At 63.1% G+C, this 112,652-nt stretch carries 113 protein-coding genes, 3 tRNA genes and 2 pseudogenes (2 of these 118 running past the window's edge); 65 read left to right on the top strand and 53 right to left on the bottom strand.

Annotation, left to right across the window (positions count from 1 at the left end):
* From E3T50_RS09250 to pknB, 5 genes are all read left to right on the top strand, one after another.
* On the top strand, window positions 1-641 hold the 3' portion of the coding sequence (locus E3T50_RS09250) for a PP2C family protein-serine/threonine phosphatase (RefSeq protein WP_134551571.1). Its footprint begins 589 nt before the window's first position; only the last 641 of its 1,230 coding nucleotides appear in the window; the start codon falls outside the window, past its left edge; it ends in the stop codon at window positions 639-641.
* Window positions 634-2,025, top strand: coding sequence for an FtsW/RodA/SpoVE family cell cycle protein (locus E3T50_RS09255; RefSeq protein ID WP_134551572.1), 1,392 nt, complete (start codon window positions 634-636; stop codon window positions 2,023-2,025). Before E3T50_RS09250 ends, E3T50_RS09255 begins: the two co-directional genes overlap by 8 nt.
* On the top strand, window positions 2,025-3,476 hold the full coding sequence (locus E3T50_RS09260; RefSeq protein ID WP_134551573.1) for a peptidoglycan D,D-transpeptidase FtsI family protein: 1,452 nt from the start codon (window positions 2,025-2,027) through the stop codon (window positions 3,474-3,476). The genes E3T50_RS09255 and E3T50_RS09260 overlap by 1 nt, the downstream gene beginning before the upstream one ends.
* Window positions 3,473-5,194 (top strand): serine/threonine-protein kinase, encoded by a 1,722-nt coding sequence (locus E3T50_RS09265; protein ID WP_134551574.1) that lies wholly within the window; start codon window positions 3,473-3,475, stop codon window positions 5,192-5,194. Before E3T50_RS09260 ends, E3T50_RS09265 begins: the two co-directional genes overlap by 4 nt.
* A 78-nt stretch (window positions 5,195-5,272) precedes the next feature.
* Window positions 5,273-6,967, top strand: coding sequence for a Stk1 family PASTA domain-containing Ser/Thr kinase (pknB, locus tag E3T50_RS09270; RefSeq protein WP_134551575.1), 1,695 nt, complete (start codon window positions 5,273-5,275; stop codon window positions 6,965-6,967).
* A 43-nt stretch (window positions 6,968-7,010) separates the two neighbouring features.
* Here pknB and E3T50_RS09275 read toward each other — a convergent pair whose 3' ends face one another.
* A complete protein-coding gene (locus E3T50_RS09275; protein ID WP_134458659.1) occupies window positions 7,011-7,649 on the bottom strand; it encodes an anthranilate synthase component II in 639 nt (212 codons plus the stop codon).
* Window positions 7,646-7,936, bottom strand: coding sequence for a hypothetical protein (locus E3T50_RS09280; protein WP_134551576.1), 291 nt, complete (start codon window positions 7,934-7,936; stop codon window positions 7,646-7,648). The genes E3T50_RS09275 and E3T50_RS09280 overlap by 4 nt, the downstream gene beginning before the upstream one ends.
* A 79-nt stretch (window positions 7,937-8,015) precedes the next feature.
* Here E3T50_RS09280 and E3T50_RS09285 point away from each other — a divergent pair, with 79 nt between their 5' ends.
* The gene (locus E3T50_RS09285; protein ID WP_134551577.1) at window positions 8,016-8,261 is read left to right on the top strand and encodes a cell division protein CrgA; all 246 of its coding nucleotides are present in this window, start codon (window positions 8,016-8,018) and stop codon (window positions 8,259-8,261) included.
* 159 nt (window positions 8,262-8,420) lie between these two features.
* Here the strand turns inward: E3T50_RS09285 and E3T50_RS09290 are convergent, their stop codons facing one another.
* Entirely contained in the window at window positions 8,421-9,257 is an 837-nt protein-coding gene (locus E3T50_RS09290; RefSeq protein WP_134551578.1) for a rhomboid family intramembrane serine protease, read from the bottom strand.
* Window positions 9,258-9,276: 19 nt separating this feature from the next.
* Entirely contained in the window at window positions 9,277-9,816 is a 540-nt protein-coding gene (locus tag E3T50_RS09295; RefSeq protein ID WP_134551579.1) for a peptidylprolyl isomerase, read from the bottom strand.
* 152 nt (window positions 9,817-9,968) lie between these two features.
* Here E3T50_RS09295 and E3T50_RS09300 point away from each other — a divergent pair, with 152 nt between their 5' ends.
* The gene (locus E3T50_RS09300; RefSeq protein ID WP_134551580.1) at window positions 9,969-10,496 is read left to right on the top strand and encodes a hypothetical protein; all 528 of its coding nucleotides are present in this window, start codon (window positions 9,969-9,971) and stop codon (window positions 10,494-10,496) included.
* A gap of 202 nt (window positions 10,497-10,698) precedes the next feature.
* Here E3T50_RS09300 and E3T50_RS09305 read toward each other — a convergent pair.
* The 9 genes from E3T50_RS09305 to dnaA all read right to left on the bottom strand — a co-directional run bounded on the left by E3T50_RS09305 (window position 10,699) and on the right by dnaA (window position 20,986).
* Window positions 10,699-10,771: transfer RNA gene (locus E3T50_RS09305), tRNA-Ala, on the bottom strand.
* A gap of 58 nt (window positions 10,772-10,829) precedes the next feature.
* Window positions 10,830-10,903, bottom strand: a tRNA-Ile gene (locus tag E3T50_RS09310).
* 148 nt (window positions 10,904-11,051) lie between these two features.
* Entirely contained in the window at window positions 11,052-11,456 is a 405-nt protein-coding gene (locus E3T50_RS09315; RefSeq protein ID WP_134458647.1) for a DUF3566 domain-containing protein, read from the bottom strand.
* Window positions 11,449-14,052 carry a DNA gyrase subunit A gene (gene gyrA / locus E3T50_RS09320; protein WP_241990860.1) on the bottom strand — a complete coding sequence of 868 codons (2,604 nt, stop codon included), beginning with the start codon at window positions 14,050-14,052 and terminating at the stop codon, window positions 11,449-11,451. Before gyrA ends, E3T50_RS09315 begins: the two co-directional genes overlap by 8 nt.
* 37 nt (window positions 14,053-14,089) lie before the next feature.
* A complete protein-coding gene (gene gyrB / locus E3T50_RS09325; RefSeq protein ID WP_134551582.1) occupies window positions 14,090-16,138 on the bottom strand; it encodes a DNA topoisomerase (ATP-hydrolyzing) subunit B in 2,049 nt (682 codons plus the stop codon).
* 121 nt (window positions 16,139-16,259) lie between these two features.
* On the bottom strand, window positions 16,260-16,799 hold the full coding sequence (locus E3T50_RS09330; protein WP_134551583.1) for a DciA family protein: 540 nt from the start codon (window positions 16,797-16,799) through the stop codon (window positions 16,260-16,262).
* Window positions 16,792-17,961 carry a DNA replication/repair protein RecF gene (gene recF, locus E3T50_RS09335; RefSeq protein WP_134551584.1) on the bottom strand — a complete coding sequence of 390 codons (1,170 nt, stop codon included), beginning with the start codon at window positions 17,959-17,961 and terminating at the stop codon, window positions 16,792-16,794. Before recF ends, E3T50_RS09330 begins: the two co-directional genes overlap by 8 nt.
* Before the next feature lie 5 nt (window positions 17,962-17,966).
* Window positions 17,967-19,115: a DNA polymerase III subunit beta gene (gene dnaN / locus E3T50_RS09340; RefSeq protein ID WP_134458637.1), complete on the bottom strand. Its 1,149-nt coding sequence runs from the start codon at window positions 19,113-19,115 to the stop codon at window positions 17,967-17,969.
* 449 nt (window positions 19,116-19,564) lie between these two features.
* Window positions 19,565-20,986, bottom strand: a complete 1,422-nt coding sequence (gene dnaA, locus E3T50_RS09345; RefSeq protein WP_134458634.1) for a chromosomal replication initiator protein DnaA — start codon at window positions 20,984-20,986, stop codon at window positions 19,565-19,567.
* A gap of 451 nt (window positions 20,987-21,437) precedes the next feature.
* Between dnaA and rpmH the strand changes: the two genes are divergently transcribed.
* The 8 genes from rpmH to E3T50_RS09385 all read left to right on the top strand — a co-directional run bounded on the left by rpmH (window position 21,438) and on the right by E3T50_RS09385 (window position 26,586).
* Complete coding sequence (gene rpmH, locus E3T50_RS09350) at window positions 21,438-21,575, top strand: 50S ribosomal protein L34 (protein ID WP_010204566.1); 138 nt, start codon at window positions 21,438-21,440, stop codon at window positions 21,573-21,575.
* 23 nt (window positions 21,576-21,598) lie between these two features.
* Entirely contained in the window at window positions 21,599-21,970 is a 372-nt protein-coding gene (gene rnpA, locus E3T50_RS09355; RefSeq protein ID WP_134551585.1) for a ribonuclease P protein component, read from the top strand.
* Window positions 21,967-22,278, top strand: coding sequence for a membrane protein insertion efficiency factor YidD (yidD, locus tag E3T50_RS09360; protein ID WP_134551586.1), 312 nt, complete (start codon window positions 21,967-21,969; stop codon window positions 22,276-22,278). Before rnpA ends, yidD begins: the two co-directional genes overlap by 4 nt.
* Before the next feature lie 8 nt (window positions 22,279-22,286).
* On the top strand, window positions 22,287-23,270 hold the full coding sequence (gene yidC, locus E3T50_RS09365; protein ID WP_134551587.1) for a membrane protein insertase YidC: 984 nt from the start codon (window positions 22,287-22,289) through the stop codon (window positions 23,268-23,270).
* 143 nt (window positions 23,271-23,413) lie between these two features.
* The gene (locus E3T50_RS09370) at window positions 23,414-23,881 is read left to right on the top strand and encodes a Jag family protein (protein WP_166783829.1); all 468 of its coding nucleotides are present in this window, start codon (window positions 23,414-23,416) and stop codon (window positions 23,879-23,881) included.
* Between the two features lie 11 nt (window positions 23,882-23,892).
* Entirely contained in the window at window positions 23,893-24,588 is a 696-nt protein-coding gene (rsmG, locus tag E3T50_RS09375; RefSeq protein ID WP_134551588.1) for a 16S rRNA (guanine(527)-N(7))-methyltransferase RsmG, read from the top strand.
* A gap of 76 nt (window positions 24,589-24,664) precedes the next feature.
* Window positions 24,665-25,636 (top strand): ParA family protein, encoded by a 972-nt coding sequence (locus E3T50_RS09380; protein ID WP_134458623.1) that lies wholly within the window; start codon window positions 24,665-24,667, stop codon window positions 25,634-25,636.
* Entirely contained in the window at window positions 25,636-26,586 is a 951-nt protein-coding gene (locus tag E3T50_RS09385) for a ParB/RepB/Spo0J family partition protein (RefSeq protein WP_134551589.1), read from the top strand. Before E3T50_RS09380 ends, E3T50_RS09385 begins: the two co-directional genes overlap by 1 nt.
* 472 nt (window positions 26,587-27,058) lie before the next feature.
* Here E3T50_RS09385 and E3T50_RS09390 read toward each other — a convergent pair whose 3' ends face one another.
* The 6 genes from E3T50_RS09390 to E3T50_RS09415 form a co-directional block, all read right to left on the bottom strand.
* Entirely contained in the window at window positions 27,059-28,015 is a 957-nt protein-coding gene (locus tag E3T50_RS09390) for a D-alanine--D-alanine ligase family protein (protein WP_134551590.1), read from the bottom strand.
* 43 nt (window positions 28,016-28,058) lie between these two features.
* Window positions 28,059-29,408 (bottom strand): aminotransferase-like domain-containing protein, encoded by a 1,350-nt coding sequence (locus E3T50_RS09395; protein ID WP_134551591.1) that lies wholly within the window; start codon window positions 29,406-29,408, stop codon window positions 28,059-28,061.
* Window positions 29,409-29,511: 103 nt separating this feature from the next.
* Complete coding sequence (gene trxA / locus E3T50_RS09400) at window positions 29,512-29,835, bottom strand: thioredoxin (protein WP_134458615.1); 324 nt, start codon at window positions 29,833-29,835, stop codon at window positions 29,512-29,514.
* A gap of 10 nt (window positions 29,836-29,845) precedes the next feature.
* Window positions 29,846-30,817 carry a thioredoxin-disulfide reductase gene (gene trxB / locus E3T50_RS09405; RefSeq protein WP_134551592.1) on the bottom strand — a complete coding sequence of 324 codons (972 nt, stop codon included), beginning with the start codon at window positions 30,815-30,817 and terminating at the stop codon, window positions 29,846-29,848.
* 180 nt (window positions 30,818-30,997) lie between these two features.
* Entirely contained in the window at window positions 30,998-32,623 is a 1,626-nt protein-coding gene (murJ, locus tag E3T50_RS09410) for a murein biosynthesis integral membrane protein MurJ (protein WP_134551593.1), read from the bottom strand.
* A complete protein-coding gene (locus tag E3T50_RS09415) occupies window positions 32,616-34,931 on the bottom strand; it encodes a DUF6049 family protein (RefSeq protein WP_134551594.1) in 2,316 nt (771 codons plus the stop codon). Before E3T50_RS09415 ends, murJ begins: the two co-directional genes overlap by 8 nt.
* A 79-nt stretch (window positions 34,932-35,010) precedes the next feature.
* Between E3T50_RS09415 and E3T50_RS09420 the strand changes: the two genes are divergently transcribed.
* The 11 genes and pseudogenes from E3T50_RS09420 to E3T50_RS09470 all read left to right on the top strand — a co-directional run bounded on the left by E3T50_RS09420 (window position 35,011) and on the right by E3T50_RS09470 (window position 44,624).
* Window positions 35,011-36,441 carry a CCA tRNA nucleotidyltransferase gene (locus tag E3T50_RS09420; RefSeq protein WP_134551595.1) on the top strand — a complete coding sequence of 477 codons (1,431 nt, stop codon included), beginning with the start codon at window positions 35,011-35,013 and terminating at the stop codon, window positions 36,439-36,441.
* Window positions 36,431-37,312: a carbohydrate ABC transporter permease gene (locus E3T50_RS09425; RefSeq protein WP_134551596.1), complete on the top strand. Its 882-nt coding sequence runs from the start codon at window positions 36,431-36,433 to the stop codon at window positions 37,310-37,312. The genes E3T50_RS09420 and E3T50_RS09425 overlap by 11 nt, the downstream gene beginning before the upstream one ends.
* Window positions 37,299-38,129: a carbohydrate ABC transporter permease gene (locus tag E3T50_RS09430; protein ID WP_134551597.1), complete on the top strand. Its 831-nt coding sequence runs from the start codon at window positions 37,299-37,301 to the stop codon at window positions 38,127-38,129. Before E3T50_RS09425 ends, E3T50_RS09430 begins: the two co-directional genes overlap by 14 nt.
* 43 nt (window positions 38,130-38,172) lie before the next feature.
* A complete protein-coding gene (locus E3T50_RS09435) occupies window positions 38,173-39,513 on the top strand; it encodes an ABC transporter substrate-binding protein (protein ID WP_134551598.1) in 1,341 nt (446 codons plus the stop codon).
* A 314-nt stretch (window positions 39,514-39,827) separates the two neighbouring features.
* Window positions 39,828-40,196, top strand: a pseudogene (gene rpsF / locus E3T50_RS16655) (30S ribosomal protein S6); the annotation flags it as partial.
* Window positions 40,197-40,457: 261 nt separating this feature from the next.
* Window positions 40,458-40,976 carry a single-stranded DNA-binding protein gene (locus E3T50_RS09445; protein WP_134551600.1) on the top strand — a complete coding sequence of 173 codons (519 nt, stop codon included), beginning with the start codon at window positions 40,458-40,460 and terminating at the stop codon, window positions 40,974-40,976.
* Between the two features lie 49 nt (window positions 40,977-41,025).
* Entirely contained in the window at window positions 41,026-41,289 is a 264-nt protein-coding gene (gene rpsR, locus E3T50_RS09450; protein WP_035835236.1) for a 30S ribosomal protein S18, read from the top strand.
* Window positions 41,290-41,298: 9 nt separating this feature from the next.
* Window positions 41,299-41,748: a 50S ribosomal protein L9 gene (gene rplI / locus E3T50_RS09455; protein WP_092110565.1), complete on the top strand. Its 450-nt coding sequence runs from the start codon at window positions 41,299-41,301 to the stop codon at window positions 41,746-41,748.
* A gap of 457 nt (window positions 41,749-42,205) precedes the next feature.
* A complete protein-coding gene (gene dnaB / locus E3T50_RS09460; protein ID WP_166784263.1) occupies window positions 42,206-43,642 on the top strand; it encodes a replicative DNA helicase in 1,437 nt (478 codons plus the stop codon).
* 95 nt (window positions 43,643-43,737) lie between these two features.
* Window positions 43,738-44,358 carry a hypothetical protein gene (locus E3T50_RS09465; RefSeq protein ID WP_134551601.1) on the top strand — a complete coding sequence of 207 codons (621 nt, stop codon included), beginning with the start codon at window positions 43,738-43,740 and terminating at the stop codon, window positions 44,356-44,358.
* Window positions 44,355-44,624, top strand: coding sequence for a hypothetical protein (locus tag E3T50_RS09470; protein ID WP_241990848.1), 270 nt, complete (start codon window positions 44,355-44,357; stop codon window positions 44,622-44,624). Before E3T50_RS09465 ends, E3T50_RS09470 begins: the two co-directional genes overlap by 4 nt.
* A 137-nt stretch (window positions 44,625-44,761) precedes the next feature.
* Here the strand turns inward: E3T50_RS09470 and purB are convergent, their stop codons facing one another.
* Both purB and E3T50_RS09480 read right to left on the bottom strand, forming a co-directional pair.
* Entirely contained in the window at window positions 44,762-46,144 is a 1,383-nt protein-coding gene (purB, locus tag E3T50_RS09475; RefSeq protein ID WP_134551602.1) for an adenylosuccinate lyase, read from the bottom strand.
* Entirely contained in the window at window positions 46,141-46,668 is a 528-nt protein-coding gene (locus tag E3T50_RS09480; protein ID WP_134551603.1) for a low molecular weight protein-tyrosine-phosphatase, read from the bottom strand. Before E3T50_RS09480 ends, purB begins: the two co-directional genes overlap by 4 nt.
* Window positions 46,669-46,795: 127 nt before the next feature.
* Between E3T50_RS09480 and E3T50_RS09485 the strand changes: the two genes are divergently transcribed.
* Together E3T50_RS09485 and E3T50_RS09490 are read left to right on the top strand one after the other, a co-directional pair.
* Window positions 46,796-47,086 (top strand): hypothetical protein, encoded by a 291-nt coding sequence (locus tag E3T50_RS09485; RefSeq protein ID WP_134551604.1) that lies wholly within the window; start codon window positions 46,796-46,798, stop codon window positions 47,084-47,086.
* Window positions 47,087-47,337: 251 nt separating this feature from the next.
* Window positions 47,338-48,513: a hypothetical protein gene (locus tag E3T50_RS09490; RefSeq protein WP_134551605.1), complete on the top strand. Its 1,176-nt coding sequence runs from the start codon at window positions 47,338-47,340 to the stop codon at window positions 48,511-48,513.
* A 25-nt stretch (window positions 48,514-48,538) separates the two neighbouring features.
* Here E3T50_RS09490 and E3T50_RS09495 read toward each other — a convergent pair whose 3' ends face one another.
* A complete protein-coding gene (locus tag E3T50_RS09495) occupies window positions 48,539-48,931 on the bottom strand; it encodes a phage holin family protein (RefSeq protein WP_134551606.1) in 393 nt (130 codons plus the stop codon).
* Between the two features lie 88 nt (window positions 48,932-49,019).
* Here E3T50_RS09495 and E3T50_RS09500 point away from each other — a divergent pair, with 88 nt between their 5' ends.
* From E3T50_RS09500 to E3T50_RS09570, 15 genes are all read left to right on the top strand, one after another.
* The gene (locus E3T50_RS09500; protein WP_134551607.1) at window positions 49,020-50,126 is read left to right on the top strand and encodes a histidinol-phosphate transaminase; all 1,107 of its coding nucleotides are present in this window, start codon (window positions 49,020-49,022) and stop codon (window positions 50,124-50,126) included.
* A gap of 106 nt (window positions 50,127-50,232) precedes the next feature.
* The gene (locus tag E3T50_RS09505; protein ID WP_134551742.1) at window positions 50,233-51,324 is read left to right on the top strand and encodes a thiamine pyrophosphate-dependent dehydrogenase E1 component subunit alpha; all 1,092 of its coding nucleotides are present in this window, start codon (window positions 50,233-50,235) and stop codon (window positions 51,322-51,324) included.
* Window positions 51,324-52,328: an alpha-ketoacid dehydrogenase subunit beta gene (locus E3T50_RS09510; RefSeq protein ID WP_134551608.1), complete on the top strand. Its 1,005-nt coding sequence runs from the start codon at window positions 51,324-51,326 to the stop codon at window positions 52,326-52,328. Before E3T50_RS09505 ends, E3T50_RS09510 begins: the two co-directional genes overlap by 1 nt.
* A 37-nt stretch (window positions 52,329-52,365) precedes the next feature.
* Window positions 52,366-53,733, top strand: a complete 1,368-nt coding sequence (locus tag E3T50_RS09515; RefSeq protein ID WP_134551609.1) for a dihydrolipoamide acetyltransferase family protein — start codon at window positions 52,366-52,368, stop codon at window positions 53,731-53,733.
* 62 nt (window positions 53,734-53,795) lie between these two features.
* A complete protein-coding gene (locus E3T50_RS16660) occupies window positions 53,796-54,809 on the top strand; it encodes a metal ABC transporter substrate-binding protein (protein ID WP_134551610.1) in 1,014 nt (337 codons plus the stop codon).
* Between the two features lie 7 nt (window positions 54,810-54,816).
* Window positions 54,817-55,614, top strand: coding sequence for a metal ABC transporter ATP-binding protein (locus tag E3T50_RS09525; protein ID WP_166784247.1), 798 nt, complete (start codon window positions 54,817-54,819; stop codon window positions 55,612-55,614).
* Window positions 55,615-56,520, top strand: coding sequence for a metal ABC transporter permease (locus E3T50_RS09530; protein WP_134551611.1), 906 nt, complete (start codon window positions 55,615-55,617; stop codon window positions 56,518-56,520).
* Window positions 56,520-57,371 (top strand): metal ABC transporter permease, encoded by an 852-nt coding sequence (locus tag E3T50_RS09535; RefSeq protein WP_134551612.1) that lies wholly within the window; start codon window positions 56,520-56,522, stop codon window positions 57,369-57,371. The genes E3T50_RS09530 and E3T50_RS09535 overlap by 1 nt, the downstream gene beginning before the upstream one ends.
* Window positions 57,368-57,778 carry a Fur family transcriptional regulator gene (locus tag E3T50_RS09540; RefSeq protein WP_134551613.1) on the top strand — a complete coding sequence of 137 codons (411 nt, stop codon included), beginning with the start codon at window positions 57,368-57,370 and terminating at the stop codon, window positions 57,776-57,778. The genes E3T50_RS09535 and E3T50_RS09540 overlap by 4 nt, the downstream gene beginning before the upstream one ends.
* Window positions 57,779-57,911: 133 nt before the next feature.
* On the top strand, window positions 57,912-60,812 hold the full coding sequence (locus E3T50_RS09545) for a putative bifunctional diguanylate cyclase/phosphodiesterase (protein WP_166784264.1): 2,901 nt from the start codon (window positions 57,912-57,914) through the stop codon (window positions 60,810-60,812).
* Between the two features lie 188 nt (window positions 60,813-61,000).
* On the top strand, window positions 61,001-61,237 hold the full coding sequence (rpmB, locus tag E3T50_RS09550; protein WP_035835252.1) for a 50S ribosomal protein L28: 237 nt from the start codon (window positions 61,001-61,003) through the stop codon (window positions 61,235-61,237).
* A complete protein-coding gene (gene rpmG, locus E3T50_RS09555) occupies window positions 61,237-61,404 on the top strand; it encodes a 50S ribosomal protein L33 (protein ID WP_035880539.1) in 168 nt (55 codons plus the stop codon). The genes rpmB and rpmG overlap by 1 nt, the downstream gene beginning before the upstream one ends.
* 2 nt (window positions 61,405-61,406) lie before the next feature.
* Window positions 61,407-61,712, top strand: coding sequence for a 30S ribosomal protein S14 (rpsN, locus tag E3T50_RS09560; RefSeq protein ID WP_092110538.1), 306 nt, complete (start codon window positions 61,407-61,409; stop codon window positions 61,710-61,712).
* 301 nt (window positions 61,713-62,013) lie between these two features.
* Window positions 62,014-62,301, top strand: coding sequence for an HU family DNA-binding protein (locus tag E3T50_RS09565; protein WP_066598601.1), 288 nt, complete (start codon window positions 62,014-62,016; stop codon window positions 62,299-62,301).
* Window positions 62,302-62,403: 102 nt separating this feature from the next.
* Complete coding sequence (locus E3T50_RS09570; RefSeq protein ID WP_134551614.1) at window positions 62,404-64,395, top strand: bifunctional copper resistance protein CopD/cytochrome c oxidase assembly protein; 1,992 nt, start codon at window positions 62,404-62,406, stop codon at window positions 64,393-64,395.
* A 64-nt stretch (window positions 64,396-64,459) separates the two neighbouring features.
* Here the strand turns inward: E3T50_RS09570 and E3T50_RS09575 are convergent, their stop codons facing one another.
* The gene (locus E3T50_RS09575) at window positions 64,460-65,545 is read right to left on the bottom strand and encodes a hypothetical protein (RefSeq protein ID WP_134551615.1); all 1,086 of its coding nucleotides are present in this window, start codon (window positions 65,543-65,545) and stop codon (window positions 64,460-64,462) included.
* A 125-nt stretch (window positions 65,546-65,670) separates the two neighbouring features.
* Between E3T50_RS09575 and E3T50_RS09580 the strand changes: the two genes are divergently transcribed.
* Window positions 65,671-67,026 carry an ATP-dependent DNA helicase gene (locus E3T50_RS09580; RefSeq protein ID WP_134551616.1) on the top strand — a complete coding sequence of 452 codons (1,356 nt, stop codon included), beginning with the start codon at window positions 65,671-65,673 and terminating at the stop codon, window positions 67,024-67,026.
* A gap of 38 nt (window positions 67,027-67,064) precedes the next feature.
* On the opposite strand, the gene E3T50_RS09585 is transcribed toward E3T50_RS09580, so the two are convergent.
* The 4 genes from E3T50_RS09585 to E3T50_RS09600 form a co-directional block, all read right to left on the bottom strand.
* Entirely contained in the window at window positions 67,065-67,622 is a 558-nt protein-coding gene (locus E3T50_RS09585) for a hypothetical protein (RefSeq protein WP_134551617.1), read from the bottom strand.
* 61 nt (window positions 67,623-67,683) lie between these two features.
* Window positions 67,684-68,094 (bottom strand): DUF4383 domain-containing protein, encoded by a 411-nt coding sequence (locus tag E3T50_RS09590; RefSeq protein ID WP_134551618.1) that lies wholly within the window; start codon window positions 68,092-68,094, stop codon window positions 67,684-67,686.
* Window positions 68,095-68,295: 201 nt separating this feature from the next.
* A complete protein-coding gene (locus E3T50_RS09595) occupies window positions 68,296-68,565 on the bottom strand; it encodes a GlsB/YeaQ/YmgE family stress response membrane protein (RefSeq protein ID WP_134551619.1) in 270 nt (89 codons plus the stop codon).
* Between the two features lie 166 nt (window positions 68,566-68,731).
* Entirely contained in the window at window positions 68,732-69,007 is a 276-nt protein-coding gene (locus tag E3T50_RS09600; protein WP_134551620.1) for a hypothetical protein, read from the bottom strand.
* A gap of 260 nt (window positions 69,008-69,267) precedes the next feature.
* Between E3T50_RS09600 and E3T50_RS09605 the strand changes: the two genes are divergently transcribed.
* The gene (locus E3T50_RS09605) at window positions 69,268-69,744 is read left to right on the top strand and encodes a MarR family winged helix-turn-helix transcriptional regulator (RefSeq protein ID WP_134551621.1); all 477 of its coding nucleotides are present in this window, start codon (window positions 69,268-69,270) and stop codon (window positions 69,742-69,744) included.
* Between the two features lie 20 nt (window positions 69,745-69,764).
* Here the strand turns inward: E3T50_RS09605 and E3T50_RS09610 are convergent, their stop codons facing one another.
* Window positions 69,765-70,631, bottom strand: a complete 867-nt coding sequence (locus E3T50_RS09610; RefSeq protein ID WP_134551622.1) for a Rossmann-fold NAD(P)-binding domain-containing protein — start codon at window positions 70,629-70,631, stop codon at window positions 69,765-69,767.
* 85 nt (window positions 70,632-70,716) lie between these two features.
* Between E3T50_RS09610 and E3T50_RS09615 the strand changes: the two genes are divergently transcribed.
* Entirely contained in the window at window positions 70,717-71,253 is a 537-nt protein-coding gene (locus E3T50_RS09615; RefSeq protein WP_134551623.1) for a DinB family protein, read from the top strand.
* Here the strand turns inward: E3T50_RS09615 and E3T50_RS17015 are convergent.
* Window positions 71,246-71,545, bottom strand: a complete 300-nt coding sequence (locus E3T50_RS17015; RefSeq protein ID WP_478213423.1) for an AAA family ATPase — start codon at window positions 71,543-71,545, stop codon at window positions 71,246-71,248. The genes E3T50_RS09615 and E3T50_RS17015 overlap by 8 nt on opposite strands.
* A gap of 192 nt (window positions 71,546-71,737) precedes the next feature.
* Between E3T50_RS17015 and E3T50_RS16965 the strand changes: the two genes are divergently transcribed.
* The 4 genes from E3T50_RS16965 to E3T50_RS09640 all read left to right on the top strand — a co-directional run bounded on the left by E3T50_RS16965 (window position 71,738) and on the right by E3T50_RS09640 (window position 73,906).
* Window positions 71,738-72,109, top strand: coding sequence for a PAS domain S-box protein (locus tag E3T50_RS16965; protein ID WP_198417973.1), 372 nt, complete (start codon window positions 71,738-71,740; stop codon window positions 72,107-72,109).
* Complete coding sequence (locus tag E3T50_RS09630) at window positions 72,063-72,674, top strand: helicase associated domain-containing protein (protein WP_134551625.1); 612 nt, start codon at window positions 72,063-72,065, stop codon at window positions 72,672-72,674. Before E3T50_RS16965 ends, E3T50_RS09630 begins: the two co-directional genes overlap by 47 nt.
* A 312-nt stretch (window positions 72,675-72,986) precedes the next feature.
* Window positions 72,987-73,253 carry a hypothetical protein gene (locus E3T50_RS09635; RefSeq protein WP_134551626.1) on the top strand — a complete coding sequence of 89 codons (267 nt, stop codon included), beginning with the start codon at window positions 72,987-72,989 and terminating at the stop codon, window positions 73,251-73,253.
* A gap of 281 nt (window positions 73,254-73,534) precedes the next feature.
* The gene (locus E3T50_RS09640) at window positions 73,535-73,906 is read left to right on the top strand and encodes a hypothetical protein (protein ID WP_134551627.1); all 372 of its coding nucleotides are present in this window, start codon (window positions 73,535-73,537) and stop codon (window positions 73,904-73,906) included.
* Between the two features lie 162 nt (window positions 73,907-74,068).
* Here E3T50_RS09640 and E3T50_RS09645 read toward each other — a convergent pair whose 3' ends face one another.
* The 4 genes and pseudogenes from E3T50_RS09645 to E3T50_RS09660 all read right to left on the bottom strand — a co-directional run bounded on the left by E3T50_RS09645 (window position 74,069) and on the right by E3T50_RS09660 (window position 78,206).
* Window positions 74,069-76,540: a putative bifunctional diguanylate cyclase/phosphodiesterase gene (locus tag E3T50_RS09645; protein WP_134551628.1), complete on the bottom strand. Its 2,472-nt coding sequence runs from the start codon at window positions 76,538-76,540 to the stop codon at window positions 74,069-74,071.
* A gap of 139 nt (window positions 76,541-76,679) precedes the next feature.
* A complete protein-coding gene (locus E3T50_RS16970) occupies window positions 76,680-76,964 on the bottom strand; it encodes a pentapeptide repeat-containing protein (RefSeq protein ID WP_134551629.1) in 285 nt (94 codons plus the stop codon).
* Between the two features lie 166 nt (window positions 76,965-77,130).
* Window positions 77,131-77,238, bottom strand: a pseudogene (locus tag E3T50_RS09655) (recombinase family protein); the annotation flags it as partial.
* An 894-nt stretch (window positions 77,239-78,132) separates the two neighbouring features.
* Window positions 78,133-78,206: transfer RNA gene (locus E3T50_RS09660), tRNA-Gly, on the bottom strand.
* 70 nt (window positions 78,207-78,276) lie between these two features.
* Here E3T50_RS09660 and dcd point away from each other — a divergent pair.
* Together dcd and E3T50_RS09670 are read left to right on the top strand one after the other, a co-directional pair.
* The gene (dcd, locus tag E3T50_RS09665) at window positions 78,277-78,858 is read left to right on the top strand and encodes a dCTP deaminase (RefSeq protein WP_134551630.1); all 582 of its coding nucleotides are present in this window, start codon (window positions 78,277-78,279) and stop codon (window positions 78,856-78,858) included.
* A 72-nt stretch (window positions 78,859-78,930) separates the two neighbouring features.
* Window positions 78,931-79,452, top strand: a complete 522-nt coding sequence (locus E3T50_RS09670) for a hypothetical protein (protein WP_134551631.1) — start codon at window positions 78,931-78,933, stop codon at window positions 79,450-79,452.
* Window positions 79,453-79,503: 51 nt separating this feature from the next.
* Here the strand turns inward: E3T50_RS09670 and E3T50_RS09675 are convergent, their stop codons facing one another.
* From E3T50_RS09675 to E3T50_RS09685, 3 genes are all read right to left on the bottom strand, one after another.
* The gene (locus E3T50_RS09675) at window positions 79,504-80,304 is read right to left on the bottom strand and encodes an isocitrate lyase/PEP mutase family protein (protein WP_134551632.1); all 801 of its coding nucleotides are present in this window, start codon (window positions 80,302-80,304) and stop codon (window positions 79,504-79,506) included.
* Window positions 80,305-80,440: 136 nt separating this feature from the next.
* Window positions 80,441-81,190: an SDR family NAD(P)-dependent oxidoreductase gene (locus tag E3T50_RS09680; protein ID WP_134551633.1), complete on the bottom strand. Its 750-nt coding sequence runs from the start codon at window positions 81,188-81,190 to the stop codon at window positions 80,441-80,443.
* Window positions 81,183-82,055 carry a fumarylacetoacetate hydrolase family protein gene (locus E3T50_RS09685; RefSeq protein ID WP_134551634.1) on the bottom strand — a complete coding sequence of 291 codons (873 nt, stop codon included), beginning with the start codon at window positions 82,053-82,055 and terminating at the stop codon, window positions 81,183-81,185. The genes E3T50_RS09680 and E3T50_RS09685 overlap by 8 nt, the downstream gene beginning before the upstream one ends.
* A gap of 108 nt (window positions 82,056-82,163) precedes the next feature.
* On the opposite strand from E3T50_RS09685, the gene E3T50_RS09690 reads away from it, so the two are divergent.
* From E3T50_RS09690 to E3T50_RS09705, 4 genes are read left to right on the top strand one after another with little or no spacing between them, the layout of a single operon-like run.
* On the top strand, window positions 82,164-83,450 hold the full coding sequence (locus E3T50_RS09690; protein ID WP_134551635.1) for an enolase C-terminal domain-like protein: 1,287 nt from the start codon (window positions 82,164-82,166) through the stop codon (window positions 83,448-83,450).
* A complete protein-coding gene (locus E3T50_RS09695; protein WP_134551636.1) occupies window positions 83,443-84,399 on the top strand; it encodes an aldo/keto reductase in 957 nt (318 codons plus the stop codon). The genes E3T50_RS09690 and E3T50_RS09695 overlap by 8 nt, the downstream gene beginning before the upstream one ends.
* Window positions 84,396-85,265: an amidohydrolase family protein gene (locus tag E3T50_RS09700; RefSeq protein ID WP_134551637.1), complete on the top strand. Its 870-nt coding sequence runs from the start codon at window positions 84,396-84,398 to the stop codon at window positions 85,263-85,265. The genes E3T50_RS09695 and E3T50_RS09700 overlap by 4 nt, the downstream gene beginning before the upstream one ends.
* Window positions 85,259-85,678, top strand: coding sequence for an RbsD/FucU family protein (locus E3T50_RS09705; protein ID WP_134551638.1), 420 nt, complete (start codon window positions 85,259-85,261; stop codon window positions 85,676-85,678). The genes E3T50_RS09700 and E3T50_RS09705 overlap by 7 nt, the downstream gene beginning before the upstream one ends.
* A gap of 47 nt (window positions 85,679-85,725) precedes the next feature.
* Here the strand turns inward: E3T50_RS09705 and E3T50_RS09710 are convergent, their stop codons facing one another.
* The gene (locus E3T50_RS09710) at window positions 85,726-86,595 is read right to left on the bottom strand and encodes a sugar phosphate isomerase/epimerase family protein (protein ID WP_134551639.1); all 870 of its coding nucleotides are present in this window, start codon (window positions 86,593-86,595) and stop codon (window positions 85,726-85,728) included.
* Between the two features lie 210 nt (window positions 86,596-86,805).
* Here E3T50_RS09710 and E3T50_RS09715 point away from each other — a divergent pair, with 210 nt between their 5' ends.
* The 3 genes from E3T50_RS09715 (at window position 86,806) to E3T50_RS09725 (ending at window position 90,492) form a co-directional block, all read left to right on the top strand.
* Window positions 86,806-88,317 (top strand): sugar ABC transporter ATP-binding protein, encoded by a 1,512-nt coding sequence (locus E3T50_RS09715; protein ID WP_134551640.1) that lies wholly within the window; start codon window positions 86,806-86,808, stop codon window positions 88,315-88,317.
* A 5-nt stretch (window positions 88,318-88,322) separates the two neighbouring features.
* Entirely contained in the window at window positions 88,323-89,342 is a 1,020-nt protein-coding gene (locus tag E3T50_RS09720; protein WP_174844747.1) for an ABC transporter permease, read from the top strand.
* A 169-nt stretch (window positions 89,343-89,511) separates the two neighbouring features.
* Window positions 89,512-90,492, top strand: a complete 981-nt coding sequence (locus E3T50_RS09725; RefSeq protein ID WP_134551642.1) for an ABC transporter substrate-binding protein — start codon at window positions 89,512-89,514, stop codon at window positions 90,490-90,492.
* A gap of 91 nt (window positions 90,493-90,583) precedes the next feature.
* On the opposite strand, the gene E3T50_RS09730 is transcribed toward E3T50_RS09725, so the two are convergent.
* From E3T50_RS09730 to E3T50_RS09780, 11 genes are all read right to left on the bottom strand, one after another.
* Window positions 90,584-92,221: a fucose isomerase gene (locus E3T50_RS09730; RefSeq protein ID WP_134551643.1), complete on the bottom strand. Its 1,638-nt coding sequence runs from the start codon at window positions 92,219-92,221 to the stop codon at window positions 90,584-90,586.
* Window positions 92,218-93,786, bottom strand: a complete 1,569-nt coding sequence (locus tag E3T50_RS09735; RefSeq protein ID WP_134551644.1) for an FGGY-family carbohydrate kinase — start codon at window positions 93,784-93,786, stop codon at window positions 92,218-92,220. The genes E3T50_RS09730 and E3T50_RS09735 overlap by 4 nt, the downstream gene beginning before the upstream one ends.
* Before the next feature lie 73 nt (window positions 93,787-93,859).
* Window positions 93,860-94,822: a LacI family DNA-binding transcriptional regulator gene (locus E3T50_RS09740; protein WP_134551645.1), complete on the bottom strand. Its 963-nt coding sequence runs from the start codon at window positions 94,820-94,822 to the stop codon at window positions 93,860-93,862.
* A gap of 29 nt (window positions 94,823-94,851) precedes the next feature.
* The gene (locus E3T50_RS09745) at window positions 94,852-95,862 is read right to left on the bottom strand and encodes a phosphotriesterase family protein (protein WP_134551646.1); all 1,011 of its coding nucleotides are present in this window, start codon (window positions 95,860-95,862) and stop codon (window positions 94,852-94,854) included.
* Window positions 95,859-96,773, bottom strand: coding sequence for a shikimate dehydrogenase (locus tag E3T50_RS09750; protein ID WP_134551647.1), 915 nt, complete (start codon window positions 96,771-96,773; stop codon window positions 95,859-95,861). The genes E3T50_RS09745 and E3T50_RS09750 overlap by 4 nt, the downstream gene beginning before the upstream one ends.
* Complete coding sequence (locus E3T50_RS09755) at window positions 96,770-97,426, bottom strand: bifunctional 4-hydroxy-2-oxoglutarate aldolase/2-dehydro-3-deoxy-phosphogluconate aldolase (RefSeq protein ID WP_241990849.1); 657 nt, start codon at window positions 97,424-97,426, stop codon at window positions 96,770-96,772. The genes E3T50_RS09750 and E3T50_RS09755 overlap by 4 nt, the downstream gene beginning before the upstream one ends.
* Window positions 97,426-98,382 (bottom strand): NAD(P)-dependent oxidoreductase, encoded by a 957-nt coding sequence (locus tag E3T50_RS09760; RefSeq protein WP_166784266.1) that lies wholly within the window; start codon window positions 98,380-98,382, stop codon window positions 97,426-97,428. Before E3T50_RS09760 ends, E3T50_RS09755 begins: the two co-directional genes overlap by 1 nt.
* The gene (xylB, locus tag E3T50_RS09765) at window positions 98,382-99,881 is read right to left on the bottom strand and encodes a xylulokinase (protein ID WP_134551649.1); all 1,500 of its coding nucleotides are present in this window, start codon (window positions 99,879-99,881) and stop codon (window positions 98,382-98,384) included. The genes E3T50_RS09760 and xylB overlap by 1 nt, the downstream gene beginning before the upstream one ends.
* Window positions 99,882-99,883: 2 nt before the next feature.
* Window positions 99,884-100,465 carry a glucose-6-phosphate isomerase family protein gene (locus E3T50_RS09770; protein WP_174844748.1) on the bottom strand — a complete coding sequence of 194 codons (582 nt, stop codon included), beginning with the start codon at window positions 100,463-100,465 and terminating at the stop codon, window positions 99,884-99,886.
* A 70-nt stretch (window positions 100,466-100,535) separates the two neighbouring features.
* The gene (locus tag E3T50_RS09775) at window positions 100,536-101,417 is read right to left on the bottom strand and encodes a GntR family transcriptional regulator (protein WP_134551650.1); all 882 of its coding nucleotides are present in this window, start codon (window positions 101,415-101,417) and stop codon (window positions 100,536-100,538) included.
* A 40-nt stretch (window positions 101,418-101,457) separates the two neighbouring features.
* Window positions 101,458-102,372, bottom strand: a complete 915-nt coding sequence (locus E3T50_RS09780; RefSeq protein ID WP_241990850.1) for a ribokinase — start codon at window positions 102,370-102,372, stop codon at window positions 101,458-101,460.
* Between the two features lie 180 nt (window positions 102,373-102,552).
* Between E3T50_RS09780 and E3T50_RS09785 the strand changes: the two genes are divergently transcribed.
* Window positions 102,553-103,230, top strand: a complete 678-nt coding sequence (locus E3T50_RS09785; RefSeq protein WP_134551652.1) for a transaldolase family protein — start codon at window positions 102,553-102,555, stop codon at window positions 103,228-103,230.
* On the opposite strand, the gene E3T50_RS09790 is transcribed toward E3T50_RS09785, so the two are convergent.
* The 3 genes from E3T50_RS09790 to E3T50_RS09800 all read right to left on the bottom strand — a co-directional run bounded on the left by E3T50_RS09790 (window position 103,227) and on the right by E3T50_RS09800 (window position 106,325).
* A complete protein-coding gene (locus E3T50_RS09790; protein ID WP_134551653.1) occupies window positions 103,227-103,907 on the bottom strand; it encodes a FadR/GntR family transcriptional regulator in 681 nt (226 codons plus the stop codon). The two genes, E3T50_RS09785 and E3T50_RS09790, sit on opposite strands and share 4 nt — an antisense overlap.
* A 67-nt stretch (window positions 103,908-103,974) precedes the next feature.
* On the bottom strand, window positions 103,975-104,955 hold the full coding sequence (locus tag E3T50_RS09795) for a Gfo/Idh/MocA family protein (protein ID WP_134551654.1): 981 nt from the start codon (window positions 104,953-104,955) through the stop codon (window positions 103,975-103,977).
* A 59-nt stretch (window positions 104,956-105,014) separates the two neighbouring features.
* Window positions 105,015-106,325, bottom strand: a complete 1,311-nt coding sequence (locus E3T50_RS09800; RefSeq protein ID WP_134551655.1) for an MFS transporter — start codon at window positions 106,323-106,325, stop codon at window positions 105,015-105,017.
* A gap of 206 nt (window positions 106,326-106,531) precedes the next feature.
* Between E3T50_RS09800 and dnaK the strand changes: the two genes are divergently transcribed.
* The 5 genes from dnaK to E3T50_RS09825 all read left to right on the top strand — a co-directional run bounded on the left by dnaK (window position 106,532) and on the right by E3T50_RS09825 (window position 111,728).
* Entirely contained in the window at window positions 106,532-108,409 is a 1,878-nt protein-coding gene (gene dnaK / locus E3T50_RS09805; RefSeq protein WP_134551656.1) for a molecular chaperone DnaK, read from the top strand.
* A gap of 9 nt (window positions 108,410-108,418) precedes the next feature.
* Complete coding sequence (locus E3T50_RS09810) at window positions 108,419-109,036, top strand: nucleotide exchange factor GrpE (RefSeq protein WP_134551657.1); 618 nt, start codon at window positions 108,419-108,421, stop codon at window positions 109,034-109,036.
* Window positions 109,029-110,030 (top strand): DnaJ C-terminal domain-containing protein, encoded by a 1,002-nt coding sequence (locus E3T50_RS09815; protein ID WP_134551658.1) that lies wholly within the window; start codon window positions 109,029-109,031, stop codon window positions 110,028-110,030. Before E3T50_RS09810 ends, E3T50_RS09815 begins: the two co-directional genes overlap by 8 nt.
* Window positions 110,031-110,032: 2 nt before the next feature.
* Window positions 110,033-110,446, top strand: coding sequence for a heat shock protein transcriptional repressor HspR (locus tag E3T50_RS09820; RefSeq protein WP_134551659.1), 414 nt, complete (start codon window positions 110,033-110,035; stop codon window positions 110,444-110,446).
* 139 nt (window positions 110,447-110,585) lie between these two features.
* On the top strand, window positions 110,586-111,728 hold the full coding sequence (locus E3T50_RS09825; RefSeq protein ID WP_134551746.1) for a class I SAM-dependent methyltransferase: 1,143 nt from the start codon (window positions 110,586-110,588) through the stop codon (window positions 111,726-111,728).
* 16 nt (window positions 111,729-111,744) lie between these two features.
* On the opposite strand, the gene E3T50_RS09830 is transcribed toward E3T50_RS09825, so the two are convergent.
* Together E3T50_RS09830 and E3T50_RS09835 are read right to left on the bottom strand one after the other, a co-directional pair.
* The gene (locus tag E3T50_RS09830) at window positions 111,745-112,338 is read right to left on the bottom strand and encodes a histidine phosphatase family protein (RefSeq protein WP_134551660.1); all 594 of its coding nucleotides are present in this window, start codon (window positions 112,336-112,338) and stop codon (window positions 111,745-111,747) included.
* Window positions 112,335-112,652, bottom strand: the end of a protein-coding gene (locus E3T50_RS09835) for a glycosyltransferase 87 family protein (protein WP_134551661.1). It continues 1,005 nt past the right edge of the window; only the last 318 of its 1,323 coding nucleotides appear in the window; its start codon lies beyond the right edge, outside the window; the stop codon is at window positions 112,335-112,337. Before E3T50_RS09835 ends, E3T50_RS09830 begins: the two co-directional genes overlap by 4 nt.

A 112,652-nucleotide genomic window follows, 5' to 3' on the forward strand; every position in this document is an offset into this window, starting at 1 on the left:
TCTCACACACCGCAATGGCCTCCGCCCTCGCGAGCGGTGCCAACGCCCAGGATGTCGCCGACCTGTTGGTCAAAGAGAGCCTCGACGGTGGCGCTCCCGACAATGTGACCGTGGTCATCGTCGACGTCGGCGACGATGTCGCCCGCACCGACAGCCCGGTCATCGTCGGCTCCGCCGCGAATCCGCTCGCGTTCGGTGAGGAACCCGGTCGCAACCGATCCTTGCGCATTCCGGCCCTGCGCCTGCACCCGGTGCGCGAAACCCACTTCGAGCCCGATTCGCAGGATTACCTCTCCGAACTCATCGAAGAGGATGCCCGCCGCGCCCGCCGCCGCAAGGCCACCTGGTTGATCGGTGTCATTCTGCTGGTGCTCAGCCTGGTCACGACCACGGTCCTCGGCTACCAGTGGACTCAGACCCGTTATTTCGTGGGCGTCGACGGTAACACCGTCGCGATCTACCAGGGTGTGCAGCAGGACATCGGGCCGATCAAACTCTCCAGCGTCTATGAAGATACCGGTCTCCTCCTCTCCGACCTGCGCGTCTACGACCGGCAGCAGGTGGAGCAGACCATCAGCGCTGGCTCCCTCACAGACGCCACGGCCATCGTCAAGCGACTGAAGGGTGTGATCATTGACTAGAGCATCCGCTCAGCAGGCAGGCCAGGCGCCGGCCAGTGAACCGGTGGGTCGCCTGCACCTTCCGCAGAAGCTGCGCAACCTCGAACTGTTCCTGCTGCTGATCGCCTGCTTCATCAACGCGAGCGCGGTCGTGCTCGTACAACTGGGCGCGCTCGGCAAACTCGACCCATCCCTCGTGCTGCTCGGCGCTGGCCTGTCGGTTCTGGTGATCAGTCTGCACGTCGTATTGCGGTTCGTCGCCCGCGACGCTGACCCGTTCATACTGCCGATCGCTACGGTGCTCAACGGCCTCGGTATCGCCATGATCTACCGCATCGACGTCGCCGACCAACAGAGCGGCTGGGACAGCGCCGCCGTGCGACAGACCGTGTGGAGTGCCCTGGCGATTTTCAGCGCCATCACCGTGTTGCTGGTCATCCGCAACCACCGCGTGCTGTTTCGATACACCTACATCGCCGGCCTCGTCGGTGTGATTCTGCTCTTTCTGCCGCTCGTTCCCGGCCTCGGCCAAGAGATCAGCGGGGCCCGGGTCTGGATCCGCGTTGGCAGCTTCGGTACCTTCCAGCCCGGTGAAATCGCCAAAATAGCCCTTGCCGTGTTCTTCGCCGGCTATCTCGTGCGCAACCGCGACAGTCTCTCGATGGTCGGCAAGAAGTTTCTCGGCGCACGCTTTCCCCGCTTTCGCGACCTCGGCCCGATCCTCTCGGTCTGGGCCATGTCGATGTCTGTCATCATCTTTCAGCGCGACCTCGGAACCGCCCTGCTCTACTTCGGCCTGTTCCTGGTCATGCTCTACCTCGCCACCGGCCGTCTCAGTTGGGTGATCATGGGCATGGGCCTGTTCCTCGGCGGCGCCCTGCTGGCGAGCCAGACCCTCGACTACGTCAACGGTCGTTTCAACAACTGGCTGGATGCGCTGAATCCGGATGTCTACGAAGCGCGCGGCGGTAGTTTCCAGCTCGTGCAGGGCCTGTTCGGACTGGCCAAGGGCGGTCTGCTCGGTACCGGCTGGGGCCAGGGACGCCCCGAACTCACTCCGGTCCCGCAGAGCGACTACATTATCGCGAGCCTTGGCGAGGAACTCGGGCTCGCTGGTGTCTTTGCCATCCTCGCCCTGTACCTGCTGTTCGTGGCGCGCGGCTTTCGCATCGGCTTCGCCGGTCAGGACGACTTCGGCAAGCTCCTCGCTGTCGGTCTCGCCTTCGTCGTGGCCCTGCAGTGCTTCATCGTCATCGGCGGTGTCACCCGGGTCATTCCCCTGACCGGCCTGACCACCCCATTTCTAGCCGCCGGCGGTTCCTCGCTCGTGGCCAACTGGATCATCGCGGCGCTATTGCTGCGGCTCTCCGACACCGTGCGCAATCAACCCAGGCTGGTGGTCTAGTGAACCGCGAACTCAAACGCGTCAGCATCGTCGTGATGCTGATGTTCGTCGCCCTGCTCAGCTCCACGTCGATCGTGCAGGCCTTTCAGGCCGACAATCTATCGGCCGACCCGCGCAACACCCGCACGCTGTTCGATAGCTACCAGATCGAGCGTGGCGCCATCCTCGTCGCGGGCGAACCGATCGCACAGTCCATGCCGGCCGACGATGATTTCAAGTTTCTGCGCACCTATACCAACCCCGAGCTCTACGCGCCGATCACCGGGTATATCCCGATCAACGGCGAACCGACCGGACTCGAATTCGCCCTCAATGCCGAACTCACGGGCAACTCCAACTCGCAGTTCTTCGACAAGATCGGCGCCCTGGTCACCGGCCAGGATCCCAAGGGTGCCGCCGTCGAGGTCACCATCGATCCCATAGCCCAGCAGGCCGCCTGGGATGCCCTCGGTGATTACACCGGTTCGGTGGTCGTCACCGAGCCGGCAACGGGCCGCATCCTGGCCATGGTCTCCAAACCGAGCTTCAACCCGAACCTGCTCACCGTGCACAACAACGCCGAGGTCACCTCGAGCTACGACGCCCTGCTGGCCAACGAGAAAGACCCGTTGATCAACCGTGCGATTAATTCGCTCAACCCTCCCGGCTCGGTATTCAAGCTCGTCGTCACCACGGCCGCGCTCGAATCGGGCAAGTACACCCCGGAGAGCACCTTCCCGAACCCTTCCGTCTTCACGGCGCCCGGCACGACGAGTGAGATCAAAAACTCCAGCGAAGGAACCTGTAGTGCCGGCGAGACGGTCACCCTCGCCACCGCTCTCCGACTCTCCTGCAACATTCCGTTCGCTGAACTCGGCCTCGAGCTTGGCGACACGGCCATTCGTGAGACGGCCGAGAAATTCGGTTTCAACAGCAACTACAGCATTCCGATGAAGGTCGCCGAGAGCACATACCCGCGCGGGCTCAACGATCCACAGGCGGCGCAGTCGGCGTTCGGCCAGTTCGACGTTCGGGCAACCCCGCTCCAGATGGCTATGGTCAGCGGTGCCATCGCCAACGGCGGTGTCGTGATGGCGCCCAACGTGGTGCAGAAGATTCTCGCGCCCAACCTCAGTGCCATCCAAACCTTTGAGCCGGTCGAACTTGACCGCGTGATGAGCAAAGAAACGGCCGCAACACTCACCGCGATGATGATCAACGGCGTTCAGGATGGCGCCGCAAGCAATGCAAGAATAGACGGGGTCGACGTGTCGGGAAAAACAGGCACAGCGCAGAACGGATCAACCGATCCATTCACATTGTGGTTCACCGGTTTCGCGCCGGCGAATGACCCTCAATTTGCCATTACCGTTCTTATTGAGGACGGCGGGGGAATGGGACAAACCGGGTTCGGCAACAAACTTGCCGCACCTGTCGCAAAAGAGGTACTAGAGGCGGTGCTTAACAAATGAGACCCACAGCAGGGCTCACCTTCGGGGGACGATACGAGCTGCAGTCGCGCATTGCGATTGGCGGTATGGGTGAGGTGTGGAAGTCCACCGACCTTGTCATTGGACGAAGCGTCGCGATCAAGATCTTGAAAGACGAGTACCTCGGCGACCCCGGTTTTCTGGAGCGTTTCCGCGCCGAGGCCCGCCACGCCGCGCTCGTCAACCACGAGGGCATTGCAAATGTCTTTGACTACGGCGAAGAAGACGGCAGTGCCTTCCTCGTCATGGAACTCGTTCCCGGCGAAGCCCTGTCCACCATTCTTGAACGCGAACACGTATTGCCGGCCGACAAGGTGCTCGACATCGTCGCGCAGACCTCGGCCGCGCTGCACGCCGCCCACGCCGCGGGTCTCGTGCATCGCGACATCAAGCCCGGCAACCTGCTCATCACGCCCGAGGGCCGGGTGAAGATCACCGACTTCGGCATCGCCCGCATCGCCGACCAGGTGCCGCTCACCGCGACCGGCCAGGTCATGGGTACCGTGCAGTACCTCTCGCCCGAGCAGGCCAGCGGACACCCAGCATCACCGACCACCGACATCTACTCCATCGGCATCGTCGCGTACGAGTCACTCGCCGGCCGACGTCCGTTCACGGGTGAGTCGCAGGTGGCCATCGCCATGGCGCAGATCAATGAGATCGCGCCCGATCTGCCGGTAACCGTGTCCGAACCGGTGCGCAACCTCGTCTTTGCCTGCCTCGCCAAGAACCCGGCCGACCGTCCGGCCTCGGCGGCTCACCTGGCGCGCGCGGCATCCGCTCTGCGTCGCGGTGACGTAGCCGCAGCGGCCGTGGCCGTACCGTCACTACTGGGTGGTCTCACGGCCACGAGCGCCACCATGCTCATGCCCGGCGCCGGCGCCGGCAACGACCAGGCCACGACCATCCTTCCGGCGACCGGTGTCCCCGTCACGCGGGCATCCACTGCCGCCGCCCAGGCGGAGAAGAAGAAGACCAGTAAGTGGACCTGGCCTCTCATCGCGCTCGTCGTGCTGCTCGTGATCGTGCTGGCCGGCACGCTCTTCGCCCTGGTCAGTCAGAACAACGACACTCCGTCGCCGGTGCAGACGTCGGCGACGCCCGCGGCCTCACCGACACCGTCGCGCACACCGTCGCCCACACCAACGCCCAGTCCGACGCCATCACCGACCCCCGCCAATACCTCGGTCGACCCGGCCGACTTCGTTGGCCTGCTCAGCTCGGATGCCGCCGCCAAGCTCGTCGAGATGGGATTTGTCTCCGACATTGTCACCGGTAATGCGGCCGCGACCAGTGTTGACGCCGACAAGGTCTACCGGGTCAACCCCACCGGACCGGTTCCGGCCGGCGCGACGGTGACACTCACGGTCTATGGGCCGGTTGCCACGCCGAGCGCGCCGACGTCGGCCCCAACCGCAGCGCCGTCACCAGCCGCCCCGGCCGGCACGGTCACGGTGAGCTGGAACGCACAGACGTGCCCGACCGGCCAGACCCTGGCCGGTTATGAGATCGCCACCGAGGGTGGAGCGGCCGTCATCACCTCGGCCAACCCGACCGACGCTAAAACGACAACGGCCACCATCACCGCCGGAACTGAAGAGTTCAGAGTCAAGTTTCGCTATTTCTGTGGTCAGGTCAGCTCGGAGTACTCTCCCACGGCAACCATTTTGGTAACTGGAGACCCCGGCGCTGGGGAGTAACTCCCCAGCGCCGTGAGGTAAAGTAGCGCTCACCGTGTCCAACCCGAACACCGTGTTTGATTATGGGGGAGTGCTGTCGTGCCTGAATCTGGCCGTTTGATCGCGGGCCGTTATCGCGTCGGCGCCCTGCTCGGCCGTGGCGGCATGTCCGACGTGCACATCGGCACCGATTCGCGGCTCGGCCGCACGGTAGCGATCAAGCTACTGAAATCGACCCTGGCCGCCGACCCGGCGTTTCGTACGCGCTTCCGCCAGGAGGCGCAGGCCGCCGCTCGCATGGCCCACCCGACGATCGTCCGGGTGTTCGATGCCGGCGAGGAGACCGTTCCCGACGCGGCCGGTCACGACTCCCAGATTCCGTTCATCATCATGGAGCACGTAGACGGTCGGCTGCTCAAAGACATTATTCAGGAAGGCCCGATCGAGGCCGCCGAGGCTGTGCGCATCATTGATGGAATTCTGACTGCGCTCGAGTATTCGCACCGGGCCGGCGTCGTGCACCGCGACATCAAGCCCGGCAACATCATGATCACCAAGGCCGGCCAGGTGAAGGTGATGGATTTCGGCATCGCGCGCGCCATCTCCGGCTCGGCCACGACCGTAGCCCAGACCACGGCGATTCTCGGCACCGCAGCCTATTTCTCCCCTGAGCAGGCCAAGGGCGAGTCCGTCGATGCGCGCACCGACCTGTATTCGGCCGGTGTCGTGCTGTTCGAGATGCTCACCGGGCGTCCACCGTTTCGTGGGGACACCCCCGTGGCCGTCGCCTACCAGCACGTCAGTGAGACGCCGGTCAAGCCGTCTACGGTCAACCCGAAGGTGTCGCCGGCCCTGGACTCGGTCGTGTTGCACGCCCTGGCCAAGGACCGATTTGCCCGGTACCAGAGCGCCGTCGAGTTTCGCAACGATGTCGAGACCGCCGGATCGGGTCAGATTCCCAACCACCGTGTCGGTGAAGAAGTCGGTGCCGGTCTGTTCGGAGCTGCGCCCACGGCCATCACCGGTTCAGCGCTCGCCCTCAAACAGCTCTCCGAGGATCAGACGATGGTGCGCACGCAGCGGCGTCCTCCGGTGATCTGGGTGTGGGCTGGCATCGTCTGCGTCGTGGTCATAGTCGTGGCGGTCATGATCTGGGTCGCGAACCTGCAACCCTCGATGGAACTGCCCGCCAGCTCCCGCCAGGTGCCCTCACTCACCGGCCAGACCTACGATGAGGCCCAGAACACACTCCTCGATCTGGATCTCGCGGCCACGCGTTCCGAAGAGTCGAGTACCACGGTGCCCGCCGATCAGATCATTCGAACCGACCCCCCGGCCGACACCATCGTCAATCCCTCGGACGTCATCAAGGTCTTCGTTTCGACCGGTCCGGTGACCGCGGTCGTTCCCGATGTCACCAATCAGGCAATAGCGGATGCGCAGGCCGCGATCGAAGCACTCGGTTTTGTTTCCGGGTCAGTCACGGCAGAGAACTCTGCGACCGTGGCCACCGACGTGGTCATGCGCACCGACCCGGCGGCATCAGCGGCCGAGGTCGCGGGTACCACCGTCAACTACACCGTGTCGAGCGGGGTCGTCACCCTCGCGGATCTGACCGGACAGTCCCTCGTCGCCGCGATCGACCTGGTCGGCAGCAACAGCCTTGTGCCCGTCTCCGAGGCAGACTATACCTGCGCCCAGGAGTCCGGTTCCCCAATCAAGGCGCAGTCACTCGCGCCCGGCGACGTTCCCCAGCGCTCCGAGATCACCCTCACCTACTGCGCGGGCTCGTAGCCCACGTGTTCATTCGCCCCCCACGTCGTGAGATCGGGTGTGGCTAGCTGAGGCGCAGAAGCGGGTGCAGGGTCTTCGCGGTCTCCTGCGCACCCTCAAGCCCGGTCAGGGTCAGCCAGTTGCCGAGCATGAGGTAACCGCCCTCGGTCAGTACTGACTCCGGGTGAAACTGCACCCCGAGAATGGGAGCTGAGGCATGTCGCAACCCCATGATGACGCCGCCCTGCGTGCGCGACGTCACGATGAGGTCACTCGGAACGGTCGACGCGACGACGGCAAGTGAGTGATACCGGGTCGCCGTGAATGGTTGCGGCACTCCGTCATAGAGGTCGCTGCCATCGTGGCTGATCAGTGATGTCTTGCCATGCATGAGTTCTTCAGCGTTGGTCACGGTAGCCCCGAAGGCCTCAGCGATGGCCTGGTGGCCGAGGCACACGCCGAACAAGGGCACGTCGGCGGCGAGTGCCGCCTCAACGACGGCAATGGAGACGCCGGCATCGGAGGGTTTGCCCGGACCCGGAGAGACCAGCACGCCGTCGTACTCGGCAAGGCGGGCGGGCGCATCCGCTTTCTCGAACGAGTCGTTGCGCACGACGTCGGTGTCAGCGCCCAGCTCCATCAGATACCCGTTGAGGGTGTACACAAAGCTGTCGTAGTTGTCGATAACGAGAATACGGGTCATGCGCCGCCGACCGTCGCTTCCTGGTTGTTGAGAATGCCGTCCATCCATGGGTACACCCAGGTGGCGAGAACGGCGAGAACGGCCGCCACGAGGATCAGGACAAGAATGATGCGCACCCCGATTTGTCCGGGAAGGATACGCCACAGTGCTGCGTACATGGAAGCCTCCGAGGCCTGGGCTGCGATGATGGGTGCCAGCTCGGCGGGAGCGCCGGTGAACTTGCCCGACTTCGCGCGGCGCGGGCGCTTGATGACGATCTCGGTGAGGTCATCTGCCGGTGGACACATAATCCAAGTGTACCGATATGACTGGCCTCAGCCTTCGCCTCAAATCCACTCAAACAGGCGAAGACGCTAGGATCACAGGATGGCACGTAAGAATCCCCGCACCCGGCCCGCCCGCACCGAAGTTGCCCGCTCGAACGAAGACACGCCTAATGCCGTCTGGTTCAAGCCGGTCATGTTCGGTTTCATGCTTCTGGGGCTGGCCTGGATCATCGTGTTCTACATCAGTGGCAGCCAGTTGCCTATCGCGGGTCTGGGAGCCATGAACATTCTGGTCGGCTTCGGGATTGCCTTCATCGGCTTTCTGATGACCACGCGCTGGCGCTGATCCAGCGGCCTCAAGCTGGCACCGGCTGACTGCCTGACACTCATCGATCCGTTGCCGTCCGGTTACCAGCGGGCATCAACACGGGTAATGACACCGGTGTAATTATCCCCATGTGGATAGCCCTGTGGATAACTTTCCACCCTCGGTGAGCCTCGCCCGCTAGCTGACGAAGAAACGCGCGAAGCTCAGAAGAACCAGCAGGGCTGCGAACGCGCCGATCAGACCGACTTGCACGGACTTCTGCCGGATGCGTCGCGTCTGCACGAAGATCAGACCGAGCACGGCGCCGCCGATGATTCCGCCGATGTGGGCCTGCCAGGCGATTTGCAGCCCGGGGATGAAGCCGATGACGAGGTTGATGCCGACCAGCACGAGAAGCTGTGTGGCATTACCGCCCAGCCGACGCTGAATCACCAGGAACGCGCCCATCAGACCGAAGATGGCACCGGATGCCCCCACGACGGGTGTGAAGGGATCCGCCAGAAACAGTACCCCCAGTGAACCGGCCAGTGCGCTCAGCAGGTAGAGCGCGAGATAGCGACCGCGACCGAGCAACTGTTCGAGAAGCTGGCCGAAGATCCACAGCGTGTACATATTCAGTAGGACGTGAAAGATGGAGCCGTGCGCGAGCGCGGTTGTCAGCATGCGCCAGGGCTGAAAGCTGTCCGGCTGCGAGAAGACTCCTGCGTACAACAGCAGGTTGGTGATTCGATCACCGAAAACGAATTGCAGCAGATATACGGCCAGGGTTATTCCAATAATGGAATATGTGACCGTGGGCTGTCCGCTGCCGGTCAACCGGGTGAGAATCGCCGGCTTCGTCCGGGGAGCGTTTTTGCGCTGCTCACGCAAGCACTCGGGGCAGATGACCCCGACGGCGGCCTGGGTCTGGCACTCGGCGCAGATGGTGCGTCCACAACGCTGACACAGAATGAAACTCTGCCGCCCCGGATGGCGGTAACAAAAATTCGCCGCCGAGGTCGGCAGATTACTCATTCTCTGTGGAGGGTGCTGGTTAGACGGACTCGACGGAAACGCTCAGGATGGAGACGTCTTCGAGGGGACGGTCGCGCCCGTCGGTAGCGACGGTAGCGAGCTTGGCGACGATCGCGCGGCTGTCCTCGTCTTCGACGGCACCGAAAATGGTGTGCTTGCCCTGCAGCCAGGTCGTCGGGACGACGGTGATGAAGAACTGCGAACCGTTCGTGCCGTGACCGCCCTGAATGCCCGCGTTCGCCATGGCGAGTACGTAGGGCTGCGTGAAGTCGAGGTCGGGGCTGATTTCGTCATCGAACTGGTAGCCGGGACCACCGGTTCCCTGGCCGAGCGGGTCGCCGGCCTGAATCATGAAGTCCTTGATGATGCGGTGGAAGATCGTGCCGTCGTAGAGCGGCGTGGTGGACGCGACTCCCGTGGCGGGGTGCTTCCACTCGAGCTCGCCGGTCGCGAGGCCGACGAAGTTCTTCACCGTTTTCGGAGCGTGATTGCCGAAGAGGTTGACCTTGATCGGTCCGAGGGTGGTGTTCAGGGTGGCGACAGCGGTGTGCTTAGACATACCCCGATTCTTGCACAGCAATCTCAAGCCACTCTGAATGCCGACCCTCGCTCGCAGTGCATTCGCTGGTAAGTCGCCGATTCAGTGGCAAGATAGGCACTCAGTGGCAAGATAGATAAACATTCGCCACACGACATCGATGGAGGGTCCAGATGAGCCTGTCACGCAAGCGCCGCAAGGAGCTCGCTCGGCTGCGCAAAAGCGCAGACGAATTATGGAGCCACCAACAAGAGGTTTTGGAGCGGGCGAACGTTCTCGCTCGTCAGGCTGGTCACCAGGCCGGCATCCTCGCCCGCGAAGAGGTCGCTCCACGTGTCCGCGAGGGTTATGACCATTACCTCCGCTCGAGCGTGAACGCCACGCAGGAAGCCGCCGACGGTGTTCGCCGCCGCGTCGTCCACGACGTTCTTCCCGGCATCGGCACCGCCATCGGCACGGTCATGTCCGTGGGCGATGTTGCCCGCGACGCCCGTGTGCGTGCCGCGCTGGGGCGCATCCGCTTGCAGAAGCCGGTTGTCGTCGAACCGAAGGGTGCGGGAGCTGGAACATATTTCGCTTTCGGCCTCGCCGTGGTTGCAGCCGTCGGCGTCGCCTATGCCGTCTGGCAGACGTTCCGCGCCGACGATGAACTCTGGGTCTCCGACGACGAAGTTGAACCGACCACAGTCCAGGAAGACTAGCCCAGAACGGTCAGCAGCTCGTGAAGGACCCGCATCCACCGGATGCGGGTCCTTCTGCGTCGACGCCCGTTGCGGCCGACAGCGGCCTGTTGAGGGCTGTACAAGCGCTCAGCCACGGAATGCGCGGTGGGCCACCTGCGCCGGGACCGAGTGCGGGTACATAAAAAGGCCCGTCCGAGGACGGGCCTTTTCACCTCAGCTGTGGAGCCACGGGGAATCGAACCCCGGACCTCCTGCTTGCAAAGCAGGCGCTCTACCAATTGAGCTATGGCCCCAATTTCTCAGGCCCGACATCAGCGCGGACGCTGGGATCGGAATAAATCTGGTGCTGCGTGGGGATACCGGGATTTGAACCTGGGACCTCTTCATTATCAGTGAAGCGCTCTAACCAACTGAGCTATATCCCCCTCTTGAGCAGATTGAAGACTACCGGAATCTGGCCGGATCCTGAAATCGAGTGATCCTCCGTACGGAGAAGTTGCGCAATTTTGGGCTGCGAGGGCTGTCTCCGGGAAAAAACAGCCCTCGATCGTGCGTGAAAAGCTGGTTGTGGGTCTAGTTGTTGGTGAAACCAACGAGCAGTCCGCCGGTAATTTTCACGCTCAGGTTGTACAACACGGCGTAGATCGCGCCGAGGGCGGTGATGACGACCACGTTCAGCACGGCCACAACGACGGCGAAGCCCATAACATTACCGATGGAGAGGATGGCGGACAGGTCGCCCGATTCTGCCGCCACAGTGGCATACAGCGCGTCAACCTTGCTCAATACCTCGGTCTGAAGGAGAACCGTGTAGGTGAGGAAGGTCGCCACGATCGTGACGACCGCGAGGCAGACCGCCACCAGGAACGACAGTTTCACGCTCGACCAGAAGTCGACGTAGACCAGCTTCAGTCGAACCTGCTTGCTCGGGGCCTTGCGTGTGGACTTCTTGGCGAGTTTTTCGGCGACGCTACTCATTCGGTGAGTCTACTTTCCCTGGATCACGTTCGGAAGCAGCGCCGTCTGCAGCACTGGTGTCCATGGTGCCGGCTGGTGCGCCGGCGTCCACAACCCCGTCTTCGTCGGTGGCGACCAGATTACGTTCGATATTTTTCGCGATGGAAATGATTCTGTCTTCATCCGCAAACTTGGCGAACACAACACCCATAGTGTCCCGACCCTTGGCCGGAACCTCCGCGACGTCAGAGCGCACCACCTTGCCGCTGGCAAGGACCACCAGAACTTCATCCTCGGAGTTGACGATCAACGAGCCCACCAAATCGCCACGGCCGTCGTTCAGCTTGGCCACCTTGATGCCCAGGCCGCCGCGATTCTGCAACCGGTACTGGTCGGCGGCAGTGCGCTTGGCGTACCCGCCCTCGGTCACCACGAAGACGAATCCGTCGTCATTGATAACGGAGGCGTCCAGCAGGGTGTCCTCTCCGCGGAAGTGCATTCCGATCACACCGGAGGTGCTGCGCCCCATCGGTCGCAGCGCTTCGTCGGTCGCGGTGAAGCGAATCGACATGCCCTTGCGTGAGACCAGCAGAAGGTCGGAATCATCTTCGACCAGAAGTGCGGAGACGAGTTCATCGCCCTCGCGCAGCTTGATGGCGATGATGCCGCCGGTGCGGTTGGTGTCGTATTCGCGAAGCGCGGTCTTCTTGATCAGGCCGTCACGCGTGGCGAGGGTCAGGTACTGAGCGACGTCGTAGTCGCGAATGTCAAGGATTTGGGCGATTTCTTCACCCGGCTGCAGGGCGAGCAGGTTGGCGACGTGCTGCCCCTTGGCGTCACGACCGGATTCCTGCGCTTCATAGGCCTTGGCGCGGTAAACCCGGCCGGTGTTGGTGAAGAACAGCAGCCAGTGGTGCGTCGTGGTGACAAAGAAGTGTTCGACCACGTCATCGGCCCGCAGCTGAGCCCCCTTGACGCCCTTACCCCCGCGGTGCTGGTTGCGATAGTTGTCGCTACGGGTGCGTTTGATGTAACCGCCGCGGGTGACGGTAACCACCATCTCCTCTTCGGGGATGAGATCTTCGACGGACATGTCGCCGTCGAAACCGAACATGATCTCGGTACGGCGGTCGTCGCCAAACTTCCCGGTGATCTCGGCGAGTTCCTCACTGATGATCGTTCGCTGGCGTTCGGGGCTGGCCAGAATCGACTTGAATTCCGCGATCTGCAGTTCGAGTTCGGCGGCCTGGTCGATGATCTTCTGACGCTCGAGGGCGGCGAGGCGACGCAGCTGCATGGTGAGGATGGCATCGGCCTGCAGTTTGTCCACGACGAGCAGGGCCATCAGGCCCTCGCGGGCGTCGTCGACCGTGTTCGACCGACGGATGAGCGCGATCACCTCGTCGAGGGCGTCGAGCGCCTTGAGATAGCCACGCAAAATGTGCGCGTCAGCTTCGGCCTTGTTCAGACGGAACTGGGTGCGCCTGACAATGACCTCGATCTGGTGTGCGACCCAGGCCGAGATGAAGCCGTCGAGCGCGAGCGTGCGCGGAACGCCGTCGACGATGGCGAGCATGTTGGCGCCGAAGTTTTCCTGCAGCTGGGTGTGCTTGTACAGGTTGTTCAGCACGACCTTGGCCACGGCGTCGCGTTTGAGCACGATCACGAGGCGCTGGCCGGTTCGGCCACTGGTCTCATCGCGAATGTCCGCGATACCGGTGATCTTGGCGTCCTTGACCAGGTCGGCGATCTTGATCGCGAGGTTGTCGGGATTCACCTGGTACGGCAGCTCGGTGATCACGAGGCAGGTGCGACCCTGAATCTCTTCGATGCTGACCACGGCCCGCATCGTAATGGAGCCGCGACCAGTGCGGTAGGCGTCCTGGATTCCCTTGACGCCTAGAATCTGTGCGCCGGTGGGAAAGTCAGGGCCCTTGATGCGCGCAATCAGCGCTTCGAGTAGTTCCTCGCGGCTGGCCCCGGGGTTTTGCAGATACCACTGGGCGCCCGCGGCGACTTCGCGCAGGTTGTGCGGCGGAATGTTGGTGGCCATACCGACGGCGATACCCACCGAGCCGTTGACCAGCAGGTTTGGAAATCGGGCCGGCAGCACGGTCGGCTCGAGGGTGCGACCGTCATAATTGTCCTGAAAATCGACGGTGTCCTCGTCGATGTCCCGCACCATTTCCAGGGCCAGCGGGGCCATTTTCGTTTCGGTGTATCGCGGGGCAGCAGCACCGTCGTTGCCGGGGGAACCAAAGTTTCCCTGGCCGAGGGCGAGCGGATACCGCAGGCTCCAGGGCTGAACGAGACGCACGAGCGCGTCATAGATCGAGGAGTCACCGTGCGGGTGGAACTGGCCCATCACGTCGCCGACGACGCGGGCGCACTTGGAGAACGCCTTGTCTGGGCGGTAGCCACCGTCGAACATGGCGTAGATCACGCGACGGTGCACCGGCTTCATGCCGTCACGCACGTCCGGCAACGCTCGTCCGACGATGACGCTCATCGCATAGTCGAGATAGGAGCGCTGCATTTCCAGCTGCAGATCGACCTGATCGATCCTGCCGTGCTGCACGAGGTGGGCAGCCGCAGCAGCCGCATGTGCGGCCGTCACTTCGGGGGTGATCGATTCGGAGTTGCCCGTGGTGTCGTCAGATGTCAAGGAAACGCACGTCCTTCGCGTTTTTCTGGATGAAGTTGCGTCGTGATTCGACGTCTTCACCCATCAGGGTGGAGAAGATTTCGTCGGCGGATGCCGCGTCGTCCAGGGTGACCTGCAGCAGGGTGCGGGATTCGGGGGCCATGGTGGTTTCCCACAATTCCTTGTAGTCCATCTCACCGAGGCCCTTGTAGCGCTGGATCCCGTTATCTTTCGGGATGCGCTTGCCGGCGGTGACACCATCGGCCAGAAGCGCATCACGCTCGGCGTCGGAGTACACATACTGGTGCGCAGAGTTGCTCCATTTGAGACGGTACAGCGGCGGTTGGGCTAGGTACACATAGCCGAGGTCGATCAGTGGTCGCATGTAGCGAAACAGCAGGGTCAACAGCAGGGTGGTGATGTGCTGGCCGTCGACATCGGCGTCGGCCATCAAAACGATCTTGTGGTAGCGCACCTTGTCGGGGTTGAATTCTTCCCCCATGCCCGCGCCGAAGGCCGTGATCATCGCCTGAACCTCGGCGTTGCCGAGGGCACGGTCGAGACGAGCCTTCTCCACGTTGAGGATCTTGCCGCGAAGGGGCAGGATGGCCTGGAATTCGGGGTTACGACCCTGCACGGCAGAGCCGCCGGCCGAGTCACCCTCCACGATGAAAATCTCGGACAGCGACGGGTCCTTGCTCTGGCAGTCCTTGAGCTTGCCCGGCATGCCACCACCCTCGAGCAGTCCCTTGCGGCGCGCGGTTTCGCGGGCCTTACGGGCTGCCATTCGAGCGTTCGAAGCCTGCAGGGACTTGCGGATGATTTCGCGGGCCGGGTTCGGGTTGCGGTTGAACCAGTCGGTGAGCTGGTCGTTGGCGACCTTTTGCACGAAAGACTTCGCCTCGGTGTTGCCGAGCTTGGTCTTGGTCTGGCCTTCGAACTGCGGTTCGGCGAGTTTGATCGAGACGACCGCGGTCAGTCCCTCGCGAACGTCGTCACCGGTGAGGTTGTCATCCTTTTCTTTCAGGATGCCCTTCTCGCGGGCGTACTTGTTGACGAGTGTGGTGAGCGCGGCGCGAAAACCCTCCTCGTGGGTACCACCCTCGTGGGTGTTGATCGTGTTTGCGTAGGTGTGCACGCTCTCGGTGTATGCGGTGGTCCACTGCATGGCGACTTCGAGCGCCATCTTGCGTTCGTGGTCTTCCCATTCGAATGAGATGATCTCATCGTTGACCAGGTCGGCCTTCTTGGCGCGGTTCAGGTATTGGACGTAGTCGACGAGTCCCTGGTCGTACTTGAAGGTGTTACTGACGGCCTTGCCGTCGTCGGTACGGTTGGCTTCACGCTCATCGGTGAGGGTGAGGCGCAGCCCCTTATTGAGGAAGCCCATCTGCTGAAACCGTGCGCGCAGGGTTTCGTAGTCGAAATCGATCGTTTCGAAGGTTTCGGAACTCGGCCAGAACGTGATGGTCGTGCCGGTTTCATCGTTCGCTTCGCCCTGTTCCAGGGGAGCATTCGGAAAACCGTTCGCGAAACTCTGACGCCAAATGAACCCTTGACGACGAACCTCGACCTCGAGGCGACTCGAGAGGGCGTTGACCACGGAACTGCCGACGCCGTGCAGTCCACCGGAGACGGAATAACCACCCCCGCCGAATTTTCCGCCGGCGTGCAGCACGGTCAGAACGACCTCGACGGTCGAGCGTCCTTCGGCTTTATGAATGTCAACCGGAATTCCGCGGCCATTGTCCTCGACGCGAATCGCACCGTCGGCCAAGATACGAATGTCAATGGTGTCGCAGTGCCCCGCCAGAGCCTCATCGACGGAGTTGTCGACGATCTCATAGACGAGGTGATGCAATCCGCGTGGTCCGGTAGAACCGATATACATCCCCGGTCGCTTGCGTACGGCTTCCAGACCTTCAAGCACCTGGATGTCGTCGGCGCCGTACTCGTGTTCCGGCTCCCGCTCCGACTGAACTTCTTGCCGGGAAATGATTGGGGACGTATCTGGGGACGTATCTGGGGACGTGCGTTCGGGCGTCGGTTCAACTGTCATCTGAAATTAGGCTCCTGACCATCGCACGGGCGACCCCTTAGTCTACCAAACGGGGGGAGATGAACCGGCCATAATCGCCCTTGGACGCGTTTTGTTCATCGGGTTGACCATAATTGCTGGGTCACCCGTAGGTATCGCGCGGACCACGCCCTGGAATTGATCTGGGACCCTTTTTCCAAGACGGAGCGTTGGGGCCCTGAAAACGAATCGATTGAATGCCTGCGTCCGGGTAGCGATTTGCAATGTGTTCCATGATCACGTTGCGCATCAGCCGCAATTGGGTGGCCCAGGCGGTAGATTCACAGTGCACGGTGAGCACGCCATCGTCGATGCCGGCCGGGGTGGAATGATTGGCGGTTTCTTCGCCGGCCAACTCCGTCCACGACGCGAGAAGTTCGGATTGAGCCAACGGTGAATTCCACCCGAGCTGCATGGTGAGCGAGTTGATTGTGTCACCGAGACCGCGCGGGTCGCGCCCGATTCCAAAGGGAACGCTCGAGCCAGAGACCGGCGCACTGCGTTTCCGGCCGCGCGAGCGCCGAGCGTTCGGATCGCCGAAAATACTCTTGAAGCGCAAGTAGACCTGTGCCGCTTCACTGGTATTGAATTCCGCCGGATCGTCGTTCTCCTGCGTTTCACGTGGAACATCATGGTCAGCCATCAATGACCGCTCCGGCGTGAATGTGAATCGTGTGCGCCACGAGGGCCGCCGGAACATCTTCGAGCACGGCGGCCGTGATCAAAACCTGTTCGAATGACCCGATCGCAGCGGCCAACCGGGACCGGCGGTGTAGATCAAGCTCGGCAAAAACATCATCGAGAATCAGTACCGGGTCGCCACTGGCCGAATCCTGGCGCAACAGCTGGGCGGATGCGAGTTTCAACGCCAGCGCGAACGACCACGATTCTCCATGGCTGGCGTAGCCCTTGGCGGGCAGGGCGTTGAGCATGAAGACCAGGTCATCTCGGTGCGGACCAGCGAGAGTGACACCCCTGTCCAGCTCGCGTTTACGCAGTCCGGTCAGCGCCGTTCGAAAGATCTCCTGGGTGGAAGAGTCTACCGAGCTCACTGCTTTCGGCGAGCTGAGGGTCGCCATCGCGCCGGGATCGGCGTCTTCGTCAGCGCCCAGAATGCTCAGGCTGGCGACCAGCGCCGGACCATGATCTTCATTCACGACGGCCCGATAAGCCGCTCGCAGCGGTTCACCGAGCTGCTGCACAAGCTTTGAACGCTCGTCGATGATCTCCGAACCGAACTCCACCAAGCGTTCGTCCCAGATATCGAGTGTCGATAGCTGGTTGCCGCGCATCCCGGATGCCCGAGCCGACTTCAGCAGGGTATTGCGCTGTTTGAGCACCCGGTCGTAGTCGCTGAGCACCGCGGCGAGCCGCGGGCTGCGCAACACCAGGAGCTGATCGAGAAATTTGCGTCGACCCGAGGGATCACCGCGCACGAGGGAGAGGTCCTCCGGAGCAAAGACCACACTCGAAAAGTAGCGTGGAAGATCGCGGGTCTTGATGACTGACCGATTGACCTGCGCCCGGTTCTGTCCTGTACGGTTCAGCTGCACCTCGGCGAGGATATCCCGGCCGTTGTATTCGAGCCTGGCCCGAATAATGCCCGAATCATGGCCGGCCCGAATCATGGCTTTGTCAGTGGAGACTCGGTGGGAACCCAGTGTGCTGAGAAAGCCGAGCGCTTCGACCAGGTTGGTCTTGCCCTGCCCGTTGCGCCCGACGATGAGGTTTGGGCCTGGGAAGAAACTGACCTCGGCCTTCGCATAGTTGCGAAAGTCGGTCAGCGAGAGCTGGGTGACCCGCACCGGTGTTAGCGCAGCAGCAGGTTGGGCTGAAGCAGGTACTTGTAGCTGTCCGCTCCGGCCTGCTCGCGCGAGGTCTGGCTGGTGATCAGCACCGGCCCTGGCTTGTTCGGGTTTTCCGTCTTCGTGAACGAGATCCGCACGAATTCGGAGTGCACCGCGCTGAGCCCGTCGAGCAGGAACTGCGGTTTGAGCGAGACCACGGTCTCGATACCCGAGAGGATGGCATCAATGGTTTCCGAGGCCTGTGCCTGTTCGGACCCCACCGCTTCGAGCGTGACGCCGTCGGTGGCGAACGTGAAACGCAGGGCCGCCTCACGTTCTAGCACAAGCTGCACGCGGCGAGTGGCTTCAATCAAATCGGCCGTGTTCATCACCGCATAGTTGTCAATTGCTGTGGGAAACAAACGGCGAACAGGAGGAAAATTACCCTTGATCAACAATGACGTAACGGTCTTCTTGTTGGCCGTGAACGCGATTAATTCGCGGTCGTCGCTGTTGGTGATGGAGACCGAGATGGTTCCGCTGTGGCCAAAGGTCTTGCCGACTTCCTGCAGGGTTCGAGCTGGCACAAGTGCCGTGATGGTGCCAGCGGCGGTGTTGCTGCCCGGGTCCCAATCGATTTCCCTAACCGCGACGCGGTAGCGATCGGTGGCGACCAGGCTCAGGCTGTTTTCCGTTACCTCCAGCTGCACACCGGTGATGACGGGAGTGACGTCGTCCCGCGACGCGGCGACGGCGACCTGGGCAACAGCAGCGGCAAATTCTTCAGCGGGCACGAGGCCGGACTGGGTGCTCACCTGCGGAATGCTCGGATACTCCTCAACCGGCATAGATAGCAGGGTGAAACTTGCCGAGCCACAGCTCACCTTGATGCGTGAGTTCTCTGTGGAAAAACGCACCGGTGCATTGGGGAGCCGGCTGGCGATCTCGGCGAGTAGACGGCCAGAGACCAAAACCTTGCCGGTTTCTTCGACCTCGGCCACGATTTCGGTTTGAGCAGAGACCTCGTAGTCGAATGACGACAGGATCAAGCCCGTTGCGGTCGCTTCGATAAGCACGCCACTGAGGATGGGCAGGGTGGTGCGCTGCGGTAACAGCTTGACCGCGAAGGAAACTGCTTCGCTGAAGACATCCCGATTTGCCTGAAATCTCACGATGTCATTCCTTAGCGTTTGCGGCGGATGGGTGGGCCTCAATGCTAGCTGTCTTCACCGGCCGGTTCGGTACGGTGCCTCTTCGAGGGGCTTGGCAGTCAAGGTTGTCGGCTAGATCCAGTTAAAGAATTCTTGTTAATCTTCTTAACCGTTGTGGAAACTGTGGATAACTCTGTGAAAACCGCTCAGGCATTGGGAACTACACGTTTGTAACTTGTGGGCGAGCTGTGGAAGTTTGTCATTCGTTTGAGCAACTCGGACTTGGTGTAATTACACGTTTCTACAGGCAGGCATCAAGTTTCTACAGGAATGGCCACGTTGTGTGAGTTAATTCCACAGGGTTATCCACAGGTGTGAAAACTAAAAAAATTTGGCCCCTCCGGGTCAAACCTGGTCTCCACGACCTGAAACTCGTGAAACCTCCGGAGGGGCCGTGCTGCCGTATCCGGCTATTTGTAGCGGTGATCCTGTTTGATGCGGTTGGTCAGCTCGGTCACCTGGTTGTAGATGGAGCGCCGTTCCTTCATGAGTTCACTGATCTTCTTATTGGCGTACATCACGGTCGTGTGGTCGCGGTTACCGAAGAGCTGGCCGATCTTGGGCAGCGACAGGTTCGTGAGTTCTCGGCACAAATACATGGCAATTTGACGAGCCGTGGCGATCGCTTGCGACCGACTGGAACCGTAGAGATCATCGACTGACAGCTTGAAGTAATTGGCCGTGTTGGTGATGATGTCGACCGGAGCGATCACGTTGTCCTCGTCCAGGGTAATGAGGTCTTTGAGCACCGTCTGAACGAGGTCCATATCCACCGGCGTGCGATTCAAACTCGCGAACGCAGTGACTCGAATCAGGGTGCCTTCGAGCTCACGAATATTCGACGACACTTTCGAGGCCATGAATTCAAGAATGTCGTGCGGCACTTGCAGCTTTTCGCTCTGCGCTTTCTTGCGCAGAATGGCGATGCGGGTCTCCAGGTCGGGAGCCTGGACATCTGTGATCAGACCCCACTCGAACCGGCTTCGCATACGGTCTTCGAAGCCAGTGAGGTGTTTGGGCGGTAAATCGCTGGTGATGACCACCTGCTTGTTGTGGTCATGCAGGGTGTTGAAGGTATGGAAGAACGCTTCCTGGGTTTCTGCCTTGTTCTGCAGAAACTGGATGTCATCGATCATCAAAATGTCGATGTTGCGATAACGCGCTTGAAAGGCGGAACCGCGGTTGTTCGCGATGGAGTTGATGAAGTCGTTGGTGAACTCTTCGGAACTGACGTAACGAACACGGATACCCGGGTACAGGCTCATGGCGTAGTGACCGATGGCGTGCAATAGGTGGGTTTTTCCGAGGCCCGACGACCCATAGATGAAGAGCGGGTTGTAGGCCTTGGCCGGCGCTTCGGCCACCGCCACGGCGGCCGCGTGCGCGAATCGATTGGACTGCCCGATCACGAAATTGTCAAAACTGTATTTGGGGTTGAGCCGAGTTTCATGGACCGGTGTCGGAGCAGCGCCCTCGAACACCGATTGCGACGGGGACGGCGTGATGACAACGTCGGGTGGAGTCATCGTCTGTTGCACCGGTCGCAGCGACTCCTGCTCGAGTTCGGGGTTCACCACCACGTAGAACGTGGACACTGCCGTGGCCTCATCGAGCTGACCCATTGCGGTGAGCAGGGGAACCCGCATTCGCTGGTTGAGCATGCTCGCCGTGAACTCGTTGGGCACCTCGAGATAGAAGGTGCCAGCGGCGATGCCTTTCGGCTCGACCAGACTGAGGAATCCGTAGAGCATGGGTGTGATGGTGGCGTCGGATTCCAACGCGGTCAGGACGGACCGCCAGGTCTGGACAATCGGCGTTTCAACGTCTGCCATGGTTCCTACAATCTCTGTGTTTCGGTTTTTCACTGTTCGACCGCGGAGGCCGGTGATGCGGGGCCGATGGTGCACACCAGCTCATCTGCCGTCACGGCTCATCCCGCGGCGTCTTTCTCGAGTCATCGCTAAAGTTATCCACCGCTTGTGTATAGAACCGACCGAATTCTCAGGTTGAAGACACCAACCTGTGGATAACTTGTCTTCACGGTAGTCAATCCCACTCAGCGAGGCGAATTCACCCGTGGCTCGCCTGCTCGGTTCGGTATCCACACTGGAGTCATTATTGTGGATAATCTCCTGATTCGGGGCCTGAGTTTGACCAGACGTGGCCCAGGCCGTAGTTTTAATCAGTTGACCCCATCCCGCGGGCTTCCAACTTCTGTGCGCGCTGCTGTTCTGGCCGAGGGGAACTTGGCCAGCGGTGATTCAAATACGTGGAGATTGAACTATGAGCAAGAGAACCTTCCAGCCGAACAACCGCCGACGCGCCAAGGTGCACGGCTTCCGTCTGCGCATGCGCACCCGTGCGGGCCGCGCCATCCTCGGTGCTCGCCGTCGCAAGGGTCGCACCGAACTCTCCGCGTAGGTCCTGATGGTCGCCAGGTTCTCGTGCTCGCTCACGTAAATCGCATTACGAGTGGCAGCGATTACCAGGGCGTCGTTCGGCGTGGTGTCCGGATCGTCGGTGCACACACCGTCCTCTATGTTCGGCCCGGCCCCGTACCCACGGATGTCGTTGTCCCGGTTCGCTTCGGATTCATCGTCGCAAAAAATGTGGGTGACGCCGTGAGACGCAATCTCGTTCGCCGTCGCCTCAAGGCGGTAACGTCCGAGTTGCTGTCCACGGTATCGCCGGGAACGGACATCGTCATCCGCGCTCTGCCGACTGCGCGAGATGCCGCGTGGCAGACGCTGCGCGATGAAGTGCAACGTTCCCTCTCGCGCTCGCGACCAGCGCGAAAGGGCAGCGCGGGCCGATGAACTCCGTGCTCACGACGATCGTCCTGCTGCCCCGTAACGCGGGTGTGCTGTTGCTTCGCGTGTACCGCGCCGTGATCTCTCCGCTCTATGGAGATGTGTGTCGGTTCTACCCGTCTTGCTCGGCCTACGCACTGGGGGCCGTTCAGGAACACGGACTAGCGTGGGGCTGCGCCCTTGCTGCACGCAGACTGAGCCATTGTCATCCGTGGTCTGAAGGCGGCATCGATGATGTACCTCTCAAAAGCAAACGTCGCTACAGCGTGACGTCGTTCGGTTTTGTCGTTGCACCTAGCCACGGAAAGGGCTAACCCACAGTATGGACCTCATAGGTACGATCCTCTGGCCTCTGAAATGGGTGGTCGAGCTACTGCTTGTCGCCTTCCACTGGCTCTTTTCCCAGATCGGAATCGCAGGTCTGGGCTACGACGACGGTCTCACCTGGGTGCTGTCCATCGTCGGCCTCGTACTGGTAGTGCGTGCGGCTCTCATTCCCATCTTCGTGCGACAGATCAAAAGCCAGCGCAAGATGCTCGAGGTCGCCCCCCAGCTGAAGAAGATCCAAGACAAGTACAAGGGTAAGAAAGACCAATTCTCGCGTGAGGCCATGTCCCGCGAGACCATGGCAATGTACAAGAAGACGGGTACGAACCCGCTGAGCTCCTGCCTGCCACTGCTGCTGCAGATGCCCATCTTCTTCGCCCTGTTCTCTGTGCTCAACGACGCCCAGCGCGCCAAGGCTGGCGTCGGACCGCTCAACAGCGACCTCGCGATCAGCTTCGGCAACGCCACCCTGTTCGGTGAAGCACCGCTACACGACACCTTCGCCTCGCAGTGGTCACTCTGGACATCCGGTCAGTCGTTCAACGTAACCGTCATGATCATCGCGGCGACCATGGTCGTGCTTATGACCGCGTCGCAGTTCATCACGCAGCTGCAGATCGTCTCCAAGAACATGTCGCCGGAGACCAAGGCGAGCCCCATGTTCAAGCAGCAGCGCATCATGCTCTACCTGCTCCCCCTCGTTTTCGCCTTCTCCGGTGTCGCGTTCCCGCTCGGCGTCATGTTCTACTGGCTCACCTCGAACTTCTGGACCATGATTCAGCAGTTCCTGGTGATTCGAAACATGCCAACGCCCGGCAGTGAAGCCGCCAAGGCGCGGGAAGAGCGCATGGCCCGCAAGGGTAAGCTCATCGCGACCGACGGTGACATCATTGTGGTCGAGGAGCCCGCCAAGCCCGTGCAGCGTCAGCAGCCGGTCGGTAAGGCTCGCGCCAAGAAGCAGACCGGCCCGAAAAAGTAGTGGAGATCACCGTGACGGACAAGACCGGCCTCAGCGAGGAAAGCACTGCGGTGAGCGACAGCCCGCTTCCCGCGGTTGTCTCCCCGAACCTCTCCCCGGGCGCTCCCACAGCGGATGCCCCCTCCGTTGCCCCCGAGGCACCACTGACGACCGATCAACTCGAGCGTGAAGGCGATATCGCCGCGGATTACATCGAGGAGTTCCTGGATATCTGCGACCTCGACGGCGATATCGACATCGACGCGCGCAACGGTCGGGCGTATCTGGCCGTCAAGGCGTCCGACGCCGACAACCTCCGGGTGCTCTCTAAGCCGGAGACGGTCAATGCCCTGCAGGAGCTGACGCGCCTCGCGGTGCAGAATAAGACAGGTTCGTTCTCACGCCTGATCCTGGATATCGGCGGATCGCGTGAGGTGCGCGAAGCCGAACTCGCGGCCCTGGTGGCGCGGGCCATTGAGCGCATTGAAGGCGGCGCGAGCGAAGCCGATCTGCCGTCCATGTCCTCGTACGAACGCAAACTCGTACACGACATCGTCGCAGCCAGCGGTAATTACCGATCCGAGTCGTCCGGCGAGGGTCGCGACCGGCACACCGTCATCACCGCAGCGTAGCCTCGACGGTCATGCCTGAATCAGCCGTACCCGCCTCAAACGTGCCCGAGTCCGCCGAGGCAGCACTCGACATTGCCGCACCGGTGGCGCTGGAGATCGAGCCGGCCGCCGCGGTCGATCTATTCGGCCCCCAGATCGACGTCATTCGTGCTTTCACAAGTAATTTAGCTGATCAGGGGGAAATTCTGGGGCTGATTGGGCCGTTGGAACTCCCCCGCCTTTGGTCACGCCACATTTTGAACTGTGCCATTGTGGCACCCCTGCTGCGACCCGGTCTTGTTGGAGACGTTGGGTCCGGCGCGGGTCTGCCCGGCCTGGTTCTGGCCATCGTGCGGCCCGATGTGGAGTTCGTGCTGATCGAACCGATGGAACGACGGGTCGCGTGGTTAAACGACCAGGTTGCCGCGCTGCAACTGGCGAATGTGACCGTAGTACGGGCGCGGGCCGAAGAAGCGCGATTAGCGAATCCGCTTGATCAGGTCACCGCCCGGGCCGTGAGTTCGTTTAGTAAACTGATACCCCTGACGGCGCCCCTGCTGCGCACCGGTGGCGAGCTCATTCTCATGAAGGGCGAGGGCGCCCAGCGTGAAGTCATGGCCGCAGCGAAGCCCATCAAGAAATACCGTCTGCGTGATGTCGAGGTCATTACCCTCGGCGCGGGCGTGCTGCCGGAGGTAACCCGGGTCATCCGAGCTACAGTGGAGTAGTCCCGAATGTCACCAGTTTTGGTGTTCGGGGGTCCCTTTCGGGTGGCTCATCAACCGTCGAGCGTAAAGGTTTCACGTGAAACATCCTGCTGAAGATCAGCGCACAGGCAAGGCGCCGGGGTTCGACGGTACAACCCCGCTGGCCAGGGAGATCGCTGAGTTGACGCGTCGCCGGCAAGTCATTGCCGCCGGCGAACTGCCCAAGCCCGAGAAGACCCGGGTGTTGACGATCTCCAACCAAAAAGGTGGAGTCGGCAAGACCACTACCGCCGTCAACCTTGCTGCGGCGCTTGCTCGTCAGGGAGCACGCGTATTGGTCATCGACCTCGACCCGCAGGGCAACGCCTCTACTGCCCTCGGTGTAGAGCACCGGGCCGAGACGCCGAGCGTCTACGACGTCATTATCAACGACATGCCCATGGATGAAGTCGTGCAGAAAAGCCCCGAATTCGGTGCCCTGTTCTGCGTGCCGGCGACGATTCACCTGGCCGGTGCCGAGATCGAACTGGTGTCGCTGGTTGCTCGCGAACAGCGTCTTCGCCGGGCCCTCGACTTGTATCTGGCTGGAACATCCGAGCCCTACGATTATGTCTTCATCGATTGCCCGCCCTCGCTCGGACTGTTGACCATCAATGCCTTCGTCGCCGCACGTGAAGTTCTCATTCCGATCCAGTGCGAGTATTACGCACTGGAAGGGCTGAGCCAGCTCCTCAAGAACATCAAGCTTATTGAGAAGCACCTCAACCCCGACCTGGTCGTATCGACGATTTTGCTCACGATGTACGACAGCCGCACCAATCTGGCGACCCAGGTTGCCAAGGAGGTACGCGATCACTTCCCCAAAGAGGTCTTGAATACGGCAATTCCCCGTTCTGTGCGCGTTTCTGAGGCGCCCAGCTATGGTCAGAGCGTCGTCAGCTACGACCTCAACTCCGCAGGATCGCTCTCATACCTCGAAGCAGCAGCAGAAATGGCCCATCGCGGGGCCCCGCGAGCAGCGCAAGAGCCCCCAAGAGGAGACAAGCCACAATTAGGAGAACAGCGATAATGGCGAAAAGAACCGGCCTCGGTCGCGGTATCGGCGCACTCATTCCGGTGCAGGAAGGCGCCTCGGCGCCTCGTCCGGTGGACGTCTTCTTTCCCCGGAGTGCGATCGCGGAAGCGGACACCTCCCCCGCGCTCGTTCCCGTGCCCGGCGCTACGCTGGCGCACCTGGACCCCAAGGACATCGTTCCCAATCGGGCCCAGCCGCGTACCATCTTCGATGAGGATGATCTCGCCGAACTCGTGAACAGCATTCGCGAAGTCGGTGTGCTACAGCCCATCGTTGTGCGTCCCCTGCCCGATGAGCCCGGCAAGTACGAGCTCGTGATGGGTGAACGTCGGTTACGCGCCACCAGGGAGGTGGGGCTCGACAGCATTCCGGCCGTCGTCCGCGATACCGCCGACGTCGACATGCTCCGAGACGCACTTCTGGAGAACCTGCACCGCGCGCAGCTGAATCCGCTGGAAGAGGCATCTGCGTATCAGCAGTTACTCGCCGACTTTGGCATTACCCAGGAAGAACTGGCAACGCGGATCGGTCGATCGCGGCCGCAGATCACCAACACTCTGCGGCTGCTCAAGCTGCCGGAACCCGTGCAGTTGCGTGTTGCCGCCGGCGTTCTGTCAGCCGGTCACGCACGGGCCATCCTGTCCGTCGGCGACATAAACGGCATGCTGCGTCTGGCAGAAAAAATCGTGGAAGAGGACCTGTCAGTGCGTGCGGCGGAAGCCGCGGCGACCGCTGGTCCCAAGAAATCCATCATGAAGCCGCTGCCCGGACGGCGCCAGGGACACCTCGATGAGATCGCTGAACACTTCGGAGATCGTCTCGATACCCGGGTCAAAATCCATCTTGGCGCACGAAAAGGCCAGATCACGGTAGATTTCGCGACAATCGGTGATCTCAATCGCATCCTGACAGTCCTCGGAGAACCTGGCTTCAGCGCCACCTAGGTCCGCGTCTGGATGGCGTTTCACGTGAAACATTCCGACTGTCCACGCTCGGATGTTTCACGTGCAACACTGGATGCAGAGTGTGGGGCAATGCTGAGCGAGAAGCGCGCCGGGATTACGCCCAAGCCGAAGACATATCCACGCGAAAATTGTGCAGTAGCCAGCACCGTGGCCGACGGCGCTCCACGCTGTAAGCGGACGGACAAGTGATGTTTCGTTTCACGTGAAACATGCCTGTTCCACCCGGTGAGCTCGCCCGGCCCGGCACCACATTTGTCGCAAGCGGACTACGCGCGGCGACCGGCCACCGCGTTAGTGGCGACGTCGGGTTAGCGCGACGGCTTCACGGAGACACCGAGTCGTCATGGTGCACGTTTCAGTTCATACACTGGAACAATGCGGTGCCACGGCGGCTCGGTTTACGTGCAACGGTCGGACGAGCCCTATGTTTCACGTGAAACGGTGGGCGGGTCTACTGGGTGCGTAGGGCGTGGGCAGCGAGGGCGGAGTACGTGGCGCCGAGGGTCTGACCGGCGGCCTCGATGGCCTGCGGCACCAGCGAAGTCTCGGTGAGGCCGGGAAGCACATTGGCCTCGAGAAACCACGGGGTGCCCGCTGCGTCAATGATGAGGTCGACGCGGCTCAAGTGACGCAGGCCGAGCAGGGTGTGAATGGCCACTGCGGAGGCACTCACCGCCCCTGAGACGTCCTGAGCGAGGCGGGCAGGGGTATAAAAGTCGGTTTCGCCGGCGTTATAGCGGGCCTCGAAGCTGTAAACCCCGTCGACGGGCACGATTTCGACGATGGGAAGCGCTGTGGGACCGTTCCCGGCGTCGATTACGGCCACTGTGACCTCGATCCCCTCGATGTACGCCTCGACGAGGGCAGTATTGGCGTAGGTATACGCATCAACCATGGCACGGGGCAGGTCACCGGGGGTTCGTACGATAGTGACGCCCTGCGAGGAGCCACCCTGCGCTGGTTTGACGACGAGGGGAAGGCCGATCGCACTGATCAAGTGCTCGAGTACGTCCGTAGCACCGAGGTCCCGAAAGGTTTCAGTGGAGAGCACGATCGCCGGGGGAGTTGCCAGAGCGGCGCGCGATACGAGTTCTTTCGCGGTTCCCTTATTCCAGGCCAGGGCTGCAGCGGGACCACGGGAGCCCAGAAAGGGAATGCCGGTCGTCTCAAGCAGGGAGAGCAGCGCGCCGTCTTCGCCGGTAGCGCCGTGCAGGGTAGGCCAAATGAGGTCGGGCGCCTGCGCGGTGAGGGTGGTGAGCAGGTTTGCGCCGGGATCGAGCACCGTGACGGAGTGTCCGGAATTGGTGAGGGCATCCGCTACGCGACGGCCGGAACGGAGGGAAACATCGCGCTCGTGCGAGATGCCGCCCGCGAGGATGGTGATGTTGAGAGGATTCGATTCGCTCATGATCAGGATTTTTCCTAGCTGATTAGGGGGTAGGGCGGCGAATTTAGGAGATATTGGCCGGCGGGCCGGCGTAGCGCTGATTTCGGGGACCTGATCGCTCAGGGGCGGGACCGAGGGATCCCGTGCCGGCGAAGGTGTCGAGCAGATCGAGCTCGCCGCGAATCACGGTGGCGAGACGACGGATGCCCAAGCGAATGCTGTCGGGGGTGGGATAGCAGAACGCGAGGCGAATATGCTGGCGGCCGTCACCGTTAGCGTAAAAGGCAGTACCGGGAGTGTAGGCGACGAGTTCTTTGACTGCACGGGGCAGCATGGCCTTGGAATCGAGTTGCTCCGGCAGGGTCACCCAGACGTAGAACCCACCGGTCGGGTTCGTCCAGGTCAGGTCGGGCAGGTATTCGTCCAGCGCGGTCAGCATTGCATTCTTGCGCTCGTGATAGACGCCGCGGAAAGTATTGATCTGGCCCTGCCAATCGGCGGTGGAGAGATACTCCGAGATGACCATCTGCGTGAACGAGCTGGGGGAGAGTACGGCCGCCTCGTTGGCGAGGACGAGTTTCTCGCGAATGGCGTGCGGGGCAAGGGCCCAACCAACACGAAAGCCGGGAGCGAGGGTTTTTGAGAAGGTACCGAGGTAGACGACGCCGTCGCGCTCGAGTGAGCGGATCGCATCCGGTGCCGGCTTGTCGAAATACAGCAGGCCGTAGGGGTTGTCCTCCAGGACCAGAATGTTGTTGGTGCGGCAAATCTGAAGAATTTCCAGGCGACGTGCCCAGCTGAGGGTTACGCCGGCCGGGTTGTGGAAACTGGGGATCGTGTAGAGGAACTTGATGGTGCGCCCTGCGGCCTTCAGGGCGGCGATGTGTTCGACCAGGGCAGCGGGAATCATGCCATTCTCGTCCATGGGGACATGGTCGACCTCGGCCTGATAGGACTTAAAGATAACCATCGCGGTGACATAGCTTGGACCCTCGGAGACGACGACGTCTCCGGGGTTCAAAAAGAGCTTGCTCACCAGTTCGAGGGCGTGCTGGGAGCCGGTTGTGACCACGACATCGTCGGCGTTCGCCTTGATCCCCTCGAGGGCCATCACGTCGAGAATCTGCTCGCGCAGCAAGGGAACTCCCTGACCAGAGCCATATTGCAGGGCTGTCGCACCATTTTCACGCATGACTTTATCCATGGCATCCCTGATGCGGTCCTGCGGCAGGGCTGCGACGTACGGCATGCCTCCGGCGAGAGACACCACCTCGGGGCGCGAAGCCACGGCGAACAGGGCGCGCACCTCGGAGGCCTTCAGGCCCGCGGCTCGGTCCGCGTACTGGTGATACCACGGATCGAGGTTGTTACCGGCCTGCTCGAATCCAGTTTCAGTGGAACCCTGATTTGTCACGTCACATCCGTTCTGCTGTTCACTTCATCGTATGGGGTGGCAGCGCACACCGAAAAACCCGCCCAGCTGCTGCCGGACGGGTTTTCAGTATTCAGGGTGTGACTTAGACCAGGAAGTCGGCCAGGTCCTTCTCGAGTTGCGGCTTCGGCTTGGCGCCGATGACGGTCTTGACGACCTCGCCCTTCTGGAAAACCTTCATCGCGGGGATGGAGGTGATCTGGTACTTGGCGGCCAGGGCCGGGTGCTCGTCGACGTTGAGCTTGACGATGTCGAGCTTGTCGGAGTTCTCGGCCGCGATCTGGTCGAGAATGGGGCTGACGGCGCGGCAGGGGCCACACCACTCGGCCCAGAAGTCGACCAGTACGGTCTTCTCGTTGTTGATGACTTCCTGATCGAAGTTGGCTTCGGTGACGGATCGTGCGGTCATGTGAATCTCCTTAGTTAACTGATGCGAGTTCGGTGTCGCCGGCTTGGGCCAGATAGGCGGGGGGAAGGGTGCTGAGGTAGTGCTCTGCGTCGAGAGCGGCAGCGCAGCCGGAGCCGGCCGCGGTGATGGCCTGACGATAGCTGGAATCGATCACGTCGCCGGCCGCGAAGACGCCGACCTGACTGGTGAGCGAGGACCGGCCGGCTACTGCGATGGTGCCCTCCGGGGTCAGGTCGAGTTGCTTGTGCACGAGGTGCGTTCGGGGGTCGTTACCGATCGCCACGAACACACCGCCGACGGGAAGGCTGCTCTCGGCGCCAGAGACAGTGTCGCGCAGGATGAGACCGTCGACAGCGTCGGCGCCGGTAATGCCGACAACTTCACTGTTCCAGGTGAACTGGATCTTGTCGTTGGCGAAGGCACGATCCTGCATGATCTTGGAGGCGCGCAGCTCGCCCTTACGGTGAATGACGTGCACCTTGGAGGCGAACCGGGTGAGGAAAGTAGCTTCTTCCATTGCGGAGTCGCCACCGCCGATGACGGCGATTTCCTTGCCCTTGAAGAAAAAACCATCGCAGGTGGCGCACCAGGAGACGCCGCGGCCGGACAAGCGTTCCTCGTCGCTGAGACCGAGTTTGCGGTACGCCGAGCCGGTGGCGAAGATGACCGCGAGAGCCTGCTCCACGTCGCCGTTACCCAGGGTCACCGTTTTGAACGGGCCCGTCAGGTCGACCGAATCGACGTCGTCATAGATGACCTCGGTGCCGAAGCGCTCAGCCTGCTCCTGCATCTTGGTCATCAGATCGGGTCCCTGCACCCCCTCCGGGAAGCCGGGAAAGTTTTCGACGTCGGTCGTGTTCATCAACTCGCCGCCGGCCTCCACTGAACTGGCAATCAGAAGCGGTGTGAGATTGGCTCTCGCGGCGTAGATCGCCGCGGTGTAACCGGCCGGTCCGGAACCGATGATGATGATCTGACGCACGTGCACGCTCCTTGCAATGATGGGCGAGACGGGCAGGATCCCGGCTCACGTTTCGATACAACACATCCTAATCAAATGATATTCCGGCCCCTCCAGCTTCTGCCGCAGGCACTCAGCTACCGAAGGAGTCACTCGCAGTGCTGACACGACGTCTGAGCGGCGCTGCAGGCAGGTTGCGTCTTATCGACCGAAACGCTTCTGCAGGGGCGCCAGGAAGGCCGTGAGCTCGCTGCTGCGCATAACGAGGAGTAATCCGAAGTAGGACAGGGACATGACGAGACCGATGACGAGCATCGAGGTGATGGCGCTCAGGCGAGACGCGACGGCAAATCCGCCCTCGACCGTCCCCCCCAGGGTGAACAGCAGGGCGATGCCGAGGCCGACCGGAATGATCGCCGCCGCGAAATATTTCACGAGGCTGCGCACGATGCGCCGGCCGTCGATGCCACCGAGTCGGCGCCGCAGCAGCGTGGTCGCCAGAACGCACTGCAGCACGCCGGAGACCGTGATGACCAGGGCGATACCGACGGCAATCCATTCCACCGGCAGCAGGGCGCAGCCGAGCACACCGAGCACGATGAGTACAACCTGGAACAGGGTGAAAAAGAACGGTGTGCGGGTGTCTCCAAGGGCGTAGAAGGTGCGTTGCACGACGAACAGGATGCAGAAGGCGATGAGTCCGAGAATGAAAGCGATGATCACGTTCCCGATGCCCTGAATCTGGTCGAACGGTGACACGAACACGGCGGCGAACGGATACGCGCAGACGGCAATCACGGCCGTCGCGATCACGATGATCAAGGTCGTGCCTCGTATCGCAGAGGATGCATCTGTGCGCACCAGATCAAACTTCTCGAGTGCCGCGTGCTCGCTCATGCGGGTGAAGTAGGCGGTGGCCACGGAGACCGTGATGACCGAGTGCGGCAACATGAAGATCAGCCAGGCGGTGGCGAGTACGGCAATGGACGCCTTACCGGTGGCGTACGAGACCACCTGCGTCTCGACGATCCCGGCAATGGTGGTCAGGACCAGCATGCCGAAGGTCCAGGTGGCCATCTTTCCGGCGGCACCGAGGCCAACCCCGCGAAAATGAAAGTCGGGGCGAAAACGCAGGCCGATGCGTTTCCAGAAATAGAACAACACCACGGCCTGCACCATCACGCCGAGCGTCGCGGTGCCGGCCAGCAGCGCGATCATGGCCGGGGTGAATTCGCCCGCCGCCCGTTCACCGGTGGCATCAGCCCCAAACATGGCGCCGAAAACGAGCAGTCCGGCGATCGCGACCACATTGTTGAGCACCGGCACCCACGTGAACGGTCCGAACATGCGACGCGCGTTGAGCACCTCGCCGAGCAGCGTGTACAGGCCGTAGAAGAACATCTGGGGCAGGCACCAGTAGGCGAACGCAACCGCGAGATTTTTTTGGTCGGCTGGCAGGTTGATGCCGATGAATCCGGTGATGGCCGGCGCGAACAGGGTGCCGACAATTGTCGTCACAGCGAGAATCGATAGCGCCAGGGTGAGCAGTTTGTTGATGTAGGCCGTGCCGCCGTCGAGGTGCGCGCTGGCGCGCACGATCTGCGGCACCAGAACGGCCGTGAGAATACCGCCGGCGACAATGACGTAGACGGTGTTCGGCAGTTGGTTGGCCAGGGCGAACGCGTCGGCGCTGTCGCCGAGCTGACCGATCATGCCGGCCAGAACAATGAGCTTCACGAACCCGAGAATGCGCGAGACCATGGTGCCGGAGGCCAGGAAGGCGCTGGCCCGGCCGATGCCGCCGCTACCGGTAACGGTGTCAGACATTGGGTTCCGCGGCGGGGGGCGGCAACTGCCCGGAAGCGACGGGAGCCCCACTGGCACGGTCTCGGCGTCGGCGCACGATATTGCGCCAGATTCCGAACCCGAAGAAACCGACGACGAGGATCGCGAAGATGCTCGCACCCACACCTTCCCAATCGGCCCGCACACTGACTTCGATCGGGGCCGGCTGCCCGAGCGGCGTGCCGTTGAGAGTGAACAGGGTGACTCGCAAGACGACGTCGCCGTTGCCGACGGCCGCGCTGAGCGGCACCGAGACGGCTTGGGCGGAATTGGGCTGAATTGTGGTCTCGAGGGTTTCACCGACGACGAGCCGTCCGTTGGATGGCACGATGTCGGTGCGCACGGTGACCGCCTGATCCAGGGCATTGTTGAGCGTGATGCGCAGGTCGACCTTGCTGCCCACCACGATGATCGGACCGCGCGTAGTCACGGTCACGGCGTGCATCAGGTCGAAGGAGGCGGCGAGGCTCGCCCGGACTTGTTCCTGCCAGGCCGACGACTGTGCCGTCCAGGTGGTGTCCAGAAGGGCCAGCAGTTCAAGTCGCGCCGGAGCGGTGGCCAACAGGGGATCGGCCAGGATTGTGGCGAACTCGGCCATCGCGCCCTCGCGCTGCAGCAGCGATCGGGCGAGCGCGACCCGGTCGCTGTCGATCGCCTTCTCGTGAAAGCTCACCGTGGATGCCGGGGTGGAATCCAGAGCCGACTGCAGTGAGGCCGCGTTCGACCAGGGGGCTGAGTTGAGGGCCGCGAGGGTTTGACCGACCCGGGTCGCGCTCGTTGGACTGCCGCGATCGAACGTGACCAACAGGGTGCGCGCCGCATTGGGGTTCTCCGCAGACACAATCGCCAGCAGCGATGCCGCCTCGGCTACGTTCTTCCGCCAGGCATCCTCCGTCGTGGCCTCGGCGGCCGCACGGATAGCCGCCGACAGCGTGGAGTCACTGACCAAGCCCAGCCCCCTCGGAAGGGAGACGGCGGTATTCGGGGTGAAGACGTCGGACTGCTGCACATTGTCGCTGGAGAGAATGGTCGTGGTCAGGCCGCTCGCGGCAAACACGTCGAGATCGGTGCGCGCGACTTGCCCGCTGGCCGGCCAGCCGATCGTGCTACTCGTGTAGTTCCAGGCCAACAGTTCGCTGGCCGTGGGAACGACCGTCTCGCCCGGCCCAACCGTGGGGGGAAGGGGCGGTGTCGGGGACGGGGTGGTTTCGGTACTGGTCGGGGGCGTGATGGTGGGCACATCGCTCGGGTTGAGGGTGGTGTCCGGGCTCGGCGTGGCCGTAGGCACCACGAACAGGCTCGGGTCGATCGCCGGTTCGAATGAGGTGGGTGCGAGTAGCGTCGTGGCACCGGCCTGTGCTTGCAGCGCGATGTCGGCATCTGCGTAGCCGAGCGGGAAAATGTCATTGCTCGCTCCGGCCAGGCGGTCGAGCCAAGCCACGGCCGACGCGGGAGCGGCGCTGCCGAGCACCCGAATGGACGCGATGATTTGAGGATCGATGGCGATCGTGGCCGTGGGCGCATCGATTGCCATATCTAATTGGCGGGAGAGCAGACCGGCCGAGCTCGTGTACGACTCGAGGGCTTTGGTGGTGATCAGGCCGGTCGCGTCTTCCGGGGTGGTGATCGGCAAGATAGACGCGAGCCCGACCGGGGTGATCGCGCTGCCCTGCGACCAGACGAACGTGCCGCGTCCTTCGGCTTGAACCTCGTCATCCGCGATGTAAATCGCGGCGATTCCGCGCGCCCCCCACGCGTTCTGGTCGGTCAACCCGACGGAACCAGCCGGAACCGTGATCGCGATGTTCGTGCTGGCCCCGGCCGGAATGATTCCTGCTGTTGGAACGCTCATCAGCTGGTCGCCGGAATTTGCGTCTGCATCGGGCCGCAGCCAGGAATCGAGCGCCGCGCGGGTGGTGAGTGCGAGCTGCGCGAGATACACATCGACGCGGCCGATCGGTATGGCGGCGGCGGTGTTGTTGTGAATGGTCACGGTCAGGGGCAAGTCCTGGCCGGGCGATAGTTCCGGTGTAACGGTCGGAGAAACAGTGACTTCGACGCTGTCAGCGGCGGTAGTGGCGATCGCAGCAGTGCTGCTCGCAGGTTCAGCGCGGGCCGTGAAAGGGAGTTCCGGCGCGAAAACCAGCGACGCGAGGGTCAGGAATCCGACCAAAAGCGCCCAAATCGGCAGCAACCGTCGATGACGTTGCGTGCGCAGGGCCGGGCGCACGGTTGTGCACGCGGCGGCCGGGAGCGCGGGCCGATGCGCGGAATCTGACTCGGCCACCATAGGGGGATTCTACGGCGTGCCAGCCTAGAGCCGTCTGTACCGCGCCTGCACGCGCCCGATGACAACTAATATGAGGCATATGCAGAGCGTCGCGGCAGCCCTCGCACGACTGGGCGACCTGGCTGCCACTCCCACGGTATCCCGCCTGGCGAACGCATTTGCGGCCGCCGGCCATGAGCTGGCCCTGGTCGGTGGTCCGGTGCGCGATGCGTTCCTAGACCGACCGCTGCACGATTTGGATTTCACAACGGATGCGACACCAGATCAGATCCTCGCCCTCGTCACCCCACTCTCCGAAGCGCAGTGGGACATCGGCCGGGCCTACGGCACGATCGGTGCCAGCCTGGCCGGCGAGACTGTGGAGATCACCACGTATCGCGCCGACAGCTACGACGGCACGACCCGCAAGCCCGACGTGGTGTTCGGCACCAGTCTGGAACCGGACCTGCTGCGCCGGGACTTCACCGTCAACGCGATGGCCCTGCGCCTGCCCCAGCTGACCCTGGTCGACCCGGCCGGCGGTATCGACGATCTGCTGGCCCAGCGCCTACGCACGCCGAGCACTCCGGAGGTTTCTTTCGGAGACGACCCTCTGCGGATGCTGCGTGCGGCACGGTTCAGCGGCCAGATCGGTTTCACGCTGGACCAGGACACCGCGCTGGCCATGGAAAAAATGCGCGACAGCATTCGGATCGTGTCGGCCGAACGTATCGGTGACGAACTGTCGAAACTGCTACTCTCCGCTGATCCGCGCGCCGGTATCGAGGTGCTGATGAAATCGGGCCTGGCCGAGATCGTGCTCCCCGAAATTCCCGACCTGCGGTTGGAGATCGACGAACACCACCACCACAAGGACGTCTACCAGCACACCCTCACCGTGCTGGAGCAGGCCATGGGCTATGAGAAATCACGCGGCAGCCTCGAGGCTCCCGACCTGATCGTGCGCCTCGCCGCCCTGCTGCACGACATCGGCAAGCCGGCCACCCGCAAACTCGAACCGGGCGGAGTCGTGAGCTTCTACCACCACGACGTGGTCGGGGCGAAGCTGGCGAAGAAACGACTGCGCGCTCTGCGCTTCGACAATGACACCATCAACGCCGTCGCTCGCCTGATCGAACTGCACCTGCGATTCTTCGGCTACACCGAGGGCGCCTGGACCGACTCGGCCGTGCGCCGATATGTGCGCGACGCCGGGGACCAACTGGAACGGCTGCATATTCTCACCCGCGCCGACGTCACCACCCGCAACCGGCGCAAGGCCGATCGGCTCGGCTTCGCCTACGACGACCTGGAACAGCGCATTGCCGCCCTGGCCGAGCAAGAAGAACTCGGCGCCGTACGCCCCGACCTCGACGGCGAGCAGATTATGGCCGTTCTCGGCATGAAACCGGGACGCGAAGTGGGCGAGGCTTACCGCTATCTGCTCGAGCAGCGGCTGGACGATGGACCCCTCGGCGAGGACGAAGCCACCCGCCGGTTAGTGGTCTGGTGGGCGGAGCGTGTCCAATAAGGGCAGCCTGCGTCGACGCAGTGCGATCACCGGCTACACCCTGCTCGCTCCCAGTTTGTTCGGCGTGGTCTGCTTTCTCCTGCTCCCGGTGCTCGTCGTGCTCTGGCTCAGCTTTCAGAGCTGGAACCTGATCGGCCCGATCACCTTCGTCGGTCTTGACAACTACCAATCCGTTCTCAGTGACGGCGTCTTCGGAAACTCCCTGCTGGTCACGCTCATCTTCGCCCTGCTCGTGGTGCCGATTCAAACCCTGATCGGTCTCGGCGCGGCCACCCTGCTCACCCGTGGCCTTCCGGGGTCAGCCTGGTTTCGTACGGTCTACGTGCTGCCGTGGATTTGCGCTCCGCTTGCTCTCGGCGTCGTGTGGAAGTGGATCCTCGCGCCCACCGATGGGGCACTCAACACCCTGCTCGGTCAGCGCGTCGAGTGGCTCAGTGACCCCGCACTGGCGCTACCGGCCGTGGCCGCAGTGGTGATCTGGACCAACGTCGGCTACGTCACGCTGTTCTTCATGGCCGGGCTGCTCAACATTCCCGGGCAGATTCTTGAGGCGGCCCGCATCGACGGGGCCGGCGCGGTGAAGATGTTCTGGCATATCACGCTGCCACTGTTGCGTCCGACCATGTTCTTCGTGCTCGTCACCACGGTCATTTCGGCCTTTCAGGTCTTCGATCAGGTATATGCGCTTACCCAGGGCGGCCCGGCACGATCGACGGACGTTGTGGCCGCGCGCATCTACTACGAGGCTTTCGACGCCTTCGACCTCGGCCGTGCGGCCGTCATGGCCGTTGTTCTGCTGGTCATCCTGGTTCTCATCACCCTCGCCCAGCAGCTCTTTTTTCGCCGGAGGGTCACCTATGAAATGGACTAGATTCTCCTCAAATGTTGTTGTCTACCTGGTGCTGCTACTTGGTGCCCTGTTCACCCTCGGCCCGTTCCTGCTAAGCATTCTGACCGCGTTCAAAACCCGCGAGCAGTTCGCACAGCAGCCGGCGCTGAGCTGGCCGGACCCGTTCACCCTGGAGAATTTTGCGCTGCTGCTGAACGGGCCGGCGCAGTTCGGTCGCGCCATCTTGATCACGGTGTTGGCCGCCGTGCTGATTTTGGTCGGGCAGCTGATCTGCTCGATTCTCGCCGCGTATGCCTTCGCTCGGGTAGATTTTCCCGGCCGTCAGGTGTTGTTTTGGGTGTACCTGTCGACCCTGATGATTCCGCCGGTCGTGCTCGTTGTGCCGCTGTACCTGATGATGACCGAGGTTGGGCTGCGCAACTCGTTCTGGAGCCTCGTGCTGCCGTTCGCGTTCGCATCCCCGTACGCGATCTTTCTGTTGCGCGAATATTTTCGCGGAATTCCCCAGGAACTCATCGATGCTGCCCGGCTCGACGGCGCCAACACCCTCGACGTTTTGGTCGAGATTGTGGTGCCGCTGTCACACCCGATTATCGCCACCCTGACCCTCATTACGATCGTGAGCCACTGGAACAGTTTCATGTGGCCGCTCGTGATCACAACGGGTACGCAATGGCGGGTCGTGACCGTGGCCACCGCGAGCCTGCAAAGCCAGTTCAACGGTAATTGGACACTCGTGATGGCGGCCACCACGCTCGCCCTGGTTCCGCTCCTCGTGCTGTTCCTGATGTTCCAGCGCAGCTTCGTGCGGTCGATCGCCATCACAGGATCTGCGTAGGCTGGTCCACTGGGGAAGGTTCGATCCGTCAACAAAGGACATCATGGCCAAGCGTTCCACCATCATTGCCGCCGGCGCCGCCGCGGTGCTGCTCGTCATTACCGGGGCTGTTGCCGCCCTCAACCTGTCTGCCGCAAAATCGCCCAGCGATGCCACCACTGTGACCGTGCGACTCTGGGATGACCAGGTTGCCGCCGCCTACGAGAAGTCCTTTAAAGCCTTCGAAAGAGGTAACGCCGACATACAGGTCGACGTGGAGCTCGTCCCCTACGACGACTACTTCGAAAAGCTGCGCACCGATGTGGCTGGTGACGGCGCCCCCGATGTTTTTTGGGTCGATGGTGGCAGTTATCCCGCCTACGCCGACGCGGGCGCGCTGCTGAACATCACGACGGCCATCCCAGCGGATGTGCAGGCCGGCTGGGCTCCGTCCGTGGTGGCGCAATACACCCGGGATGCCACGCTCTGGGGCGTGCCGCAGCTGGCCGATCCCGGCATCGCGGTGTATTACAACGCCGACCTGCTGCGTGACGCCGGTCTGAGCCCTGCTGATGTGTCCGCACTCTCCTGGGATCCCACCGGTGACAATGACACTCTCACTCCGGTATTGCAGAAACTCACCAAGGACTACAACGGCAACACGGCCAACAGCGCCGCGTTCGACGGTTCCAATCTGAGCCAGTACGGCTACAACGCGGGTTATGACCTGCAGGCAATGGTGCTGAACTACCTGGCCTCCGGTGGCGCCCAGTTTCAGGATGAGTCCAACCGGTACGTCTTCGCGTCCGACGCCGGCATCGCCTCGTTCCAGTACCTCGTCGACCTCATGAACAAGTGGCACGTGTCCCCGTCGGCCGCCGATACGAACACCAACGGCGACTTCAGCCGCGAGCAGTTTTTGCAGGGCAAGATGGCCCTGTTCCAGAGCGGTGTGTACAACCTCGCCAATGTGAGCGCCGGGGCGAACTTCGATTGGGGCGTGGTGAACCTGCCGAGCGGTCCCGCCGGTGCGATCAGCGGTGTCGATGGCATCGCCGCAGCCGGCAATGCCGCGTCGGAGCATCCGGCCGAAACCCAGCGGGTGCTGGAATGGCTCGGTAGTACCGCCGGATCCGAGTTCATCGGAGCTTCCGGAGCGGCTTCTCCGGCCGTGGTGGCCGCGCAACCGGCCTACGCGGCGTATTGGGCCGCCAAAAAGGTCGACATCAGCCCGTTCTACGACGTGTTGGCCGCCGGTACGGTGCCAGCGCCGCAGGGTGCCGGTTGGCCGGCCGCTGAGAACGCCATGCGGCCGCTGCTCGACGAGGTCTTCCTCGGTCGCACATCGGTCGACCACGGTGTGCGCGCCGCGCAGAAAGCGGCCAATGCCGCTCGGACCGAATAATTCCGCTCCTCCACCGATCGGGGTCCGTGACATCATGCACGGATTGCCGTAATTCCTGCGCAGTGGCCGTGGCTCGGAACACACTCAAGGTGTCTGACTTGACGTGTTCGGTGCGAGGTATTCGGTCGAGTTGTTTGGTCGAGTTGCGCGGTCGAGAGGGTGTCGGGCAGATCGACTGGTATATGGACTCGGCATCGGGTAGTCTGGGCAGGTTGCCTGCGTGCCGGATTCCCGGCCTCCGCGTTCAGCACATGCACAACCCTCCTGTTACAGAAAGTCTGTAGCCGTTTTAGTCCGAAGGAGGTGGGTTAGTCATGCATCAGTACGAACTTATGGTTATCCTCGATCCCGAGATCGATGAGCGCACCGTAGCTCCCAGCCTTGACAAGTTCCTCAACGTTGTTCGCAACGATGGTGGCACCATTGACAAGGTTGATGTCTGGGGTCGTCGTCGTCTCGCATACGAGATCAACAAGAAGACCGAAGGCATTTATGCCGTCGTGGACTTCACCGCGAACGCCTCAGCCACGGTCGAGCTCGACCGCCAGCTGAGCCTGTCCGAGGCTGTCATGCGCACCAAGGTGCTCCGCGCCGAAGAGGGTATCGCCCAGGTCGTCGTGGCAACCAAGCTGGCCGCAGAGAAGGCAGCCCGTAAGGCTGCCAACCCGAAGGTCATTGCTGCCAAAGCCGACGCTGCTGCTGCAGCCGCTGCCGCTCCGGCTGCCAAGGTTGCCGCTGCTGCCAAGCCTGTCGTTGCCGAGGCTCCGGCCGCTGCCGCTCCGGCTGCTGCCAAGGTCGAGGCTGCCGCTCCGGTTGCTGCCGCTTCCACCGCCGCTCCCGCCGCGAAGGTTGCCGCTGCCAAGCCTGCCGCCGCCAAGCCTGCTGCTGCCAAGGCCACTCCGGCTCCGGCCGCTGTTGCCGACAAGGCAAGCGACAAGTAGCCCATGGCTGGCGAGACCGTAATCACCGTGGTGGGCAACCTCACCAGCGATCCTGAACTGCGTTACACGCAGAACGGGCTGGCGGTTGCCAACTTCACCATCGCTTCCACTCCGCGTACGTTCGATCGTGCGGCCAACGAGTGGAAAGATGGCGACGCGCTGTTCCTGCGTGCGAGCGTTTGGCGTGAATTCGCCGAGCACGTGGCAGGTTCACTGACCAAGGGGTCGCGTGTCATCGCTTCCGGGCGTCTCAAGCAGCGTTCGTATGAGACGAAGGAAGGTGAAAAGCGCACGAGCATGGAGCTCGAGATCGACGAGATTGGTCCTTCGCTGCGCTACGCCACAGCTTCCCTCACTCGCGCGCAGTCGTCCGGCCCCCGGAGCGGCACTCCCGCTGTCGGAGGCCAGGGCAACGATGAGCCGTGGGCTCCCAGCGCCCCCGCCAAGACTGCGTCACCCGCAGCATCCGGTGGAGACGTCTGGAACAGCCCCGGCAATTTCAGCGACGAGACCCCCTTCTAAGCCACGCCGCGCGCGTAGCTAACACCTTTTTTAAGAAAGTAAGGAAATCATGGCTGGAAAGTCGAGCGGCGACCGCCGCAAGCCGCTTCGCGGAGCTAAGGGTGGCAAGAACGCCGCTCCCGCGAAGTCGATTCGGGTTGGTGTCATCGATTACAAAGATGTCCCCACCCTGCGCAAGTTCATCTCCGAGCGTGGAAAGATCCGCGCCCGCCGCATCACAGGCGTTTCCGTTCAGGAACAACGCCTCATCGCCCGTGCCGTCAAGAACGCCCGCGAAATGGCTTTGCTGCCCTACGCAGGCTCAGGCCGGTAAGGAAACCAAATGTCGAAATTGATTCTGACGCATGAGGTCTCCGGCCTCGGTGCACCCGGCGACGTCGTCGACGTCAAAAACGGGTTTGCTCGTAACTACCTCGTTCCCAAGGGCTTCGCTGTTGCGTGGACCCGCGGTGGCGAGAAGCAGATCGAGCAGATCAAGGCGGCCCGCGCAGCGCGCGAGCACGCCACCTTCGAAGAGGCTGAGGCGCTCAAGGTCAAGCTTGAGAACACCAAGGTCACCCTGGTCGTCAAGGCCGGCGCTGGCGGACGCCTGTTCGGTTCGGTCAAGACCACGGATGTGGCGAACGCCGTTGCGGCCGCCGGTCTCGGTACCGTCGACAAGCGCAAGATCGAGCTCACCGCGATCAAGTTGACCGGTGAGCACACGGCAACGGTTCGTCTTCGCGACGAGCTCAGCGCCACGATCACTCTCGTGGTCGTCGCTGCCAAGTAACACCGCACCGCGGTAGGCCGGGTGTCGTAAAGCCGGTCAGTGTGTACGCCCCATAGCGGGGGGTTCCGAAAGGAACCCCCCGCTATGGGGCGTTAAAAGCCGAATTCGAAGCGTCGACCCTCTGCTTTTATGCACAGGTGAGCATTCGTATCGACAAGGTTCAAGAACGGATTGAAGTTATCTTATTCACACCCGCTTGTGTGACTAAAATACCTGATCAGCAGCGTTTTATTCACTTTCATTTGATGTTTATCCACAGCCGAGTGCACAGGTTCTGCACAATCTTCGCGGCGTTTCGCGCAGCTTCTCCACAGAGTTATCCACAGGGTGGTTTGTGGCGGGTGCTACCGGCTCCCTAGGGTGATGCAGTACCCGCATCTCGCACAGGCTGGTGCGTTACGTCCCGTGTCGGTGGTTCTTGATACACCTAGTAGCACGCCAGAGAAAGAGGTGCCGAGTGTCGATCGCTCACCTGGGCCTAGCCCATCAGCCAGCGTCACCCGAATATGGTTCCCCGGCGCGCGGCGGCGCGCTCGATCAGAACCGGGGCGAGCGGCCCGCTGAAGCCTGGAAGGCGGAGCGAGCCCTCCCGCACGACCTCCTGGCCGAGCAGAGCGCTCTCGGTGGAATGATGCTCAGCAAAGACGCCGTCGCCGATGTCGTGGAGACCGTGCGCGGCGGCGACTTCTATATCCCCAAGCACGAAATTATCTTCGACGCGATTCTTTCGCTCTACGCCCAGGGCGAGCCCACAGACGTCATCACGGTCACCGATGAGCTCATCAAGGTCGGTGAACTCTCACGGGCCGGCGGCGCCGACTACCTGCACACCCTGACCAGCCTCGTGCCCACTGCTGCCAACGCAGGTTTCTACTCGACCATCGTGGCCGAACGCGCTCTGCTGCGCCGCCTGGTCGAGGCTGGCACGCGCATCGCCCAGATGGGCTACGCGGGCGAAGGCGAGGTGCTCGACCTCGTGAACACGGCCCAGGCCGAGATCTACTCCGTCACGGGTGGCACGGAAACCGAAGACTACGTTCCGCTCACCGATGCCGTAACGGCGGCCATCGAAGAGATTGAAGCCGCCAAGCTCAAGGACGGCCAGATGAGCGGCGTCCCGACGGGCTTTGCCGACCTCGACGAACTCACCAACGGGTTCCATGGCGGCCAACTCATCATCGTCGCGGCTCGCCCGGCACTGGGTAAGTCCACGCTCGCCCTCGACTTTGCTCGTTCGGCATCCATTCATCACAACATGCCGAGCATCTTCTTCTCGCTCGAAATGGGGCGAAGTGAAATTGCGATGCGCCTGCTCGCGGCGGAGGCATCGGTTCCTTTGCAGAGTATGCGCAAGGGCACCGTCGAGGCCCGTGACTGGACGACGATTGCCGCCACGCGCGGCCGTATCAACGATGCCCCGCTCTACATCGACGACAGTCCGAACATGACCCTGGTGGAGATTCGCGCGAAGTGCCGTCGGCTCAAGCAGCGCGTCGGGCTTAAAATGGTCATCATCGACTACCTCCAGCTCATGACCAGCGGTAAAAAGGTCGAGTCACGCCAGCAGGAGGTCAGCGAGTTCTCCCGGGCCCTCAAGCTGCTCGCCAAGGAACTGCAGGTTCCCGTGATTGCGCTCTCGCAGCTCAACCGTGGCCCGGAGCAGCGCGCTGACAAGATGCCGGCGATCAGCGACCTTCGTGAGTCGGGATCGCTCGAGCAGGACGCCGACATGGTCATCCTGCTGCACCGCGAGAGCGCGTATGAGAAAGACAACCCGCGGGCCGGTGAGGCGGACCTCATCGTGGCCAAGCACCGTAACGGCCCTACTCGCACGGTCACGGTTGCCTTCCACGGCCACTACTCCCGCTTCGCCGATATGGTGGCCGGCGGGTAACTCGCTCAGGGGGTGCGTGCAGGCGGCTCGCAGTTGCGCCGTCGAGTCGCCGCGTAGACTGGAACTGACAAATTTTGCAACGAAAGAGGTCGTGCGTGGCGAACGCCCAGGCACCATCAAACGTCGGACCCCGTTACTGGACCGTGCTCGTCGGGCGCGCCCTGATCGCGGTCATTCCCGCCGTGATCATCACGTTCAACCGGGAGCACTCCGCCCAGCTGGGCTTGGTCGTGTTCGGCGCATTCGCCCTGGCGAGCGGCCTGCTGCTCATTCTGACCGGCCCGCGCACCCTGACCGTTGCGACCGACCGCAGCCTGTTCCTCATACACGGCGTCGTGAGCATGATCGCTGGCGTGCTGGCCCTTGCTGTCCACACCGGTGGCCACGGGTTCTTTCTCCTCATCGTGAGCGTCTGGGGAGCCGTCACCGGTTTTCTCGAAATCTATGCCGGCATCCGGGTGCGTAAACGCCCCCTGCCGGCCAAAGACTGGCTGTTCACTGGCATCGGCGGTGCGCTCCTCGCCCTGCTCTTTCTGCTGCTTCCGCCCAACCCGGTTGTCTCGGTCGGATTATTCGGTGCCTACCTGGTCTTTCTCGCTGTTTTCCTGCCCATTGCCGGGCTCTCCCTCAAGTGGGATGCACCCCGACAGCACCGCACCGCACCCGCGAACACGGCACCCGCGAACACCGCACCCAATGATTCGGATTCCCTGTGATCAAAAAGACTCCTGGTACCCCCAACTCGGCACACCAGCCCAGCCGATCCGATCGGTTGAAGCCGGCCGAATTGGTCGCCATCTCCGGCGCGATGGCCCTGTTCGTCGGAGTGACCATTCTTCTCACGACACGCGAAGTCATGCTCTCGGTCATTGGGCTCGGGGTGACGTTTATCGTGGCGCTGGTGGTGATTGCGATGCTCGTGCTCGGCATGAAGCCGAACGCGTCGGAGCAGTCTGACCTGGACGAGCAGAACGGCCACTAGCTCACGCTTGAACGTCACAGGGGCACCGACGTCGATCGTGATGAGGGTGCCCATGTGACTGTGGCGACGGACTAGGTCAAGTAGTCAGTGATTGTGACGACAGACTAGGTCAAGTAGTCAGTGATTGTGACGACGGATTAGGTCAAGTAGTCAACCAGCGGGTCGGCGAGGCCGACATAGCTCGCCGGGGTCAGGGCCAGGAGCCTGGTCTTGGCGGCGTCTCCAATGTCGAGTCCGGAGACGAAAGCTGCCAGGTCGGCGCTCGTGATGCGTTTGCCGCGGGTCAGGTCCTTGAGCAGCGCGTAGGGATCCGCGATGCTCGAGCGCCCGGCCGAGACTTCGGCGCGAATCACAGTCTGAATCGCCTCTCCCAGAATCTCCCAATTCGAGTCGAGGTCGTGCGCGAGCAGGGCGCGGTCGATGTCGATCTCGCCGAGGCCGCGCAGCATGTTATCGAGCGCGAGCAGCGAATGCCCGAAACCGACGCCGATGTTGCGCTGGGTGGTGGAGTCGGTGAGGTCGCGCTGCAGACGACTGGTCACGAGAGTGGCAGCGAGCGAGTCCAGGATGGCGCAGGACAGTTCGAGGTTCGCCTCGGCGTTCTCGAAGCGAATCGGGTTGATTTTATGCGGCATGGTGGAGGAGCCGGTGGCGCCGACCTGGGGAATCTGGCGAAAATAGCCGATAGAAATGTAGGTCCAGATGTCGGTGGCCAGATTGTGCAGAATGCGGTTCGCGTGTGAGGCGCGGGAATACAGCTCCGCCTGCCAGTCGTGCGATTCGATCTGCGTGGTGAGTGGGTTCCAGCCGAGGCCGAGACCCTCGACGAACTCGCGCGAGACCGTGGGCCAGTCGACGGACGGATCGGCGGCCACGTGGGCGGCGAACGTGCCGGTGGCACCGCTGAACTTGCCCAGGTATTCACCGGCATCGATCTGCCGCGCGATGCGCTCGAGGCGGTAGGCGAACACGGCGAGTTCTTTACCCATGGTCGTCGGTGTCGCGGGTTGTCCGTGGGTGCGGGCGAGCATCGCATCCGCTCGAAATTCCAACGCACTGCTGCGCACTGCCTCGATGACCAGGCGTAGCTTCGGCAGCCAGACGTTTTGCACGGCGTCGCGCACGGTCAGGGCATACGAGAGGTTGTTGATGTCTTCGCTGGTCGCGGCGAAGTGGGTGAGTTCGCTGATGTGGTCGAGGTCGAGCGCGTTGAGGCGCCGGCGCACGAGGTACTCAACGGCCTTCACGTCGTGGCGGGTGGTGGCCTCGAGCTCGGCCAGTTCGTCGATCTCAGCCTGGCCAAAGTTCGTCACCAGGCCGCGCAGAGCGAGCTTCTGCTCGGAAGCGAGGGGGGCGGAACCGAACAGGCTGCGGTCGGTGAGGGTGATCAGCCACTCCACCTCCACGCGCACACGAGCGCGGTTGAGCCCGGCCTCGGACAGGTATTCGCCCAGATCAGAAACGGCGGCTCGGTAGCGGCCGTCTAGCGGACTCAGAACCTGTACGGGTAGGTGACTCATCGGACTCCCTGTCGAATTGCGGGTGCAAGTTGTTTCACAAGTGCGTGGCTTGCCCTCTCAATCATGCCTAAAACGGCGTCAAACAACGCATCGTCTGAATAGTAAGGATCAGGCACGTCGAACAGGCCGGCCTGCTCGGCGTCAAAGCTCAGCAACAGGCACACCTTGGTGCGATCGCGATCCTCGAGTGCCCAGTTGCGCAAAATGCGCTCCTGACTGCGGTCGAGAACTACGACGAGGTCGTATTCGGCGAACCAGAGCGGATCAAACTGGCGGGCCCGATGGTGACTGCCGTCGTAGCCGCGCTTGGCCAGGGCCGTGATCGTTCGGTCGTCGGCCTGCTCACCCACATGCCAGTCTCCGGTGCCGGCCGAGCTGGTGGCAATGAGACGCCCGAGTCCGAGCTTCGTGACGTGGTCACGCAGTACGACCTCGGCCATAGGCGATCGACAGATGTTTCCGGTGCAGACGAAAATGATTCGAAACGGCGTCGACTCATCGGGGGTGAGTGACGCGAAGGGCATGCCTCCCATTGTGGAGCAGATTCGCCTTCTCCACACGCCCAGTATTCAGTGTCTCTACACCGAGTGCGCCCCGACTGACCGAGCGAGCGGCTGATTCTGTGAGGATCGGCCATGACCAGGAGGAGTCATGGACGGTGTGGAGGTATCGCCGTACGGTCAGGATCGCGCTGAACGCCTGGCGATGCTGCGTAGTCAGCGCAGTCTGCTGCTCACCCTGTGCGCCGAGATCACCGCGATGCGTCGACGGCTGGCCGATCTTGACCCCAGCGAGTCCTGGACCTCCCAATCTCAGCGAGCGTATCTCCTGTGCGTGACTGACGTGGTGGAACAGGTGGATCTCGTTCTTCACTATCTGAACGAAGCGCTCCACAGCGTGCGCCTGCAAATTTATGACGCGGAGACCCTGTGTCGAGCCTGAACGATGGCAGAACCCGGGGTGAACTGGTCATCTCCGTGGGCGGAACGACCATTGTCGCAACCGAAGTCTTGTTGGTTCAATCTCAATTCCTTTTCTCCATGCACAACGAGGCGATGAACTGGAATACCCGAGCGAATCGGATTCGGCAGATGGACCCGGCGGCCGCGTTTTCGTGGTTCGGGCCAGATCCCTCGCCGGATCTTTTTCACGCCGCGGTGGTGCTCGATCGCCTTCAGCACAGTTGCCAGAATTTGGCGCAGTGCCTCGTGGCGGCGGCCGAGCGGTACGGCTACGCGGAGCGGGTTGCGCAGCAGATGGCGCTGACCCACGGCGCACAGCTGGGCCATGATCTCGGCCAGTTCCTGAGATCTGCGCTGATTTTCGGGGCCGGTACTCCGCTCGGCGCGGCGCTTCCGGGACTGTTCGTGGCGGGACTGCTCGGAAAATCGACCGGCGGTTCTGCCGACGGGGTTGCGATCGACCCGCGCCTGCTCACAAACCCGTCTCTGGTCTCCCTCGTGCGGGTTGCGGTCTCGTCGCTGGATGATGTAGGCGCTGGTCTGGCAGGGATGCCGCGGTCTGTCGGCGTGATGTTCGGCGATGAGGGCCTGGGGGTGATCGGCGTCTCGAGCACTGCCGTCGGTCTGCTGGCCGCGGCGCGCAGCGGAGGCCTGTTCAAGGAGGGCCCGGTGAACGTAGCAGCGGTGGGAGCGTCGGCGCACGCCACACCACCGACAGGTGCCGGCGATTTAGCGGAGAGAATTCCGAAAGCCGTCGCCGGGCAGCCGCAGGTGCGCATCGAGAAGTACGGTACCTCTGAGCATCCATCCTGGGCGGTGTATGTCGGTGGAACGGTCGATTGGAACGCCGTCGCCACGACGGAGCCGTGGGACCTTACCGCCAATGTGACGGCGATCGCGAAGCAGAACGCTGGCTCCTTCTCGGCCGTCATCGACGCCATGAAAGCGGCCGGAATTGCTCCGTCCGACCCGGTTGTCGTTGCCGGCCATTCCCAGGGTGGCCTGGTCGCCACCCAAGTTGCCGCCTACAACCGGTTCAATGTGCAGGCAGTCGCGACGTTCGGGGCGCCTGAATCGCGTGTTCCCGTGCCGCAAGGCGTGGCCACCCTCACCGTTGAACACACCGACGATGTGGTCACCGCGCTCGGCGGAGCGAGTCTGGTCGACTCCGACGACCGTGTGACCGTGCGCCGCGAGGTATTCGCTGCGATGGCACCACCGGTTGGAGAGACTTTGCCAGCTCACCACCTCGACCGCTACCGCGAGACGGCGCTGCTCATCGACACCTCTCCGGAGACGAACCTGCAGGAATTTCGGGACACCGTGACGGGCGTTCTCGGGAGCGATCCGGGGGAGGCTGTCCTGTGGCGGGGCATCCGCTTGCCGCCAGGACCGTCGTCGCAGTAGATGCGGGCTTCGAGTCGTGGCCGGTTCAGTCGCGCGCGGTGACCGGGCGCAAAATCAGGCCGAGCAGCCAGGAGATGATGCCGAGCACCAGGGCGCCGAGCACCCCCCACCAGAAGCTGTCGACGACCAGTCCGAAGCCCAGAAATCCGGAAATCCAACCCACGAGCAGCAGCAGCACGCCGTTGACGATCAGCGCAAACAGGCCGAGCGTCAAAACATAGAGCGGAAAAGCGACGACGCGCAGCACACCACCGATGACGGTGTTCACGAACCCGAAGATGAGCGCGATGAGGAGATAGGTGATGACGCTGGCACCCGCGTCCGGGGCGAAGGGGATGACGTGCACCCCGGTCACGAGCAGGGTGGTGAACCACAGAGCCACCGCGTTGACGATCAGCTTGATCAGGAATCTGGCCATGTCCCCACTATCCCACCGGCGCACGTCTGGCGAAAGCCAGGGCACGTTCATTCGCCATTGCGAATATGCCCGGGCGTAGACTCACCGAGTGAGCCTCTTAGACCGACCTTCAGTTCGCCTGCGCCCGGAGATCATTGCCCTTCCGGCCTATCGGCAGGGCCAGCCGGCCGACGCCAGTGCCTTCAAGCTCTCAAGCAATGAGAACCCGTTTGGCCCCCTGCCCGGCGTTATCGAGGCGGTCGCGGCCGAAACGGCCTACAACCGTTACCCGGATGCTTCGGCGCTCGCCCTGCGCGAACGCCTCGCCAAGAAGTTCAGCCTCGACGTCGACCAGGTGCACATCGGCTCCGGCTCGGTGGCCCTGCTGGCCCAGCTCATTCTCGCCGCAGCTGGACCCGGCGATGAAGTGCTCTACTCCTGGCGGTCGTTCGAGGCCTATCCCTCGCTCGTGACCGTCGCCGGGGCCACGAGCGTGCGGGTGGCCAATCGCGCCGATCACGGCCACGACCTCCCCGAAATGGCCGCCGCCATCGGTGACAACACCCGCGTCGTCATTGTCTGCTCGCCGAACAATCCGACCGGAACGATCGTTACGAAGGACGAATTCGAGGCCTTCATGGCCGTCGTCCCGACCGACCTGCTGGTCATTCTCGATGAGGCATACATCGAGTTCGTCACCGAAGCGGATGCCGTCAACGGCCCGCCGCTGCTCGCCCGCTACCCCAATCTGGTCGTTCTACGCACCTTCTCCAAGGCGTACGGTCTGGCGGGATTGCGTGTCGGTTATGCGCTCGGTGCGGTGGATATTCTGAATGCCGCACGATCAACGGCCATCCCGCTCTCGGTGACGGCGCAGGCCGCAGCGGCCGCTATTGCCTCGCTCAAGGCCGAGAGGGAGCTACTCGATCGGGTTCGCCTCCTCGCCACGCGTCGCGACGCGGCCTGGCAGGTGATGACCAGCCAGGGGTGGAACATCCCTGCGCCCCAGGGCAACTTTCTCTGGCTGCCCACAGGCGCCGAAACGACCAGTGTGGCCGAGGCACTCGGCACAGCCGGCCTGGTGGTGCGACCCTTCGCGGCCGAGGGTATTCGAATCTCAATCGGTGAGGAGCAGGCTGTGGCGACACTCCTACTATTGAGCGCGGATCTTGTCGACGCCCTTCCCGCCGATCACCCGGCTCGGCAGATAGGTTAGTACGGTGTCAGCCACCCGAAACGACGCGACTGCACTGGTTTCTGCAGCGCCCACCCCTGCAGCGCACACGCCCTTTGGTCTCGATGGGGCCGACACCTGCGTGCGCATGATTTCTCCGGGCGGGGTGTTCGAACCGAACGCCGCCGCCGAACAATTCCTGCCCTACCTCGACCGGCTCACCGAGGCGGACCACCGACGTTTCTACCGCGACATGGTCGTGGTGCGCAAGTTCGACACCGAGGCGGCCAACCTGCAGCGTCAGGGCCAGCTCGCTCTCTGGGTTCCGAGCCATGGACAGGAGGCGGCGCAGGTGGGGTCGGCCTACGCGACCCGGCCGCAGGACCACGTTTTCCCCTCCTACCGGGAGCATGTCGTCGGCATGATCCGCGGCCTCGACGTCGTCGATATTCTGCGCATGCTGCGCGGCGTCACCCTGGGCGGATGGGTGCCGGAAGAGCACGGAAACTTTCACCTGTACACCCTCGTGCTGGCCTCGCAGACCCTGCACTCCACCGGCTACGCCATGGGTATGCAGCTCGACGGGTCGACCGCGACCGGCAACCCCGAGACCGATCAGGCCGTCATCGTCTACTACGGTGACGGTGCCTCGTCGCAGGGCGACGCCAGCGAGGCCCTCGTCTTCGCGGCTAGCTACCAGACGCCTCAAGTGTTCTTTCTGCAGAACAATCATTGGGCTATCTCGGTCCCCGTCGCACGTCAGTCCCGCACGCCGCTCTACCTGCGCGCCAGTGGTTTCGGCATGCCCGGCACCCAGATCGACGGCAACGATGTGCTCGCGAGCTTCGCCGTCACGGCGAAATCCCTGGACGACGCCCGCGCCGGCCATGGTCCGTCGCTGATTGAGGCGCTCACCTACCGCGTCGGCGCACACACCACGGCCGACGACCCCACCAAGTACCGAGATCCCGACGAGCTCGCCTACTGGGTGGCGCGCGACCCGATCGTGCGCTTTCGCAACTACCTGCAGGGCCGCGGCATTGAGCAGGAATTCCTCGACGCCGTCGACGAAGAAGCGGCCGACTTCGCCGCCGACACCCGACGAAGGGCGCTCGACATCACCGGCCCGGAGCAATCGGTGATTTTCGACAACGTCTACGCCGAACCGCATCCGCTCGTGGCAGAGCAAAAGGCCTGGCTCGACCGCTACGAAGCCTCTTTCGACGAGGGTGAGAACTGATGACCGCTGCGACTGACACGAGCGTCGCATCCGCTTCGCTGCCAATGACAAAAGCGCTGAACGCCGGGCTGCGTCGAGCAATGCTCGACGACCCCTCGGTGCTGCTGATGGGCGAAGACATCGGCTCGCTCGGCGGAGTCTTTCGGGTCACCGAGGGCCTCATCGCTGAGTTTGGCGACAAGCGGGTGCTGGACACGCCACTCGCCGAGTCCGGCATCATCGGCACGGCCATCGGCCTAGCCATGCGCGGATTTCGGCCGGTTTGCGAGATTCAGTTCGACGGATTCGTCTTCCCCGGCTTCGACCAGATCACCAGCCAGCTGGCCCGCATGCGTAACCGCCACGAGGGCGGCCTCATCATGCCCGTCGTCATTCGCATTCCGTACGGTGGACACATCGGCTCGATCGAGCACCACCAGGAGAGCCCAGAGGCCTATTTCGCGCACACTCCCGGCCTGCGCGTGGTGAGCCCATCCAATCCGCACGACGCCTACTGGATGATGCAGGAAGCGATCACGAGTAACGACCCGGTGATCTTCTTCGAGCCCAAGAGCCGCTACTGGCCCAAGGGTGAGGTGCGATTCGATGAGAGCGGAACACCGCTGCACGCCAGCCGTGTGGTGCGGGCCGGCACCGATGTCACCGTCGTCGGCCATGGCGCCATGGTGAGCGTGCTGTCGCAGGCGGCCGACCTCGCCCAGGCCGAGGGCATCAGTTTGGAGGTCATCGACCTGCGCTCAATCTCCCCGATCGACTACGCACCGATTTTGGGTTCGGTGCAGAAAACCGGTCGTTTGGTCGTCACCCAGGAAGCTCCCGGCTTCGTGAGCGTCGGCAGCGAGATTGCCGCCACGGTCGCCGAGCGCGCGTTTTACACGCTCGAAGCGCCCGTGCTGCGGGTTTCGGGCTTTGACACGCCGTTTCCGCCGGCCGCCGTCGAGACGCACTTCCTGCCCAGCCCCGACCGTGTGCTGGAAGCCGTCGACCGCGTTCTCGCCTACTGATCATCGTTACCTCCACCAGCAGCAGGAAAGGCACAGTATGAGCGTGTCGAAGTTCACTCTCCCCGACGTCGGCGAAGGCCTGACCGAGGCCGAAATCGTCGAGTGGAAGGTCGCTCCGGGCGACACCGTGACGATCAACCAGGTGCTAGTCGAGATTGAAACAGCTAAATCGCTGGTCGAGCTGCCGTCGCCGTTCGTCGGCGTGGTCGGTGAAATATTGGTGGCCGCGGGAACCACCGTCGACGTGGGCACGCTGATCATCACGATCGATTCCAATGCGACCGCCGGCGCAGACCGGCCGGCGGCAGCTCCGGCAGCGGATGCCGCAGCATCGGCCGCCGACACGCTGGCCCTGGATACGAGCGACAGCATCAGCGACGAGGCCCCCGAGCCGGTGCTCGTCGGCCGAGGCGCGGCCGCCATGATGTCCACCCGGCGGCGGCGACACACCGGCGCGAGCGTCGCCCACGAATCCCTTGCCCCCGAAGCCCCGACGCGTACCCGTGCCGTGCCGGCGGCGCCGACCCGGCGCGCGGCATCCGCGGGACCGGTCATGGCGAAGCCGCCGATTCGAAAGCTCGCCAAGGACCTTGGCGTCGACCTTTCCCTCGTCGAGGCGACCGGGCCGGTTGGCGATGTGACCCGTGAGGACGTACTGCGTGGTGCGACCCAGGCCAGCGTGTTCCGCAACATCCAGACGCCGGAATGGCCCGTCGACCGCGACGAACACATTCCAGTGAAGGGCGTGCGTAAGGCCATCGCGCAGGCGATGGTGAAAAGTGCTTTCACGGCTCCGCACGTGAGCCTGTTCGTCGACGTGGATGCCACCCGAACCATGGAATTCGTCAAACGGCTCAAGGCGTCCACCGATTTCGCGGGCATCCGCGTCTCGCCCCTGTTGATCATGGCCAAGGCCATGATCTGGGCCGTGCGGCGAAACCCCACAGTGAACTCCACGTTCACCGAGGAGGAGATCATCGTGCGGCACTACGTGAACCTCGGCATCGCCGCTGCGACTCCGCGCGGGCTGATCGTGCCGAACATCAAGGAAGCGCAGGACATGAGCCTGCTCGAGCTCGCTGCGGCTCTCGAGAAGCTCACCATGACTGCGCGCGACGGTAAGACCAGCCCGGCCGAGATGAGCCACGGCACGATCACGATCACAAATATTGGCGTGTTCGGCATGGACACCGGCACCCCCATTCTCAACTCGGGTGAGGCCGGCATCGTGGCTCTCGGCACGATCAAGCAGAGGCCGTGGGTCGTCGACGGTGAGGTGCGGGCGCGGTTCGTGACCACCATCGGTGCAAGCTTCGACCATCGCGTAGTCGATGGCGACGTCGCGAGCCGTTTTCTCGCCGACGTCGCGAGCATTATTGAAGAGCCCGCACTGCTGTTGGAATAGTCGTGGTCGCACGCGTTGCTAATGGTTTTGACAATCATTATCAACAGGATTATTCTTGAGAAATGCCCAAGAGACATCTCGTAGTTCCGGCACTTCTCGCATCGGCCGCCCTCGTCCTCTCGGGGTGCTCGGCCCAAACGACCGCCGGAGCCGACGGCCCGACCGCTGGCCTCAGGGTCGTTGCGACGACAACCCAGGTCGCTGACTTCACCCGCAACGTCGTGGGAGACGCCGGCGGCGTGGATCTCACGCAGCTCATCCAACCGAATCAGAGCGCCCACAGCTACGATCCGTCTGCGGCGGATCTGACCGCGCTCGGCGCAGCCGACGTGCTCGTCATCAACGGTGTCGGGCTCGAAGAGTGGCTTGACGACGCCATTGCTGCGTCCGGCTTCGACGGCGTATTGATTGATGCTGACGCGGGTATCACCATCTCCGAGGTCGGGGCCGGCGAGCATCAGACCGAAGCTGCGGATGCGGCCGGGGATGCTCACGCCCATGACGGCGGCGACCCGCACATCTGGACCGACGTGCGCAATGCCGAGACAATCGTGCGGACGATCACCGACGGCCTCGCCGCTGCCGACGCCGGCAAGGCCGCCAACTTCGAAACCAATGCGACCGCGTACACGGCCCAGTTGCGCGCCCTCGACACGTGGATCCGCACCAACGTCGATACGGTTCCCGAGAGCGACCGCCTGCTCGTGAGCAATCATGATGCCCTCGGTTACTTCACCGCGGCGTACCACATCGACTATGTCGGCTCGGTGATACCGAGCTTCGACGACAACGCCGAGCCGAGCGCCGCCGAGATTGACTCTCTCGTCGCTGCCGTCAGGGCCACCGGTGTCACAGCCGTCTTTTCCGAAGCTTCCCTGAGCCCCAAAACCGCCAAGACGATCGCGACTGAAGCCGGCGTCACCGTCTACTCCGGCGATGATGCCCTCTACGTCGACTCGCTCGGCCCTGAGGGAAGCGCGGGCGACACGTACATCAAGGCGCAGCTGCACAACGCAACGGTCATGCTCGACTCGTGGGGCGTCACACCCTCCTCGCTGCCCGCCGAGCTGGAATAGTTCCCACGTGATCGAGAACGCTGCTCAAGAAACACCACGAGTACAAACTGCTGCCGCCCTTCGAGTGGCGGCGGCGTCGTTTGCGTACGGTGCCGAACCCGCCCTGACCGGGATTGACTTCGCGGTGTCACCGGGCCAGGCCGTTGCCCTGATCGGCCCGAACGGGTCGGGCAAGTCCACCCTGCTCAAGGGCATACTCGGGCTCATCACCCGCACGTCGGGCACGGTCGAAGTGCTCGGACAGTGGCCGGCGCCGGCCGGCTATATCGGTTACGTACCTCAAACCGACCAGCTCGACCCGCACTTTCCGGTCTCGCTCGAACAGGTGGTCATGATGGGCCGCTACCGGTCGCTCGGTTGGTGGCGCCTGCCTTCCAAAGCAGACCATCGGGCCGTCGCCGAAGCCCTGGAGACCGTCGACCTTGGTGCCCGTGCGAGGACACGCTTCGGTGAACTGTCGGGTGGACAGCAGCAACGCGGTCTGCTCGCGCGCGCCGTGGCATCCGCCCCGCGTTTGTTGCTGCTCGATGAGCCCTTCAACGGTCTCGACCAAATCAACCGGGACGCCCTCATCGAAACCGTGAAACGGCTCAAGCAGCAGGGCGTCGCGGTGCTCGTATCGACCCACGACCTCGACCTCGCTCGTGCCGTCTGTGAGAGTGTGCTGCTGCTCAATGGCGCCCAAGTAGCATTCGGGCCGCGCGACGCGGTGCTGACCCTGGCCAACGTGCAGCAGGCCTTCGGCTCGGTCGGTGTGGAGATGGACGAACACACCATCGTGGTTCCCGGGCACGGGGGTCACTGAGTGGATGTCTTCACCCCGCTGATCACCGCGTTCGACCTGCCGTTCATGGCTCGGGCGCTGCTCGTGCTCGTCGTGCTCAGCTTGGTCGCCGGGCTCGTGGGCGTGCTCGTCAACCTGCGCGGGCTCGAGTTCATCAGCGACGGGCTCACCCATGCCGTTTTTCCCGGCGTGGCCATCGGGTTCGTCTGGGGTGGCCGCGACGGCCTGTTCGTGGGAGCCATGGTGGCGGCCCTCATCGCCGCCGTCGTGCTCACCGTGATCGTCAAGCGCGCAGTCACGTCGGACGCCGCGATCGCCGTCGTGTTCACGGCCATGTTCAGCGTGGGGATCATCGTGGTTTCACGGGAAACAAATTACGTCGGCCAGCTCGACGCCCTGCTGTTCGGACGCTTGCTGACCGTCAGCCCGGCCGAAGTCAATCAGACCGTCAGCGTCTGCCTCATTGCGCTGGTCATGGTCGGATTCACGCTCAAGGAACAGGTCTTCCGGGCCTTCGACCGTGAAGGGACTGCGGCGGCGGGGTATCGGCCGCTCGCTCTCGACATCGTGCTCAACGTCGCCATCGCACTCGTTGTTGTGGCCGCGAGCAGCGCCGTTGGCAACCTGCTCGTGCTCGCCGTGCTGATTGTGCCGGGCGCCGTCGCGCGCCTGGTTACCAATCGCCTGTGGCTGCTCTTTCCGGTGGCGGCAGGCTTCGCCGTTGTAGCCGCCTGGGTTGGGCTCGCCCTTGGCTACGAAGCATCGGTGAATGGCGGCGTCGACCTGCCGAGCGGAGCAACCATCGTGCTCGTGCTCGTCGCCGGCTACGGTGTAGCCCTGGTGTTGCGACTCGCACTCGACCGAATCGGGGGCCACCACCGAACACGGCGCACGGCAAGCCAGCTGGCCGAACCGGCGGCGCCCTGATGGGCTACTTCGAACAGGCCCTCCTCGCGGCTGTGCTGATCGGGGCGCTCAGTGGCCTCGTGGGTACCCTCGTCGTGCTGCGCCAGCGCACCTTCTTCGCCCAGGCCCTCACGCACGCGACCTTTCCGGGAGCGGTAGGGGCGGCGATTTTGGGCGTGAGCATTCCCCTCGGCGCAGCGATAGCGAGCATCTTCATCGTGGGTATCATGACGATGATCGGGCGCGTCAATCGACAGGGGAATCAGGTGGCGTCGGGCATTCTGCTGACCGCCGGGTTCGCGCTCGGCGTTCTGCTGCAGGGACTCAACCCCTCCCTGCCGGTGAAGGTCGATTCCTACCTGGTTGGTTCCATACTCACCGTGACTGCCAGCGATGTGACGCTCGTGGCCATCGTGCTGGCGTTCGCCGTGCTCGCCATCGTCTTTCTGGGCAAGCAGATCATGTTCTCGACCTTCGACGTGAACGGTTATCGCGCCGCCGGTTATCGGGAATGGCCGATCGAACTGCTGACCCTGCTCCTTACTACTGCCACGGTCGTGACCGCGATGCCCGCCGTCGGTGCCATATTGGCCATCGCCCTGATCGCAGCTCCGGCCGCGGCGGCCCGCCTCGTCTCGCGCACGACCACCCAGATGTTTGTCATCGCCCCCGTGCTCGGTGCGGTGTCGGGATTGGCCGGCGTGCTGCTGTCGCGTTCACTCGACGTTGCGGCCGGCCCGACGATCGCCCTGACAGCGACCGGGCTGTTCATGCTGGCCCTTGTGCTTCAACGGCTCGCCGGTACCGTTCGGGCACCCCGCGAAGCGGATGCACGCCGAGCACCGCGAAGATCGCTACGGTTAAAGGCATGAAGCGAAATACCTGGCAGCGTGAGGCCGTGCGCGGTGCCCTCGGCGCCAACGACGGCTTCGTCAGCGCCCAGGCGCTGCACTCCGCGCTGCATGCGACCGGATCTCCCATCGGCCTCGCTACGGTCTACCGTGCCCTCGCCGACCTCGCGACCACGGGTCACGCAGATTCACTGCAGTCGCCAGAGGGCGAGAGCCTGTACCGCTCGTGCAGCACCAACGAACACCACCATCACCTGATCTGCCGCCATTGCGGACTCACGGTCGAAATCGAAGCGGATGCCGTAGAAACGTGGGCGCACAACGTCGCCACGGAGCACGGCTTCACACAGGCGGCCCACGTCGTGGACGTTTTCGGGCTGTGCGAGCGTTGCACGGCCGTCGCGGCGGCGTCCGCGAATCTTACGTGACAGAGACGTTGCGCAACATTCGGTCCTGACTGCCGTTTAGATCACAAGGGTCGCTTAGGTTGTAGACATGAGCTTCTACGCTCGAGCAGCGTACATTGCCGCGGGTGAAGCGTGATTGTGGGTGGGGGAAACAATGGAGGTTGAGCCGCGCGAGACTGCGAGCACGACGATCAGCCTGCTCCTGCGACATGTACGACGGCACGGCGGAGAGACTGCGGTCGTCGAGGTGCTCAACCGCGCCGGAGTGAAGCAGGGTGCGGCAATGCTCGAGGATGCCTCCTCGTGGGTGAGTTACGACACGCGAATTCGGTTGTTCGAGGCTGCGACAGCCGTACTCGATGACCCGAACACCATGTTCGCGGTGGGTGCCGACGCTGTAACTGGCGACATCCAGCCGGTGCTCGTGCAGCTGCTGAGCATGCTGGCTTCCCCAGCCGCAATCTATCGCGCGCTGCCGCGAATGGTGCCGAAATTCACCACGACGTCCACGATCGACGACATGCAGGTCGGCCGGACCAGCGCCACGGTGCGCTACCGGCTGCACGATGGTTACCCCCACTCCCGCTTGGACTGCCAATATGCTCAAGGGCTGTTCTCGGCTGTCCCGGTCGTTTTCGGCCTCTCCCCGGCGCGGGTTGCTCACCCGACGTGTCAGTCCGATGGACACGCCGCGTGCGAATATGTGGTCACCTGGTCGATGCGCTTTCACTGGTGGTCGTGGCGCAGGAGGAAACGCTTCGTGGAGGACTCCCTTTCGGTTCTTCGCGACAAGGTGCGTGAGGTGCAGTTGGCCGCCGCCGACCTGGTCCGCAGCGATCATGTCGACGAGGTGCTGGCGCGGATTGTCGAAGGCGCCGCCTCGGCAGTGCTCGCGCCCGGGTACCTCCTCATCCTGGCGTCTGACGATGGCGGTGCACCGATCGTTCGCCATCGCGGACTCAGCGCCAAACGTGCCGACGATTTGGCCGAAAGGATTCTGCGCGCAGAGGATTTGAGCACGTCCGCGTTGGTTGTAGATATTTGTTCCACTCGCAAGCTCCACGGGTATCTGGCCGCCGTATTCGCGGAGGGGCATGCAGCCATGAACGGAGATCGCTCTCTGCTCGAGGCCTATGCGGGACACGCGGCGGCGGCCCTCGACCTGTTCACAGCGCTCGAAGAGTCCCGGTGTGAAGGGGCGCGAACGGCTGCGCTGCTCGGCCTCGCACACGAGCTTGCAACCAGCGACAGCGTCGAGGTCCTCGCCGGTATCGTCGCCTCGGCCTTGCCCGCTATTGTCAGCGCCGAGATGGCATCCGTCTTGCTGTGGGACGCCGAGCGGGGTGAGCTTCGCCCGATCGCGGCCGAGGGGCTGGGGGAATCTGAACGGGAGCTCCTCCTGCAGTCGACCATCCAGGTGGAGCAGACCCCGGAGCTGATGGGACTGCTCACCAAACGGGAACGCGTCGTGGTCACCGCGGAGGGGGCCAGCCCGGCCTTGTCCAGTCTGCTCCGCGCTATCGGTGCGCACAGCACAGTGGCTGTACCGCTTCTCGCCGGCGACGTATTTCTGGGAGTTGCCACGGTCAGCTGGGGCGCTCCGGTTGGGTCTGAAAGGATGACGGACGCCGCCGTCCGGCTGGAGGGGGCGAGCCACCAGTGCGCCACAGCGATGCAAAAGGCGAGGTTGCTCGCCACGGTCAGACATCAGTCGCAGCACGACTCTTTGACCGGCCTTCCCAACCGGGCTTTGTTCGCACTGAACCTTGACGCCGCGCTCTCGGCCTGCCGTGCCGACACCCTGACCGCAATTGTGTTCTGCGACCTGGACGACTTCAAGCGGGTCAATGATCAGTTGGGCCACCGTGCGGGCGACGAACTCCTGCGGCAGGTTGCCGCACGGTTGCGCACGCAACTCGGTAACGCGGGCACCCTCGGTCGACTGGGCGGCGACGAATTTGCCCTCGTCATCGACGATGTATCCAGCGAACAGGAGGCCATCGACATGGCCGACCGAGTCGTCGAGTCTCTGAACCGGCCATTCCGAGTGGACGGCCGGGACCTGCGCATATCCGCCAGCGTCGGGGTGTCGGTGCACGAGGGCCAGGGCGGTCATGGGGAGAGGCTGCTGGACGCGGCCGACAGCGCAATGTACTCGGCCAAGCGAACGGGGCGCAACCAAGTTGCCGTTGCCGGCCGCGTAACGAGTACCGACGGGCAAAATTCGCTTGTTTCGGAGCTGTCCTCCGCGCTGGAAGCGGGCCAGATGAGATTGTTCTTCCAGCCTGTTGTTGACATTTCCTGCCCCATAACAGATCGGGTGGTCGGTGCCGAGGCGCTCGTCCGTTGGGAGCATCCGCGGCTCGGAATACTGGTGCCGGCGGCATTCCTGCCGCTGGCACAGGAGATGGGCCTCATTGCCGACCTCGACCTGTGGGTGGTCGGGGAAGCGTGCGCGGCCGCTGCAGCGTGGCCGCAACCAGGCGAGTCACCCCTCACCGTAGCGGTCAATCTCGATGCCTCCACGCTCGAAGACGAGCGACTCTTGCCGGCCGTACGAGCGGCGCTCAATCGAAACAACCTGCGTCCTGAACGGCTCCTCCTTGAGGTTGTCGAGAGCAGGGCACTCATCGATCTGCCCGGCATCGTGGAGCGGCTGGTCGAGCTGCGCCGGCTGGGAGTTCGAATCTCACTCGATGACTTCGGCACCGGGTATTCCACTCTCACGTGGCTCAATACCCTCCCGGTCGACCAGATCAAGATCGATCGAAGCTTCATTACCAATGTCCCCGACGAGGTTTCTACCTCTCTCGTGCAGGGCATCCTGGCGCTCGCAGCCAAACTCAACGTGGAAGTGATTGCCGAGGGGGTGGAAACCATCGAGCAACTCGACATTCTTCGAGCCAGTGGATGCGTTCTGGTTCAGGGTTACCTTTTCGGTCGCCCGAAACCGACGCTGGAAACGCGGCTCGTCGGTTCAGCGCCTCTGGCCAGTGTGATCTCTACCCTGGCAGGTGCCGATTTCACACCGGCGGCCGAGGCCAGGATCGTCTGAGGCGATGGAGGCGATGGAGGCGCTGCCCGGCCGCCGGCGGCGTCGCCCGGTTTGCGCCCGGGCCGTCGACCCCGTATCGTTGAAGCCTGCTGCGCCTCTGCGCGCGCATTGCGGCCTGTCCATTTATGTGTAGTCCGCCGACAAGGGATCTTGGGAAGGGCATTCGCCCTTCGGTAATGGAGGAAACCATGGCATCTGTTTGCCAGGTGACCGGAGCTGTTCCCGGCTTCGGACACAACATTTCGCACTCGCACCGGCGCACCAAGCGTCGTTTCGACCCGAACGTTCAGAAGAAGACGTACTACGTGCCGTCGCTTCGTCGCAAGGTCACCTTGACCTTGTCCGCAAAGGGCATCAAGGTTATTGATGCTCGTGGTATCGAGAGTGTTGTCAAAGACGTTCTCGCTCGTGGGGTGAAGATCTAATGGCTAAGGCTCATGACGTACGTCCGATCATCAAGCTTCGTTCCACGGCCGGAACCGGTTACACCTATGTAACCAAGAAGAACCGCCGTAACGACCCCGACCGTCTCGTGCTCAAGAAGTACGACCCGGTCATCCGCAAGCACGTTGACTTCCGTGAGGAGCGCTAAAAATGGCGAAGAAGAGCATGATTGCCAAGAACAACCAGCGCAAGGTCATCGTCGAGCGTTACGCCGTCAAGCGCCTGGAGCTCAAGAAGGCCCTGGTCGACCCCGCTGGCACCGACGAGTCGCGTGAAGCCGCTCGCAAGGGCCTGCAGAAGCTGCCGCGCAACGCGAGCCCGGTGCGCCTGCGCAACCGTGACGCCGTTGACGGTCGGCCCCGTGGCCACCTCTCCAAGTTCGGCATCTCGCGCGTACGTTTCCGCGATATGGCGCACCGCGGCGAGCTGCCCGGCATCACCAAGTCCAGCTGGTAACTCCTTCTGGCAGCCGATGACGTTCAGCTTCAACGGCCTTTGATTCATCCGATCGGGATGTCGACTCACAGTCGGCATCCCGATTTGTGTTGCGCCCGATGAAGGCAAAGGTTTGCGCGCACAGCGAAAAGTACGCGAATCGCTGGGTGAAAGTGTCAAAAACGGTCGCAAATCCGCGGAATCTAGCGGATGTCTGCTAGATTTCATCTCGGTCGAACCGACCAACGGAGCGGCACAACCTGCCGCGCCCGCATCACAAACATCGCTGTTAACACAGACGAAGGTCCGAGGAGGACACTCAATGGCTGACAAGTCGCTGAACAAGACCGAGCTCGTTGCCAAGGTTGCCGCTGACTCCGGACAGAGCCAGGCCGCCGTTGATGGCGTTCTGAACGCTTTCTTCGCAACCCTGGCCGACACCGTTGCCAACGACGGTAAGGTCACCATCCCGGGATGGCTGGGAGTCGAGCGCACCGCTACGGCCGCCCGCACCGGCCGCAACCCGCAGACCGGCGAAGAAATCGCCATCGCAGCCGGCCACCGCGTCAAGCTGACCGCCGGAAGCAAGCTCAAGGCTGCCGCCAAGTAGCTTCTAGTGAGAACGGGGCGTCGACGCGAGTCGGCGTCCCTTTCTGGTTTCCCGGGCACCGTACGCGACGGATCTTCAGGACTGGGCGAATAAGCTAGAAGAGTGCCCCGTCTCGTCCGCGTTCTCGGACCGGCAGCCCTGCTGCTGGTCGCTGTCTTGTCTACCCTTGTCGCGTTGGCCTACGGTGGTGGCGCTGCGGCGCAGCTGCTCGCCGACCCGGGGCCGGTGGTGCGCTGGGGGCTCCCCCTGGCCAAGCTCGTGGTCAATATCGCGGCGGCGGGCACCATCGGTGCACTGGTGCTCACGCTGTTCGCGCTGAGCCCCAAGGAACGCGAATTCAACACCGCCCTGGACTTCGCCGCAGCTTCGTCGGCACTGTTCGCCGTGGCATCCGCCGTCACGGGCTTTTTGACCTTTCTGCAGGTCACCAATGTGCCGTTTGGCGTCAGTGATCAATTCAGTGCCACGGTCGGCCAGTTTTTCAGCCAGATCGAACTGGGGCAGGCCTGGCTTGCGACGACGTTGATCGCCGCCGGCGTTACCGTGTTGTGCTTTGCCGTGCGCAACCAGACGGCGCTGGTCTTCGTGACCGTGCTGGCCCTGACCGCGCTGCTGCCGATGGCTCAGCAGGGCCACTCGGCAGGCGCCGCGGGCCACAACGCCGCGATCACGGCCCTCGGCCTGCACCTCGTCTTCGCGGCCATCTGGCTGGGCGGCCTGCTCACCATCATCGTCCTACGCACCCAGCTGGACGGCGAACGCATCCGTCAGGTGATCGGGCGGTACTCCTCGCTCGCCCTGATCTCCTTCATCGTGGTGGCCGCCTCTGGCTATGTCAACGCTGAACTGCGCGTTGGCAGCTGGGACAACCTGTTCAGTCCCTATGGCTTCCTCGTGCTGGTCAAGGTCATCGCCCTCGTCGCCCTCGGCGGTTTCGGCATTCTGCAACGTCGATTCTTCATCAAGCGGATGCAGCGGAGCGAGCCGGCGCGCGGACGCTGGTTCTGGTGGCTCGTCGTGACCGAGCTCGGCTTCATGGGCCTCGCATCGGGTGTGGCTGCCGCGCTGGCCCGCACGGCGACCCCTATCGCCCAGGTGGTCGCAACGGAGATTCCTCAGTCCACGCCGGCTCAGGTTCTCACCGGCGAAGTGCTCCCGCCCGAGCTGACTTTTTCGCGGTACTTCACGGAGTGGAATTTTGACCTCGCCTGGACTCTGTTCTGTGCCTTCGGCATCTTCTTCTACCTGGCCGGTGCCTGGCGGCTGCACCGCCGCGGCGACGCCTGGCCGATTTACCGCAGCGTGCTTTGGATTCTCGGCATGCTCACCCTGTTCTACATCACCAACGGTGGCGTGAACGTGTACGAGAAGTACCTGTTCTCTACCCACATGCTCGTGCACATGGTGCTGACCATGCTCGTGCCGCTGATGCTTGTGCCGGGCGCTCCCGTGACGCTGGCAGCGCGTGCGATCGCCAAGCGGCAAGATGGCAGCCGTGGCGCACGCGAGTGGATTCTCACCGCCGTGCACTCGCGTTTCGCCGGCATCGTGGCCAACCCGATCGTCGCCGCCGTACTGTTCGGCGTTTCGCTCTGGGTGTTCTACTACACCTCGATCTTCAGTTGGGCGACGACGGACCACATCGGCCACCAGTGGATGATCGTGCACTTTTTGATCACCGGCTATCTGTTCGTACAGTCCCTGATCGGCATCGACCCGGTACCGTACCGGTTGCCGTACGCGTTCCGCCTGCTACTGCTGCTCGTGACCATGGCGTTCCACGCGTTCTTCGGCCTCGCCTTGATGAGCGGCACCGGGCTGCTCCTGGCCGACTGGTATGGCGCGATGGGCCGCACCTGGGGCCCCTCGGCTATCGTCGATCAGCAGATGGGCGGCGGTGTCGCCTGGGGAATCGGCGAATTGCCGACCTTCGTGCTGGCCGTCATCGTTGCAATTCAGTGGAGCCGCGACGACACCAAGGTCACGAGAAGGCTGGATCGCAAGGCCGACCGCAACGAGGATGCCGAGTTGATCGCGTACAACGCGCAGCTGTCCCAACTCGCCCAGCGCGACGTGCAGCCCCGTAGCCACTGAGGCCGGGCAGCGGGCAGCCTCCACGGGCCGCGCAGCCGCGTGGTCGGCTCACGCCGAAAGCTTCCTAGTGCAGCTGGATCGCCAGGGCGCCGCTGGGCTGCACGGTGACGCTGAGCCCCATCGTGAACGGCACGTCTTCGTCGCGAGTGGTGACGTCGCCGTCGAACAGCGACTGAACCTCGACCACGATACGGGCCTCCCCGGGTGCGGCGACCATCTCGAACGACAGCTCGCCGGCGGTGAGTGTGACGGGCGGGTACGCCGTGATCGACCAGGCGGGAGTGCTCTCGATGCGATCATCGATCGTGATGCCCCATGGGCAACTGGTGGGTTGCAGCACCGTCTGGGTGGCGCAGGCGTCGAGGAATTTGTCCAGTTCCGACTGCACCTGGGTCACCATGACCTTGTTCGGCAAAGCGTTCACCTCGACGGCGGTCGGCCCGGCCGCCGTCACGCTCACGGTGGATTTCTTCGCGGTCAGCATGGCCGACTCGTGTTCAAAGGTGTACCGGTTCGGTGCGAAGGCGAGATATGCGGCGGAGGTCGAGAAGGTGGCCGGGGCATCCGCTGCCGTGTGGGCGCGAGTGTCGAGGGTGAGACCGTTGACCGTGAATGATCGTTCATGCAGTACCGACACCTGTAGCACCGCGAGCGGGCTGATGGTGAACTTCCAGGCGTTGAATACACCAGCGAAGGTGCCGGCGCGCTCGACGGTGAACGCCATGCTCGACGCGGTGCCGTTCAACACGAAGTCGAACACGACGGTCTGGGCGGTCCCGTCGTCGTTGGTGGCGGGCGTTGCGGTAGCGCTGGCGAGTTCGATGTTGCGCAGGCCGCCCAGAACGGATGCCCGCAGCAGCGTCTTCGGCAGGTCCGCCGCCGCGTCGTCACTCAGTCCCCAGGCGGCCAAGTCGGCCTTGTCGGGCATGACCCCGCCGAACGCGAGGGCTCCGACGGTATCGCCGCGGCCTAGGGCGTCGAGGTACTGCTCCACAAAGCCGCCGGCGCTGTATACCGTGCCATTGAGGGCGCTGATGGTGCCTCCGAGCCCGGCGGCGAGGAGCGCAGCGACCACCACAATGGCGAGAACGGCCCGGGGCATACTGCCGCGGCGCCCCCTCGCCCGATGCTGTTCGGCCGGAATGGTCACTCCAATATTCTAGGGCGGGAGGGTCGGCCAGGCAGCCAGTGCCCGGTCCCGCGCCCGCACGGGCTGCTGGGCGGTTACAGTGGAACGTCCCCCGTGCAGCATTCGCCTGCCAGAGAAAGTGTGCCGTGTCCGAGATTCCGCTCAGCCGTGAACAGGCTCTGGTCTTCGCGGCGATCGAGGGCACCAAGCAGAACGTCTTCGTCACCGGGCGGGCCGGAACGGGCAAGTCCACCCTGCTGAACCACCTGTCGTGGAACACGAGCAAGCAGATCGTGATCGCCGCTCCCACCGGAGTCGCGGCGCTGAACGTGGGCGGCCAGACCATCCACTCGCTCTTTCGCCTGCCGATCGGGGTCATTGCCGACAGCCCGATCGACCAGAACGACCAAGTGCGCAAGCTCCTCAATACCATCGACACCCTCGTCATCGACGAGGTGTCCATGGTCAACGCCGACCTGATGGACGCGATCGACCGCAGTCTGCGCCAAGCTCGCCAGCGTCCGTTCGACGTGTTCGGCGGGGTGCAGATCGTGCTGTTCGGCGACCCGTACCAGCTGGCCCCGGTTCCCGGCGGCCCCGACGAACGCGCCTATTTCGCCGACCACTACCGGTCGATGTGGTTCTTCGACGCCAAGGTCTGGCGTGATGCCGAGCTCCGCATCTTCGAGTTGACCGAGATTCACCGCCAGCACGACAACGACTTCAAGCTCATGCTCAATGCCGTGCGTCACGGCCAGGTCACTGCCGAGATCGGCGGTGCGCTCAATGGCGCCGGAGCGCGAACCCCGCCGAGTGAGGGCGTGATCACCCTCGCGACGCGTAATGACGCGGTGAACCGCATCAACGCATCCGCTTTGAAGAAACTGTCGGGCAAGTCGCTCACCGCGAAGGCCGATATCACCGGGGATTTCGGCGGCAAGCAGTTTCCCGCTGATGAGGTGCTCGAGCTCAAGGTAGGCGCGCAGGTGATGTTTCTGCGCAACGATTCGGCGCCGGGCGGTGGCCTGCGCTGGGTGAATGGCAGCATCGGCACCGTGACCAAGGTCACCTCAACCGTTTTCGTCAACATCGACGGCGATGTGCACGAGGTGGAACCGACCGTGTGGGAGAAGTACAAGTACACCTACAACGCCGCGACCAAGAAACTGAGCCGGGATGTCGTGGCGGAATTCACGCAGTTTCCGTTGCGACTGGCCTGGGCGGTCACCATCCACAAATCACAGGGTGCCACCTACGAGCGGGCCATCGTCGACCTTGGTGCACGGGTATTCAGCCCTGGCCAGACCTATGTGGCGTTGAGCCGGCTGACCAGCCTCGATGGGTTGTACCTCACCCGGCCGCTGCGCCCGAGCGACATCATCGTCGATGAGAACGTCAAGCGGTTCATGAACATCGAGGTCGTACCGCCGGTGGCGGACCTGGCGGGGCTGGATTCGTCACGTGCGGGGCCGACGGACCCGGAAACCGGGCTACCCGCCTGACACTGTCGGCGGGGTCCGTTTCAGGCGCGGCGGCAAACCTAGTGACCCCCGTGGCCGCCTGGGTCTGGCACATCCAACTCGACCACTCTGTGCGAACCGTGGGGTACCGCAAGGGAGCCAACGTCTGTGGCGGCGAGGGCCGGGGTGGTGAGCGCTGAGAGGAGAAAGCCCCCGACGACAAGGCCGGTAAGGAAACGCCAGCCACCGGGACTGGCTGCACCGACGGATGGAGGGTTTCGGCTCGAAGCGCGCCGCATTGCGAGGGCCACAGTGGCGGCCACATATATGTTGAACAGCGATGCCATGGTCATCGGGTACCAGGGCAGACCGGTCTGGGCGCTCGGGACGCCGAGGCCACTTCCGAGGGCAGCGATAGCCCCCCAGATGAATACCGGTATGAGAGCCGCGCCCACGACGACGCGAGGTGCAATCACGCGGCCGCTGGCAAGGGTGGCGATTCCCCAGCTGAGTTCAGCAATGCCGAACCCGACCAGGAGAACCGACAGGAGAAACGGAGCGGTCACGCCCACGGCCAGGTGGATCAGGGCGGCGCCGAGAGCGGCAAAGCCGAGCCAGGTGCGAATGACCGTGGACATGATGATGCTCCTTGGTGAATCTTCTGCTGCGAAGGGATGGAGTGGTGCTGGGGGCCGGTCGTTAGGCCGTGGCGTGGTTGCGAACCGTCTTGTCGGCGGTGAGACCAACCCCGAGGAGCACGATCGCGCTGGCGAGGTGCAGGAAGTGGTCAGCGGTGTTGAGCGCCAGAATGTTCAGCGAGGTGCTCGCAATGAAGAATCCAACGATGCCCAGGAGCAAATACACGGCGCCGATGGTGCTGTTGGTTGCCTTGGCGGCCGAAGCGTTGGAGAGGCCGGCAATGAGCAGGGCGGCACCGATCAAAAGGTGCGCAACGTTGTGCAATGGATTGACCTCGAAGATTCCGAGAAGCAATTCGCCCTGGGTGGCGATGAAGCCGACGCCGCCGGTGACGGCAAAACCGAGTAGTCCGACGAGGACGTAGACCGCGCCGAAGACGGTGGCGATCAGGCGATTGGGTGATGTGCGCATTTTAGGTGCCTCCTATGTGATTCACGGCTGACCCGTGGTTGCTTAGTGTTCGGAGCTCCATCCACTTCGGATTGGTACTGATTGTGCCCCCAATCTGCCCTTTTGGGTATTGGTGCAGCCACGTGTCCGGACATGCCGCAGCGCGGCACCCGGATCGGATGTCGCGCTGCGGGAAGGAGGCGAAACGGTCTTGCGGTGGTATTACGACTTGGCGTGGCGGCGGTTGGTGATTGCGCCGTAGATAAGGAGAACAATGAGCGAACCGACGATCGCGAGGACCCACGTCGTCACGGAGAAGAACTCGCCCAGGCTGACGTTGAACAGGAGCCCGCCCAGCCACCCACCGAGGAAGGCTCCGATGACTCCGAGCAGCAGGGTGATGAACCAGCCTCCGCCCTGTCGGCCGGGCAGGATTGCCTTCGCGATAGCGCCGGCGATGAGACCGAGCAGGAGGAATCCGAGGAAACTCATGAGACTGCCTTCCAGTAGACGTGTGCGAAACGGGCGTGTGCCGTTCGCGTGAACCTACCCATGTGCCTGCTTGTCGTCAATGGCGTGAAATCGGCGATTTGGCGACAGTCCGCGAAAAGCGGATGCCCGCCGGCGGGTGCGCCGTGCGCCCGCGTCATGCACGCGCTCAGTCGAGCCAGTAGTCATCCTCGACGTAGGACCGGCCGACGGTCGGAACGCTTTCGGCGACGTCAGGCACGTTCTGGTCGGTGATGGTCTCAAGCTTCACCACCGAGCAGGCCGTGATGAGCAGGGACACGTGCGTCTGCACGGAGCTGACGATGTCTATGAAGCCACCGCCGCTATGGACGGCAGCGGCCACGGTCGCTTTGAGATCTGCGATGTTGTACTCGTTCGACAGGTAAAACCATTCATCATTGATCGTCAGCCGGTAGCTCTGCATTGCCTGGTCCGTTTCATTGTGGCGAGTCCGTGGGCGCACTGGTCAACAAGACGCAGCGAAGAATTTCTTGCACGCTGAAATAGCGCGAACACTCTTGATCTACAAATGTACGGGAAATAACTCAAAGATGAAACTATTTAGGCTGTGAGAAGATTACGAATTGATCTATCCGGTACACTTGCGGTACGGAAACGGTGGGATGAGTGTTTCTGCGGGCCTGCAACGTTGGCAAAAACATAGACCAGAGGTCAGGAATACACATGGACGACGTAGACAACGTGCTCCGCACGCGGGACTGCCTGTCGGTACCGGCGCTCGCTCTTCTTCGAGCAATGGATCACAATCGCAGTCGGGTAGCGGCCGAGAGCGGTGTGTCTATCAGTGAGCTGCGAGCTCTAACTCGGATAGCCGAGGTAGGGAGCATCACCCCCAAATTGCTTGCACAGTCCCTGGAGATGACGACGGGCGCCGTGACCGCGATCTCGAATCACCTCGTGGCACTGAATATGCTCACCCGTGTGCCGCACCCCAGCGATCGTCGAAGCCTGCTGCTGGTCCTGACGCCGGCTGCGCAACAGACTGCCCAGAGACTGCACGACGAATTTCAGACGCTGTTCGCTCATGCCGCCCGCAACGTGACACCGGACGTCCAAGCGCGGCTGGGGTCGCTTCTCACCTCGATGGCGGTCGCTATCACGTCAGACAGCGACGTGAGCGCGGCGAGGCCGACGGCGTAGGCATCCCGCCAGGGATCGGCCTAGGGGTGGCGGGTTCCCAGACCGGACAGAAGAGCTCGGTATCCCTCTCGGTACGTCGGATAGGTGAACGTGAAGCCGGTGTCCCTGAGGAGCTGGTTGCGCAGCAGCTTGTCGCCACCGCGCTGGCTTTCGCGATTGGTGACCGGGACTGATACCGGCGCCAGAGTGGGCTCGGCGAGGCCGAGTTCGGCGGCGAGAAAAGTGAGCACCTCATTGCCAGGGACCGGGGCGCTATCGACGCCGAGATAGAAGGGTGCCGGTTCGCCGTCACGAACCAGCAGGTGCACGATCGCGGCGGCTGCGTCGTCCCGGTGGATGCGGTTGGTGTGGCGCGAGTCGGCCGACAGGATTGCGCGTGCGCCGCGCACCTGGTCGATGAGGCGCTCACGACCCGGGCCATAGATGCCGGACAGGCGCAAAACCGTGGCGGTGGGTATGCGGGAGTGCAGCATCCGCTCGGTGTCGAGCACGATGGAATCCGTGCCCGGTTTTGGGTTCGCGGGAGTCTGCTCGTCGACCCAGCTGCCGTCGTTGACGTCGTAGACGGCCGTTGACGACACCAGCAGCACACGGCGCGGGGTGATGCGGGCGTGATCGAGGGCATCGAGTAGGTTGCGCAGGCCATCGAGGTAGGCCGCGCGATAGGCATCGATTGTGGGGCTGTCGGCGGAGATGGCCACGACGACGAACTCGGTGTCGGACGGAATCACGGGTTTCTCGATGCTCAGGTCGATGGACTGGCCCGTGATATCCGCGGGAAGGACGCTCGCGTTGCGACGCAGTCCGACCACCGTGTGCCCAAGCCGGGCGAATCGCAGGCCTACCTCGGTGCCCAGGTCGCCGCATCCCGCAATCAGTACCGTCATCTGTCTCCTTGTCCGGTTCCACGGTATCGGGCGCAACCTGATTCTCGCTCATAACGCCTCGAAACACGGCAGATAACATGAAGTCATGCCTATTGTTCCCGACACGTCCGACTGGACCTGGGTGCTCCAACGCCCCTGCCCCGCCTGCAAATTTCGTGCCCGTGAGGTAGCGGTCGACGACCTGCCGCGCCTGATTCGCGAGAACGCCGCCGCCTGGCCTGCGGTGCTGGCACGAGCGGATGTTGCGGTGCGGCCCGACGATCACACCTGGTCGCCCCTGGAATACGCCGCCCATGTGCGCGATGTCTGTCGCCTATTCGACGAACGACTTCGTCGCATCCTCGACGAGGAAGACCCGCTGCTGGCGAACTGGGACCAGGACGCGACGGCGCTCGCCGAGCGATATGACCTGGAGGTACCGGAGACCGTGGGCCTTCAGCTCGTGGCCGCCGCGAAAAGCGTTGCCGATAGCTTTGCGGCCGTGCCGCCGGCTGCCCGCCAGCGCACCGCGCGCCGCAGCGACGGTCCGTCGTTCACGGTGGTGACGCTGGGGTCGTACTTTCTGCACGACATCGTGCATCACCGGCATGACGTGGCAGCTGTGACTTCCCCCGCTAGATGATGCGGTTCAGGATACTTGACACCGTGTGAAGTCTGGAGGTCACTATTTCAACGGCGGACGCGTTCTCAAAAAAGATGATCCTTGGAGCGCACCCACTGGGAAAGCGCCGGCTGTAGAGCTGCGGGTAACGGGCGAAGCGTTTCTCAATGCCGGGCATTCCGATCAGGATGACTTCCATCTGGTGCCGGTCGAAATAGTCGCGGACCTGTTCGAGGCCGGTTGCTTTGAGACGGTCAGCTTCGTCGATGATAGGCAGTTCGGTCCGGCCACTGGAGCAAGATTCCTCGTGCACGTAGGAATCGACGACACCATGCTCGGCATAGTCGAATTGCGCACTTGGAGTCGGTGGGGCTCGCCTGCGCCGATCCCGACGAAGCCAACCAGGCCCTGCAAGATGTTGGATATTAGTTCGCGGCGAGCAGCAGGAATGACCATGAGGTGATGGGCGGCGGTAGGTGCTGTGGCCATGTGTCAGACTTTGCTGATGCACTCATTTTCCGCTGAAACACCTGCGGCCAGCGCAGAGCTTCTGGCGCGGGCGTTCGCGGCGACGGCGCGTATGTCGTTGATTACGGACGCGCAACAGAACATCTTGCATGTGGGTAATTCCTTCACCACGATCACGGGATACGGCGCCGACGAAGTGCTGGGCCGCAACACCTCAACCCGGTTCTACTGCTCACACAGATGCGTGAACCGACCCCACGACGCAGACGGTCCTGTACTGGAATGCAATTCCTTCCCGGCGCCGCGGGTGCCGCGCATGACCTCTTCGATACCGCACTTCTGTGCGGGTCGGAAAGGCCACAATGCCCACGCCCACCCCGGTCGACGTCCTGCACGCCGAATACTCTGAGCTCCAGTCCCGCTACCCCGCGACACTTACGCGGGACCAAATTCATTCTCTGCATTACTACACCGCGGAGATCGAATTCAGCCGTGGCCTTCCTGCCGACGACCACTTTCCACACTACGTCGCCGTGTGGGTGCGTAACCTCCTCGCCCTTGAGGTCTTCGTCGCGCGTGAGGGACGGATACCACGGGAAAACCGTCGCCTCCCCGCCGGAACAATCTCACCAGAGAAGAAGGGACTGACATATCGGATTTGTGCACAAAGGAAAGCATTCGCCGACCGGCGATTGTCGTCCTATCAAGAGCGGCGCCTGGTGTGCATCCCCGGCTTCACCTTCCAACCACAGGAAGACCAGTGGCAGGCGAACTTCCTCCACTACTCCAACTTCGCTGATGTGCACCGGCGAGCACCCCGAGCGCGTAGCGGCGACGCCTCAGAGAAGGCGCTCGCCACTTGGGCCGCAAAAGCGCGGCTGGCTTACTGGGCCGGCAAGCTCCCCCAAGGTCGGATCGACAGCCTGGATGACCTCACAATCTGGACGTGGGGTAACCGGAAAGACCATCGGTAAGGGTCCCGTGCCGGAATGCAATTCGGGTAACGGACGCGCCCGAAGCGGAGCGCGGGTACAAGATTGCCATGTGAATGAGCGTGAGAAGTTCGATCCGGGGACTCGGGACGGCAAGCCGCAACCAACGGACGACTATATGCCGGCTGCGCCAGAGGTAGCTGCCACGGTTTCGTCGCAGCTTGCCTGGGGCAGGCGCGCAACGGCCGCGGCTTGGCGGCGGATGGAGGAGGAATTCGGCCTGCTTGACGCTGGTGAGGTGCAAGAACTGCTCGGGGCTGAACCGAACAGAATTTGACGTCCACAAAGCTTGCGGTGGGCGGCCTCATTCGCGTCGAAGTCGGCGGGAGGGTCCTCTACCCGGGATTCCAGGTCGACCGGGACGTGCGCGCGATCCTCCCGGTTATCGCAGGCCTCCTCGATCTGGCTGCGGAGAACTCGTGGAGCGCCGAGGATTTGGCGCTCTGGATGACCGCGCCGTCCACGTCTTTCGAATCGGAAGATCGACCCGTTGACCACTTGCGGAGCGAGCCGGAGGCCGTGTTGGCAGCGGCCCGCAGCGAGTTTGATTCCTGCTGGTGAGCACGCGCCGCTTACACTGCCCCACACTTTGAGAGTCTGCCTCGGTGAGCACGACGCGGCTACCCTCCGAGGAGCCGATGGCATCGGCCTGAGCAGTCGCTATGCAAGGCCCCTCGACGGGACCGTTTCCTTCCGGTGAACGCGACTCCACATTAAGTCCGCAAGGGGGACGTCCAGCTAAATCTGGCTTTTACACAATCACGTGGGCGCCCGGCCACTATGCCAATGAGCAGTCCGGCGCGCAGGTTTATGGTGAAGACGGCACGTACCACGAGGCTGGCATGGCTGGCTATCAAGGCGATGTCGCCAGTGTCGCCTATGGCTTGGACTCCACCGCTGGCCCGGCGGGCTGGATCACCGTCGGGCCCGGCGCGGGTGACTGGTCCATTACCGTGTCACCGATTTTGGCCCTTCCCGCACTACCCGCGACCGGCGGCTACGACGCCTATCTGTATGCGGGCGCTGAGCAACCGGTCATCTTCTCGTCCACAAAATCGGGGCGGGTCAACGTTCGACAGTTCAATGGCATCGACCCGACCGACAGCATCCTCCCTCAGCAAGACTTCAGTGCTGTTGGAACTCTTCTCGCTGGCCCCAGCGTCGTGAACGTCCAGCTGGAAAGCGTGAGCCCCTGGACACGATCCACGAATTAGCGAGGGCGACACGACCTGATCAGCGGCCGGTTCGGTCTATGGGACCGCGAATCACGCGCAACAGAGTGTGTTCACTTATCCAGTAAACGGCGTCCCGTAGAGGGTTCGTCCTGCGGAACATCGCGGGGTGTGATCAAGGCCCGTTTTACAGGGGTAGCTCTTTCAGTAGTGAAGCTCTGTGCGTCGCGGAGTGTGACCTGGGATGACTTGCAGTCTCGGGCGGTGGTCTGCTCGCGCGTGTGGGTGTCCTCTGCGAGCTTCGTGGTCCAACCAATTGCTGAGCTCCCCGGGGGTGAGCGGATGGCTGAGTAGGTATCCCTGCATGGTGTCGCAGCCTAGGAGGGTGAGGGTACGACGGGACACTTCGTCTTCTACTCCTTCGGCCACGACGGTCATGTCCAGGGTGTGGGCGAGGTCGATCACGGCGCGGATGATGGCGGTGGCGCTGGTGGAGGTGTTCATCGCGGTGACGAAGGATTTGTCGATCTTGACTTCGTTGACGGGCAGGCGTTGAAGGTAGGTCAGCGGGCTGTAGCCGGTGCCGAAGTCGTCCAGCGACAAGTTCACGCCGAGGTCGTGGAGTGCTTCGAGCACGGCCAGAGCGGTGGTGAAGTCGCCCATGACGCTGCTCTCGGTGATCTCCAGGGTCAGGAGTGTGGGGTCGACGCCGGTTTCGGTCAGGAGTTGGGCGACGGTGGCGTGCATGCTGCGGTCGCGCAGGTCGCGGGTGGAGAGGTTGACAGCTATCGCAACGCCCGGGTGTTGGGGCTGCCAGTCTCGGCATCGGTAGAGCGCTTGACGCAGGATGCTCTGGGTCAGGGACGTGATGAGCCCGGTCTGCTCGGCGATGGGGATGAATTCGTCCGGGGTCAGGAGCCCTCGAGTGGGGTGTTCCCAGCGGGCCAGGGCCTCGTACCCGATGATGAAGTCGTTGGCGAGCGACATCTTCGGCTGGTAGTGCACGATGAGCTGCTCGGTGTCGATGGCGCGGCGAAGCTCCGCGGCCAGGGTCAGGCGGCGTCGACTCCCGCGCTCGTCGGTGGGGTGGTAACGCACCACGCCGAGGGCTGAGCGCTTGGCCTCGTACATCGCGATGTCGGCGTGCTGCAGCACCGTGGACGGTTCTCGTCCGTCCTGGGGAAGGAGCGTGACCCCGATCGAGACGCCGACCTCCAGGCAGGTGCCCGAGACCTCGAATGGACCGGAGAGGAAGGCTCGGGCATCGTTTGCGACGTCGACCGCCTGCTGCGGGGTTTCGCACCTGGGCAGGAGCACCGCGAATTCGTCTCCACCCAAGCGGGCCACGACCGCGTCCGGGGGTAGATGGTCTCGCAGTCGTCCTGCGATCTGCTGGAGCAGGATGTCCCCGATGTGGTGGCCCAGTGAGTCGTTGATGTCTTTGAACCGGTCGAGGTCGAGCAGGAACGCGGCACCCTGGCAGCGCGCCGGGACGGTGTGCGGCGCGGTGGAGGTATAGGAATCGAGGGCGTGCTGGAGCTGCAGCAGGAACAAGCTTCGGTTGGCCAGCCCGGTCAGCCCGTCGTGGCCAGCGTCATGGCGGGCCTGTTCCAGCAATCGCGCGTTGCTCCAGGTCACTCCGGCGTGTGCGGCCAGTGTCTGGAGGAGCTGCAGGTCGCTGGGGGTGAACGTCCTCGTCCGCCCCATGCGGTTGCCCACCTGAAGTATCGTGGCCGATTCGGAGTCGAGAGCCAGCGGCACCAGGACGGCGTCACGCAACCCGACCTCGGTGAGCCAGGCTCGGAGCCTGGGCTCACGGGTGTTTCGGGGAATGACCACCGGCTCGCCAGACAGTGGCGTGCTGCCGGAGTCAGAAGTGGGTGACCCGTCCCGGTCGGGCGGCCGTCGCAGATGTAAGGCAGCGGTCTCGCCTTGAAGCAGGTCACGAGCTTGGTCAAGCAGCGTTTTGACCATGTCGTCACCAGCCTTCGCGGCTGCGAGGGCCTGGGTGAAGTTGAAGAGTTTGTCGAGGTCGGCGTGCTGACGTACCAGCCGGTCGTACGCCCGGTAGGCCACGACAAGCAGCGCCAGCAGTATCGCCAGCAGCAGTATCGCTGCGTCGAAGGACAAGGCCAGTAATGCGACCAGGGCCAAGGTGGTGTTGAAGACGCCGGTGATGGTGACCGCCAGCAGGGTCCGCACCAGGTCGCGGTGGGAGGGCCTTCCTTGGATCAACGCGATTGCCGCGGTGACGGCCACCGACCCCAGGACGCCGATCACGACCATAGTGGCATAGGCGACCCCCCAGTCCCGCAAACCTAGCCCATCACCGGCTTCCAGCCAGTGAAAGATGAGCGCTGCAGTGCCCACCTCGGCGGTGAACAAGCCGAGGTTGAACACCGCCTTGGACGGGGCCATGCGCCGAGCAACGAACCCCGCGCCCGCAGCGAGCAGGCGGAGACCGAGCAGCCAATGAGGTGGCAGCAGGAACAGGCCTAAGACCATCGGCAGCTCGCTGAACGACACCGAGTGGGCATGGTGCCGGACCTCAACGTGTATCTGAGTACTCTCCGCTACCAAGAACAACAGGAACATCATCGCCGCGGGCCCAGCCAGCGACTGGGCCGACCCATCAAACGCCGTAGACGCAAAGGCAACCTGAATGACACCCGTCACGCCTAACCCGCCGCCGAGCAGACACAACCTCGTCCCCGGGCGCAGTCTCAAACCTCGGCCCGGGGAGGGCTCCTCAGCCTTCACCGTGGGATACACGTTCCATTCCTCGAGTGTTGGTCGCAGGCACAGCGCCGTCGTCCTAGCTGAGCGAAGACCCGCTGATTGAAGACCTGCTGAGCGAAGACCCGCTGATTGAAGACCCGCTGATTGAAGACCCGCTGAGTGAAGACCCGCTGAGCGAAGACCCGCTGAGTGAAGACCCGCTGAGCGAAGACCCGCTGAGCGAAGAAGCCGCCGAGGCCGATAGTGGGCCGGCTAGCACGGCCGTGGCCACGAAAACCGAGATCGTCAGTAGGCTGGCGAACTTGCGCTTAATCGTCATACTTTGTTCCCTTTTCGTCTGGTGGATTCTCTGATTATCCATAAGCTCACTCCTATTAACGGATGAGGGCGACAGAAGCCCAAATTCGCACAGACGGTTGGGAACAGATTCGAGCTAGACCGTCCCCAACTGGCCCATCTGAACCCTATCGAGGATCCACCGACCACTTTCACCCCAGATCGGGGGTGCCCCTAAGCGCTTGTTAAGGTGCTTGAGCGCCGGCGATGCCATGGTCGACGTAGAGGTCGTCGCGTCGGACGCCGGCGGCCAGCTGCTGGCGCGTCGATACGCGCGCGTAGCTGATCAGCTTTGTCATGGTGTTCCTCGGGTGTGTCTCATAACTAACGGTGGGTACTGCCATTCGAGCAGGAGGTTATGTGACGTAGTTATAAGAATCACCGCGCGGCGAGATTCCGGCGATCTGTAAAGGCGCAAGAATCGAGGCGTGAGACGTCTTATGTCCCTAGGGATATAAGACGCGGACGCCGGCACTGCGCTGTGGTTACGGCCGAAATACCTAGGAGGCCAGGCTTTCAGTCCGGGAAGTCTTTGATGCCGCCTCACGCGTCCGTCACATTGACGGTCGCGGCATCGACGGCAAACCACCGTGATGAGGAACGTCCAAAGCTTGTCTTGTGAGAAGCCCAGACGGTGGCGGCGATCTTCGAACGAAGGTTGTCAAACCTCGAGCTGACACTGCACTCCACCCCAAAAAGGCGGCGACGAAAGCCGGACCGTGTCACCGCAAGGGCGGGCTCATATGTCAGCGCCCACGGACTATTTTTCCAAGATCCTCGAGATCCTCGAGATCCTCGACATCCTCGACATCCTCGATATCACCGAGCCACGGCTACCGCCACCGGGTTACGGCTCCCCGGCTCGTCGCCCGCTTCACCTCACCAAGTGGTTTCCTTCATGGCTGGCACGGGGCAGGCGCCACAAGTCGAGGTCGATGGCGCCACCCATTCGGGCCGTGGGAGGATGCCAGTCAGCGTTGGTGCTGACGGGATTTGCTCGCGGGGCTTAGGTTGCCGTGACTCCGGCAGTTACCTGCGGGAAAGGATCACGCAAGCGGCTATCGGGCAAGCCCGGGATGTTGGCCCGAACTAGGACGGCCGATTCAGGCGTTCAGATATCGAGAGAAAGTTTCGATATGAATGATTGAAGTCGTGATTACCTTGAGAACTGACACCGTCCTCTGACAAAACGGTGGAGCGGATGACGGGAATCGAACCCGCGCTATCAGCTTGGGAAGCTGAAGTTCTACCATTGAACTACATCCGCGCGCCCGCTGTTGGTCAACAACAATCGGAACCGTGCCAGCATATCAAGCTCGCGCCGCTAGGCTGGCACGGTGCTGCTCTCCGATCGCGATATCAAGGTTGAACTCGACGCTGGACGAATCGGTTTGGAGCCGCTCGACCCCGCCATGATCCAGCCCTCGAGCATTGATGTGCGCCTGGACCGCTTGTTTCGGCTGTTCGATAATCACAAGTACGCCTACATTGATCCGGCCGAAGACCAGCCGGAGCTGACCCACCTGATCGAGACCAAGCCCGACGAGCCGTTCATTTTGCACCCGGGCGAGTTCGTGCTCGGCGCCACCTACGAGCAGGTCACCCTGCCCGACAACGTGGCTGCCCGGCTCGAGGGGAAGAGCTCGCTCGGTCGCCTCGGTCTGCTGACGCACTCCACGGCCGGCTTCATCGATCCCGGCTTCTCCGGCCACGTCACGCTCGAGCTCAGCAATGTCGCGACGTTGCCGATCAAGCTGTGGCCAGGAATGAAGATCGGCCAGCTCTGCTTCTTCCAGCTGAGCTCCCCGGCCGAGACCCCCTACGGCTCCAGCACATACGGCTCCCGCTACCAGGGCCAGCGAGGCCCGACGGCCTCACGCTCGTTCCAAAACTTTCACCGCACCACCATCGACCGCTGACCCCCCCCGCTTCGCGCGAGCGGATACCTGCGGGTAATCCGCAGGTGACCTCCGGTCGGGTAAAATCTGGGTATGACCTCCCTGCCCACCCGATTCGACGAGGCGCTCATCGCGCACGGCCCGACGCCGGAATATCCCGGGCGCATGCGCCGCTTCGGCCAGATGGTCGGATCTTGGGCCGCGAAGGGCTCCCGCCTCGACGAGACCACGGGCGAATGGATCGACCGCGACTTTGTCTGGATGGTCGAATTCATTCTCGACGGCCGGGCCGTGCAAGACGTGGAGGTCATCGCGAGCGCGACGCATCCGTCCGGCTTTGAAACCGTCGCCACTACCGTGCGTGTCTACGACCCGTTCGCCGGCGCCTGGCGGGTAAGCTATTTCGCCCCGACCCTCGGGGAATACTGCCAGCTCGTAGCCACCCCGTACCGGCACGGCGTGCGCCAGGAGGGTACTCGCACCGACGGTCGCCCGATCCGCTGGAATTTCACCGCCATCACCCCCGACAGCTTCAACTGGGAGGGCTGGGTCTCGGCTGATGAGGGCGCGACCTGGCAACTGGTCGCTCGCACCGAGGCCACCCGCATCCGCTGAAGAACGGATGCTGATGGCCTCGGTGCGAGCGCTGCTTGGTGTGAGCGCTGCTTAGAGTGCGAACTTGAAACCGAGGTCGGCGGGGTACTCGCCGAGCGCGGTGAGGTTCGTGGCTGCGGCTTGCAGGGCAGCGAGGGTCAGGGCGAGGGTGCCGGGGCCGAAGCTGACTCGGCTGATGCCGAGTTCGGCGAGGCGCCCCAGCGGAACGAGTCCAGGTGCGCCGATCACCGAGATTTTGCCGTTGACCTGTTCGATCGCGCGCGACACCTTGTCTTCGTCCGTGAGGCCGAGGAAGAAGATGACGTCGGCTCCGGCGCCGAGGTAGGCATTGGCGCGGGCGACGGCCTCATCCCAGTCTCCGCCGCCGGCGAGGGTGTCTACGCGGGCGTTGATCACCAGCGGAATGCCGCTCTGGTCGGCTCCGGTACGGGCGGCTGCCACGCGGGCGGCGGCGGTCTCGATGTCGAACTGCGGGGCCTTCCCGGCGCCGACGGAGTCTTCGATGTTGATGCCGACGATGCCGGATTCCTCGATCAGGCGACGCACGTTGCGGGTCACGCCGAGGGCATCGGGTGCGTAGCCCTTCTCGAAGTCGGCCGAGACAGGAAGGTCGACGGCGCCGGCGATGATCGTGGCAGCGATGATGGCCTCGTCGAGAGAGAGTCCCTCACCGTCTTGCAGACCACGCACGTTCGAGATGGAGTGGCTCGCAGTGGCGAGGGCCTTGACGCCGGGGGTATCGGCCACGATCTTGGCGGTGATGGCGTCCCACACGTTGGTCACGATGAGAGGCTCGCCCGGTACGTGTAGCGAGAGCAAGAGTTCGGCTTTCTGGAGCTGGGTAGGTGTCATGCTTTTGAGTCTGTCCTGCCCGTGGCTCCGAAGCGAGGGGACAGCCGCATTTCAGCGGATGCTCAGGCAACGACCGGCGGGTGCCCAGCCCGTGACCCGGCGATGGTTGATGCGTCGTTCGAAGGGCTCGCCACCGTTACCGGACACGCAACCGCAACTGCTCCATGCCGCCGTCGACCGCCAGCGAGATGCCTACGGTGGAACCGGAACGCGGGCTGGCCAGATACGCGACCGCGTCCGCGACCTCCTGAGCGTCAACGAGACGGCCATGTGGTTGCCGCGTGTTGAGCGCGGCACGTTCCGCTTCGGGGTTGGCGGCCTTCGCGAGCAGCCGGCCGATCCAGGGAGTGTCTGCGGTGCCGGGACTGACGCAGTTTACGCGAATGCCGTTCCGGAGGTGGTCGGCGGCCATCGCGCGGGTAAGCGCCAGCACTGCCCCCTTGGATGCACTGTACAGGGCGCGTTCGGGTAGTCCGGCGGTGGCTGCGATCGACGAGGTATTGACGATCGCCGCCGCTGGAGAGCGCAGTAGCCAGGGCAGGGCTGCGCGAGTGACACGGGCGATGCCGATCACATTGATGCTGAATACGCGCGCCCACTCCTCGTCGTCATTGTCGGCTATCGTTCCCTGTGCACCGATACCGGCATTGTTGACGACAATGTCAATGCGTCCAAATTTCGCGGCAACCGCGGCGATCGCGGCGCCAACGGATGCGGAATTCGCGACATCGGTCTGCACCGCAAAGTGTGTGGCGGCTGCATCGTGCGGGTTCAGGTCGAGCACGGCGACTCGGGCACCACCGGCGTGCAGGCGGTCGGCTATAGCAGCGCCAATCCCTGACGCGCCGCCCGTGACGACAGCAACGAGGTTCTCGAACTCATTCATGATGGTGCCTTTCGGTAGCGGTCGGAACGAAGTTCTGGCGCTGGCGTCCGAGGCCCGCAATTTCGACTTCGCAAGTGTCTCCCGCAGCCAGGTACGGGAAACGTCCGGAGAGGGCCACTCCTTCCGGTGTGCCGGTGAGCACGAGGTCCCCGGGTTCCAGGGTCAGGTACTGGCTGAGATGCCAGATCACAAAGTCGACGCTGAAGATCTGGTCAGCGGTGGTTGAATCCTGCCTCGGTTCGCCATTTACCCAGCTGCGCAGCGCGAGGTTCTGGTAGTCGACCTCATCGGGAGTGACCAGCCAGGGCCCGGTGGGGTTGAAGCCCGGCGCGCACTTGCCCTTCGACCACTGTCCGCCCGAGGCGTTCATTTGAAAATCGCGTTCGGAGAGGTCGTTGGCCGTGACGAACCCCGCAATGTGGCCAATACTGTCGGCCGGGCTGGCCAGATAGGCGGCGCGTCGACCGATCACAACGCCGAGCTCGACTTCCCAGTCGGTTTTGATGCTCGTGGGAGGAATCTCGACCGTGTCATTTGGTCCAACGACGGTATTGGGTGTTTTCAGGAACATGATCGGAATCTCCGGTGGGAGAGCGCCGGATTCGGCTGCGTGGGCGGCGTAGTTCATGCCGATACAGATGACCGCGCTCGGGCGCGCGATGGGCGCGCCGATACGCAGCGCGTCGGCCTGTTTTAGTTCGGGCAGCTTGCTGGCTCTGAGGGCGGCGACGGCCGCTGCCGGGCCGCCCGTGGAGAGAAAGGTCCCATTGATGTCCGAGGTGATTTCGGAGAGATCGTAGTAGGTGCCCTCGACCAACACCGTGGGCGTTTCCTGGCCGATTGGGCCTAAGCGGGCAAACTTCATGTGCCAACTCTCGTCAGTGAGTGTTCGGAAGGTTCCGAATCAAAACCTCGATTGACATTCTATACATCGGATGTTTAGGCTCATGGTGCCTAACTAGGAGAAAACTCTGTGAGTACAGTTCTCGCGCTACACACCAGCGATGTGCGCTTTCCCACGTCGACCTCGCTCGACGGCTCGGATGCGATGAATCCCGACCCCGACTACTCGGCTGCGTACGTGCGCATCGTCACCGATGCAGACGACGGCCTCGAGGGGCACGGTTTCGTTTTCACGATCGGTCGCGGCAACGACGTCCAGGTCGCGGCGATCACCGCCCTGTCCGCTTACCTGGTGGGGCGCAACGCGGAAGACCTGCTCGAGCACATGGGTGCGACCTGGCGCGAATTCGTGTGGGACTCGCAATTGCGCTGGTTGGGCCCGGAAAAAGGTGTCATGCACATGGCTATCGGTGCTGTCGTGAATGCCCTCTGGGACCTCAAAGCGAAACGCGCTGGTCTGCCATTGTGGCAGCTGCTTGGCCGCATGGCGCCAGAGCAGCTCGTTGAGCTCGTCGATTTTCGCTATCTGACGGATGCGCTCACTCCGGGCGATGCACTGCGCATTCTGCGGGCCGCAGTGCCGGGGCGGGCGGAACGCGAAGCTGAGCTACTCGCTACCGGATATCCCGCTTACACGACTACTCCGGGTTGGCTCGGCTACAGCGACGCCAAGCTGGTGCGTCTAGCCGCCGAGGCCGTCGACGAGGGCTTCGGCATGATCAAGCTCAAGGTGGGGGGCAACATCGACGACGATATCCGGCGGATGCGCCTGGCCCGGGCCGCCGTCGGACCGGACGTGCTGATCGGCGTCGACGCGAACCAGCGCTGGGGCGTGGCCGAAGCAATCGAGTGGATGTCGCACCTGGCTGAATTCGACGTGGCCTGGTTGGAAGAACCCACGAGTCCGGATGACATTTTAGGACACGCGGCGATTGCTAGAGGAGTGGCACCCATTCCCATTGCCACCGGCGAACACATGGCCAACCGCATCATGTTCAAACAGTTTCTGCAAGCCGATGCGCTGCAGGTCTTGCAGATTGACGCCACCCGCGTGGGCGGGGTCAACGAAAACATCACGATCCTTCTGCTGGCCGCTCAGTTTGGCGTGCGCGTCTGCCCCCATGCCGGCGGGGTCGGCCTCTGCGAGGCGGTGCAGCACCTGGCCATGTTTGATTTCGTCGCTGTCTCCGCGACCACGGAAGGTCGGATGATCGAATTCGTCGACCATCTGCACGAACACTTCCTGACGCCCGTTGTGCTTGATCACGGCGCCTACCTGGCTCCATTGGCCCCGGGTGCTGGAACCGAGATGCTCGCCGCCAGCCGTGACGAGTATTCTGTTACCGCACATGACTGAATTCACCCCAGGGCCCCTCGGCTACGGAGCCGCCAACGTCGGCAACCTGTACCGCGCGATGTCGGATGCCGACGCCCAGGAACTACTCGACGCCGCGTGGAACGCCGGACTTCGATACTTTGACACGGCCCCGCACTACGGACTCGGCCTGTCTGAACGCAGGCTTGGGAAGTTTCTCGCCGACAAGCCGCGGAGTGAGTTCATCGTCTCCACCAAGGTCGGACGTCTGCTGCGACCCAATCCCCACGGCGCGGGCCAGTCCGATCTGGACCATGACTTCGCAGTGCCGACCGATCAGAAGCGGGTGTGGGATTTTTCGTCCGACGGCATCCGGTCGAGCCTGGCTGAGTCATTGCGGCGCACTGGACTGGACCGTTTCGACGTGGTTTACCTGCACGATCCGGAACGCCATGATCTGCAGTTGGGCATCGAACGCGCCATTCCCGCGCTCGTCGGCCTGCGCGAGGACGGCGTGGTCGATCGCATCGGTGTGGGATCGATGACCACGGCCGCCCTGCTGGCGTGCGTGCGGACCGGTTCCCTCGACCTTGCGATGGTCGCTGGCCGATATACCCTGGCCGACCAGTCGGCGCTGCCTGAACTGGTGCCGGCCTGCCGTGAATATGGAGTTGGAATCGTCAACGCCGCGGTATTTAACTCCGGGCTGCTGGCCACGGACTCTCCCGGATCCGACGCGCGCTACGACTACGCCGCGGTTCCCGCTGGGCTGCTGCGCCGCGTGCAACGCATTGCCGAGTTCTGCCGGGAGGCCGGAGTCTCGTTGGCTGCCGCCGCGCTGCAGTATTCCCTGCGGGATCCCGTGGTTCGAAGCGTCGTTGTCGGCGGAAGCAGCCCCCAGCAGATCAGCCAGAACGTGGCACGGCTGCACGAAGTGATTCCGGTCGAACTCTGGCAGCGATTGACCGAGCAAGAACTCATCGTGGCATGACCGGCCGGGCCCAGCGCATCGACGCACACCTGCACGTGTGGGACCTCGAGGTGTCTGACTATGCTTGGCTCGGCCCGCAGCATGGCCGCCTGCATGCCAGTTGGACACCGCAACAGGCCGCGGTTGAGCTGGAGGCCGCCGGCATGCAAGGCGCTGTGCTGGTGCAGGCCGAAGATTCGCACGTGGACACGGCCTACCTGCTCGATGTCGCGACGCGCTACGGCTGGGTGCGCGGCGTCGTCGGCTGGGTGCCACTGGACAACCCTCGAGCGAGCGCTGAGGCACTCGAACGGTGGTGCGAGCATCCGGTGTTTTGTGGTGTGCGTCACCTGATCAACGATGACCCCCGCGAGAACTTTCTGGAGTTACCGGCCGTGCGGAACTCCCTGGCTGGTCTCGCGGCGCGCGGGCTTCCCTTCGACCTGCACGATGCCTGGCCGCGTCACCTCGACCAAGCTGAGCGTCTGGCGGAGGAGATCCCTAGCCTGACTCTCGTTGTTGACCACCTCGGCAAGCCGCCGCGGGAGCCGGACGCTTTCGCAGCCTGGCGCCTGTCGCTGGCCCAAGTCGCGCGTCATCCCCAAACCGTGGCGAAGTTCTCGGGGCTGTGGAGCGTGAGTAGTCCGGATTCGGTTGACGCGTTGCGCGGCGTGTGGGAGATCGCCCTCGATCTCTTTGGCCCCGACCGCCTCATGTACGGTGGCGATTGGCCCATCACCGAGCTCAACATCGGCTACCAGCCCACCTGGCGGGTGGTCGACGACCTTGCGGCCGAGCTGAGCGAACCCGAGCGCTCGAGCATTCTGGGCGGCACAGCCGCACGGATCTACCATCTTTCCCCTAACGATTGGACCTGGCCATGCTGAACGGAATCAACCCCCTCCTTACCGGAGAACTGCTCAACCACCTCGATGCCATGGGGCACTCGGACTCGGTGCTCATCGTGGACGCCCATTTTCCGGCCGCCCGCCTTGCCAACCGTCTGGTGGAACTCCCCGGCACTACGTCGCCGGAGGTGCTCGCCGCTATTCGCAGCGTGCTCCCGCTCGACGATTCTCCCGCCGTGGACCTCATGACCTCGGCCGACGGCTCGGTGCTGCCGGTGCAGACCGAATTGCTTCGGGCTGCCCGGGTGGAGTCGGACGCGGCCCGGTTCGTCGACCGCTTCGATTTCTATCGAGACGCAGTCGACGCCTATGTGATCGTGCGCACCGGTGAAACGCGCACCTACGGCTGTGCCATCGTGCGCAAAGGCCTGGTCGGTATCGAATCGGCGTAGCCCCGCGCAGTTCAGCTCGCGTGCCGTGGCGTCGAGTGCCCTAAGACCTAATGCAGGGCAATCGACTGCACGGCCCGCAGCTGGTTGCGGATGAACGTGTTGGCATGCCCGGCTAGATCATCGGAGTCTTCCCACAGGTTGCGCCAAATGCCCAGGGTGCGGCTGAGGTCTCGGTTCACGACGGACGAGGAGAACGACTCGAACACGACGGGCCCGTCGTACCCGATCCGGGCCAGGCCGCGAAAGAAGGAACCAAAATCAACCGTTCCGGAGCCCAGATAGCCGCGGTGGCTTTCTCCGAGGTGAACGTACCCGAGGCGACCCGCAACATCGAGCACGGGGGAAAATAGATCGGACTCCTCGATATTCATGTGGTACGTGTCGAGGTGCACGGAGACGTTGTTGTGATCGACCTCATCGAGAAATCCCAGAGCCGCGCGCCCCGTGTTCATCACATTCGTCTCATAACGATTGACCACCTCGAGGGACAAGTGGATGCCGAGGCCAGCCGCCCGAGAAGCCAGCCGGTTGATCACGGCGGCACTCGACGCCCGACCCGAGAGGGTCACCGGCTCCATGTATTTCTGCATCGCGCTGTAGATCACGCCGCACAACCGCGTGCCGCCGAAGGCATGCACGATGTCGAGACACTCTTCCAACATGCGCTCACCGGCAGCGACACAGGCGGGGTCTGCGCTGGTAAGGTCCGTTGATTGGCTGAGTCCGAGCGATGCTGTGGCGGCGAGATCGTAGTCGGTCAATAGTCGTCTCGCCATTGCACGGTCGAAAGTCGACGGGTCCATTAGCGGAATTTCGATCAGGTCGAAACCTGCCTGCTTCGTCTTCTCGATCGCGAGGGTCAAGCCTGCCTGGTCAAAACTTCCCGTAAAGACGAGTGCGTGGGCGCCGATTTGCATGTGGACTTCTCTCTCAAGATCTCTTCATTGCATTCTGCGTTGCGGAAAACCAACACCTTCACACTATGGCTCACGGGCCAGTTTTAGATACATTAGGATACAACTCAAGACCGACCAATTGTTTCGCAATTGGTCGGATCTTTAAAGCAATGTCTGTCATGATCGAGATGCTCATGGCCAAGGTCCATCCTCCGATGAAGTAGGTGATGTATGTCAAACCAATTGTTGAGAGTCACCGGAATCAGCAAAAGCTTTCCGGGCGTTCAGGCGCTCAAAGACGTTCAGTTTGAACTCGATCGCGGGGAGGTTCTTGCGCTCGTCGGAGAGAACGGTGCCGGCAAGTCCAGCCTGATGAAAATCCTCTCCGGGATTTACATCAAAGACGAGGGCAGCATTTTCCTCGACGGGGTGGAGGTCGACATAGACAGCCCGAAGACCGCCCAGGCGCTTGGTATCAGCATCATTCATCAGGAGATGAATCTGATGGCGCACCTCACAATTGCGCAGAACATTTTTATCGGACGTGAGCCGCGGGAAGGATTGTTTCTGCGCGAGCGGGCGCTTAACCGCAAAGCGGATGAGCTGCTCAAGCGCCTGGGCATCAATCTGGACCCCAAAGCGCTCGTGGAAACCCTCACCGTCGCGAAGCAGCAGATGGTCGAGATCGCCAAGGCCTTGTCTTTCGACGCCAAGGTGCTCATCATGGATGAGCCCACGTCGGCACTGACCGACGTTGAGACCGAAACGCTTTTCACTCTCATCGAGGGACTGAAGCGCACGGGCACGGGCGTTATCTATATCTCGCACCGCATGGACGAATTGCGTCGGATCACCGATCGCGTCACCGTGCTGCGCGATGGTGAATACATCGGAACCCTGCAAAAAGAGCAACTCGACATTCCGACGATCATCGAGATGATGGTCGGTCGCCATATCGAAGAGAGTGCACGGCCGACAGCGCGCGACCGCGCGAACAACGAGGTAGTGCTCAAGGTAGAGGGACTAAATACCCGCCAGCTACTGAAAGACATTTCCTTCGAGCTCAAGCGCGGTGAGATTCTCGGCTTCGCGGGAATGATGGGTGCTGGGCGCACCGAGGTGGCCAGGGCTATCATCGGAGCCGACCTCTCTGAGGGTGGTCGCGTGCACATCAATGGCAAGCCGGTCAAGATCAAGCGGCCCTCGGATGCGGTTGCGCACGGAATCGGCTATCTCTCGGAGGACCGTAAAGCGTACGGCCTCCTGCTCGAGCAAGACGTGAACACCAACGTTTTGCTGGCCTCTCTGCGCGACTACACCGATGCCCTCGGCTTTGTGCACACCATGAAGGGCAAGCAGAAGTCACGCGAATACGTCGCTTCTCTGAGAATCAAAACTCCCTCGATTTCGGCGACGACCAAGAATCTTTCTGGCGGCAACCAGCAGAAGGTCGTGATTGCCAAATGGCTTGCGCGGGATTGTGACATTCTCATTTTCGACGAACCGACCAGGGGCATCGACGTCGGTGCCAAGGAGGAGATCTACAAGCTGCTGAACGATCTCGTGGCCGCCGGCAAGTCAATCATCATGATTTCCTCCGAATTACCGGAGGTGCTGCGCCTGTCGCACCGCATCGTCGTGATGGCGAATGGCCGAATCACGGGAATTCTCGACAACGAAGATGCCAATCAGGCAAAAATAATGGACTACGCCACCCGCATGGGTGACGAGAAAGATTTGTGACGGCCATGAACGCTACCCCCGTAACTGACCAGACACGCGTTGGGGGAGGGACCCCGGAACCGCGTCGCTCGGCCACAAGCTTCCTGCGCGCCCAGATCCAGCAATCGCTCGCCTTCGCTACGCTTGTCGTTCTGCTGGTCTTCTTCTCCTTCGCGAGCAGCAACTTCTTCACCTGGAGCAACATCTCCGGCATCCTGCTCTCGACGGCCGTGATCGGAATCCTCGCCCTCGGTACGACCTTCGTGATTATCACGGGCGGGATCGACCTGTCGATCGGCACCGGCATGACCCTCGCGGCGGTCATGACCGGCATATTCTTGGTCAACCTCGAACTCCCGCTCATGGTCGGAGTGATCGGCGGAATTCTTACCGGCGGGCTGATGGGTTTTATCAACGGCTTCAATATCGCCATTCTGAGACTCCCGCCGTTCATCGCCACCCTCGCAATGATGCTCATCGCGCAGGGACTCGCGCTCGTTATTTCCGGAGTGCGACCGATCTATTTCAGCAGCGTCGTCGGCTTCAAGGACATCGCGCTCGGGTTTGTGATCCCTGGCCTGCCGAACGCAGTGTTGATCTTGTTCGTGCTCGCGATTCTCGCCTACGTGCTGCTGAGTAAGACGTTGCTCGGGCGCTATACCTTTGCCATCGGCAGCAATGAAGAAGCGACCCGGCTGTCGGGCGTCGACACCCGCAAGTGGAAAATTGTCATCTACACGGTCGCCGGCCTGTTCACCGGTGTCGCCGGTGTCGTCATCGGCGCCCGATTGGACTCAGCCCAGCCGCAGTTGGGTACCGGCTACGAGCTGCAGGCCATCGCTGCCGTCATCATCGGCGGAACATCGCTGTTGGGTGGTCGAGGATCGATCCTCGGTACCCTGATCGGTGCCCTCATCATGAGCGTGCTGATCAACGGGCTGCGCATCATGTCGATCCAAACCGAATGGCAAAACGTGGTCATCGGTGTCGTTATTTTGATCGCCGTATTCACCGATGCCCTGCGTCAACGTCGGGCTGCGTCCTAGCGCTGACGCGTCCTCGATGCTGATTTCTGAAATCGGTTGCATCCGCGTGATTACGGCAATGTAACGATCTTGTACCTGCCTGTATTTGAGCGATATTCCTCGCACTAATTTCGCTAGCATTACGTGACAACTACGAAGTTGTCCGCCGAAAAAACAATGGAGTTAATCGATGAAGAAGAATATTGTCTTTCTAGCTGCTGCGGCTGCGATCTCGCTCGCCCTGGCCGGCTGTTCGGCTGGCGGCTCAGACGCCGGTGACGCTGCTGCCGATACTGACAAGCCGTATATCGCCCTGGTTTCCAAAGGCTTCCAGCACCAGTTCTGGCAGGCCGTGAAGAGCGGAGCGGAAAGCAAGGCAGCGGAGCTCGGTGTGACCGTCACATTCGACGGACCGGCTTCGGAAACCGAGGTTGACAGCCAACTGCAGATGCTGCAGGCAGCCATCGACAAGAAGCCGGACGCGATCGGCTATGCGGCACTCGACCCGGAAGCCTGCGTCTCTCTCATGGACGCGGCGAAGACAGCGTCGATTCCCGTTGTGCAGTTCGATGCTGGCTGCAACAGCGACTACCCGCTGAGTATCGCTAAAACCGATAGCCTCGGCGCCGGTGCCCTTGCTGCCGACCACATGGCCGAGCTGATCGGTGGAAAAGGTGAAGTCGCCATCGTCGGCCACAGCCAGATCAACTCCACCGGAGTCGAACGTCGCGACGGGTTCGTCGAACAGATGGAAGCCGAATACCCCGACATCACGATCGTGGACATTCAGTACGGCGATGGTGACCACCTGAAGTCGGCGGATATCGCCAAGGCCATGATCGCGGCACACCCCGATCTCAAGGGTCTGTACGGCACCAACGAGGGCTCGGCCATTGGCATCGTGAATGCCGTCGGCGAGCTTGGACTGGATGCGGGCGAACTCACCGTGATCGGATTTGACTCCGGCCAGGCTCAGATCGATGCGATCACGAACGGCCTGATGGCCGGCGCGATCACGCAGAACCCCATCGGAATCGGCGAAGCAACGGTTCAGGCCGCCTTCGACGCCATCAACGGAGAGACCCCGGAAAAGGTCATCGACACCGGTTACTTCTGGTTCGACAAGACCAACATGGAAGACGCGGAGATCGCAGCCGTTCTGTACAAGTAGTCCCCGGGCGGCAACGGCCCGGCCCTAACACGATAGATACAACGAAGCCCCCACCCGATCGGGTGGGGGCTTCGTTGTATGGTGTGGGCCGCTACGCGATCACGTCACCGCACAGGTGCACGAGAACTCCCAGCTCGTGGAACAGGGCGGCCTTAGCGACCAACGCGCGGTCGGCGGTGTCGGCATCCGGTGCATAGACGACCTGCGCGTGGTTCGCCTTGTGTCGACCCATCAGCTGGTTGCGAGTGACGCCGTGCAGAACGGCGTTCATGATCGGCCACTGCGGATCGGTTGCATCGAGGCGGCGCTGGGTCTCCGCGGCTGGCAGATCCGCGACGTGCCCCCGACCCAGGTCGACGTGGAGCACGCCGTCCATGATGAACACCCGTGACCAAACGATTTCACCGGGCTTGGAAATTCCACTGAGTGTTCCGCCGCCGAGGGGGAAGAACATCGGGGGCTGACGCATGCTGTAGCTCTTGTCATAGCCGCCGTTGTGGGAGGCCGGAACGGAACCGGAGATCTCGAAGACCCAGACGAATTCACCGTCGTATTCTTCACCCCAGCGCACATCGTGCAGGGTATTCGCCGGGTCGAGACCCATCGCGGTCCAGACCCGGTTGGTGATCAGAGCATCGACGGCGACGCCCTCATCCACCTCGTTGAAATGGGGCAGGGCGAGCCCGGCGTAGAGCTCCCGGCTGCCATCCCGGGAGAAGACGGGAGGACGTTCGACGTTATTGAGCAGACCCTCGGCGAGGTCGCTAGCGGGAACGAGGTCTTTGAGTCCCTGCTGGTATTGGATTCCGACCGCATCCAGTCCGTAGTCATCCGAGATGCGAAGCGCAGCGATGTACATTTTGAACTGGCTGTGCACCTGGTCGGGGGTCAGATCGGCGGCGTCGTCCTGGCCGAAGTGGAAGGTAAACCCGGCGTCGTCCAGCCAAGTCTTGACCGTGTCGGCCTCCGCATCCGTGACTCGGGCCATTTCAGCGAACAGGGCGCTCTGGGAGAGACGTTCCTTGTAGATTCCGAGCGGGTTGAGTAGCTCGTCGTCAATGATCGCGTTGTACATGCCCATGCAGCCCTCGTCGAAGATCCCGATGATGGCCTGCTCCTGCTGAAGTTGGTGCGCCAGCGCAACCCCGAGAACAACTTCGGGCTGGGCCGCATCCAGCACGGGTAGGTCGCGCACGTGGCTTTCGTCGGGAACGATGCGGCCTGTTTGGAGCCAGGTTTGCAATTCAGCGACGGCCCATTCGTCGGTGAAGTCGGCACTCCACAGCGAGGAATAGGCGATACCAGCCTTAGTGAGGCTCGCGGTGAGATTGAGCAGGCCGACCAGGCCGGGGTAGTCGCCGGCCCAGTTGGCCACGACGAGAATCGGCCCACGGTGCGCCCGCAAACCGGCGAGTACGTGGTGGCTGTACTGCCAGACTGCCTCGACCACCACGATTGGGGCATCGCTCGGGATGGTCTTGAAGACCTCGATACCCATGCGTTGGCTGTCAATGAATCCATGGCCGCTTGCCGTATCGGCGGAGTGAGCGCGCTGCACCGACCAGCCGATCCGATTCACCGCTGAACTGAAGTCTGCTTCGAGCTGTTCCTGTGTTGGCCAGCATTTGAGATTCGCGGCCTGGCGGAGGTCTCCGTTGGCAACGGTGAAAATTGTTCGTTCGGGCGCCGGCGCCCGAACGAGTGGTGTGGGCAGGAGGTAGCTGGTCATGCGGGATTCGCTTTCTGATCGCTGGTGCTGGAAGGGGACGTACTGGTCTGGGTTGAAACGGTCGCGGGGTCACCAAGTCGGCCGGCCCGAGCGGCGAGAGCATGGGAAATATCGCGGGTAGCCGGATACAGCTGGCGATACAGCGAGTACAACTCGTTGTACTCGTCAGCCAGAGTCGGATTCGGCCGACGCACTTCGGCCGGCGGATTCCACGTGTCGATGTCGACTGTCGTGACGGCCAGTGCGGCGAGGAATGCGGCGCCATAGCTGGCTCCGATCAGCACAGTGGGGATCACTTGGGGTAGTCCAGTGACGTCGCTGACGATCTGTGTCCACAGATTTCCTTGGGCGCCGCCACCGACAGCCACGATGCGCTCGATCGACCCACCGGCATCTCGCATGGCCTCGATGTTGTGCCGCACGCCGAACGCGGTTGCTTCCAAGGCCGCGCGATACAGATCGCCAGCCGAATGCGAGATGGTGAGGCCAGCGATGACGCCGCGTGCTTCCGGATCTTGAATCGGTGTGCGTTCTCCGGCAAAGTACGGCAGCATTAGTAACCCGCGCGCGCCGGGACCAGACGCCGCGGCCAGTGCGATCAGCTCCGAAAAATCACCGGCGCCGAGCAGATCGCGCAGCCAACCGGTGATCGCACCGGAGGTCGCCATTCCGCCCGCGAGGTTGTGCGTGCCGGGAAATGCGCCCACTGTTCCCCACAGCCCGACGGCCGTGACCGGTTCGGGCACCGTGTTGACGAGGAACATTGTGGTCCCGTACATGAGCATGAGGTCTCCGGCACGTTGCGCGCCGACGCTCACCGCCTCCGACCAAGCATCGATCGTGCCGGCGATCACGGGAATGCCAGCTGGCAGTCCCGTTTCGGCGGCGGCTGCGGTGGTGACTTGGCCAGCCACATCGCCGGGCCAGCAGAGTGAGGGAAGTTCGATCGGGCCGATGATCGGCACTGCCCACGGTTCGTACCAGGAGTGCGAACCGGCATCGTAGAGCGGCGTGCACTGGCTGGCGGAGTGGTGGTCAAGCAGGTACGCCCCGGTCAGGTGCCAGGCCAGCCAGGAACTCGGCATGAACAGGCGGCGGGCGCGGGCGAAGATCTCGGGCTCGTTGTCGGCGAGCCAGGCCAATTTCGGCCCGGCGGACTGGGTGGACAGCGCGGAGCCGCCGCGAGTCATGATCACGTCATCGCCGCCCAGTGCGCGCGTGAGATCCGCGATTTGCCGGGTGGCCCTGGTGTCAACGCCGTAGAGGATGGCGGGGCGCAGGGGGAAGCCGGCCGCATCGGTGACCAGCACGCACGGTCCCATGCCGCTGACTCCCACCGCTACTATCACCGCGTCAGCAGCCGTGGCGGCATCGGCCAGTTCACGGGAGATGGACACGAATTCACTCCACCACAGCTCTGCGTCCATCTCGACCCAACCCTCTCGGGGTCGTGTGGGGTCGTGCGTGCGGCTCGTTGATCTCAGAACGGTTCCGTCGAGCGCGACGAGCACGCCCTTGCTGCTTGACGTGCCGATATCTACTCCGATAATCGCGTCAGTGCTCATGCGATCAGCCTAAATGAAATCGATTTCAGGGTCAAGGACACGCCCCGCCATGCGGCCCACGAGGGGAACCAGATTAGGCCGGATTGCCGAGCCTGATCGCTTGGCGGGGTCGATCGTCGCCCTGCAAGCGCTCGATCAGCAGTTGAGCCGCTGCTTCACCGAGCAGGCGTGCCGGAAGCGGGATCACGGTGACGCCACGCGGCGACAGCGTCGCGAACGGCAAATCGCCAAAACTGGCCATGCCGACGAGCGGGGGGGTGAGGTCGTGCTCGATCAGCGCTCGGAGGGCGCCGACCGCCATGAGGTTGTTGGCGACAAACACGGCATCCGGGGGTTCCGGAAGATTTAGCAGATCTACCATCGCCGCATGACCACCCTCGACACGAAAATCGGCGTAGCGCAGGTAGCGGTCTGGGTCTACGTGCGCTGCAGACATGGTCATCAGCACCTCTCGCCAACCGTCGGCGCGGCCCTCGGCGGTGGTGCGCCCGGTCGGTCCGGTGATGCAGGCAATCCGTTGGAAGCCCTGTTCGACCAGGGCCCGAGTGGCATCGCGTCCGCCTGCGACATTATCGACGGTCACGGTATCCACCTCGGGCAGGCTGCGGTCAACGGCGACGACCGGGCGTCCGCGCCGCGTCAGGTCGGTCAAGTTCACGAGGTCGCTCGCCGCGGCAAGAATTATGCCCGCCATATTCTCCGACACGACGACGTCGAGATACCGTGCTTCCTTTTCGGCGTCCTCGTCGGTGTTGCACAGCACCACCGAGTAACCGGATGCCTGTGCCACGTCTTCTACGCCGCGCGCTAACGCCGTAAAAAACGGGTTTTCAATGTCCGGAATGATCAGGGCGATGACCTCGGACGACTGCTTGCGCAGCGTGCGGGCGGTTCGGTTGGGAATGAAGGACAGCCGCTCCGCTGCCGCACGAACCCGCTCGCTGCGTTCGGCCGAGACCGTGATGCCGTTGAAGACCCGGGACACGGTCGCCGGAGAGACTCCGGCAAGCGCGGCGACGTCGTAAATCGTGGCCATGGAGGTCCTTTCGTGCGAGCCTTTCCACTCTACTGATCCTGGCCGACGCTCGGCTTGTCAGGTTGGGAGGACAGAAGACGGCCGGATTGATCTGGTGTCCAGCTGAGAAACCGCGCCGCGTTTTCACGCAGGATCGTGTCTACTGGGCCCTGACCGATTCTGGCGCGCAGCGCCGGCAGGTAGCGGGTGCCGAGATAGGCCAGCCCCGGCATCCCGCCATAGGCAACGTATCGGCTACGCCTCGCCACATCGCCGCCGATGAGAATGTGTTGCAGGCCCCCGCCGGCGATGACGGCTTCGGTGAGGTCGAGTAATTCGGCATCGCTTCGGGTACGCGGCCGGGCAACGCCGTCGTAGCCGAGCCAGGCCCCCCGCGCCACGAGTTCCAGGTGCAAGGCCGGGTTGGGATCGCGATCGGCGTGAGCCAACACGACCCCGCTCGGCTGCACGCCGAGCGTCAGCAGAAGATCAAGTACTTCATGGGCCGCCGTGCAGTATTCAAGGTGCACCATGATCGGAGCGCCGGTCGCTGCGTGGGCGATGGCAACGGCCACGAGGGTCTCGCGTTCAAAGGCGGAGATCGACCAGTAGTCGATGCCGGCCTTCAATAGCCCGGCTCGCACGGGGTCGCCGGCTGGAGTGACCGCCGGTGCCTCGTGGTGGTCGTGGCGGGGCATGCCGTCGCGCAGATCTGTGAGGAACAGGTCGGCGCGACGACGGGCATCCAACCGGCGTAGCCAGTGATCGGGAGAATAGTGCGCGTCGCGGTGCGCGCCGGTGGTCGCGATCACGGTTAGCCCGGTGGACTGGCTGATTCGAGCCACCGCTTCCGGGTCGCGGCCGAGCCCAATCGGGGTTGCGTCAATCATGGCGTCGAACCCGCTCGCGCGCAGAAGCTGAGCTTCGGTCGTTGACGCCGATTCGTCGCGCAGCTCATCACCGACGAGCAGAGGGCTGGCCTGAAACAGGTGCTCGTGATAGTTGACCCGGCCGAGCCCGGACGGGTCCACATCGCCGAGCACACTGCGAATCAGGTTCATCGCACGATCAACGCCGCCTCGGACAGCTGAGTGATCCGGTCTTCGGTGAGATCGATGTTGAACACCTCGGCAATGACCTGAGACCAGCCGTGAATAAAGTAGCGCCAGCCATCGACGACCGTTAGTTGCGCCGCATCCGCTTGCGCCGTAGCCTGCGCGAGGAACTCCAGTGTGCCGCGGTAATTGAACTCCCAGATATAGGCACCGTGCGGAAACGGGGTGCCATCGGGTACCGGACTGCCCGGACGGTCCTTTCCCAGCCCGCTCGCGTTGACGACGAGGCTGTGTGCCGGGGCGGCATCGAGCACGTCGTGGGTGACCTGATCGTCGTCAACCAAAACGTAACGGATGAGCCCCTGACGCGTTCCGCGGCGCACGTGCACGGCCCGGAGGTGATCGAGTCGGCTCTGCGCGGTGTCGGTGACGACGATCAACGCTGGCGTATCTGTTCGCTCGGCCAGATACCAGGTGAGTGCGGCGCCAGCACCACCGGCACCGAGGCAGATAACGTGGCCACCGGTGCGAGCGAAGTGATCGTCGGGCAAAAATTCGCGCGCAGCAAGCCCGGCGGTCAACGGGTCTTTGGCATGGCCGATCAGGCGTCCCGCTCGTTTGGAGATGCTCGAAAGCTCACCGCACAGAGTGCTGAAATCGTCGAGTTCGTCGAACAGGTTGTTGGTGGCCGCGTAGAGGCCCATTTTGTGGGTGGTGACTAGGGCGCCGACATGGTGGGGGTCGTCGCGAATCTGCTCGACCAGACGCACGTATTCCAGTGCGGTCGCTCCGATGGGAAGGTCATGGCCGATCAGGGTTCGGGTGGGCAGATCGAGAATCTTGGCCCAGACCGGAAAAATCGACATGATCGACGACTGCTCGGTGCTGACACCGATGAATCCCATGTAGCCGTTCATGCCCGTGCCTCCGCAGCGTCGAGGTGACTTGTGGAGGAGACGAATCGGGCGGCCAGGCGCTCGATGTTGTCGTAGTTTCCGGCTGCGAGATCGGCCAGAGACACCAGGTCGCCGCCGGCGCCGACCGCGATCGCACCCGCCTTGAACCAGGCACCCATATTGTCCGGCGTGACACCGCCAGTCGGCAGGAGCGGAACATCGGGGAATGGACCTCGTAGTGACTTGAGAAAGGCTGGACCCCCGAGGGAAGCGGGAAATATTTTGACGACGTCAGTGCCATATTCCACCGCGGCCATCAGTTCACTGGGGGTGAGTGCACCGGTCAGCACGAGCAGTCCGGTCGATTTCATCGCCGCCGTGAGCTTTCTACGGGTGCCGGGGCTGACGAGAAAATGCGCTCCGGCCTCCGCTGCCCGGTTTGCCTCATCGACGCTGGTCACCGTGCCGGCCCCCAAGTAGATGTCGTCGCCATACCGCGCAGACAGCTCGCGAATGACGGCGGGCGCGTCGGGGGTGGAATAGGTGATCTCCAGCCCGGTTATCCCGCCGGCAACGAGGGCCTCCGCTGCCCGCAGCGCGCTGTCGGCGGAGGGTGCGCGCAGAACGGCCAGGACGCGGGTGTTCTGGAGTCGGGTCAAGGAATTCGTCATCATCACGCTTTCGTTGCAACGGGATTGGCCGGGGAGCCACCGGCGAGAACGGCGAGCAGGTTGTTGACGGCCATCGACCCCATGTTGTCGACGGCCTGCACGGTTTGCGCGCCGAAATGCGGGGTGACAATCACGCGGTCCGCAAGGTCGGCCGCCAACAGCGGGGACGATAGCCCGCGGGCGTCCCCGCTGAGGGTGTCGGCGGCGAAACCGGCGACGGACTGCGCGCGCAACGCGCGGGCGAGAGCGACTTCATCGATGAGTTCCGGGCGCGCGGTGTTCACGATGACGAGCCCTGGCCGGGCGAAGTCGAGCCACTCGGTGGTTATGATGCTGGTTCCACCGGGACTGTGCAGGGTGACCAGATCGCACTCCGACGCCATGGTGAGGATTGCCTGCGGCACCGCCCCGGCCTGAAGGACGGCGTCATCGGCGAGCCACGGGTCGTGCGCGAAAGTGCGGGAGCCGAAACCTCGGAGGCGACGGGCGACGCCCTGCCCAATCCGGCCGAAACCGATAATACCGACGGTGAGGGCTCCGAGCTCACGCCCGCGCAGCACGGACCAGTCGTTGGCCCGAACGCGACGGTCTCCCGCCGTGGTGCTTCGCAAGATGGCGAGCATCAGTCCGACCGCGTGATCTGCGACCGCATCGCTGTTGGCGCCGGGAGTATTGGTCACGACGATTCCGCGCTCGGCGGCCGCGGCAATATCCACGGATTCCACGCCGACGCCGTAGCGGGCAATCACCCGCAGGTGCGGTGCCGCGTCAAGGTGTTGCCGGGTGACCACACCGGTCCCGGCGATCCATCCCACCGCGTCGGGCAGGAGCGCGAGCAGTTCGGCCAAGTCGTGGCGCGGCGAGGCCGTGACGACGGTGTGCCCGGCGTCGGCAAGTCGGGCAACCTCATCGACACTGCCGGAGGAGAAGGACCGACTCGTGACCAGGATGGTACCCATCAGCGGCCGGCCCGAGTCGCGAACCAAGGTTCGAGGTGCTCATAGCCGTCGATGAAAACGGCGTGGCGGTCCAGATAGTCGCTGTGACGGCTGTGGTCTGGGGAGAACTCCGCCGATACCTCAGAGAGACCGCGCGCGGCACTGAAATCATCGACCAGTCCGAGGCCGACGGCGGCGGTGACCGCGGCACCGAGACTGTTTGCTTCTTCGACAATGGTGCGGCGCCGCACGGGAATTCCCCAGACATCCGCGAGGATCTGCAGCCAGACGTCGCTGGCCGCCCCGCCACCGATCGCGTCGATGCGTGGAATAGACGCGCCGGACTCCCGGAAGGCCTGCATGCAAGTAAGCAGGTTGAAGGCCACGCCCTCGAGCACGGCCCTGGTCATTTCGGCACGCCCATGATGACGGTTGATTCCGATGAACGCTCCCGCGGCATCCGGATTCCAGTAGGGCGAACGCTCGCCGAGCAGGTGCGGCAGAAAATAGAGGCCGCTTGACGCGGCCGACGCGGTCGATGCTTCGGCGACGAGGGCCGAGAGGCTCGCGCCCGAGGGCTCCGGGTCGAGCAGTTCCGACACCCAGGCCATCGCACCGCCGCCGGACTGCATCGTTGCGGTGGGCACGTATCGGTGCGGAACGACGTGATCGAAGGTCATCGTGCGCTGCAGCGGGTCGTGCACGGGGGTCGTGCTTGCGAAGGAAATCCAAGACGAGGTGCCCAAGCACACATAGGCTCCGTCTTCGGGGTCGACGATGCCCGCCCCGACCGCAGCGATCGGGCCGTCGCCGCCGCCGAGCACAACGCGGGTCGTTCGCGGCAAACCGACAGCAATCGCCGCGTCGTTGGTCAGGGTTCCCACGACGGCGGTGGCATCGAGGATCTCTGGAAACAGGTTCGTGTCCAGCCCGGCAGCCGCCAACATTTCGGCTGACCAGTCGCCGCGTTGCTGGTCGTATGCGTTCGTGGCGGATGCGTCAGACCGATCGGTGACGAGGCGGCCGGTGAGCCGGTGCACGACGAAGTCTTTGGCCAGGCAGAAGTGGCGAACGCGAAGAAACTGGTCGGCTTCGTTGTCGCGCACCCACATGATTTTTTCCAACGAGTACGTGGGGTTGAGCCGGTGCCCGAGCAGGGTGTACGCACGGTCCTGGCCGATGATGCGTTCCAGGTGGTGCGTCTGTTTCGTGCTGCGCGTGTCAGCCCAGATGAGTGCGGGGCGTACCGGCAGGTAGTCGGAATCCAACAGCACCGCACCCATCATCTGGCCGCTGACGACGAGCCCGGTCACCTGAGCCGGGTTTACCCCAGATCGGGCCAAGAGCCCGCGGGTGGCCTCCACCACCGTATTCCACCAGTCATTTGGGTTTTGCTCCGCGACACCGCCGTCGGCGAAGAACGCGCTGTAGTTAACGGTCGCCGAGGCGACGAGGCGTCCGTCGTCGCGGTGTAGGGAGGCCTTGTTTCCGGTGGTGCCGAGGTCGTGGGAGATGATCACGGCTACACTTCCGCGAAGTAGTCGACAAAGGCTAGGCCATCGTCCTGACGCCACACCCGCTGGCCGAGGCCGTTCTCCAACACCCAGCTGTAGTCATGGCCAGCGCCGCCGGGGTAGACGGCGAGGAAAGAGTACGGTTCGCTGCCGACGTTGACGCTGCGGTGCGCCCAGCCCGGTGGAATGTAACCGATGGTGCCGGGGGCCATGTCCACCCAACGGGTGTCCTTCCCGTCGAACATGAGCAGCCCCCCGTTTCCCGACATGCCGAGATAAATTTCTCCCTGGTGGTTGGGATGCTGGTGGCCCTTGGTCATCCAGAATTCACCGCCGGTGGTGCCCGGGTGGATAGTTGTGATCGATTGCGGGAGCTCGCGGTCGATCTCTGGTACCGGGCTTGACACGACGGAGTAGACGATCGGGTCGCCGTCGGCGACGGCGGTTCGCCACGAGTTTTGATCGCGGAACAGCCCCTCGAGGTCGGACATGCGCCGGGTGAGCGTCGGACCTGCGGGGCTCAGGGTGCCGGCCGCCTGGTCGAAGCGAATGGACATGGGCGGAACGGGCAGTGCGGAGTAGTCAGACACGTCGTCTCCAGGCTCGGGGCAGCGGCGGTGCTGCAGGTCCAGAGTACCTGTAATTACAGGTCACATGTAATTACAGGTGAGATTCTTCTCCCGACGGTCCCGACGGTCCTGACTTACTGGCGCTGCCGGTATGGCGCAGCGCAGCCGTGCTCTGGGTGGCGGACGAGGCGCTCAACTGGAACTCGAAGCGACTGCGATCTCCGCGATGATACGCAATGAAGTATTCCATCGGCTGTTTGTGCTCGTCGTAGCTGACGCTGCGCAGCACCAGCAAGGCCTGGCCGGCACCGACCTTGAGCAGTGCCCCCTGAGCCCGATTCGCGGATATCGCTTCGGCGGACCGAACCCCACGCACTGCGCGGATTCCGTGGGTAGCCAGCAGCGCATAGAGGGACCTATCCCGCAGATCATCGTGCAAGACCAGCAATCCGATGTCGTGCGGCAGGTACGTCGTCGTCCATGACCACGGTTCGTCATCGACATAGCGCAGACGCTCGATCACGATGACCGGTGACTGGGGAGCGACACCGAGTGAATCAGCGACATCGTCGTCGGCCAAGATCACCTCCTGCCGACGAACCTCACTGTGAACGTGACCGCCGCGAGCGGCGACTTCCTCATATAGCCCGGTCAGCGTATGCACGAGGCTCTCCGGTACTTTCTGGTGCGCAACGAACGTGCCTTTGCCTTTGACTCGTTCGATGATCCCCTGATTTTCCAGCTGGGATAGCGCCTGCCGCACCACCGTCCGGGAGACATTGAACTTCTCACACAATCGATGTTCGCCGGGGAGCAGATCGCCCGATCGCAATCCTTGACGGGCGATGTCGTCGATGAGTCGGCGCTTCAGCTGGTGGTACATGGGTGTTGCGGCGAGTCGATCGATATCTGGGGGCGTAACGGCGCTCCGGGGTGCTTCGGCTGCGTCGACCGTGGAAGGTTTCTTGTTCATCGTGTCACTATCTGTGGGGTCGGCAGGCAAGGGGCCGAAGTCAGTGCGCCGCGCCGGCGTGCAAGTCGAGCAGTGCCTCGACGGCGGCGCGCTGGGGCAGGCTCGGCGATGCGCCGCGCTGGGTGACCGTGAGCGCGCCAGCGGCCATCGCTTGTCTGATGGAATCCGTTAAATCATTACCGCGGGCGAGGGCCGCGCCGAGGTAACCGGCGAAGGCGTCGCCGGCCGCGGTCGTGTCGACGGCCACGACTGGAATGGCGGGAAAATGTTGCACCGCGGTTTCTGAGACCAAAATGGCGCCGGACGATGCCATAGTGATCAACGCGTGGCCCGCTCCACGAGCGGTAAACCATCTACCGGCGGCGATGGCGGAGTCAGCGTCGGTCACGACGATGCCGGTGAGGCGGCTGGCTTCCGTCTCGTTCGGCGTGACGATGTCGACCAGGGGCCAGATGCTTCCGTCGAGGGCGGTCGCGGGGGCCGGGTCGAGGATTACGGTGAGCCCGGACTCGTGTGCTTTGCGGATCGCATGTTGGGTGAGTGCCCAGGGGATTTCGAGCTGGGTCAGGAGAACCCTCGACGACGAGGCGTGGGCCAGGAAGGCGGCGTCGATCTGCTCGGCGCTGAGTGAGGCATTGGCCAGCGGCACCATGACGATGTCATTCTCACCGGACTCATCGACGCGGATATGGGCGATTCCGCTAGGGCCGGGCACCTGAGAGACATGGTCGATGTCGACTCCGGCCTGCTGCAGGCCGTTCGTTAGCAATGGTGCGAACAGGTCGGTGCCGACGCAGGAGACCATATAGGCCGAGCTTCCGGCGAGAGCGACCGCGATCGCCTGGTTGGCTCCCTTTCCGCCGAGGACCAGCGTGAAATCATCGCCCAGAACCGTCTCGCCACGAGACGGGAGGCGGTGGGAAAAAGTCGTGAGGTCGGCTGTGATGCTTCCCACGATCAGGACTCCGTCTGTTCGAGTTGCCGACGACTCTGTCTGGCTCATTGCTGTCCTTCCCGCTTGCGTTCGTCACAATGACGTGTAATTACATTACCGGACAGGTTGAAACAGGATCATTCGGTTTGGTTGCTAGGGTCGAGTGCGGGAGCTGCCGACATATCGAAGGAGAGTGCCCAGATGAGCCGAGAACGCCGTTTCTACGTTGACAGCGCCCAGGTCGATGAAGTTGCTGAGGTGCTTCGTGACAGGCTCGTGCACGGTGTGACAACGAACCCGACGATCCTCGAACGGGCGCACCGCTCCTCGGCGGATTCTCCGGCACTCTATGCGCGCTGGATTTCGGAGGGGGCAGAGGAAGTCTTCTTTCAGGCCTGGGGTGACAGTATCCAGACGCTCCTGCACACTGCTCATGGGATCCTGGCACTCGGACCAAAGGTGGTCGTTAAGGTTCCGGCAACTCGCGCGGGGTTCGCTGCTGCGGCCGACCTCAGTAGGGGCGGGGCGACGGTTCTCCTAACAGCGGTGTACTCACCAGCCCAGGCACTCGTGGCAGCCAGCCTGGGGGTGCGCTACGTCGCCCCTTATCTAGGCCGGATGCAGGACCGCGGCCTCGATGGCATCGCCGAGATTTCCGTCATGACGGCCCTCGTGGCGGACACCGGCACAGACGTTCTCGCCGCGAGTCTGCGCTCCCCGGAAGCCATCGTGGCGCTCGCCGCCGTCGGGGTGTCCTATTTCACGGCGGCACCCGCGGTCATCTTGGCGATGTTGCAGCACGAGCTGAGTGAGAGCTCCAACGCGGAGTTCGAGGCGGCCGTCGCGCGCGGACACTTTCGCGCGCATAGTCAGCATTAGGCGGTGGTCACCGCGTCACGCAGCCACTGTTCGATACCGGAGATGTGCACGATAGTCAGTGCCTGCGCGAGCTCGGCATCGTGTTCTTCAAGGGCGTCGGCAATGGCCTTGTGTTCAGCAAGCGTGCGTTCGACGGAGTGCTCTTGGGTGAGGCCGCGCCAGATGCGTGCTCGCATGGTGTGGCTCGACAGGGAGTCGATCAGACTGGCCAGATAGGCGTTTCCGGAGGCCGCGGCAATGGCGCCGTGAAAACGGATGTCCGCCGTCACTAGGCCTTCGACGTCGGTCGACTCGTTTACCAGCTCCACCAGGGCGCGCAGCGTGGCCAACTCGGCTGCGCTCATCCGCACGGCGGCGAGTGCCGCTGCTGCCGGTTCCAGAATGCGACGTACCGCGAACAGCTCCAGGATAGACGAATCGGTGTGCAGGTCTGTGATGAACGTCATCGCCTCGAGGAGGAGGCGTGGTTCCAGGCTGGTGACGTAGGTGCCGTCACCGCGCCGCACGTCGAGCACGCGAATGACTTCGAGCGCCTTTACCGCCTCCCGCAGTGAACTGCGGGAGAGGCCGAGCCGCTCACTCAGCTCCTTTTCCGGAGGGAGTTTGTCGCGGGGTTTGATCTCACCGCTCAGGATCATGTCTTTGATCTTGAGAATCGCTTCATCGGTGACGGCCATGAACAGATTCTATCTAGGACGAAATCTTGCCGGGGCAGCACCAGGTGACCACTCGGTGCGTCGGCGGCTAGATGAAGCTTCGGTCAATTCCGGCCGCTGCATAGATGGCATCGATGACGATCATGTTGTTCATCGAGTCAGTGCCCTCCGTGGGGAGCGGCGTGTGATTGGTAAGAGCCACAACGATCGCTTCGAGTTGATGGTCATAGGTAGTCAGGCCACGCACGGTGCTGAAGCGCGTTATGCCGTCGATGGTTTCGCTGATGCTGTGGCCCGTCGACGGGAAGACAAGATTGTCCACGTGTGCCGTTCCTTCTGTGCCGACGATGTCGAGCGTCGACGTCTCCTGCGGGCCCGCTGCCATACTCGCTGTGACGAGGGCGGTCGTGCCGGAAGGGAAGCGGAGTTCCGCTTCGATGCTCACGTCGGCGCCGAGCGGATTTATGGACGCGAGAGCGCTCACGACAAGGGGTTCCGCGTTCATTAGGCTGCGTACCCAGTGCACGGGGTAGCAGCCAAGGTCCATCAGTGCCCCGCCGCCGAGGGTCGGAACGTGGCGTATGCCCCGGGGTTCGAACGGGTTGCTGACGGAAAAATCTGCGCGCAGCGACACTATGTCGCCCAGTCGATTCGAGGCGATTAGCGCATCAATTTCGACGTTCAGCGGATGGTAGCGGTCGTGGAAAGCCTCGATCAAGCGTTGGCCGGTGGCCTGGGCAGACTGAAGCATCCGCTCGGACTGCGCGGCATTCATGGCGAAGGGCTTCTCGCACAAGACGTCTTTGCCGGCTTCCAGCGCCGCGATCGACCACTCAGCGTGTTCCGAGGGTGGCAAAGCGTTGTACACGAGATCGATGTCGGGGTCGGCCAAGAGGGCGCGGTAGTCGTCGTAAAAACGCTCGATATTGTGGACGGAGGCATAATCGGCGGCCGCCGACGGGCGGCGTGACGCCACAGCCATAACGGTGACGTCGGTTCGGCGCTCGGCCGGGTGAATGATCGCTGCCGGGGCTATCCCTGACGCACCAAGGAGGCCAATACGAAGCACAGTGTCTTCTTTCAGAAGCGGTTGTCGGCACGAAGTGATGTTGTGTTGCGCTACACAGGCTACGCGATCTGTTGCTGTTTGGCCGAGACGGGAATGAGCAACAGCAAGCCGGCGAGTAGCACGAGCATGATGCCGAGAATGCCCCAGTAGGTCTCGCCGAAGAGTGTGACCATGATCGCGAAAGCGGTCGGCGCGAGAAAGCTCACGGCCCGACCGGTCGTGGCGTAGAGCCCGAAGACCTCGCCCTCGCGGCCGAGGGGAATGAGGCGGGCCAGAAAGGTGCGGCTGGCCGACTGGGCCGGCCCGACGAACAGGCACAGGGCCAGTCCCGCCGTCCAGAACACTATCTGCCCGCCGTCGTGCAGAAGGAACACTAGGAGGCCGCTCACCAGCAGCCCGACCAGCGCGGTCACAATGATCGGCTTGGCGCCGAGCCGATCGTCGAGCGCGCCGACGCTCATGGTGGCCACGCCCGCGACCACATTGGCCGCGATCGCGAAGAGGATGACCTCGCCGGGGGAGAATCCGAAAACGGATGCTGCGAGCACGCCCCCGAACGTGAAGACGCCGGCCAGACCATCACGGAACACCGCGCTCGCAATAAGAAAGTAGACCGTCTGGCGGCTGGTCTTCCAGAGGCGGGCGATGTCGTGGCCGAGCACGACGTAGGAGCGAAAAAAGCTGACCTTCGCGCGGCGGGCGGCCTGTGGTGCCCGATACTCCGGCACCCGCAACAGTACGGGCAACGCGAACAGGCCAAACCAGGCGGCCGCGAGCAGCATGGAGACCCGCACGGCTTGACCGTTGTCGGCGGTGACTCCGAACAAGCCGACCTCGGGCTGGATGAAGCCGAAGTACACGATGAGCAGCAGCACAATGCCGCCGAGATACCCCATGCCCCAGCCGAACCCGCTCACCGTGCCAATCGTGCGCGGCGTCGACACCTGCCCGAGCATGGCGTTGTAGTTGACCGCCGCGAATTCAAAGAAGACGTTGCCGGCCGCGACCAGAAACAAGCCGAGGAGCAGGTAGCTCGGGTTTGCCTGCACGAAGAACATGGCCGCCGTCAGCACCACGACGATGAGGGTATTGACGCCGAGCCAGAACTTGCGGCGGCCGGAGGTGTCGGAGCGTTGCCCGGTGATCGGGGCCAATGCGGCGATCACCAGACCGGCGATGGCCAGCGCCCAGCCGAGCTGGGCCGAGATGACGTCTTGGTCGCCGAAGGAAGAGCCGGTGATGTACACGGTGAAGACGAAGGTCGTGACGACCGCGTTGAAGGCTGCCGATCCCCAGTCCCACAAGGCCCAAGCCAGCACCCGACCACGCGTTGGAACGGTACCCGTGTCTTCGGCGACAGTCTCGGTCATGTGCACAATCTACTGCCCCGGGAGAAACATCTGGCTTCGGTGGCCCACGGCATCCGCGCGAAACAGAGTTGAGTCACTCACACTCAACTTCCAGCCGCGAAAATTGACACCGGTTCAGCCGGTCTGGAATACTTGAGCCATCGAGGCTCAAGTCTTGAGATTACTTTGATGTTCGTTTCGCACCTGATTGAAGGAGAACAACCCACATGGCTCGTGCAGTAGGTATTGACCTTGGAACCACCAACTCCGTGGTGGCCGTGCTCGAAGGTGGAGAACCCACCGTCATCGCCAACGCTGAAGGCTTGCGCACCACCCCCTCGGTGGTCGCGTTCACCAAGGACGGCGAGGTTCTCGTGGGAGAAACCGCCAAGCGCCAGAACGTCACCAACGTCGACCGCACCATCTCCAGCGTCAAGCGCCACATGGGCACCGGCTGGAACGTCGCCATCGACGACAAGAAGTACACCCCGCAGGAGATCTCGGCGCGCATCCTCGCCAAGCTCAAGCGTGATGCCGAGCAGTACCTGGGCGAGAAGGTCACCGACGCTGTCGTGACCGTGCCTGCGTACTTCAACGACGCCGAGCGTCAGGCCACCAAGGAGGCCGGTGAGATCGCCGGCCTCAACGTGCTGCGCATCATCAACGAGCCCACCGCTGCCGCACTCGCCTACGGCCTCGACAAGGGCAAGGAAGACGAACTCATCCTGGTCTTCGACCTCGGCGGCGGAACCTTCGACGTGTCGCTGCTCGAGGTGGGCAAGGACGACGACTTCTCCACCATCCAGGTGCGTTCGACCGCCGGCGACAACCGCCTCGGCGGCGACGACTGGGACCAGCGCATCGTTGATCACCTGATCAAGCGCTTCAAGGAGACCACCGGCGTCGACGTCTCCAAGGACAAGATCGCCAAGCAGCGCCTCAAGGAAGCCGCTGAGCAGGCGAAGAAGGAACTCTCGTCGAGCATGTCGACGAGCATCCAGCTGCCCTATCTGTCACTGACCGAAAACGGCCCGGCCAACCTCGACGAGACGCTCACCCGCGCCCAGTTCGAGAAGATGACCGAAGACCTGCTCGACCGCACCAAGAAGCCCTTCCAGGACGTCATCCGTGAGGCCGGCGTCAAGGTCGGCGATATCGCCCACGTCGTTCTCGTCGGTGGTTCCACCCGCATGCCCGCCGTCTATGAGCTCGTCAAGAGCGAGACCGGCGGCAAGGACCCGAACAAGGGCGTCAATCCGGACGAGGTCGTCGCCGTCGGCGCCGCCCTCCAGGCCGGCGTGCTGAAGGGCGAGCGCAAGGACGTTCTGCTCATCGACGTCACCCCGCTGAGCCTCGGCATCGAGACCAAGGGCGGCATCATGACGCGTTTGATCGAGCGCAACACGGCCATCCCCACCAAGCGCAGCGAAACCTTCACCACGGCCGACGACAACCAGCCGTCCGTGGCAATCCAGGTTTTCCAGGGCGAGCGTGAGTTCACCCGCGACAACAAGAATCTCGGCACCTTCGAGCTGACCGGCATCGCGCCGGCGCCGCGCGGCATCCCGCAGGTCGAGGTCACCTTCGACATCGACGCCAACGGCATCGTGCACGTGTCCGCCAAGGACAAGGGCACCGGCACCGAGCAGTCGATGACCATCACGGGCGGATCCTCGCTCGCGAAGGAAGACATCGAGCGCATGGTACGCGAGGGTGAAGAGCACGCCGCTGAAGACAAGCGCCTGCGCGAAGTCGCCGAGACCCGCAACACGGCAGAGCAGCTCGCCTACTCGATCGAGAAGCTGATCAAGGACAACGTCGACAAGCTGCCCGAAGACGTGAAGAATGAGGTGCAGGCCGACGTCGACGCCCTCAAGTCCGCCCTCGCCGGCGACGACGACGACGCGGTGAAGACCGCGTTCGACAAGCTCAACGAAAGCCAGGGCAAGCTCGGCGAGGCTATCTACAAGTCCAGCCAGGCGGATGCCGCAGCCGGCTCCGACGAAGCCGGTACCGATCAGACTCCCGCCGAGGAGAACAAAGACGAAGACGTTGTCGACGCCGAGGTTGTTGACGACGACGAAGACGACAAGACAAAGAAGTAGGCCGCAACTATGGCTGACAAGAAACATCCAGACGACGACGCGTCCGCTGCGGGGGTGCCGGATGACGGCACCGCCGCGGGCGCACCCGATGACGCAACGCCCGACGCAGCATCCGCTGCCGACGCGGATGCCTCGGCCGACGGGATCGAAGAAGACGAACTGACCGTTCAGGACATTCTGGATGCCGCGGAGCGCGAAGTTGCGGAGCCGACGAGCGAGCACCTCGCCGACCTCAAGCGCGTGACGGCCGAGTACGCCAACTACCGTCGGCGCACAGAAGCCAACCGCGCCATCGAGAAAGAGCGCGTGACCGGGGATATCGTCAAGATACTGATTCCGGTCCTCGACGACATCTACCGGGCCGAGAAGCACGGAGACCTCGTGCCGGACTCGGCCTTCGCCACGATCGCGGCCAAGCTGCGTTCGAGCGTTGAACGTCTCGGCCTCACCTCGTTCGGCGCGGTCGGCGACCCGTTCGACCCGACCATGCACGAGGCGATCTTCCAACAGCCCAGTGCGGCCGTCGACACCGAAACCGTCGGCGATGTCGCGGAGACGGGGTACTACCTCGGCTCTACGCTGCTGCGCGCGGCCAAGGTCGTCGTTCAGGTACCGAGCGATGGCTAGCCAGGACTGGTTCGACAAAGACTTCTACAAGGTTCTCGGGGTATCGAAAGATGTCACGCCGGCCGAATTGAAGAAGGCGTACCGCAAGCTCGCGCGCAAGTACCACCCGGACTCCAACCCGGGGAACCCCGCCGCAGAGGCGAAGTTCAAGGAACTGAGCGAGGCGCATTCGGTACTGAACGACGCCGCGCAGCGCAAGGAATATGACGCCGTACGAGCCATGGGCAGCGGGGCGCGGTTCGCCGCGCCCGGCGGCCGGGCCCCAAGCGGTGGGTTCGAGGACGCCTTCGGAGGCATGTTCGGTGGCGGAAGTCGTCAGCAGAGTTATACCTTCGAGCAGGGCGGTTTCGACGATATCCTCGGGGGTATGTTCGGAAGAGGTGGCGGTGGTGCGGGCGGTTTCGGCAACCCCACCGGCGGCTACCGCGGATCGGGAGCACCCACCCGCGGCCGCGACGTGATCGCCTCGACGACCATCGACTTCATCATCGCCACCCAGGGCGAGCAGATCAGTCTGCAGACGCAGGACGGCCGACCGATCAAGGTCAAGATTCCCGCCGGAGTCGCCGACGGGCAGAAGATTCGCCTGCGCGGCAAGGGCCAGCCGAGCCCCGATGGCGGAGAATCCGGCGATATCGTGCTGACGATCACCGTGCGCAAGCATCCGGTGTTCGAACGCGACGGCCTCAACCTGCGGGTGACCGTACCCGTCACCTTCGTCGAGGCGAGCCTCGGCGCGACGATCGAGGTGCCCACCCTCGGCGGCGCGCCGGTCAAACTGCGCGTTGCCCCCGGCACTCCCGGTGGCCGCGTGCTGCGGGTCAAGGGTCGCGGTGTCACCACGACCAAGGGCACGGGTGACCTGCTCGCCGTCGTGCAGGTCGCTGTGCCCTCGCACCTCTCAAAGGATGCGGAAGAAAAACTCGCCGCCTTTGCCGAAGCGCTGCCCAAAGAAAACCCGCGAGATGAACTGATCGCGCGGGCGAAGGGCTAATCGTGGACGAGACCACCCGGGTTTTCGTGATTTCCACGGCGGCAGAGCTTGCGGGAATGCATCCGCAAACCCTGCGCCAATACGATCGCCTGGGCCTCGTCAGCCCGGAACGCACCCCCGGCAAGAGCCGTCGTTACTCCATGCTCGACGTGGCAAAGCTCCGTGAAATTGCGGAATTGGGCTCGGAAGGTGTGAGTTTGGAAGGCATCCGTCGTATCCTCGAACTCGAGGATCACGTGCGCGGGCTCGAAAATCGCCTGCGCGAGTTGGAATCGACGCTCGCCGACGAACTACTGAACCGTCCGGGCCGCCGCATCTTCGCGGCTGGCTCGGCCGGCGACGTCATTTCGATGAAGGCGGGCACCCGCACCAGGCGCAGCAACCAGATTGTCATCTGGCGGCAGCCCAAACCATAGTTAGCTCCACGTTTCGCTTTCACAGCACGAACTGGTTGCACCAGCACCACTTTCAGGGAGAACCATGTCCGAATCGGGCACGCATGACCAGTCCGCGCCGCGGAACACCACCGCCGGCACTACGGCAAAGACGCAGGCGATGAGCGCCGTCGACAACGTGAATGAATTTGATTTCGATCGCTTGCGCCGTCGCCCCGACATCGAGGCAGAGAACCTGTTCGCTGTCGATGCGAGCGATCGGCTCATTCTGGATGAAGCCGCCGGTGCGCTTGCCGCGTACCGTGCCGGCGGGGTCGTCGTGCTCGAGGACCGCTACGGCGCCCTCACCCTCGGCGCCGCCGCCCTGCACAACGCCCGCGGCATCCGCGTCTATCAGGACGCGCTCTCGGGCGAATACGCGCTTGACAGTAACGCCTCCGGCGTCAACCTCACGGAGGCTTATCGGTCCCTTCCGCTCGGCGAAGAGCTGCTGAAAGACGCCCACGTCGTGCTTCTGCAGTTGCCGAAAAGTCTCGACGCGCTCGACGAGATCGCCGGTGCCATCGCCAAGTACGCCGCCCCGGACGTGATCGTCTTTGCCGGTGGCCGGATCAAGCACATGACCGTGAGCATGAATGAGGTGCTGCGCCGTCACTTCGGCGCTCTCAACGTGCGCCCGGCCCGCCAGAAGTCTCGGGTGCTCATTGCCTCGTCGCCACTGGCCGCGTCGACGACCAACTGGCCGCACAGCGAGCGGCACGAGGACTTCGACCTGGCCGTGCGCGGCCACGGCGGCGTGTTTGCCGGCACCAGTATCGACATCGGCACCCGTGCGCTGCTCGAGGTGCTCGACCGCATGAAGCTCGACGCCGAGCGTGCCATCGACCTCGGCTGCGGCACCGGGGTGCTCGCCGCGGCATTGGCCGCGCAGCGTCCCCTGCTGCGGGTGCTCGCGACGGACCAGTCGGCCGTGGCCGTGGCATCCGCTCGTGCGACCGTCGATGCGAACGCGCTCGCCGATCGCGTCACCGTGGTGCGCGCCGATGGCCTGTCTGGCCAGGCGGATGATTCCGCCGACCTTATTCTGCTCAACCCACCGTTTCACATCGGGGCGTCCGTGCATGCGGGCCTCGCCGAGAAGCTGTTTATCGACGCGGCGCGGGTACTCGCTCCCGGCGGCGAACTGTGGACCGTGTGGAACACGCACCTCGGCTACCGCCCGATGCTCACCCGCATCGTCGGCTCGACCCGTCAGGTCGGCCGCAACACCAAGTTCACCGTCACGGTGTCGACCGGCCGCTAGCGCCGGCTGCTTCGGCTCAGGCGCGCACGAGCGGCTGGCCGTTGAGCACGTCGAGCTGCCAGGCAGCCCCGCCATCGGCGTGCGCGTGGTGGTGCTGCACGAGGTTGAGCGAGGCGTTACTGATGCTGCCGATGGGCTGGTCCAGGGCGTTTTCGAGGCTCAATCGGATGAGCGTGCCGTGCGCGACCACAATGATGCGGGCTCCCGGGTGTTCGCGGGCGAGCTCTCGCAGGGCGTCGATGCCGCGCGCCGCGACCGCCTCTTCGGTCTCGGCACCGTGAAATCCGCCGGGAAAACGCAGGGCATCGAGTTCAGCGCCCGCGCTCAAGCCCTCGGCTGGCCCGTAGTCGCGCTCGATCAGTGTGGGGAGGCGGCGGGCCAGGCCGAGCCCAAGGCGGTTGCCGATCAGGTCAGCGGTTTCGGCCGCCCGCGATAACGGCGAAGAGACGATGAAATCCCAGTCGTAGCGGGAGAGGGATGCGACGGCATCCGTTGCCTGACCGCGCCCGATGTCGTTGAGGGGGATGTCGGTGGCACCCTGAATGCGCGCTGCGGCGTTCCAATCGGTTTGGCCGTGGCGAATGAGGGCGAAGGTTGTCGTCGTGGTCACGTGTCTATTCTGCCTTGGCCGACTGGGAGTGTGCGGCGGCCCACGATCAGGGCGTCTCGCCGCGGTGCAGGCCGGGCCAATCGCGCGAGGTCCGTGACGGACCAGCTGAACAGCACGATGAGCAGAGCATTGCGCACGGTGAGCAGCAGGAGTGAGAACAGGTCACCGTCGATGAGCGGCAGGTAGAAAATGGGGAAGATCAGCGTGGTCAGGCCCGCGATGGCCAGCGTCAGCAGGGCCGGCACGCGCCATGCTGCCCAGCTGCGGCCGACGCCGACCGCGACGACCGGCACCAGCCACAGCATGTATTGCGG

It is taken from the genome of Cryobacterium gelidum (assembly GCF_004403985.1).
In the GTDB taxonomy this organism is placed as follows: Bacteria; Actinomycetota; Actinomycetes; order Actinomycetales; family Microbacteriaceae; genus Cryobacterium; species Cryobacterium gelidum.

Excerpts from the sequence above, each read along its gene's own strand:
- E3T50_RS09265 (WP_134551574.1), top strand. The coding sequence starts at position 3,473 with ATGAGACCCACAGCAGGGCTCACCTTCGGGGGACGATACGAGCTGCAG.
- E3T50_RS09275 (WP_134458659.1), bottom strand. The coding sequence starts at position 7,649 with ATGACCCGTATTCTCGTTATCGACAACTACGACAGCTTTGTGTACACC.
- E3T50_RS09280 (WP_134551576.1), bottom strand. The coding sequence starts at position 7,936 with ATGTGTCCACCGGCAGATGACCTCACCGAGATCGTCATCAAGCGCCCG.
- E3T50_RS09285 (WP_134551577.1), top strand. The coding sequence starts at position 8,016 with ATGGCACGTAAGAATCCCCGCACCCGGCCCGCCCGCACCGAAGTTGCC.
- E3T50_RS09290 (WP_134551578.1), bottom strand. The coding sequence starts at position 9,257 with ATGAGTAATCTGCCGACCTCGGCGGCGAATTTTTGTTACCGCCATCCG.
- E3T50_RS09295 (WP_134551579.1), bottom strand. The coding sequence starts at position 9,816 with ATGTCTAAGCACACCGCTGTCGCCACCCTGAACACCACCCTCGGACCG.
- E3T50_RS09300 (WP_134551580.1), top strand. The coding sequence starts at position 9,969 with ATGAGCCTGTCACGCAAGCGCCGCAAGGAGCTCGCTCGGCTGCGCAAA.
- E3T50_RS09315 (WP_134458647.1), bottom strand. The coding sequence starts at position 11,456 with ATGAGTAGCGTCGCCGAAAAACTCGCCAAGAAGTCCACACGCAAGGCC.
- gyrB (WP_134551582.1), bottom strand. The coding sequence starts at position 16,138 with ATGACAGTTGAACCGACGCCCGAACGCACGTCCCCAGATACGTCCCCA.
- E3T50_RS09330 (WP_134551583.1), bottom strand. The coding sequence starts at position 16,799 with ATGGCTGACCATGATGTTCCACGTGAAACGCAGGAGAACGACGATCCG.
- dnaA (WP_134458634.1), bottom strand. The coding sequence starts at position 20,986 with ATGGCAGACGTTGAAACGCCGATTGTCCAGACCTGGCGGTCCGTCCTG.
- rpmH (WP_010204566.1), top strand. The coding sequence starts at position 21,438 with ATGAGCAAGAGAACCTTCCAGCCGAACAACCGCCGACGCGCCAAGGTG.
- yidD (WP_134551586.1), top strand. The coding sequence starts at position 21,967 with ATGAACTCCGTGCTCACGACGATCGTCCTGCTGCCCCGTAACGCGGGT.
- yidC (WP_134551587.1), top strand. The coding sequence starts at position 22,287 with ATGGACCTCATAGGTACGATCCTCTGGCCTCTGAAATGGGTGGTCGAG.
- rsmG (WP_134551588.1), top strand. The coding sequence starts at position 23,893 with ATGCCTGAATCAGCCGTACCCGCCTCAAACGTGCCCGAGTCCGCCGAG.
- E3T50_RS09385 (WP_134551589.1), top strand. The coding sequence starts at position 25,636 with ATGGCGAAAAGAACCGGCCTCGGTCGCGGTATCGGCGCACTCATTCCG.
- E3T50_RS09390 (WP_134551590.1), bottom strand. The coding sequence starts at position 28,015 with ATGAGCGAATCGAATCCTCTCAACATCACCATCCTCGCGGGCGGCATC.
- trxA (WP_134458615.1), bottom strand. The coding sequence starts at position 29,835 with ATGACCGCACGATCCGTCACCGAAGCCAACTTCGATCAGGAAGTCATC.
- murJ (WP_134551593.1), bottom strand. The coding sequence starts at position 32,623 with ATGTCTGACACCGTTACCGGTAGCGGCGGCATCGGCCGGGCCAGCGCC.
- E3T50_RS09415 (WP_134551594.1), bottom strand. The coding sequence starts at position 34,931 with ATGGTGGCCGAGTCAGATTCCGCGCATCGGCCCGCGCTCCCGGCCGCC.
- E3T50_RS09420 (WP_134551595.1), top strand. The coding sequence starts at position 35,011 with ATGCAGAGCGTCGCGGCAGCCCTCGCACGACTGGGCGACCTGGCTGCC.
- E3T50_RS09430 (WP_134551597.1), top strand. The coding sequence starts at position 37,299 with ATGAAATGGACTAGATTCTCCTCAAATGTTGTTGTCTACCTGGTGCTG.
- E3T50_RS09435 (WP_134551598.1), top strand. The coding sequence starts at position 38,173 with ATGGCCAAGCGTTCCACCATCATTGCCGCCGGCGCCGCCGCGGTGCTG.
- E3T50_RS09445 (WP_134551600.1), top strand. The coding sequence starts at position 40,458 with ATGGCTGGCGAGACCGTAATCACCGTGGTGGGCAACCTCACCAGCGAT.
- rpsR (WP_035835236.1), top strand. The coding sequence starts at position 41,026 with ATGGCTGGAAAGTCGAGCGGCGACCGCCGCAAGCCGCTTCGCGGAGCT.
- rplI (WP_092110565.1), top strand. The coding sequence starts at position 41,299 with ATGTCGAAATTGATTCTGACGCATGAGGTCTCCGGCCTCGGTGCACCC.
- purB (WP_134551602.1), bottom strand. The coding sequence starts at position 46,144 with ATGAGTCACCTACCCGTACAGGTTCTGAGTCCGCTAGACGGCCGCTAC.
- E3T50_RS09480 (WP_134551603.1), bottom strand. The coding sequence starts at position 46,668 with ATGCCCTTCGCGTCACTCACCCCCGATGAGTCGACGCCGTTTCGAATC.
- E3T50_RS09485 (WP_134551604.1), top strand. The coding sequence starts at position 46,796 with ATGGACGGTGTGGAGGTATCGCCGTACGGTCAGGATCGCGCTGAACGC.
- E3T50_RS09495 (WP_134551606.1), bottom strand. The coding sequence starts at position 48,931 with ATGGCCAGATTCCTGATCAAGCTGATCGTCAACGCGGTGGCTCTGTGG.
- E3T50_RS09505 (WP_134551742.1), top strand. The coding sequence starts at position 50,233 with ATGATTTCTCCGGGCGGGGTGTTCGAACCGAACGCCGCCGCCGAACAA.
- E3T50_RS09510 (WP_134551608.1), top strand. The coding sequence starts at position 51,324 with ATGACCGCTGCGACTGACACGAGCGTCGCATCCGCTTCGCTGCCAATG.
- E3T50_RS09515 (WP_134551609.1), top strand. The coding sequence starts at position 52,366 with ATGAGCGTGTCGAAGTTCACTCTCCCCGACGTCGGCGAAGGCCTGACC.
- E3T50_RS16660 (WP_134551610.1), top strand. The coding sequence starts at position 53,796 with ATGCCCAAGAGACATCTCGTAGTTCCGGCACTTCTCGCATCGGCCGCC.
- E3T50_RS09535 (WP_134551612.1), top strand. The coding sequence starts at position 56,520 with ATGGGCTACTTCGAACAGGCCCTCCTCGCGGCTGTGCTGATCGGGGCG.
- E3T50_RS09540 (WP_134551613.1), top strand. The coding sequence starts at position 57,368 with ATGAAGCGAAATACCTGGCAGCGTGAGGCCGTGCGCGGTGCCCTCGGC.
- E3T50_RS09545 (WP_166784264.1), top strand. The coding sequence starts at position 57,912 with ATGGAGGTTGAGCCGCGCGAGACTGCGAGCACGACGATCAGCCTGCTC.
- rpmB (WP_035835252.1), top strand. The coding sequence starts at position 61,001 with ATGGCATCTGTTTGCCAGGTGACCGGAGCTGTTCCCGGCTTCGGACAC.
- rpmG (WP_035880539.1), top strand. The coding sequence starts at position 61,237 with ATGGCTAAGGCTCATGACGTACGTCCGATCATCAAGCTTCGTTCCACG.
- rpsN (WP_092110538.1), top strand. The coding sequence starts at position 61,407 with ATGGCGAAGAAGAGCATGATTGCCAAGAACAACCAGCGCAAGGTCATC.
- E3T50_RS09565 (WP_066598601.1), top strand. The coding sequence starts at position 62,014 with ATGGCTGACAAGTCGCTGAACAAGACCGAGCTCGTTGCCAAGGTTGCC.
- E3T50_RS09585 (WP_134551617.1), bottom strand. The coding sequence starts at position 67,622 with ATGTCCACGGTCATTCGCACCTGGCTCGGCTTTGCCGCTCTCGGCGCC.
- E3T50_RS09590 (WP_134551618.1), bottom strand. The coding sequence starts at position 68,094 with ATGCGCACATCACCCAATCGCCTGATCGCCACCGTCTTCGGCGCGGTC.
- E3T50_RS09595 (WP_134551619.1), bottom strand. The coding sequence starts at position 68,565 with ATGAGTTTCCTCGGATTCCTCCTGCTCGGTCTCATCGCCGGCGCTATC.
- E3T50_RS09600 (WP_134551620.1), bottom strand. The coding sequence starts at position 69,007 with ATGCAGAGCTACCGGCTGACGATCAATGATGAATGGTTTTACCTGTCG.
- E3T50_RS09605 (WP_134551621.1), top strand. The coding sequence starts at position 69,268 with ATGGACGACGTAGACAACGTGCTCCGCACGCGGGACTGCCTGTCGGTA.
- E3T50_RS09610 (WP_134551622.1), bottom strand. The coding sequence starts at position 70,631 with ATGACGGTACTGATTGCGGGATGCGGCGACCTGGGCACCGAGGTAGGC.
- E3T50_RS09615 (WP_134551623.1), top strand. The coding sequence starts at position 70,717 with ATGCCTATTGTTCCCGACACGTCCGACTGGACCTGGGTGCTCCAACGC.
- E3T50_RS16965 (WP_198417973.1), top strand. The coding sequence starts at position 71,738 with ATGCACTCATTTTCCGCTGAAACACCTGCGGCCAGCGCAGAGCTTCTG.
- E3T50_RS09630 (WP_134551625.1), top strand. The coding sequence starts at position 72,063 with ATGCCCACGCCCACCCCGGTCGACGTCCTGCACGCCGAATACTCTGAG.
- E3T50_RS09640 (WP_134551627.1), top strand. The coding sequence starts at position 73,535 with ATGGCTGGCTATCAAGGCGATGTCGCCAGTGTCGCCTATGGCTTGGAC.
- E3T50_RS16970 (WP_134551629.1), bottom strand. The coding sequence starts at position 76,964 with ATGGATAATCAGAGAATCCACCAGACGAAAAGGGAACAAAGTATGACG.
- E3T50_RS09670 (WP_134551631.1), top strand. The coding sequence starts at position 78,931 with ATGACCTCCCTGCCCACCCGATTCGACGAGGCGCTCATCGCGCACGGC.
- E3T50_RS09675 (WP_134551632.1), bottom strand. The coding sequence starts at position 80,304 with ATGACACCTACCCAGCTCCAGAAAGCCGAACTCTTGCTCTCGCTACAC.
- E3T50_RS09680 (WP_134551633.1), bottom strand. The coding sequence starts at position 81,190 with ATGAATGAGTTCGAGAACCTCGTTGCTGTCGTCACGGGCGGCGCGTCA.
- E3T50_RS09685 (WP_134551634.1), bottom strand. The coding sequence starts at position 82,055 with ATGAAGTTTGCCCGCTTAGGCCCAATCGGCCAGGAAACGCCCACGGTG.
- E3T50_RS09695 (WP_134551636.1), top strand. The coding sequence starts at position 83,443 with ATGACTGAATTCACCCCAGGGCCCCTCGGCTACGGAGCCGCCAACGTC.
- E3T50_RS09700 (WP_134551637.1), top strand. The coding sequence starts at position 84,396 with ATGACCGGCCGGGCCCAGCGCATCGACGCACACCTGCACGTGTGGGAC.
- E3T50_RS09705 (WP_134551638.1), top strand. The coding sequence starts at position 85,259 with ATGCTGAACGGAATCAACCCCCTCCTTACCGGAGAACTGCTCAACCAC.
- E3T50_RS09710 (WP_134551639.1), bottom strand. The coding sequence starts at position 86,595 with ATGCAAATCGGCGCCCACGCACTCGTCTTTACGGGAAGTTTTGACCAG.
- E3T50_RS09715 (WP_134551640.1), top strand. The coding sequence starts at position 86,806 with ATGTCAAACCAATTGTTGAGAGTCACCGGAATCAGCAAAAGCTTTCCG.
- E3T50_RS09720 (WP_174844747.1), top strand. The coding sequence starts at position 88,323 with ATGAACGCTACCCCCGTAACTGACCAGACACGCGTTGGGGGAGGGACC.
- E3T50_RS09725 (WP_134551642.1), top strand. The coding sequence starts at position 89,512 with ATGAAGAAGAATATTGTCTTTCTAGCTGCTGCGGCTGCGATCTCGCTC.
- E3T50_RS09730 (WP_134551643.1), bottom strand. The coding sequence starts at position 92,221 with ATGACCAGCTACCTCCTGCCCACACCACTCGTTCGGGCGCCGGCGCCC.
- E3T50_RS09735 (WP_134551644.1), bottom strand. The coding sequence starts at position 93,786 with ATGAGCACTGACGCGATTATCGGAGTAGATATCGGCACGTCAAGCAGC.
- E3T50_RS09740 (WP_134551645.1), bottom strand. The coding sequence starts at position 94,822 with ATGGCCACGATTTACGACGTCGCCGCGCTTGCCGGAGTCTCTCCGGCG.
- E3T50_RS09745 (WP_134551646.1), bottom strand. The coding sequence starts at position 95,862 with ATGAACCTGATTCGCAGTGTGCTCGGCGATGTGGACCCGTCCGGGCTC.
- E3T50_RS09750 (WP_134551647.1), bottom strand. The coding sequence starts at position 96,773 with ATGAACGGCTACATGGGATTCATCGGTGTCAGCACCGAGCAGTCGTCG.
- E3T50_RS09755 (WP_241990849.1), bottom strand. The coding sequence starts at position 97,426 with ATGATGACGAATTCCTTGACCCGACTCCAGAACACCCGCGTCCTGGCC.
- E3T50_RS09760 (WP_166784266.1), bottom strand. The coding sequence starts at position 98,382 with ATGGGTACCATCCTGGTCACGAGTCGGTCCTTCTCCTCCGGCAGTGTC.
- E3T50_RS09775 (WP_134551650.1), bottom strand. The coding sequence starts at position 101,417 with ATGAACAAGAAACCTTCCACGGTCGACGCAGCCGAAGCACCCCGGAGC.
- E3T50_RS09785 (WP_134551652.1), top strand. The coding sequence starts at position 102,553 with ATGAGCCGAGAACGCCGTTTCTACGTTGACAGCGCCCAGGTCGATGAA.
- E3T50_RS09790 (WP_134551653.1), bottom strand. The coding sequence starts at position 103,907 with ATGGCCGTCACCGATGAAGCGATTCTCAAGATCAAAGACATGATCCTG.
- E3T50_RS09800 (WP_134551655.1), bottom strand. The coding sequence starts at position 106,325 with ATGACCGAGACTGTCGCCGAAGACACGGGTACCGTTCCAACGCGTGGT.
- dnaK (WP_134551656.1), top strand. The coding sequence starts at position 106,532 with ATGGCTCGTGCAGTAGGTATTGACCTTGGAACCACCAACTCCGTGGTG.
- E3T50_RS09810 (WP_134551657.1), top strand. The coding sequence starts at position 108,419 with ATGGCTGACAAGAAACATCCAGACGACGACGCGTCCGCTGCGGGGGTG.
- E3T50_RS09815 (WP_134551658.1), top strand. The coding sequence starts at position 109,029 with ATGGCTAGCCAGGACTGGTTCGACAAAGACTTCTACAAGGTTCTCGGG.
- E3T50_RS09825 (WP_134551746.1), top strand. The coding sequence starts at position 110,586 with ATGAGCGCCGTCGACAACGTGAATGAATTTGATTTCGATCGCTTGCGC.